The organism is Corynebacterium sp. MSK150 (assembly GCF_030229215.1).
In the GTDB taxonomy this organism is placed as follows: Bacteria; Actinomycetota; Actinomycetes; order Mycobacteriales; family Mycobacteriaceae; genus Corynebacterium.
Genome location: NZ_JASPHM010000006.1, coordinates 1 through 115093 on the forward strand (window position 1 = coordinate 1; position 115093 = coordinate 115093).

A 115093-nucleotide genomic window follows, 5' to 3' on the forward strand; every position below is an offset into this window, starting at 1 on the left:
CGCATCCTGGTCAAATTTTCTCGGCATATTCCAGATTTTCCCATCTACTCAAACGGAACAAAACCTGGGACACTTCAAGTCTACCTGTGTAATGCTGCGACTGCGGCTGTTGTAAGCGGACATGAAGCCACTTGGGTAAAAGCACTGAAGGTGGCGATAAATGTGGCTAAGCTTCATCCAGCAACCCGTGCTGCTCTTACTGTGGGGCATTTGGGGGCAGGCGCGTTCGTCTCAACACAGTGCTAGTAACCGTAGAATTTAAACTCAGGGATGGCCCCTGCATTTGTCTTGCAAAGGGTCATCCCTGAGTTTTGGTATTAGAGATGGTTATATAGTGTGGCCTTACCAACGCTGAACCTGCGCGCCACCTCAGACATCGAAACGCCGGCATCCACCCACTCCGCGCTTGGACAAGCTTCTCATCTGCGAGTGATTTTGCCCGGCCTTTATAAACCCCGCGAGCTTTTCTGAGCAATCCTTTCCGCCTGGCGCTCGCGAATAGTCGAGCGCTTAAACTCCATCACGCTGCCGAGGAAATAGGCATGGAAATCAAAGAATAGGTTTGCCCCTCTTACAGAAACTTCACCGAAATATCCCGATTGGTCAGGGCATCGACCAATCGGTGCAAATCAATTAACGAATGAGCCAGCCGATCCATGCTAGTCACCACAAGTTGGCCACCAGGGCGCACATAATTCAACGCCTCATCAAGCCCCGGACGTTCGGTAGATGAACGGCCAACAGTATCGGTGAAGATGCGAAGGCACTTCTCTTTCTTCATTGCTGCGGTTTGTCGTTCAAAGTTCTGTGTCGTGGACGGGGCTGACCCCATACGTCTCATCAATACTTAACTAAGTAGAAACAATATGAGTTCATATAAAGACATCACGACCTTCTCTACCTCCATGCTCGTCAAGTCTCTGGATACGTTGGAGATTTCTGCGGGAGAGGACAACGGTGACTGGGGTGCCCAATTTCCGCAAGGTGTTGCCATCTTCGTTCCCGAGGGTGAGTATTTCACTGTTCGCATTGAGTCTTTTTGAACAATCCCGTCGGATAAGAAACTGGTGGCAATGAACGCTATTAATGCGACGAATGACAACCTGGCTTTCAGCAAGGGTGTCTGGCCCCGGGAGTATAAACCATAACCCACAAGATGACGGTTTTGCTGGTTGATCGGCTCGGGGTATAGATCTACAGCGATATAGTTATATGCCACCTGGGAAAATCGATAAACCCGCAGGTTGAAGTGACTTCGGATGGGTAAATATGCGCAGTATTCGCTGAAGCCGTTGCAGCCAGTACCCGCTTTACTGCAGCGCGGAAGTTAGGCGCATGACGTTATCCACGTAGCGGCGGATGAAGCCGCGCCCATTCCACTCCTCAAGAGTCAGCTCGTGGCATACGGCGCGGTAGTTGGATACGAGCTGGTTGAACTGGTCAATGAGGTCGCCCTTGGCAACCAACATGGTGGACTCGTAGTTCAGGCCAAAAGAGCGCGGGTCCATATTGGAGGAGCCGAACATGCACAGCGGATCGCGGCCGGGGTCATCCGGGTCGGTGATGATGAACTTGGAGTGCAGCACAAAGGGGTAGGGGAATTGGTAGATGTGCACGCCCGCCTCTAGTAGGGCCTGGTAGTAGGAGGATTGGGCGTGGTTGACCATAAACTGGTCCGCCTTTGCCGATACATAAAGTTCCACGTCCACGCCGCGGTAGCAGGCGGTGGTCACGGCCTCCAGCAGGGATTCATCCGGGACGAAGTAGGGCGAGCACAGCACTAGCCGGTCTTTGGCGTGGTGTACCAAGGAGTTGAACATGCGCAGGTTTGGCTCAGTGGTATAACCAGGGCCGGAAGGGATTATCTGCAGGTGGTTGGCGTCGGCAGTCTGGGCGTCGTCATAAGGCAGCTCATCCAGCGGCAGGTTCTCGTCTGCCTCCAAGTACCAATCCACGGCAAAGACTGCGGACATGGACGTCACAATCGGCCCGGAAAGCTCCACCATGTAGTCAATCCAGTAGCGGTCCTTGGTCTTGTACTGGCGCTTAATCATATTCAGCGATCCGATAAAACCCACCTTGCCATCAATGATCACCAGCTTGCGGTGATTACGCAGGTCCGGTCGGCGGAAGCGGCCCTTGTGCAGCTGGATGGGCAACATGAGGTGCCAGTCGACGCCAATTTCTGTCAGCCGCTTGCCCAGCGTGAAATAGCCTTTGTATTTGAAGCTGCCGATCTGGTCCAAGAGCAGGCGAACTTTCACGCCGCGGGCGGTAGCCCGGCGCAGCGACTCAAAGAAGACGTCTGTGGTCTCATCCCAGGACTGGATGTAGATCTCGATGGATACGTATTTTTCGGCGCGGTCAATAGCGGCGGCAATGGCGCGGATGGACTCGTCATAATCCGCGTGCAGGCCAAGGTTGTGGCCCACCAACGCCGGGAATCCGGTTAGTTCACGGTTGAGTCTGATGACAGATTCGACTTCGGCCGAAAGGACCCCTTGTGGGTGGTCCGGGGTGCGGGCCGTGACGTTTTCAATCTGCTCATTTGCTCGCTGCTGGATGCGGTGGCGGCGCCGGTTGATATATGGCGAGCCCATGAGCAAAAACAGCGGCAGGCCGATAAAGGGCAGCACCAGAATGGCCAATAGCCACGCGGTGGAACTGGAAGGCCGACGGCCCTCGGGCACGAAACCAACGGCAATAATCTTGATGCCGTAATCCAGGATCAGGAATACGAGCTGCCAGAAGCTGAGATCAAGAGACCAGGACATTTATCGCACGGAATCGAAATCGGGCAGATCATAATCTGCGAGAAGCGGGCAGTGATCGGAGGTTTTATCTCCGGCGCGCTCGACCATGTCTACCTGTGCGCCGGTCACGTGTTGGGCAAGCGGGGCTGAAGCCAACTGGAAGTCGATGCGCATGCCTTCGTTCTTCTGGAATCGCATGCCCTTGTAATCGAAGTAGGTATAGCGCTGGTCCTCCGTGAACCGGCGGGTGACCTCTTCGAGCCCGGCTTCTTCCAGCATTTGGAACGCGGCGCGCTCTGGTTCGGTGACGTGCGTCTTGCCTCGGAAGGCCTCTATATCCCAGACGTCCTCATCACGCGGGGCAATATTGAAATCACCGGTCATAAGCAGCTTGGACTGCGCATGATTTTCCGCATAGCGCGCCAAGTGATAGAGAAAGTCCAGCTTGTAGTCATAATGGCGATCCGTGATCTCGCGGCCGTTGGGTACGTAGAGAGACCAGATTTCTACGCCACGGATGCGAGCCCCTAGCGCTCGGGCCTCACGGTCCTGCGGCTTTTCCGGATCCTTGGAAAAGCCCGGCTGGCCCGGAAATCCGATAAAGACCTCCTCGGGCTCTTCCTTGGACACAATGGCCACGCCGTTCCACTGGTTGAGCCCGTGACAGGTGACATGTAGGCCCGCGTCCTCGAAGGCCTCGCGTGGAAACTTATCGTCTTTCACCTTAGTTTCCTGCAGGCACAAAACATCGATGTCGTGCTTGGAGATAAGGTCCAGTGCCCGCTGTGTGCGGGTACGAACGGAGTTAATATTCCACGTGGCGATGCGCATGCCACATAGGTTACCTGGGTAGTGAGTCAAGCTCACTACCCAGCCCACAAGGAATCTGCGGGCAGTCCCATAAGGCTCACTACCCAGCCCACAAGGAGTCAGCGGGCAGTCCCATAAGGCTCACCGCCCCAGACCGGGGAAGGACGCAGCGCGGGGCTCAGTCCCGCAGGCGGGCGAAGATGCGGCGGTGTTGCTCGATGAAGCCGAGCCTCTCAGCCAGCCGCACTCCTGCGGTATTGGACGCCGGCACGGTGAGGTAGGCGTGTTCGGCGCCGTTGTCGTGGCCCCAGTGCAGCAGGTGCTGGAGTGTGAGCGTGCCGTACCCGCGGCGGCGGAAGTCCTCGGCCACTTCGATGGAAGAAAGACCCAGCCACGTGGTGCCATCGCCGGATTCGCTCAGGGTGCCGCGGGCAATGGCGATGGTCTCGCCATCGAGGACTAGGCGGCCAAAGCCGAGCGTTCCCTCGACGTGGGCGTCAAGACTCTGCAACGCCTCGGCAGGAAGGGCCTCGGTGTGGGATTGATACATCGCCAGCCACTCGTCGTCGGGCTGGGCGGTGAGGTGGAAGGTGGGGGAGGAAGAGGGGGCGTCGGCAAGCGAGGGCAGATCCCGCAGGACCATGGCGAGGATCTCTGGCTCGGTCTCCCAGGCGGGGTCGGCGAGCAGGCGCTCAGCCGGCTTGCCAATGCGCTCCGGGACTAGCAGGCGCACCGGAAGATCGTGGCGGGCGTAGAAGGCCTTAATCTCCTCCAGTGGCACTGGTGTAAAACCGGCCGAAGGCCCCACGGGCACGGCCGAGTTGGAGTGGCCGGAAACCCCGTCGCTCGCGCGCAACAGCCAGGAACCGTCGCTGGTCCAGGCGTGGTCTGTGCCGGGGAAAGCCGCGGCCGCGGCAACCTCGACGGCGCGGATATCGGAATTGCGGACCATACGCGGAGAGAGCCGCTTGATGATCTTCAGCTGCTCTGGCGGGATCTCCACCGCATCTAAGTCGGAAGGGTAGCCGCCGACCTCCTGCGGGCGAATGACCAGCGGATTGAGGCTGAGCACGTGCCCAATGACATCGCTATGGACGCCGCCGAAGTCGCGCCGGGCCACCACGCGCTCGCCTACCTGGACGGCATCGGAGCGGAAAATGCGAGACATTAGTCGTCGTGGCCGAAGGGATCGGCGTCCTCACCCGGTACCCAGGAATAGCCCGGCTCAGTCCAACCATTGCGCTTGATGGCTTTTTTGGCCTGGCGCTTATAGCGGCCGATGAGGGTATCGGTGTAGAGGAAGCCATCGAGGTGGCCGGTCTCGTGCTGCAGGCAGCGGGCGAAAAAGCCATAGCCCTCGACGGAAATGTCATTACCGTTCTCGTCCTTGCCGGTCACGCGCGCCCAGTCGGCGCGGCCGGTGGGAAAGCCCTCGCCCGGCACGGAGAGGCAGCCCTCGTCATCGGAGCCGTCGTCGGCAGGCATGGTCTCTGGAATCTCGGAGGTCTCCAGCACGGGGTTAATAACGCAGCCCTTGCGCATGCCCGCCTCCTCGGACGGCAGCTCGGTGCCATTGGGGCCGTCCGTATCGGGGCAGTGGTAGACAAAGAGGCGCTTGCCAATTCCTACCTGGTTAGCGGCCAAACCTACGCCATTGGCGGCGTCCATGGTTTCATACATGTCTGCAATGAGCTGCTGCATTTCCGGGGTGGAAATCTCGGATTCTTCCACCGGTTGGGTGGGTTCATGAAGCACGGTCTCGCCGTGGATAACGATGGGGCGAATAGTCATGTCTTACAGTTTAGGCATGAACCCCTTGTCTGACCTAGACGCCGCCATTTTGGACTTCGAGGAAACCGCGCCGCGCAGCATCGGCCGCAAGGAAGAGGCTATCCGCGCGCAGCTGGACATCTCCCCGGTGCGCTACCACCAGCGCCTTAACCTGCTTCTCGACGCCCCCGCGGCCGCCCAATCCCATCCCCTCCTGGTTGCACGGCTGCGCCGGCTGCGCGAAGAACGGGAAAACACGCGGCGCGCCGCGCGGGGAAATCCCCCATCTAGTTAGTATTGGATACTAGTGTTACGTATGTGACTAATGTGAATCCGGAAAATTCAACCGACAAGGTATCCGACGAAACCCGCGCCGGCTCCGCTGCCGGTGCGTCTGCTTCCCGCGCAGCTAAGCGCCCCGCTGGTGGTGGCGCGCACGCTAAGAAGGGCGGGCTGCCGCTGCGTGGCCTGGCTATGGTCCTCATCGCCGTGGCCGTCATGCTCGGACTCTGGGCTTTGTACTCCATGACCTCGGGAGACGATGATTCCACCGTTGCCTCCGAGAGCAAGCAGGAAAACTCCACCGGTTCCACCATCGGTGCCGCGCCCGAAAGTTCTGCTGGCCCCGACGCCGCAGGATCCCGTGCCCCTGGCTCTTCCGAAGGTGCTAGCGCCCCTGCTCCCGCACCGGCGCCCGCACCAGGTGAAGGCGATGCTGCAGGCGACTCGGCCGCTTCCGGCGCTGCCGATGAGGGGGCCGCGGCCGAGGGAGATGCTGCCGCAGGTGAAGAAAACGCCCACTCCGCCGCGCGCGACCGCAACGATATTAAGGTCAGCGTTCTCAATAACTCCGGCGAGGTAGACAAGGCCAAGAAGGAAGCCGATTCCCTCAAGGGCGGAGGCTTCAAGGTTGGCTACGTGGGTAACCTGCCTGGCGATGTCCTCACCGTTCCAAAGACCACCGTCTTCTTCCCAGAAGGTGATACCTCCGCTGAAGCGCTGGCTAAGGAAGTAGCCGCTCGCTACCAGGCTGATGTCGCCCCGATGAATCGCGACCTGCCTAAGGAAGCAACCGATGACGGTGCCGTCGTCGTCGCTCTGGCGGTACCGCAGGCCTAAGCAAGCCGCGCACCTGATTTAGAGTCCAAGGCCATCCGGCCGAAGAGCAAGCACCATAGTTCTTCGGCCGAACGCCTTGGACTTTTGTGATCTGAACGTTTCCGCGCCCGCACGTCCGCCGGTGTGAACAGGTTAAATAAAATTCACGCTTTAATACCTGTCACCCGTTAAGCTGAATGGGTGAAGATCCCGGCAGAACAATTCGCCCGCTCTCCCGAACCAACGCTCGGCGTGGAATGGGAGGTGGCGCTCGTGGACCGCGATACGCGCGACCTTGTCCCGCGCGGCGCGGAACTCATTGACCTCGCCACTGCAGCCCACCCCGAGATTCATCTGGAAAAGGAATTCCTCCAGAACACGGTGGAGCTGGTCACCGGCGTCTGCCATACCGTGCCGGAAGCCATCGCTGACCTGAACACTTCCCTGAAAGCAGTGGAAGAAGCAGCCGATAAACTGGGCGTAGACGTCTGGGCCTCTGGTGGCCACCCGTTTACGGACTTCCGGGAGAACCCGCTTTCGGATAAGCCCAGCTATCAAGAAATCATCGCGCGCACCCAGTACTGGGGCAAGCAGATGCTGCTATGGGGCACGCACGTGCACGTGGGCGTTAGCCACGAGGACCGCGTATGGCCCATCATCAATGCGCTAATGACCAAGTACCCCCACCTGCTAGCCATTTCTGCGTGCTCGCCTGGGTGGGAGGGCCTTGATACCGGCTATGCCTCCAACCGCACCATGCTGTACCAACAGCTGCCCACCGCAGGCATGCCGTACCAATTCCGGGATTGGGCCGAGTGGCAGTCCTATATGCGCGACCAAGCCATTTCCGGTGTCATCAATCACACCGGTTCCATGCACTTTGATATTCGGCCGGCTTCCAAGTGGGGCACGGTGGAGGTGCGCGTCTCTGATGCGACGTCCAACCTGCGCGAGCTGTCCGCCATCGTGGCGCTTACTCACTGCTTGGTGGTCTATTACGACCGGCTTATCGACGCCGCGGAGTCCCTCCCCATCCTGCAGCCCTGGCACGTAGCAGAAAATAAATGGCGCGGTGCCCGCTACGGCATGGACGCGCTAGTGATTACCTCCCGCGAGACCGATGAGGCCTGGGTCAAAGACGAGCTAGCAGAGATGGTGGACGAGCTTACCCCCATCGCGCGCGAGCTGGGATGCGTCAACGAGCTCAAACTCATCCACGACATTATCGATGGCGGCGCCGGCTATGAGCGGCAGCGCCGCCTTTTCAAAGAGACCGGCAGCTGGCGCGAGGTGGTCGAGGAGACCTGCCGCGAGCTGCACACCTTCCGCCCGCTCTAAAGCGGCGGGCAGGCTGGCCCGGGGGCCTAGTCCTCAGGGCGTGAGTGGCGACCGTAGGCCGGGGTATCGGGGATATCGGTGATGTCCTGGGCCGCCGGGAACGCGCGCGTTTCCGGCCCTACCGCGGGCATTTCTGCCGTTTCATCGCTGACGGGTTGCGCTGCCCGTGAATGCCCCTGGCCCCCACGGCTTGTAGCTGCGGTATTAAACGAGCGCACTGGGCGTGCTCCGGCCTCCGCGCCAGCGGGCTGCGCAGGCAGGTGGTGGCGGCCCGGGGCGGGCGCTTCCTCTTCCGGCTGGGTGCCAGGGATAAAGCCCCACACCGCGTAGAAGGCGATGAAGAGGACACCGGCGCCGGTGAAGGCCAACATTCCCCATGGCTGCAGATCCCAGTGGTTGAGTGAACGGCTAGCCGCAGACAGCCACACGGGGGCGGAGATGAACGGCATGGTCACCGCGCACATAGCGAGCACCGACACGAGGCCAGCGACCTGCGCGCCGAGGAAACCGTGCAGACGCTTGCCCAGACCCTGGTTGACGGCAACCAGCACGACGACGGCCAGCGGCACCGTCCACACCCAGTGGTGGTACCAAGAGAAGGGGGAGACCAAGCAGGAGCTGATTCCGGCAAGCGCGAGTGCGGCGGAATTATTGCGGTGCTTCATCGCGGTGCGCAGCGCCAGGCAGGTCAAAATGAAGACCACGACCACGGCAGCGAGCCAGATCCAGCCGCCATCAATGCCCCAGGCGCGGACCATCACCGAGCGAATCGACTGCGCGCCAGGGTTGGTGTGCTCGCCCACGCGGGAGGACTTAAAGATAGCGTCGGTCCAGAAATCGGCGGCATCCGGAATGGTCACGAAACCAATGGCCACGGTTACCGCGAACGTAAGGATGGCGATGATCGCTTGCCACCAGCGCTTCTGGAAGAGCAAGACCAGACCCATATAGGCCGGGGTGAGCTTCATACCCGCGGCCAAACCAATGCCGATGCCCGGCAAAGCGCGTTTGCGCGGCAGAATATCCAAGGCCACTAGCAGCATAAGGAAGATGTTGATCTGGCCAAAGAATAAGGTGCCGTGCACCGGCTCATTCGCCGGGGTGCAGCACAACAAGAGGATGCCCAACAGCCACATTGCCGGGGAGAGCTTGAGGCCGCGCTCGCGCAGGACCAGCATGATGACCGTGAACAAGGCGAGGGCGGTGCCGCCCTGCCAAAGGAGGATCAGGGGGGCGTCGTCAAGCGAGGAAAGCCACGTGAAAAGGGTGCCGGAAAAGGGCGGATAGGTAAAAGGCAGGTTGCCGATATAGGCGTTATCGTAGAGGTCCGCGCCTTGGGCCACCTCACCGCCGGCGAGCCAATAAATCTTCAGATCCAGGGGAACGCGCCACACAAAGGCGCTATTGCCATCGAAGATGCTGAAGCGGTAGACGATGACGCCGATGAGAGCGGCGAGCAAAGTCACCATAGTGGGAAGCCCATAAAGCTTTTTCACGGTGAAAAGCGTCTCCTACTTGCGGCGCAGCGACTTCGCGGCGGGTCGGTCGTTGCGGGACATGGATTCCTCGGTGCCGTACAGGCCCTCACGGCGTGCAATACGCGAGGTGCGCTGCGCGGTTACCGGGCTAGTGAACATGGCAAACAGTACCAGCAAAACGAGTATTCCTAAATCCCCGCGCTCGGCAACGCTGAAGGATTCCGCGCCCGTGATGCGGATGATGGCACCAAGGATCGTCAGGATAAGGCCGGTGGTTTGCGGCTTGCTTACCGCGTGTACGCGCGACATCGTGTCCTTGAAGCGGGCGATGCCGATAGCCGCGGCCAAGGTGAGGACGCTGCCGCCGATTATCAGGATGAGCGAGAGCACATCTGCAATAAAAGACCAGCTCATTGGCTATCCCTCTTCCTAAACCTGGTGACGGATACGGTGGAGATGAATCCCAGCAGCGCAATGACCAGCATGGCTGAGACCACGGTGGTATTAAGCGACCAGCACATATAGGTAGCCAGCGCGCACTGGAACATCGCGGTAAAGCCATCCATGCCCACCAAGCGGTCCAGGGAATTGGGGCCGGTGACAATGCGCCAGACGGTGATGAGGAAGGAGACCACCAGCAGCGCGGCGGCCACCAGCAAAATCGCGTTATAGATCTGCGGATCCATTAGGGGTGGCTCCTTTCAAAGATGTCGATGAATGAGGCTTCAAGGTGGGCCACGGCACCGATTTCGCGCTGAATCTGGGCCTCATCGCGGGCGTCCAGGATATGGACGGTAATCATGCGGTTTGCAATGTCGATATCGGTCACCGTGCCGCCTGGCTGCAGGTTATACAGCGTTACGGCCAGGGAGAGTACGAACTCATTATCCAAGCGCATGGGCAGCTCCAAGATGGCGGTCTTGGGCACCGGCTGCGGGCGCACGGCCAGCCAGCCCACCTTGAGTGAGGCGTAGAACAACTCCCAGAACCAGCGGAGCATGAACGCAATGAGCTTGCCCCAAGAGACGTCGATGCCGGTAATGGGCATGGCCGGCAGCGGCAGGGCAAAGACGATAACGGTGCCGATGAGGAGTCCGGCCACCACATTGCCCACGGTGATCTCTCCCATGAGCATGCACCACATGATGGTCAGCCAGACGATGAACCACGGGCGGAAGCGGTGGCGCAGGCCGGAAAAGCGTGCGTTAGTCATCGCTAATATCCTTCCTCTTAGCGGCGTCTGGTGTCTTTACAGTGCCGGAGTGGGAATCGCGGCCGCCGGCTTCTGGGTCGGTGCGGGCATCTAGTCCTGGCTGGGCGGGCGGCTCCGCATCCTGGGAGGGATGCCGGCGATTTTCATAGGAATCCGCTCCGCCGGTGTAGCGCTCTTTCTGGTTGAGGTGGCGGGTGGGGTCATCCGCGCGGTCGCCCAAGACCGCGTATTGATAGATGGACGTGTCCTGCGCGGATTCGGCAGCGCGTGAGGTCACGCCGGACATTGGGCCGGCCAGAAAGGTAATGGAGGTAGACGCGGCCACCAGCAGAGTAGTAGAGGCGATCATGCCAAAAGGCACCCTGCCCACATCCTGGCGGGAGGAAAACTCGACCTCATCGGTGATATCGGAAAGCGGGGCCGGGCGGGCGAGCGCCACGTTACCTTCCGGAGCATCGGCGCGGTCGCGTTGGAAGCCTTTAGCCCATACCAGCATCATGACGTAGAGAGTCAGCAGCGAGGTGACCACGGCACCGACGATGAGTACCCACGCCATCCAGGAACCCTCATTCGCACCGGCTTGCAGCAAAATGATCTTGCCCAAGAAACCGGAGAACGGCGGGATGCCGCCCAGATTAATGGCTGGAATGAAGTACAAAATTCCGATAAGCGGGGCCGAGTACATCAGCGAACCCAAGCGGCGCAGCGACGAGGTGCCGGCCTGGCGCTCAACGAGTCCGACCACGAGGAATAGCGCAGTCTGGACCAGAATGTGGTGTACGGCGTAGAAGATGGCGCCGGAAAGCCCCTGGGCGGTACCGAGCGAGACGCCGAAGATCATGTAGCCAATGTGGCTGACCAGGGTAAAGGACAAAAGGCGTTTAATATCGGACTGCGCAATCGCGCCTAGGATGCCTACCAACATTGTGGCTAGGGCAACCCACATGAGCACGGTATCGAGCCCACCGGCAGTAAAGACGGAGGAGCGGGCGCGGATGATGGCGTAGACACCCACCTTGGTCAACAGGCCGGCGAAGACGGCCGTGACAAGCGATGGCGCCGTGGGATACGAGTCCGGCAGCCAGGCGTCTAGTGGGACCACTGCTGCCTTAATGCCAAAGGCGACGAGCAGCGTGGCAAAGATCGCGGTGCGGGTGCCTTCCGGAATGTCCTGCATCCTCTGGCCAACCTGCGCCATATTCACGGTGCCCACAGACGAATACACAAAGCCCAGCGCGAGCAAGAAAATCATCGACGAGGCCATGGACACCATCACGTAGCCCACACCAGCGCGCACGCGGCCAGCCGAGGCACCCAAGGTTAAAAGCACATAGGATGCCACGAGGAAGACCTCGAAGCCCACGTAAAGGTTGAAGAGATCGCCGGCCAAGAAGGAGATGTTTACGCCCATGGTCAGCAGCATGTAGGTGGGCAAGAAGACTGCCACCGGCTCGTCCTTGGTGCCATCGCGCACGCCCTGGGAGATGGCGTACCAAATGACAGAAAAGAGCACCACGGAAGAGGTAAAAAGCATCACCGCAGAGAGGCGATCCGCCACAAGCGTGATGCCCACTGGGGCGTCCCAGCCACCCACCTGCAGTGTTTGGATGCCCTCAAAATCCGCAATGAGGATCAACATGGCGTTGACTATCGCCGTTATAAGCAGCGAGAAAAATACGATTTGGCGCTGCGCATTGGGCACGCGGGAAAAGATCAAGGCGAGCGCTGCGGCTACCGCCGGGATGATAATGGGCAGGGGAATGAGGTAGCCGATGTAGGGAAAGAGGGCATCGACAAGCGGTTGCATGGTCTCACTCATCGCGGGCCCCCTTTACAGGCTCCTCAAAGGACTCTGGACCGAAGTTATCGCCTTCCTTGGTTGCCCTGCCCGTAGTGGGATCGTTGGAGGCATCGTGATCCGGGCTTGCGGCCGCATTGCCGGGGCGTGCAGCCTTGGCGGCAATGGCGGTATCCTCCGCGTCATCCTCAATGACATCGTCCGTGCGGTAGCGGTACTGGCGGTAGGCCAAGGTCAGTATGAAGGCTGTTAGCGCCATGGAAATGACGATGGCGGTAAGGATCATTGCCTGGGCGAGGGGGTCTGCAATCTCGGCGCCATACGGTTCCGATTCGCGGCCATCGATGGGCGGGGAACCGGCCGAGCCGCCTGCCTGGAGCAAGAAAAGGTTGGCTCCATTGCCCAAAAGCAATAGGCCCAGCAGCATTTTGGTCATGGCGCGGTCTAGCAGCAGGTAGATGCCCGCGGCTACAAGCACGCCGGCGGCGAGCAGGAGGAAGAGGTTGGCTTCCATTTACTTCTCCTTTCCTGTCGTAGCGGCTGTGCTTGCCGTGGTGGCTTGTTTCTTTTCCTTGCGTTGCGCCCGTTGCGCCTTTTGCTTGGCGGTGCGTTGGCGTTGCTGTCGGGCCAGCGAGCGGGCGCGGTCGCGGGCGCGCTGCTTACGCATATCCTCTTCCTCATCTAGCTTCGCGCCCAAGGAACTGAGTATGTAGAGCGTAAGGCCGATGACAATGAGGTAGACGCCCGCATCAAAGACCAACGCTGAAGGCAGCGATACCGCGCCGATGAGCGGGATCTCTGGTGAGGTATACCCGCTGGTTAGCGGCGGGTGGCCAAAGAACATTGGGGCCACCACGGCCACCGCGGATAGGAAGAGTCCGGTACCCATGGTGCGGCCGGCGTCGATAGGCAGGGTTTCATCCAGCTCTGCACGCCCGCCAGCCAGGTAGCGCAGGATAAGAGCCAGCGCGGCGACGAGGCCACCGGCGAAGCCGCCGCCCGGCGCATTATGGCCCGCGAAGAAGAAATAGAAGGAAATCGCGACCATAGACGGGAAGAGCACGCGGGTAGAGACATCGATCATCAGCGAGCGGTTGAGCGCTTGCTCTGATTCCACGCCGGCCGCCAGCCAGCGCCGCCCAGTAACTTGCAGGGTGGGGCGGCGGCTCGCGCGGGCGAAGGACTGGGTGCGATAAATCAGAGAGGCCACGCCCAGCGCAGCGATGATAATGACGGTGATCTCGCCAAAGGTATCCCATGCGCGCAGGTCCACCAGCAAGACATTGACGGTATTGGCGCCGTGGCCAATCTCCTTGGCCAGATCCGGCATGAACTCAGAGATGGGCTTGGACTGGCGCGCGTTGATGGCAAACATCGCCACCACGGTTACCGTCAGGCCCGTGCCCACCGAAAGCCACGCGCGTAGGCGCCCCATTTTGGGATCCTGCTTCCACTCGGTGGAGGCCGGCATGCGGCGCAGCACCAGCATGAAAAGTACCATCACGATGGTCTCTGTCAGCAGCTGGGTAAGCGCCAGATCCGGAGCGCCATGCAGCGCAAAGATGAAGGAAAGCGTATAGCCGGTTACGCCAACGATAATGACGGCGGACAAGCGATTATCGGTTACCGTAGCGGCCACAGCGGCCACCATGATGATGAAGGCGGCCACTACCTGCCAAGGATTTTCCGCCACGATCATGCGGATATCGGTGAGGTCACCTTTAATGAGCATGGTTAGCGGTAGCAGCATCAACGTGGCAAAGATGACCGTCAAGTTCAGCTGCAGGGAACCGCGTTGCGTGGTTGCCGTCGTGCGCAGCGAGAGCTTGCGCAGATGAGCGATGACCGAATCATAGGCATCATCCGCATTGCCCAGAGCGGGGTAGGAGAATTGCCATTTTTCTAGCACCTGCCGTTGCCAGTGCAGGATGATACCGGCAACGATGATGAGCGCCGAGAGGCCCAGTGCCACGTTAAAGCCATGCCACAATGCCAGTTCGCTATGTGGCTTGGGGTCGAAGGTGGAATTGAGGTGTTGGTCAAAGGCTGCCGAGAGTGGCTTGGGGAATACGCCGAGCGCCACGGTCAAGGCGGTGAGCACGGCGGGGGAGAGCCAAAGCCCGATGCTGACGGGATGCATCTTGGCGACGGCCTCTGCTGGCTCCGCGCCATTAATCTCCTTCTTTGTGGCGAAGGCGCCCCACAGAAAGCGCAGTGTATAGGCCATGGTGAGGATGGAACCGATGACGTAGGCCACCAGCATCATGTTGCGCGGCATGCCTGCTAGAAGCTCCTCATGCATGGTGGCCTCCAGCACTGCCTCCTTGGCCACGAAGCCAAAAAGGGGCGGCACGCCGGCCATGGAAAAACCAGAGATGATCGCAATGCCGAAGAGGAACGGCTCCTTGCGGCCCAAGCCGGAAAGCTTGGTGATGTCCCTCGTGCCCGAGCAGTGGTCGATAGTGCCGACGACCATAAAGAGTGCCGCCTTAAATAGCGAGTGCGCAAAGGTCAGCGCGAGCCCAGCCTGCATGGCCTCGCGCGAGCCCACGGCCGCGATGGAGGTGATAAAACCCAGTTGGGAGACGGTGCCATAGGCCAATACCAGTTTGAGGTCGCGCTGCTTGAGCGCCATCCATCCGCCCAGAAGCATGGTAAATACGCCAAGGGAAATGACCACCACATGCCAAGTGGCGACCTCATACATTGAGGGGGCCAAGCGCGCGACCAAGTAGATTCCGGCCTTTACCATCGCTGCTGAGTGCAGGTAGGCCGAGACCGGCGTCGGTGCCGCCATGGCTCCGGGCAGCCAGAAGTGTGCCGGCACGATGGCGGACTTAGTGAGCGCGCCGACCAAGATGAGCACGATAGCTACCGTCACGTAGGGCGTCTGCGCAAAGTCTTCGTAGGCCGCGATTTCGCTAAAAGTCCACGCCCCAGTCTGCCGTCCGAGCAAGATGATGCCCATGAGCATGGATAGCCCGCCTAGGGCGGTGACCATGAGCGCTTGCTGTGCGGCTCGGCGGGATGAGGCACGCTCCGCGTAGTAGCTGACCAAGAGATAAGACAGCACGGAGGTGATTTCCCAAAACACATACATCAGCAGGAAGCTATCCGCGGCCACCAGCCCAAACATGGCGGTGGCAAAGCCCACCATTTGTGCGGCGAACATCGCTAAGCGCCGCCGCGTGCCATCGAAATAGCCCCAGCAATACACCAGTACCAGTGCGCCCATGCCCAAGATGATCAGGCTAAAAAGGGCACCCAAACCGTCCAGATGCAGGTCAAAACTTAGGTTCGCGGACGGCATCCAAGCCACGGTGTAGTTCACACCACCGCCGTCCTTGAACGTTCCGCGTAGAAAATGCGCGAGTGTCCATATGAACCCAGCGGCGGGAACTAGTGCCAGAATGCCAAAAGTCGGGCGCCCCATCCGCATGATGAGTAGCGGTGCGGCCACGGTTGCGGCGATGAGAGCACCCAGAAGTAATAGCACGTTGGTTTCTGCGCTCCTTATGGTTGTGTCAAGTTCTCTTGCCCCGCTGCCGCGAATACCACAAACGCCACAACTGCTGAGAGGCGAGAACATTCACATGCCGCGCGCCGCTGAGTACGCTGCGGCGGCACGATGCAAGCAACATGGCCGAGCGCGGGGCCAACTTTTTGCCACTTTACCGGTTTTTCTACGACTTCGAAAGGATTATTTTTATGGGCTGTATTATATGGTGCCATTTCGCGGCAGAAAGAAACCCCGCACCCAAGGTGCGGGGTAAGCCGCGCTAACCGCGGCGGCAGGCAGGTCCCGGGCTGGACCCGGGGTTTCAGTCTTAGGCGTAGCGCTGCAAGAAGAGCGCTTCTGCGGCAGCGATGTTTTCGATCTCGGTGGGATCGACGGACTCATTGGCGGAGTGGATGGTGCACTTTGGCTCCTCCACGCCGTAGAGAGCGATCTCCGCCTTGGGGTGAGCCTCTTGCAGCTCGGTGGTCAGCGGGATGGAACCGCCCATGCCCTGTGCGGCGGTGTCCGTGCCGTAGGACTCGGACAGGCACTCGCCCAGTAGCGCAGCGGCGGGCTTTTCTGGATCGGTGGCAAAACCGGCATTGGCCTCAAGCACTTCGGCCTTAACGTGGGCGCCCCATGGAGTGTGGGCGCGGAGGTGATCACAGACGGCGTCGGCAATCGCAGCGGCATCGGCACCGGCCGGAACGCGCAGGTTGAGCTGCGCGGAAGCGGTGGCGGGCACGGCGTTGACGGCTTCTGCCACCGGGGTGGAGGTAAAGCCAGTCACGGTAATAGCCGGGCGGGACCAAACCATGTTGGCCACCGGGGTGGCGCCGGCCGGGTCGTCTTCGCCCATGATCTTGGCGCCTTCCAGCAGCTGCGCATCGGCGCGGAAGGCCTCGGCCGGGTACTCCTGGCCGGACCACTCGGCGGTGGTATCCACACCATCGATAACGGTGCGGCCGTACTCATCGGACAGGGAGTCGATGGCGCGCATCAGCGCTTTGGCGGCATCCGGTGCCGCGCCGCCAAATTGGCCGGAGTGGACGGCGGAGGCCAAGGTATCGACCTGCACGCCAATCTGCGCGCCACCGCGCAGGGACGTGGTCAAGGTCGGCTGGCCCACAGCGGCGTTGCCCGCATCGGCGATGAGGATGGCGTCGGCAGCAAAAAGCTCTGGGCGATCCTTGATGAGCTGGGATAGGCCCTCGCCGCCGCGCTCCTCGGAGCCCTCGATGAGGTACTTCAGGTTCACCTTGGTACCACCGTTATTGTCCACCGCGCGCAGGGCGGCCAAGTGCATGGCCACATTGCCCTTGCAGTCGGCGGCGCCGCGGCCGTACCAGCGGGTGGAGCCATCAGCGGCCTCACGCTCGGTAAGGGTGAACGGATCGGATTCCCAAGCCTCGCGGTTGCCGGCCGGCACCACGTCATAGTGGGAGTACAGCAGCACCGTCTTGGCGCCCTCATCGCCCTTGCGCTCACCCAAGATGGCGGTGGAGCCATCGGCCGTGGTGATGGTTTCCACGCTCACTCCAGCCTCTTCCAGTGCGGATTTAACCCACTGGCTTGCGCCCTTGGCCTGGTCCTCCAAACCTTCCTCGTCGTGGACGGAGTTAAAGGCCACGAGCTCGCTGAGCTGGCGGAAAATGGTCTCGCGATCGTTGCGAATGCTTTCATTAAGTGCAGTCATGGTCTCTACGGTACCCGCCCGCCCCAAGCTATAGAGCAACCGGAATAGGAAAACGCTGGGGTGATGAACTAAAATTTATTCATTCCACCCTGTGCGGGTTCTGTCCGTTCGGATACAAACCGGGGTTAAAACCGGAGTGAAGCGGGCGAAAACGGGCGTTGCTGGCTGTAGCCTGCTACGCGGGGTGAGACAAGAAACTTTCATAGCCGAGAATAGAAAGGACCTGGCATGGCGAACGCATCATCCGCCGCAGGTTCCAAGGCCTCCTTGCCCGAGCTGACTCTGCGCGGCATCATTATCGGTGGCCTGATTACCCTCATCTTCACCGCTGCCAATGTGTACTTGGGCCTGAAGGTGGGCTTGACCTTTGCTACCTCCATCCCGGCCGCCGTGATTTCCATGGCGGTGCTGCGCCGGTTCAAGGGCCACAACATTAAAGAAAACAACATCGTGCAGACCATTGCCTCTGCCGCAGGCACCTTGTCCGCCATCATCTTCGTCCTCCCAGGCCTGGTGATGGTGGGGTATTGGCAGGGCTTTGGCTTCGTACAGACGGCCGGCGTGTGCATCATCGGCGGCGTGCTGGGCGTGATGTATTCCATCCCGCTGCGCCGCGCTTTGGTCACCGGCTCCGACCTGCCCTACCCGGAGGGCGTGGCCGCGGCCGAGGTCCTCAAAGTGGGCGACGAGAACGCCGATGGCGCCAGCCATGAGGAAAATGCCAAGGGTCTGCGCGTCATCGTCGCGGGCGGCATTACCTCGGCCGTCATGGCGCTGCTGACTGCGATGAAGGCCGCCGCCTCCGAGGTCACCGCCTATTTCAAGCTCGGCGCCGGCGCGACCACCTTGGGCACCAGCCTGTCCACCGCGCTTATCGGCGTGGGCCACCTGGTGGGCCTGCCGGTAGGCATTGCCATGCTGGTAGGTGTGGTGATTTCCTACTTCATTTTGCTGCCCATTTTCACCACCGGCGATATTACGGGCGCCACCGCGCTTGCCGACGTCGTCGATACCACTTTCTCCGATGACATCCGCTTCATCGGCGTGGGCACCATGGCCATTGCGGCCATTTGGACCCTGCTGAAGATCACCGCTCCCATTGCTGTGGGCATCCGCCAGTCCCTAGCCTCCTCGCGCGCCCGGAAGTCCGGCTCCGCCGTGGATGTCACCGAGCGCGATATTCCCTTCCCCTATGTCGCCACCACCATCATGGCGTTCATGGTGCCTATCGCGTTGCTGTTGTGGGACTTTGTGCGCGGTACCGATATTCACGACCACATGGCCGTGCTCATTACCGTCTCCGTCCTCTTTACCCTGCTGGTAGGCCTGATTATCGCCTCCGTGTGCGGCTACATGGCCGGCCTGATTGGTGCGTCTAACTCGCCAATTTCCTCCATTGGCATCATCGCCGTGCTCGCTGCCTCGCTGCTCATCGCGGCCGTTACCCGCGGCACCACTGCGGATCCTTTGTCTTTGGTGGCCTACACGCTCTTTACCGCGGCCATCGTCTTTGGCATTGCCACCATTTCCAATGACAACTTGCAGGACCTCAAGACCGGTCAGCTCGTCGGCGCTACTCCGTGGAAGCAGCAGGTAGCGCTCATTATCGGCGTGGTCTTCGGCTCCCTTGTTATCCCGCCGATTCTGCAGGTCATGCTCAATGGCTTTGGCTTCCAAGGCATGGAAGGCGCCGGCGAAGACGCCTTGGCCGCCCCGCAGGCCGCCCTGATGTCCTCCGTTGCCTCCGGCATCTTCGATAGCTCGTTGGATTGGAACCTCATCTTCATCGGCATGGCCATTGGCGCTGTCCTCATTATTATTGATGAGCTCCTGCGCAAGTTCACCGATAAGTACTCGCTGTCCCCGCTGGCCGCCGGCATGGGCATGTACCTACCGGCCGCCCTGACCATCGTCATCCCCATCGGTGCCATCTTGGGCACCTTCTATGACAAGTGGGCCGCGAAGCAATCCCACCCGGAGTTTGCCAAGCGTATGGGTACCCTCCTGGCCACCGGCCTTATCGTGGGTGAGTCCCTCTTTGGCGTGGTCAACGCCGGCATCATCGCCGTCGCTGGCGGCGAGAGCCCGCTGGAAATCTTCGAGGGCGGCACGTCTGCGACCATCGTGGGCGTGATCCTCTTTGTTATCGCGCTGACGTTCATCTACCGCTGGACCAAGCGCACGGTGAAGAGCTTCTAGTTTCTGATCCATTCCTTATATAATGGCGTCCCTTCGCGGGGGCGTCATTTTTTCTTGCAGTCACGGTAGGAGAGTGCCAGAATGGTCGTTAGCACTCGCACAGTATGAGTGCTAGATAAATCTACATCGTTGTGGTTGAGGTTGGTTCACACTCACCAGCCATGCCGTCGCGGGCGTCCGCAGCGAGAAAGACGTGAGTGTCGTCCTCAATAAACCAAGGAGCACAAACACAATGGCAAAGATTATCGCTTTTGATGAAGAGGCCCGCCGCGGCCTCGAGCGCGGCCTCAACACGCTTGCCGACGCCGTCAAGGTCACCCTCGGCCCCAAGGGCCGCAACGTCGTCCTGGAAAAGTCCTGGGGCGCCCCGACCATTACCAACGACGGTGTTTCCATCGCTCGCGAAATCGAGCTCGAGGATGCTTACGAGAAGATCGGCGCCGAGCTGGTCAAGGAAGTTGCTAAGAAGACTGACGACGTCGCAGGCGACGGCACCACCACCGCAACCGTGCTGGCACAGGCTCTGGTGCGCGAGGGTCTGCGCAACGTAGCCGCAGGTTCCAACCCAATGGGCATCAAGCGCGGCATTGAGACCGCAACCAAGAAGGTTGTGGACTCCCTGCTGTCTTCCGCCAAGGAAGTAGAAACCCAGGAGCAGATTGCCACCACCGCTGGCATCTCCGCCGCTGACCCAGCCATCGGCGAGAAGATCGCTGAGGCTATGTACACCGTGGGCAACGGCTCCGTGAACAAGGACTCCGTTATCACCGTGGAAGAGTCCAACACCTTCGGTGTTGACCTCGAGGTAACCGAGGGCATGCGCTTTGATAAGGGCTACATCTCCGGTTACTTCGCTACCGATATGGAGCGCCAGGAGGCGGTCCTGGAGGACCCGTACATCCTGCTGGTCTCCTCCAAGATCTCCAACATCAAGGACCTCGTCCCGCTGCTGGAGAAGGTCATGCAGTCCGGCAAGCCGCTGCTTATCATCGCTGAGGATGTTGAGGGCGAGGCCCTGTCTACCCTCGTTGTGAACAAGATCCGCGGCACCTTCAAGTCCGTTGCGGTTAAGGCACCGGGCTTCGGCGACCGCCGCAAGGCTACCCTGCAGGACATGGCCATCCTCACCGGCGGCCAGGTCATCTCCGAGGAGGTCGGCCTCTCCCTCGAGACCGCCGAGCTCGAGTACCTGGGCCAGGCACGCAAGGTTGTCGTCACCAAGGACGAGACCACCATCGTTCAGGGTGCTGGCTCTCAGGAGCAGATCGACGGCCGTATCAAGCAGATCCGTGCCGAGATCGAAAGCTCCGACTCCGACTACGACCGCGAGAAGCTGCAGGAGCGCTTGGCTAAGCTCTCCGGCGGCGTTGCTGTCCTCAAGGTTGGTGCCGCTACCGAGGTTGAGCTCAAGGAGCGCAAGCACCGCATTGAGGATGCAGTCCGCAACGCAAAGGCTGCCGTGGAAGAAGGCATTGTTGCCGGCGGCGGCGTAGCACTGCTGCAGGCTGCTTCCGTTTTGGATTCCCTGGATGACCTCAAGGGCGACGAGGCTACCGGCGTCAAGATTGTCCGCGAGGCCCTGTCTGCACCGCTGAAGCAGATTGCACACAACGCTGGCCTGGAGCCGGGCGTTGTTGCTGACAAGGTTGCCTCCCTGCCGGCAGGCGAGGGCCTGAACGCTGCTACCGGCGAGTACGTCAACCTCATGGAAGCTGGCATCAATGACCCGGTTAAGGTCACCCGCTCCGCTCTGCAGAACGCTGCATCCATTGCAGCTCTGTTCCTGACCACCGAGGCTGTCGTAGCCGACAAGCCTGAGCCGGCTGGCGCCAACAACGGCATGCCGGACGCTGACGCTATGGGCGGCATGGGCTTCTAAACGCCCCAAAACGCCCAAAGGCCGCCCACAACAACAGGCCTAGCGGAATAACTTGAGCGCCCCGTTTCTGTGCTTTAGAGCGCATGAAAAGGGGCGTTTCGGCGTGTCTGCAGCACTTTGCTTAACCAATGTGATACGGCGACACAGCGTCTTCGCGGATAGATTTTCCGAAATCGCTCGGCATAGCCGTTTTTAATTTGGGCTGGAGATCGGAAAACTTTTAGGGAAGTGCACCGCGCCATATGGCTTACGATTATCCGCCACAGCTTTAAACACGCGAACCATGCACCCCATTGACCCTGTATAGGGGTAACTGGAGGGGTAGAATCTAAAAAGTTTTTCGCTCGTAAAGGGCGAGTTTTGCGTCTATCTATCGTCCGTTACACCGGAAAGCGTTACAGTGTTAAGTCCTATTTGGTCCAACTAATTAAAGCGTAATGTAAAAGCCCAGTTCAACGGGCTTTCAGTCAAGGTAAAAAGTTTTCAATGGCTGCTATAAGGTATAAACTTATCCTTATCAAGTTGCCTGCGTGTTGGGGTATCTATGCAAATTTGACTTGAATTCGTTCGAACTTGTGCGAAAATGTTTCTTGTGACGCCCACTGAGGGTGTCTGCAAACTGCAAACCCCTCCGCGGCAAATAGCTTCGGATCTATTTTAGGAGTTCAAACATGGATCTCTCCCTCATTCAGACTCACCTGGACAACTTCGTAACCACTTGGACTGGCTGGAAGACCATCGTTGATGGAATCACCGCATGGACCGGCTTCTCTAACGCTTTTGAGGCTGCTAAGGGCGCATTCGAGTTCACCGGTGAAGTTCTGCCGGCTCTGAGCTCCAAGTAATCAAAACACACGCTAACTATCTGAGGAGATATTAAAATGGAGAACCTTTCTTCCACCCTGAACTTCGCATTCGACATCTTTGGTGGCCTGTTCAACGCCCTGTATGGCATCGTTGAGCCGCTGGTCAACATTGCTGACGGCGCATCCGACCTGATCGGCATGTTCGTATAAGAACACCCCCTCAGTTCTGAGCTCTTACGCTCACTGAAGTAAGAAGACCTACCGTTTCGGTAGGTCTTCTTTTTGTTTTGTTGGTCATCTGGGGGCAGGGGTAACTGCGAAAATTTGGCGCGCTAGATGTCTACATTCGGGTTACACTAAATGCATGGCTGATATTAAAGACGACGACCTTCCCGAGATCGACCTGGCTAAAACTGACGGCTACGTCGTCGATGGAACCGATGAGGATGATCCTTCGCTAATCATGCCGGATGGTTCCCCGGTTCAGACTTGGCGTGAAAATTACCCCTACGATGAGCGTATGACTCGCGATGAGTACGAGTCCGTTAAGCGCGCGCTGCAGATTGAGCTGCTGAAGTGGCAGAACTGGACCAAGGAAACCGGCCAGCGCCATATCATCCTCTTTGAGGGTCGAGATGCGGCCGGCAAGGGTGGCACCATTAAGCGTTTTAACGAGCACCTGAACCCGCGTGGTGCTCGCACTGTGGCTCTGGAGAAGCCGTCGCCGCGCGAATCCACCTCATGGTATTTCCAGCGCTATATCGAGCACTTCCCAGCCGGTGGCGAGATCGTCTTCTTTGACCGCTCTTGGTACAACCGTTCCGGTGTGGAGCGCGTTATGGGCTTTTGTACCGAAAGCCAGCACGCGGAGTTCCTCCGTGAGGTTCCGATGTTGGAGAACATGATTCTGGGCTCGGGTATCTCCCTGACCAAGTTGTGGTTCTCTGTTACCCGTAAGGAACAGCGCACCCGCTTCGCTATCCGCCAGATCGACCCGGTGCGCCAGTGGAAGCTATCCCCGATGGACCTGGCTTCGCTGGATAAGTGGGATGACTACACCCGTGCGAAGGAAGAGCAATTCCGCTACACGGATACGGAAGAGTCGCCGTGGATCACCATTAAGTCCAACGACAAAAAGCGCGCCCGTATTAACGCCATGCGCTATGTGCTGTCCAAGTTCGAGTACACGAATAAGGACCATGAGCTGGTGGGTGAGGTCGATGAGAACATCGTCAAGCGTGGTCGCGACCAGATTGGTGACTAGGTTGAGCTAAATTAGCCGCACAATGGGCGGGAAACTCGGTGATTCCGGGTTTCCCGCTTTTTGTTTTCGGGGTACCAAAAGGGGGTAAATGGGGAGGAATAGTTTCGCGGGAAATTGTGGATTTTAAAGGGTTGTTTCCGTGCGGTTATGTTACGGAACCGTAGGTAGCATTGTCGAAAACTATTTGTGGTCTCCGTCTTAGAATACTTAGCATCACTGTTATCTCAATCTCATCTAACGCAAGGATATGACCTACAGCACCATGAGGAGACAGTGATGATGAAGAAGCACGTAACCGCCTGCCTGACGGCGACAGCAGTACTGGCGGCACCAGTTGCGGTGTCTGGCACGCTCACGGCAGGGGCAATCGCCCAGGAAGCCCCGGCGCCTGCGCCCGCGGCAGACCAGAAACCAGATGTATTGGGGCGCCCAACTGTCTCGGAAAAGCAGGTATCCGATGAGGAAGGCTACTTCGACAGTGCTCACGGCGAGGGAGTCAAGATCTACTACCGCAAGCAAAAGGTGGCCAACCCACGCGGTGCGGTGGTTCTTGCGCACGGTGTTTCTGAGCACTCGGGGCGATATGATTACGTCGCCAAGCGCCTGCTGGATGCGGGCTACAACGTCTACCGTGTAGACCACCGCGGGCACGGCAAGTCCGCGGGCGGCAGCGTGCCACTGGGGCACATCGATAACTTCCAGTACATCCTGGATGACTTTGACCATGTGGTGGACATGGCCAAGGAGGAAAACCAGGGAGTAAAGACCTTCCTGCTGGGCCACTCGATGGGCTCGTTGACCGTGGAGGCCTATGGCATCCGCGAGCCGGGCAAGGTCGATGGCATCATCACCAACGGTGGTGGCGCGCCGCTGAACCTGTCGGGCAAGAACGTGGCCGGAAGGAATATCACTCCGGATGATATTTCTGAGACCCAGAAGAAGCTGGATCCCACCATCTTTGAGCGCCTGCCGCTGGCCCAACTCACCAGCTTTAATGCGCACTATGCGCAGAACTTGATTCCGCACCGCACCGAAGTCGGCGCACAATCGCCGGAGTGGAGCAAGAACATCAAGCTGTCTAACCCATTCACGGATGGGGTCTCCACCAGCCAGGCGGTCAAGGACGAGTATGCTTCGAGCCCGCTTATCGCGCAGAAAACCAGCGCCGGTACCGCCCTGCAGTTGGCAGCAATCGCGAACTATGACGCCGTCAATGCGGATCTCTTCACCGCACCGACGCTCATCATGCACGGCACCAAGGATGGCATCGTGCCGCCGTATTTCTCCCAGGATTGGTACAACTCCATCTCTTCCGAAGACGTGGAGTATGTGACTTGGGAAGGCCAGAAGCATGAGGTCTTCAATGAGCCGGCTGCCGATCAAGCTCTCGATACCGTCGTGGACTGGCTCGACCGCCACGCCTAAAATACGTGGAGCTCAAAGCGCGAACTCTTGGCAGGCATACAGTGCTTGCCAAGAGTTTACGTATATGTAACCGCCTCGTTGCCCAGGCCGGATAGAAATTGAATTATGAAAAATAAACTCTGTGCTTTCTCTTCTGTCCTGGCCCTCACAGGAATGGTGGGTGCGCCCATTGCGGCGGCCCAGTCCTCACTTCCTGGTTCCTCCTTTGGTTCTTCTTTGGGGTCATCGTTGGGCTCTTCCTGGGGGTCTTCCCAGGGCTCGTCCGAGGGTTCCTCCGCGGGGGACGATGAGCAGCCGGGGGAGGGCGCTGAGTCGCGGGTGCTGTGGCAGGAAAGCTTCGACGGGGTAGATACCCCGGCATGGTTTACCCACCGCGCGCCGCAGGGGTGGAGCGCGGACGTGCACGGCGTGGACTCGGGCGAGGCCCGCTGGAAGGGCTGGACCTTTAGCGATATGCGCCACTGGACCTGGGCATCTGGTACCGATATGCGCCACTATTTCACCCAGGCGCATGACACTTTCGCCATCATCGACAACAAGCAGCAGCGCTTGGCCGAGGGTGATTCCATGACCGCGGGATTAAAGAGCCCGGCTATCCCTGTAGCGGGGCAGGAGCGAGTGAATGTGGAATTCGACCACCATTACCGCCAGGGCAAGGACGGGCAGAATGCCACGGTGACAGTCTCCTTCGATGGTGGGGAAGCCCAGGAAATCGCCGCCTTCGACAAAGACATATTCTCCAAGCACGAGTCCATTGGCGTGGACGTGCCGGCCGGCGCGAAGAATATGCAGGTTAGCTTCAGCTACAACAACGGCAATGATGACTGGTGGTGGGCGGTGGACAATGTGGGCGTCGTCAAGCCGCTCGGTGAGCTTCAAGGCTCGCCGCAGGCTACCGTGGACGTGCTTTCCGACGTCCAAGGCGACCCCCAAGACTACAAAGACGCGGTCCGCCAGTTAAACGGCATGGAGGATAAGGCCGGGGCGCTGGTGCTCAACGGCGACCTCGTGGACGATGGCTCGCAGCAGCAGTGGGATGCTTTCTTGGCCGCGCACAGCGAGGTGCCGCACGATTCCGGCAAGGAATTATGGACCATCGGCAACCACGAAATGTACGGCAAGGAAGGATCTGAGACCTACCTGGAACGCTTCCTCAAGTACTCCGGCCAGGATAAGCCGTGGAAGGAAGAGGTAGTTGACGGGGTGCCACTGATTTCGGTGAATACCGAGTTCTATTCCGATATCCTGCGCCACGGCAAGGAGCCGTTCCAGCGCCTTAGCAAGGAGCAGCTCGATTGGCTAGATGAGCGCCTGGCGTATTGGGATGCTAAGGGCACGCCGGCGCTGGTCTTTAGCCATCCGCTGCTGCCGCAGACCGTATCGATGTCCCATTCGGCGTGGTACCAGAATGATTTCGAAGACCTTGAGGCGCTTTCCGATGTGGTCAATAAGTACAACAACATCGTGTGGTTTAGCAGCCACAGCCACTCCTCGCTGCACCAAAATAACTGGTGGGGAACCCGCCGCTACGACGGCACCGGCGAGGCCGGCCGCACCGGCTTCCCGGTAGTCAATACCGGTGCCATCCTCAATGAGTACCTGCCGGATGGCGATAATGACGAGACAATCGTCAAGGAAAAGGAAGAGGCCTCCACCGGACTGCGGGTCAAGGTCTTTGCTGACCGCGTCCGGGTGGAGGCCTGGGACTTCAAGTCCGGCGAGATGATTAAGTATCAGGACTTCGCGCGGTAGGGCGCAGTTTCCTGCCGGTGGCCTAGCGCTTCCACGGCTCGATGGGGTTGCCTTGCCATACAGCGTTGGTGGGCACCCGGTCACCGCGCATCACCAGGGAGCCGGGGCCTACGGTAGAAGCCGTGCCGATGAGCGAGGCCGGCAATGTCACCGAGTGGGCGGCCAGCGTGGAGCCGTCCTGGATGGTGACAGTATCGAGGCTCATCACGCGGTCCTGGAAAAGGTGGGTTTGCACCACAGTGCCAGGGCCCACGGTGGCGGCCTCACCGATGCGGATGAGGTCCGTTTCTGGGAACCAGTAGGAATCGATCCACGCACCACGGCCGATTTCTACGCCGAGGGCGCGCAGGCCCAGGTTGATCTCGCCGGAGCCGTAGGTGTGCTGGAAGAACCACGGCGCGGCGACGACCTCCACGAAGGTATCCTGCAGCTCATTGAGCCAGACAAAGGCGGACCACAGCGGGTGGTCGGCCGCGCGGTGCCTGCCCACGCAGATCCACTTCACCGCGACGGTGACGGCCATGGCTACCGCACCCATGCCCATGAGCACGAGGCCGGAGAGGAGCCAGGTGAGGGGGAAGCCGAGGGCGTCGAGAAGCGAGTCGTAGACGCTGAGGGTTGCCGCGAGCAGCATGGCAGAAAACATCGGTGCCAAAAGGCGCATGGTTTCCACCACACCGCGGGCGGCCTTGACGGCAAAGCCCGGGTTATAGGTCAGCGCCTCACCCGAGTTGGCGGGGGAGTCCACCTCTACGGTCACGCGGCGCATGCGCTCTGGCGGTGCACCCCACCAGTTGGCGCCGGCCTTCGTCTTCTTCGGGGTAGAAGAAAGAACGGCAACCAGCGAGTTCTTGGACAGCTTGCGGCCGGGCGCGGTGATGCCGGAGTTACCCACGAAGGAGCGCTTGCCCACCTTGGTCTCGCCGGTGCGCATCCAGCCGCCGCCGAGCTCGTAGCCGCCGATCATGGTGTCATCGGCCAGGAAGGCACCTTCTTTGACCTCGGTGAGCTTGGGGATCATGACCGCGGTGGAGATTTCCACGTTGGCGCCAATCTCCGCGCCGAGCGAGCGCAGCCACGCTGGGGTCAGCTGGGAGGCATAGAGCGGAAAGAGCTTGGTGCGGGCCTCGTCCATGAGGCGCTCGATGGCCCACAGGCGCCAGCCCTTGGCCGAGCGAACGGGTGCTACGCCTGGGCTAATGCCCAGCGAGAGAATGCGCACGCCCAGCCAGGTCTGCAGCATATAGGTGGCAAAGGCCGCGAGCGCGCCAACGGGCGCGAAGAAGACCGCACCGACGAAGCTATCGCCGTCCGTGTAATGCACAAGGGCGAGCACGACGGCCGCGCCTATCGCCAGCGCAACAACCGGCTGGATGGCGAGAAGGATGGAGGTGGCGTCATAAATGGCCACCCACCACGGCCGGCGCTTGGGCGTATGGGATGGGAAGCGGTGCTTGGAGCGACCCACCTTTTGGGCAGGCGAGCCGGACCAACGCTGTCCGTCCTTGATCTTCTTGCGGCCGGTAACGGTGGAACCGGCCTCCACGTGGGCATACTTGCCCACCACGGTGCCAGGCAGCAGCGTGGAGCGCGCGCCCACGCGAGCGCCTTCCTTGACGTCGATGGCGCCCACGTGCAGGATATCGCCATCCAGCCAATAACCGGAGAGGTCCACTTCGGGCTCGATGGCGGCGTGCTTGCCCAAGGTGAGCAGACCGGTCACCGGCGGCAGGGAGTGCAGGTCCACGCCGCGCTTGACCTTGACGCCGAGCGCGCGGGCGTAGTTATTTACGCGCGTGGCACCGGCCAGCGAGCTCGCGCCGGAGGCAGTAGCCCAGCGCTCGGCCGCCCAGATGCGCAGGTGCGTCGAACCGCCGCGCGGGTAATCGCCCGGCTTAATTCCGGCCGTAATAAGACGCGCACCGTAGCCGCCAATGGGGATGCGGCCGACGGGGGTGACAAAGACGATGAGCATGGCGATGACCAGCCACCACGGATAGGCCGCGGCCCACTCAAAGCCCAGCGATGCTGCCACGGTGGAACCCAGCATGAGCCATGCCAGCCAGCTGGAGGCGGCCAGCGTCATGACGGGAATCTGAATCAGGGTCTGGGCGAGGCGGGTGCCGAAGCCGACCTTGGTGACCTCGCGCATGGGGGCATCGGCAGCCGCGGGGCGCGGTTCGGCTCCCGCAATGAGCTCGGCCAGCGAGCCCAAGCGCGGGTGGTCGTAGAGGTCGCGCACGGCCACGGTGGGGTAGCGCTCCCTGATATGGCCCACGAGGGTCGCGGCCGCCAGCGAGGTGCCGCCGAGCGAGAAAAAGTCGGCGTTCTCGTCTTCCACGGACACGCCGAGGGTTTCTACCCACAGCTCCGCGAGCCACTTCTCGGTCTCGGTCAGCGTGGTCGATTCCACGCCCACTCCGGGCAGCGGCCACGGCAGGGCCTTCTTATCTACCTTGCCGGAGGTGCGCACCGGCAGTTCTTCCATCACGCAGATGCGCGGGACGAGTGCGGCCGGCATGGTATCGGCCAGGCGGGCGTGCGCGGCCTCGTGATCGAAGCCCTTGGCCTCATCCTCGAGGGAGACATAGCCCACCAGGACGGACTCGCCGCCGGGGGTCTTTTGCACGGCCACGGCCGAGTTATAGACATTATCCAGGGCCGCAACGTTGGCTTCGACTTCGCCGAGCTCGATGCGGCGCCCGCCAATTTTCACCTGGTCATCCACGCGGCCGACGAAGTACAGCCCGTCCTCCTCCAGGCGCACGTGGTCACCGGTGCGATACGCACGCTGCCAGCCCATCGACTCCAGCGGGGCGTACTTCTCCGCATCCTTGGCCGGATCCAGGTAGGACGCCAGTCCCACGCCGCCGATCACCAGCTCGCCGACGCCGCCCATTTCCACAGGCATGCCCTGCTTGTCGACGACCACCAGGTCCCACCCATTCAACGGCAAGCCAATGGACACCGGCCGTCCGGGCAGCATTTGCTGCGCACAGGCGACAACGGTGGCCTCAGTAGGGCCGTAGGTATTCCACATCTCGCGGTCCTCGGTGGCCAGGCGGTCCACCAGCTCCTGCGAGCAGGCTTCGCCGCCGACGATGAGCAGGCGGATATTATCCAGCGCCTCGGCTGGCCACAGGCCTGCCAAGGTAGGCACGGTGGACACAACGGTGATATCGCGGCGGATGAGCCACGGGCCCAAGTCCATGCCGGAGCGCACCAGAGATCGCGGCGCCGGGACCAAACAGCCGCCGTGGCCCCAGGCCAGCCACATTTCCTCACAGGAGGCATCGAAGGCGACGGACAGCCCGGCGAGCACACGATCCTCCGGGCCGAGTGGCCCGTGCGGGTGATTGACCAAAAAGAGGCTGGCCTCGGCGTCCACGAAGGCGGCCGCGGAGCGGTGGCTCACGGCCACGCCCTTCGGCTTGCCGGTGGAACCGGAGGTGAAGATGATCCACGCGGTGTCTTCTGGGCGCGGGGCATTGGGGTTCTCGGCCGGCTCCTCGGCGGACCTGTCGGGGGCGTATGGGCGCGCGGAATCGCGCAGGAAGCGGAAGCCTTCATCTGTAAAGACGCCATCGATATCGGCCTCGCCGAAGACCATCTCGGCGCGCTCGTCTGGGTCGTCGGCGTCGACAGGCACGTAGGCCGCGCCCGCCGCCAGGGTCGCCAAAATGGCGAGGTAGAGCTCGCGCTTGCCGGAGGTCATCCGGATGCCGATGCGATCGCCCCGGCGCACGCCATTGGCGTGCAGCTCGGTGGCCCACAGCTCGACCTCGTGGATGAGCTCGGAGTAGGTGATGATTTCGCCGTCGTCCAGCGCGGCGGCATCTGGGTGCATCTCCGCGGTGGTGGTGATGATGTCCCACAGCGTGCGCGGCCGCGGTGCCGCGCTACCTAGAAGGTACTGCTGCGGGACGAGCGATTCGGGGCCCGCCATTTATGCCTCTTCTTCGTCCGCGGCGATGATGGACTTGGCCAACTTTCTCAGGTGCTTGAGCTGCTTATTGGTGGACTCATCCAAGGCCTCGTCCTCGGCAGTGGCAACAAGCTCCGCCAGGTCCTTGTGGACCTTCGTGCCCTTCTTGGTGGACGCGACAATCTGGCGGCGGCGATCCTTCGGATCGCGCTCGCGCTTGGCCCAGCCGCGGTCCTCGAGGGCATCGATAAGACGCACCATGTCAGAAGCATCAATGGCCAGGGTCTCGGAGAGGTAGGACTGCGACGCGGCATCCGCGTCCACCAGGCAGGTAAGGACCCAGTACTCGCGCAGCGTCGTCTGCTTGGTCTGCAGGGCGGCCTCGACGCCATCGCGGGTGCGGCGGCGGAGGCGCTCCAGCTGGAACGACGGGGATTCGAGCAGGGCAGTTGGGATTACAGAATTATTCGTGGAAGCCATACCATCATAATAATCCCAAAAGATTGGTTAAGGCCAATTAATCCGTTTCAATGGGAAGCCCGGCAGCCTTCCACTTATCCGTGCCGCCATCGACGTTAATGGTGTCCCAGCCCAGCGCATGCTCCAGATACTGGCAGACCTGCATGCTGCGGCCGCCTGCGTGGCAGATGACGTAGATGTCCTTGTCCGGGTCGATTTCCTGGATGCGACCCGTAATCTCACTCATCGGGATATGGGTCGCGCCCTTCGCGCGCTCCACCGCCCACTCATCATTCTCGCGGACATCAATGAGCTGAGCGCCTTCTGGTACTTCAGTTGGTTGAACGTTTTTCATGCTTCATACCCTAGTCACGCATAGGGCCTTGTGCTGCTCCGCGTGCCGCGTCCGAGAAGAGTCGTGAGCAACCAGGCGCGGCGGAAAACTGTGTGCTCGGCCCGTTGCGTCAATTGCCTGTTCCAGCAGCTTTAGCTCTTGTCCCGCCAGATTTGTAGCGCAAACGGTTGTCTGCTTCAGCGCTTAGCCCTTGTAGTCGAGGTTTAAAGTATGCCTTGGACCAAGTCCTTGGCATTCGCGGCGGATGTGCGCAGGGCATCAATTTCCAGCGGCAACTGAGATGAATTCAGGCGAACCTGTCTTGGTCGTGATTAGAGTGGCGTACAGCCCACGGTACGGCTTTCTGTTCATGTCGAGAGTGGGTCTTCTCCACCGCGTTTTCAACATTCATCTGAATTGAAAGGTAAACCTTTGATGGAAGATCTGACAGATATGCGGACAGAGCTTCGACAAGGCACGCTTGAAATCGACGGCATTACCATAGAAAGCCGTATCGGCGTGGACCTCGAGCCTCACAGCGAATATAACCTGAGCCTTGAATTTGCAGTCCGTCAAGGAACGGCACCCACTGCAATGAGGCTTAAGACCTTTGGTGCTGAGTTCCTACTCATTGATAAAGAGACAGAAAACAGCATTCGTCTTACCGATGGCGTTAGCAATAGCGCAAGCTTTCGTCTGCGAACCGGACAAAAGTCAGGCTTGTTGAGTGTTTTCAACGAGTACCTGCATAGTTATTGGGAAGGTGTCGAACCCGCCTACGAATACATGACTGGCGATTCAGGGATTGTTATCACCAAAACGGAAGGCGACACCATTCACTTTGCCTGCAATAACCGCAGTCCACGGGAGCAGCTAGCGTTTGAGGACGTCACGGGGACGCTTACGGTTACGAAAGTTGGTTCAGCGGAAGATCATTTCATTGCCCCTGTAGAGGATGGATCGCCAATTCAGCAATATTGCTTCATCGACAGTGGCGATGAAGCACCCGGTGAGAAAAAGCTCGTTGATTTTGCCACTGCGCTTTCGGGCAAGACCTCCCCGAGAAGCGAAGCGGTCACTACCTTAATTGACAGGCTTGAAGGGCTTAACTACACCGTCATTTCTTCCGCAGACAATGCTGTCACCGTCGAAGTCGACATCTCGGATGAGGAAACCACCGAATTCGCTATGGTCGATGAGGCCCGATTGTGGAATCTCAACCTTGTGAAGGTTAAAACTCGCACCTTGCTGAATCAGAGTACAATCCGACCAGAAAGTTAGGCCACGACTGCTCAGAATTTGGATGCGAGGGACCGCGTGATTCGTCGTGTTGAAGAACGAATTTTGGCGGAGAGCACGCAGGTGCAAGCCACGGATCTGGCTGTGGCACTTGGATCGTCGGTTCGTGTGAGGAGTCAATGTTGTTCATGGCAAATAGCGCCGGAACATGGGGGTTGCGCGCTATTTACCGTGAGCGTCGTGCGGGCTGCCCGCGGCGATTCTTGAGTGGCGCATCGGGTCAAAGTGACGCACACGGCGCTGGCCCCGCGCAGGCCTGCGTGCGCGTTTTAACGGTGCGCGGAGAGGTACTCCAGAATCGCCTTGACGCGGCGGTTGTCCTCGCTGGGGTCTAAGCGAAGCTTGGTGAAGATGTTGGAGACATGCTTGGCCACCGCGGCGGCGGATAAAACGAGCTCGGCGGCGATGTCCTTGTTGGACTTGCCGCGGGACATTAATTCGAGAACCTCGCGCTCGCGCGGGCTGAGCTCGCCCAAGCCGCTGCGTCCGGAGCTCATGAGAGCTTGAGCCACGGTGGGGTCGATGACGGTGCCGCCCTGGGCCACCACGTCCAGGCTGGCCAGGAAGTCGCGCACCTCGGAGACACGGTCCTTCAAAAGGTAGCCGGTGCCGGCCTCGGGGGAGTCGAAGAGCTCCACCGCATATGCAGGGGCTACGTACTGGGAGAGCACCATGACGGGCAGGCCCGGGTAGGCGTTTCTCAAATTCACGGCGGCTTTCAAACCATCGTCGCCCATGCCCGGCGGCATGCGCACGTCCGTGATGACGATGTCCGGCAGGTCGTCGCGCAGTTTATCCACCACAGCCTCGAGCGAAGGAGCAGAGGAAGCCTGGCCCACTACAGAGTGCCCGCGGCGCTCCAACAGGCCGGCCAGGCCCTCGCGCAGAATGGCGGAGTCATCCGCTACCACAATCCTTAAGCTCATCTTTTACACTCCTGGCTGTCCGCGATCGAGAAGAAGGGGAATGGACCCGGCCACCCGGGTCGGGCCGCCAGGCGGTGAGGACAAAGACATTTCTCCACCGAAGGCAGCAAGACGCTCGGCCATCCCCGCCAGGCCGTGCCCGGGGACGACCTGTGCGCCGCCGTGGCCCTCATCCACCACGGTGATGCGCAGCGAATCGTCCGAGGTCACCAGCACCGAAACTGGCGCGCCCGGCGCATGCTTGGCCGCATTCGTCAAAGCTTCCGTGCCGAAGAAATAGCCGCAGGCCAGCACGGAGGCGGAGAGCTCAGGCAGAGGATGCGGGGCGAAGACGCTGACGTGGGGGCCGTGGGAGGAGGCGGCGTCGGCAAGCGCGGCGACCAGGCCGTGATCCTGCAGCACCTGTGGGTGAATACCGTGCACCGTGGCGCGCAGGGAATTCAGGCCGCGGTCCACGTCCTGCTTTGCAGCGGTGAGGAGCTCGGTGAGGTCAGCGGGGGCGTCGAGAAGAGCCTCGCCCAACTTCATGCTCGCGGCCACGAGGTATTGCTGCGCGCCGTCGTGCAGGTCGCGCTCGATGCGGGCGCGCTCCACCTCGTAGGCGTCCGCGATGGCGCGCCGCGAGGCCGTGAGCTGCGCAATCTGCTGCGCCTGCTGCTGCTCGTGCGTGGTGGGTTGGGGCTTTTTACGGAACACGGTTCACAGCATAACGGGCGCCCCGAACTGCAGGGGTAGTGCTGGCACTACCTTAAAGAGCAACGCTAGGGCTGTTCTTTCCGCGGGCCCGGCACGGTGGAATGAGAGACATGGCAAAGACACTTTCCCTGACAGACATCACCAAGGATTTCGGCGGCGGCCCGGTGCTCGCTGGAATCTCCCTCGACATTGAACCGGGCGAGCTCGTGGCCGTCATGGGGCCGTCCGGCTCCGGCAAATCCACGCTGCTGCACTGCATGTCCGGCGTGCTGACGCCTACGCACGGCAGCGTGCGCTACGGCGACGAGGAGCTCTCCGCGCTTGGCGACGGCCCCCGCTCCCGCACCCGCCTGCGCAACTTCGGCTTCGTCTTCCAAGACGGCCAGCTGCTGCCGGAGCTGAGCAACGTGGACAACGTGGCGCTGCCCGCCATGCTCAACGGAGTATCGCGTGGGGCTGCCCGCAAGCGCGCGATGGAGCTTCTTGATCAGCTTGGCCTTGGCGGTTTGGCGGATCGTCGCCCGGCGCAGGTCTCCGGTGGCCAGGCGCAGCGCGTGACCATCGCGCGTGCACTGGTGGCAAATCCGGGCATCGTCTTCGCCGACGAGCCCACCGGTGCGCTGGACCAGTCCACCGGCCACGAGGTGATGCAGATGCTCACGACCATCGTGCGCCAGTCGGGTGCCAGCCTGGTCATGGTCACGCATGACCCGAAGGTGGCCGATTGGATGCAGCGCCGCGTGGAGATTCGCGATGGCATCATTCACGACGACCGCCGCCTTGGGGTGATTCGATGAACACCGCGACCCTAGTTATGGACCTGCAGCGCGAATCCATTCGCGCGCGCTCGGGCACGGGCATCGTCTCTCTATTGGCGATTGTGAGCCTGACCATCGGTTCCGCCATCGCCTTTTTGGTTGCGGGTGGTACCTGGATGTTTTGGGAGCGCGCCCAGCACGTCGAGGACGCCGCGCCCGCCCTCAAGGAGGCCTTTGGCAACGACATGGAGGCCTTCCTCTATCCCTGGTTCGCCCTGGCTCTCTTTGCCTGCGCGTTCATCCTTCCCGCGCTGTTTAACCTCACCTCGCAGGCCGCCGTCCTGGGTGCGTCCGGCAGGGAGCAGCGCCTGGCCACCCTGCGCCTGCTGGGCTTAAGCTCCAGCCAGGTGGAGCGCATGGCCATTGTGGAAACCGGCCTCCAGGCGGTGATCGGCATCGTGCTCGGCGGGCTGATTAGCCTACTCGTCGCACCGGTCTTTACCCAGCTGGACTTCCAGATGCGGCCCATTGACCTGACAGAGATTCTGCTGCCCTGGTGGGGATATATAGCTGTGGCCGGCGTGCTCTTCCTCCTGGCCATCGGCGCGGCACTGTACGGCATGCGCCGCGTGCGGGTGAGCCCGCTGGGTGTGGCCAAACGCCAGATGCCCGCGGCCTACCGCTGGTGGCGCGCCATCGTCTTCCTCATCATCGTGGCAGTCGGCGGCGTGTTCCTCACGGGCAAGGCGGGCCCGCCCACCGCGATGGTCATCGTGGTCATGTTTGGCATGCTGATGAGCATCAACCTCATCGCGCCTTTCATCCTGCAGCTGGGCGCGCACGTCTTCTCCCTCCTCCCCGGAACCGCGCACTTCGTGGCCTGCAAGCGCGTGGCGGGCAATGCCCGCCCGGCATGGCGGCGCAGCGCTGCCATCGGCTTCTTCGGCTACCTGGCCGGCTTCCTCGTCGCCGCGCCCCTGGGCTCCGATGCCTTGGCCTCGGTGGTCAAAGAAGATCCCGGGATGAACGTGGTGTTCAAGGACATCTCCACTGGCGTTGTACTAACCCTCGTCTTCGGCTTCACGTTGACCACCATGTCCATCATCCTGGGTCAGGTTTCCGGCATCTTCGAGGACAAGGAGCTCATCCGCTCTCTGGATTTGATGGGCGTGCCGCGCGGCTTCCAGTTCCGCTCCGGGGCGCTGACCGTCATGGGGCCGGTCGTGGCCTTGAGCTTCTTCGGTTTTCTCTTCGGCGGCGGAATTGCTTCGCTGATGTTCTTCTCCAACGTCGAGCAAAGCGACGTCGATGTGAGCGCTCGCCTGCTTATGGCCTTCGGCTTCCTGGCGGTGGGCTGGGTGGTCACGCTTCTTGCCATTGTCCTTGTTGAACCGTTGCGCGGCTACGTGCTGCGCACAGGAGGTCGAAAAGAATGAAAACTGTGCTGAAAATTTTGGCGGACTCTTCGGCGTTGCCTTTATCGCGGTGCTCGCCGCCGTGTACTTCCTCGGCCCCTCCTATGGCGGGGCGCTGCTGGGCTAGCCCTATTTTCTTTTCAACGCCAGCGAAAAACACATCAACACCTCGATGGTGGATACCGCAGCGTATACCGGAATCTATGGCGCGAGCGAAGAATTTCAGCGCGCCCGCGAGGCCTTCAAAGAGGACCCGACCAACGCGGAGCTCCTCGTTGCCGCCGTCGACGCCGCCTCCTCCGCCGAAGTCACCCTCCTGACCTTCCGCGGCCTGGAGAACGTGCGCACCTTCGGCGAGCCGATCGCCGGCTACGCCTCCGCCAACGTGGTGCTGGATTACCCGGACGGCCGCTCGCTCATGCTCACTACTGCCAAGGACAAGGCGTGCACAGGCGAGGAGTTCGCCGAGGACCCCATCGCTCCTGATGCCCCGGAATCTGAGCTCGACGGCTGGCTTGCCTCCCATTGTGGCTTCTAAGGCGCGGTTTTCGTCCACGAGTGCCTTTGACGTTCACGGCAAATAACGCCCCGAAACACGCTATTTTTCGCCACTATTTACCGTTAACGACAGTGATTAGTCGGAAAACGCGAAAGGTACGCTTCGGCGCGCGGTGGGAAACCTCTTCGGTCCCTACCGTCTGCGGAAACGTACCTTCACAGTGCCGCCGTTAGCGTGCGGCAGAAGCGCTTACTTGAAGCGAGCCTTAGCCTCTTCGAGGATCTTCTCTGCCTCGGCCTTGTCGCCCCAGCCGGAGCCGGTGACTTCCTTGTTCGGCTCCAGGTCCTTGTAGTGGACGAAGAAGTGCTCGATTTCGTCCTTGATGTGCTGCTCCACATCGTTGATGTCCTGGTAGCGCTCCCAGCGCGGGTCATCGATGACGGCGAGCAGCTTGTCGTCGCCGCCGGCCTCGTCGGTCATCTTGAAGACGCCGACGATGCGGGCCTCAACGACTACGCCCGGGAAGACCGGCTCCGGCAGGATGACCAGGGCGTCGAGCGGGTCGCCGTCCTCGCCCAGGGTGTGGTCGATGAAGCCGTAGTCAGCCGGGTAAGCCATCGGGGTGAACAGGTAACGGTCGAGGTAGACCTTGCCGGACTCGTGGTCAACCTCGTACTTGTTGCGGGAGCCCTTCGGGATTTCAATGGTTACTTCAACGCTCACAGCGATGTCCTCCATGGGGGATTGGGTATCAATTACTGCCCATAGTCTAGCGCGTTGCGGATTCGCGCTAGGGTTAAAGGCAATGAAAGCAAAGCATGTTTGGTGGTCAGCGACCGCGCTCGTGGTAGCGGCAGCGGTCGGAGGTACGGCTGCGCTGGGCGTTACCCTCCAGCGCGAATATGGCGATCTCTCCCACGGGGAGGCACAGGCGGTCGAGGCTCCTGAGGAGCCGTTGAGCGCAGCACAGCCGGGCGAGGCAGACCTGGATGCGCTGAGCGCGAAGCTGGATGAGCTCGCTAAGAATAAAGACCTTGCCACTTTCGGCGGCGAGGTGATCGATACCGAAACCGGTGACGTGGTGTGGCAGCGCGACGCGGATAAGCGGCTTACCCCGGCCTCGTCCACGAAGGTCCTCACCACTGCGGCGGCGACGCTGGCGCTGGATGAGAATGAGAAAATCACCACCAAGGTCTACCGCGGGTCGAACGAAAAGAACGTGGTTATTAAAGCCGCGGGCGATGTGTGGATGACGCACGAACAGCTCGATGATTTGGCCGAGCAAATTTCGAAAAACGTCGAGCAGGTCGATGGCGTCTACATCGATACCTCCGTGTGGTCCGGCGAGGCGCAGGCCCCGGGCTGGGATCCGGAGAACGTGGACGGCGGCTTCGTAGCTCCAATGGAACCGGCCATGCTCTACGGTGGTCGTCTGGGCGCGACGACGGGGGACGTGCCGAGGAGTCATGCGCCAGCTTTGGACGTCGCTAAGCAGCTAGGCGATCGCCTCGGCGCGGGCAAGGTAGGCATGGGCTCTGTGGCGGAGAACGCGCAGGAAGTGGCGAGCGTGGATTCGCCGCCGCTCGCGGACCGCGCCCGAGAAATGGTGCGCCATTCCGATAACGTCATGGCCGAGGCCATTGCGCGTGAGCTGGCGATGTCCCGAGGCAAGGAAGCCAGCTTTGAAGGCGATACGCAGGCCACGCTGGAGGTGCTGCGGGAAGAGGGCTTCGACGTCGAGGGCGTCGACATAAAGGATAATTCCGGGCTCTCGGTGGACAATCGGCTCACCGCCGGGCTGTTGACGGAGCTCATTAATGGCGCGGTCAAGGATCCGCGCCTGCGCCCGCTGGTGTCTTACCTGCCGGTGGCCGGCGGCGATGGCACGCTGTACGAGCGCTACGGCGATTCCGCGGCCAAGGGCTACGTGCGCGCTAAGACCGGCACGCTGACTGGGGTCTCGGCCTTGGCCGGCACCGCGCAGGGCAATTCCGGGCGCGTATATGCCTTTGCCTTCCTTGTGAATGACGGCGATATCTTGGCCGCCCGCAAGGCGCAAGACGCATTGGCTTCTGCACTGCATGAGTTCTAATAAGCCGTTCTGGCCGCGGGTTTCGCCGCATTTTCTAGCGTGTCGGCGCGGCGTGCGCGCCGCTGGCCTTGACCACCCAGTGGCGGTGGGGCTGTCCGGGGGCGCGGATTCGCTGGCTCTCATGGCGGCGCTGGTCGCGGAGGGGCACGACGTGCTCGCGCTGTGCGTGGACCACGGGTTGCAAGACGGCTCGAGGACGCAGGCCGAGCGCGCGGCCGAACAGGCCCGAACGCTGGGCGCGCGGGCGCAGGTGCTTAGCGTTGAGGCGAGCGCTGCAGCGGGGGCAGAGTCGATGGAGGCGGCCGCGCGAGCGGCGCGGTATCGGGCACTGGCCGCCGCATGCGCAGACGAAGGCTTAGAGGTGGCCGTGGCGCATACGGCCGATGACCAAGCGGAAACACTGCTGCTCGGCGCGCTGCGCGGGCGAGTGACCGGCATGAGCGAGCGCAGCGAGGTCGAAGGCACACGCGTGGTGCGGCCGCTGCTGAACGTGCGCCGCGCCGATACCGAGGGCGCCTGCGCGGAGTTGGGCCTATCGGCGTGGCAGGACCCGCAGAACGCGGACACGAATTTCCGCCGCGTGGCGTTGCGCCACGAGGTCATTCCGCAGTTGAGCCGCATCATCGGCGGGGACGCGGTGCCAGCGCTGGCGCAAGCAGCAGGCGACGCCGCGCTTGACGACTCCGCCCTGCGCACCCCACCCACCACCGACTGCGCCGAACTGGCGGCGATGGCGGAGCCGCGGCGCCGGCGGGCAATCGCGGCGTGGCTGGTTAGCGAGGGAGTAGAGGTAACAAGGAGGGGAGTGGGGGACGTCGGCAAGCTGTGCACCCACTGGCACGGGCAAGGCCCGGTGGCCGTGCGATCGGCGCGGCAGGTGGGGCAGAGGTTGGAAGTAGCCCGTATAGGTGGCAAACTGGCACTATTGTCTGGTCATTAAAGGAGCGCACACGTGCACGACAAGAAAGACTTCGCCGTTCCCGCAAACCGCTACGGTGACGATGTAGAAGCAATCCTCATTGGAGAAGAGGAACTGCAAAGCCGCGTCCAAGAACTCGCGGATATGGTCTCGCAAAAGTATGCCGACTCTGAGCAAGACCTGCTGTTGGTCTGCGTGCTCAAGGGCGCCGCATTCTTCCTCACGGACTTTGCGCGCAAGCTATCTATCCCCTCCGAGCTGGAGTTTATGGCCGTATCCTCCTACGGTGCCTCCACTTCCTCGTCCGGCGTGGTGCGCATTTTGAAGGATTTGGACCGCGATATTGCCGGGCGCAACGTGCTCATCGTGGAGGACATCATCGATTCCGGCCTCACCCTGTCGTGGCTCATCCGCAACCTGGAAGGCCGCAGCCCTGCCTCGCTGAATGTGGTTACCCTGCTGCGCAAGCCGGAGGTAGTCAAGGCCGATATTGATCTGCTGGATGTCGGATTTGATATCCCGAATGAATTCGTCATCGGCTACGGGCTGGACTATGCGGAACGCTACCGCGATCTCCCCTACGTGGGCACCCTCCACCCCGATGTCTATACCACCAACTAAAATCGCGCAGTAATGAAAAACAACAAGATTCTTCGCTACGGCGGGATAGCGGCGCTTATCCTTATCGCGCTGTACGCCTTTACCTTCTTTAGCAACGACGCCCGCGGCTACGTGCAAGCGGATACCTCCGTTGCGCTGACCCAGCTCAAGGACAAAAACGTCGATGAGGTGGAAATCGATGACCGCGAGCAGCGCCTGCGCATCAAGCTCAAGGACGAAATCACGGTAGACGAGCGCGACGGCGTGCAGGAGATCGTGGCCAAGTACCCGGCCCGCGCCTCCGAGCAGGTCTTTAACGCCGTCAAGGATTCCGGTGCCGAGAAGTACCAGACCAATGTCACGCAGGAATCCTTCTTGGGCTCCATGCTCAGCATGCTGCTGCCGATGATCATCCTCTTCGGCGTGCTCTTCTGGCTCATGTCCCGCATGCAGCAGGGCGCTGGTGGCATGTTTGGCATCGGTGGCTCCAAGGCCAAGGAACTGACCAAGGATATGCCGACCAATACCTTCGAGGACGTGGCCGGCGCGGATGAGGCCGTGGACGAGCTACAGGAGATCAAAGACTTCCTGGAAGACCCCACCCGCTACCACGACCTGGGTGCCAAGATCCCGCGCGGCGTGCTGCTCTACGGACCTCCGGGTACCGGTAAGACCTTGCTGGCCCGCGCCGTGGCTGGCGAGGCCGGCGTGCCGTTTTATTCCATCTCCGGTTCTGACTTTGTGGAGATGTTCGTTGGCGTGGGTGCCTCCCGCGTGCGCGACCTGTTCAAGCAGGCGAAGGAAAATAGCCCCTGCATTATCTTCGTGGACGAGATCGACGCCGTGGGCCGCCAGCGCGGCTCCGGCACCGGCGGCGGCCACGATGAGCGCGAGCAGACCCTGAACCAGCTCCTAGTAGAAATGGACGGCTTTGGTGACCGCGAGGGCGTAATCCTCATCGCCGCCACCAACCGCCCGGACATCCTCGATCCGGCGCTGCTGCGCCCGGGCCGCTTCGACCGCCAGATTCCGGTCACCAACCCGGATCTTGCCGGCCGCGAGCAGATCCTGCGCGTGCATGCGAAGAATAAGCCGCTGGCAGAAGAGGTTGACGTAGCGCAGCTGGCCAAGCGCACCGCCGGCATGTCCGGCGCGGACCTGGCCAATGTGCTCAACGAGGCCGCATTGCTAACCGCCCGCATTGGCGGCAACGTCATTACCTACGACGCCTTGGAAGAGGCCACCGACCGCGTCGTGGGCGGACCGCGCCGCCAGGGCAAGATCATCTCCGAGCACGAGAAGAAGGTCACCGCTTACCACGAGGGCGGACACACGCTTTCCGCGTGGGCGCTCAAGGATATTGAGCGCGTGTACAAGGTCACCATCCTGGCCCGCGGTCGCACCGGCGGCCACGCCATGACCTCCCAGGAAGACGACAAGGGCATGTACACCCGCGACGAGCTCTTCTCCCGTTTGGTCTTTGCCATGGGTGGCCGCGCAGCCGAGGAGCTGGTCTTCGGTGCGCCGACCACCGGTGCGTCTTCCGATATTGAAAACGCCACCAAGATTGCTCGTTCCATGCTCACCGAGTACGGCTTCTCGCCGGAACTGGGCACCGTAAAGTACGGCAAGGAGCAGGGAGATCCCTTCAGCCAGATGGGTGGCGGCGGCTCCATCGATTACTCCGATGAAGTTGCCTCCAAGATTGATGAGCAGATGCGCTACCTGCTCGAGCGCGCGCACGAGCAGGCCTATGACATCTTGCGCAATAACCGTCATTACCTGGACAAGCTGGCCGAGGCCCTGCTGGAGAAGGAAACCCTGCGCCGCCCCGATTTGGAGCGCATTTTCGACGGCATCGAGCCGCGCGAGGCCTTCGACGTCTTCCCAGGCGAGGACGATCGCTTCCCGCGCCAGATTGGCTACGCCCCAGTGAAGACCCCGGTCGAGCTGGCGAAGGAGCGCGGCGAGGAGCTGCCTAAGCGCATGACGCTTCTTGATGCCTCCCGAGCCGCCCGCGAGCGCCGCCTCGCCGGCGAAGAGCCGAAGGGTGAGGTGGGCTTCAACTTTGGTCAGCACGCCGGCGATTACGTCGACCCGGACACCGCCCGCGAGTTGGGCAGCGGCCCCGCAAAGGATTCTGAGGACCCCACGCCGGGCCAGCCTGCCCAGCAGGCTCGCGATGCTCAGTCTGCTCCGGCTTCCGAGTCAACCGCCCGTCCGGCTGCACGCCCCACTACCGGTGGTGGAAAGCACCACAAGCCGGATGCCGGTGCAGAGCAGGACGCTGATACCAGCCAGTGGTTTACCCCTGGCTGGGACGAAAAGGATCGCCGCAAGAACCCCTATGCGCGCGAGGACGACAAGCAAGAAGATAACTAATGCCTGATAATCACATTCCCGCTCGCGCCGCCTTCGACCAAGACCGAGCGGAGGCAGCGGTGCGTGAGCTGCTCCTTGCGGTAGGGGAGGACCCTGACCGCGAGGGCTTGCGCGAAACCCCGGCCCGCGTGGCCCGCGCCTACCGCGAGGTCTTCGCCGGCCTGCACGAGGATCCCACCGAGGTCCTGCACAAAACCTTCGCCGAGGACCACCAAGAATTAGTTCTGGTGCGCGATATCCCCATCTATTCCACCTGCGAGCACCACTTGGTGCCGTTCTACGGCGTGGCGCATATCGGCTACATCCCAGGCAAAGACGGCCACGTCACCGGTTTGAGCAAGCTCGCCCGCCTGGCGGATATGTACGCTAAGCGCCCCCAAGTCCAAGAGCGCCTCACCCAGCAGGTAGCGGACGCCTTGGTGGAGGTGCTCGGTGCGCAGTCCGTCATCGTGGTCATTGAGTGCGAGCACTTGTGCATGGCCATGCGCGGCATCCGCAAGCCGGGGGCGACGACGACCACCTCCGCGGTGCGCGGCGGCTTCAAGAACAATGCCGCCTCCCGCGCCGAGGTGCTCAGCCTGATTCGCAGCTAAGTCCCCCGGTTACCACGAAAGCGAGAAGGAGCACGCCATGCAGCAGGCAACTTCGGTATCGGATCTGACCATTGCCCAACGCACGCTGGTGATGGGCATCGTCAACGTCACGGAGGATTCCTTCTCCGATGGCGGTAAGTGGTTGGACGTCGATGCCGCCATTAACCACGCCCGCGAACTCGTGGCGCAGGGCGCGGACATGATTGACGTCGGTGGTGAATCCACCCGGCCGGGTGCGGTGCGGGTAGAAGCGGACGAAAAGCGCCGCGTGGTTCCCGTCATTAAGGCGCTGAGCGAGCTGGGCATCCGCACTTCCGTGGATACGATGCGGGCCTCGGTGGCCCGCGCGGCGGCAGCGGCCGGTGTGGACATGATTAATGACGTCTCCGGTGGCCGGGCTGATCCGGAGATGTATTGCGCGATGGCCGAGGCCGGCGTGCCCGTGTGCCTGATGCACTGGCGCACGCTGCAGGAAGGCGCCTTTGGCTCCGCGGCCGGTAGCGCCGACCACGGTGGCGATGTGGTGCGCGATGTGCATGAGACCCTCGAGCGACTGGCAAATAACGCGCTGGCGGCCGGCGTGCGCCGCGATAATATCGTGCTCGATCCGGGCTTGGGCTTTGCCAAAACCCCGCAGGATAACTGGGCGCTGCTCAAGGCCCTGCCGGAGTTCCTCGACGCTGAATTCCCGGTGCTGGTGGGAGCCTCCCGCAAGCGCTTCCTCGCCGCCATCCGGGAGGACCGTGGCGTGGAGTCCAGCCCACTGCTGGCCGATCCCGCGACTGCGGCCGTGACCGCCATTTCCGCCCAGATGGGCGCGTGGGGTGTGCGCGTGCACGAGGTCGCCGTCTCGCGCGACGCCGTCGATGTTGCGGCTGCGTGGAATGCCGGCAACGGCTACGCGGGCGGGGCCAATGCTAGCGGCAGCTATAGCAATGGCGCCGATGGCAACGGCACCATGAAATCCACCGCCCTACCGCGCAACCCAAAGGAGTAAAACATGGCAGACCGCATCGAGCTCACCGGCCTAGAATGCTTTGGCTACCACGGCGTTTTTGAGGAAGAAAAGCGCACCGGCCAGCCCTTCATCGTGGATATCACCTGCTGGTCCGAGTTCGCCGAGGCCGCCGCCACCGATGATCTGACCAAGACCATCAATTACGCCGAGCTTGCCGACGTCGCCGCCAAAATCATCGAAGGCCCCGCCCGCGACCTTATTGAGACCGTCGCCAGTGAGGTGGCCGATACCATCATGGAGACCTTCGAGGGCCTGCATGCCGTGGAGGTCACGCTGCACAAGCCGAAGGCGCCGATTCCGCGCACTTTTGCCGACGTCGCCGTGGTCGCCCGCCGCTCCCGCAAGCACGCGAGGACCCTCTAATGCGTGCGGTGCTGTCTATCGGCTCCAATATGGATGACCGCGTGGAGCTTTTGCGCACGGTATTCGACGAGTTCGCCGACGAGATCGTCGCCGCCTCGCCCGTCTATGCCACCCCGCCGTGGGGCGTGACTGACCAAGACGAATTCCTCAACGCGGTGCTCATCGTGGACGTCGAGGAGACTCCGAAGGAACTCCTGCGCCGCGGACAGAAATTGGAAGAGGCCGCCGAGCGCGTCCGCGTGCGCCACTGGGGCCCACGCACGCTGGACGTGGATATCGTCGATATTGAGGGCTTCACCTCCGACGACCCAGAGCTTATCGTCCCGCATCCTTATGCCCACGAGCGTGCCTTCGTGCTGATTCCGTGGTTGGCGGCCGATGGTGGTGCTAGGTTGAGTGGGGAGGGCGTCGCCAAGCGGGTAGCAGCAATGGACCCGCAGGAGCGCGCCGATATTCGCCGGCTGGGCATGATGGAGGAGCTATGAAACGGACCTCGTTGGGTGCCCTCATTGGCACCGGGGTCTTCTTTGCCGCGGCGGCGGCAATCCTCACCACGCGGTTTTATGGCTCCATGCTGCACATCCCGGTAACGGTGTCGGCCACGCTGTGGCTTATGGCCGTCATCTGTGTGGCGCTGACCTGGAAGGTGGACCAAGCCACCGAGGACGAGCATGGCATCGGCCTGGATAACTCGCAGCTCAACCCCATGACCATCACGCAATTCATGCTGGTAGGCAAGGCCTCGGCATGGACGGGTTCCATCGTGGGTGGCATTTATGCCGGCATTGCCGTCTACGTCATTCCCAACACCGGAACGCTCACCGCGGCCTCCGATGACCTCGTGGGTGTCATTGCCTCCGCGCTTGGTGGCCTCGCGATGGCCGCCGCTGGCCTGCGGCTGGAGCGACACTGCGAGACCCCGCCCCCACCAGATGGGGTTCAAACGGTACATTAGTGAGCATGACTGAGCCGCGCTCTTCTTCTAGCAATACTTCCGCCAAGACGACCAAGCCGGACTTGGGCCAGATCGGCCTTATCGTCCTCGTGGTGCTGGCCGTGGTGGCCAGCATCGTCATGCTGATTTCCGGCTCTGCCGCCGCGCTCAAGATCGCCCTCATTGCAGCACTGTGGGCCGCCGTGCTTGGCTTCTTCCTGGTCATGCGCTACCGCCGCCAGGCCGAGGAATCCGTGACCAAGCTGGAGCTGCAGGAGCGCGCTCACCGCGCCGAGCTTAAGCAGGTCCGCGCAGCCGATGGCCAGCCGCTGCCAGACCAGGAGCTGCTGGATGAGATCCGCACCGAGCTGGCTGCCATCCGCAAGCAGATTGAAGACCTCTCCGGCCACGACTTCACCTATGAGCCGGCCGCCCTGCATGCCGAGGCGCGCCGCATCATGCAGCTCGAGGCTCAGACCGCGGCTGCTACTCGCCCTGGCTCTGAGGAAGGCAATGTGGACTTCACCCAGTCCTCCTCCGGCGCCCCGTCCGCCGATGCCATCGCTGGCCGCCTGGGCAACCAGCCGTCCGCGGCGCACGCCGAGTCCAACCCGCTTAATGACATCATCAGCGAAAAGACCCGTGCGCAGCGCACCTCCGGTAAGACTTCTGGTGCCTCCACCTTCAACACTGGTGGCTTCCAAGCCGTGCGCTGGGATACCGGCGGCGATGATTCCCTGAAGAATGCCCGCACGTCCGCGGCCAGCGAGCACCATGGCAGCCACCGCAAGCCAGAGGCTGCCACCAAGGCCAATGATGAGACCCAGGACATTCCGCAACAAGCGGCTCCGCAGCGCGACGAGCGCGCGGAGTATCCAGGCTCGGGTCAACATGTGGCTCCGGAATCGGCCGAACCAGTACGCCAGAAGGCAGCCCGCCCCCATCACCGTGCGGCTGAACCTCAGCCAGAGGAGCAGACACGCGGACGCCGTCGCAGCGACGATAAGCGTGAGGGAGCGGTTTCCGTGGCCGAGCTGCTGGCCCAGGCGAAGAATAAGAAGGATAAATAAATGCGCCCGCCACGCATGCGGGTAGCCCTCTTCGGCCGGAGCCTGGCCGGTTTTACCTTGGCCAATGCCATGGAACGCGCCGGCCATGAGGTGCAGATGCTCTCGGACCCGGCTGAACTTGCCTCTTTTGAGGCCCTCATCATCGCCGTGGGCGATGCCCGCCTAGAAGCTACCGTGGAACTTCTTGAACCCCATGTCCACCACGGGCTTATCGTGTTCCACACCTGCCTCTCGCGCGGTGTCCAAGTGCTAGATCCGCTAGAAACGCGCGGGTGTGTCGTTGCGGCACTCGCCCCATTTGCACTCATGCGCTGGGCCGTGACCACCCTGGACGAGTTGGGCGAGACCGTAGTGGAGCTCAACATCACCGAGTTCCGCGGCGAAGCCGTCGCGCTTTCCGATGCCGAACGTCTTCCCTTTGCCGCCCGCGCCTACTACGCCGAGATGCTGCGCCGCTTGCACATCTCTGCGGCGGTCGATGCTCGTTTCTTCCCCTCTGCAGAGGAAAAGCCCATGGTAGGTGAGGACATGGACACCGAAGAAATCATCGCCGCTTATCGCGGTGTTACCGACCCCGGCCTGCGCCGCAGCTATGTGGAGGTTGCCCGTCGCCTAGGTGAGGTATACGGCCGCGAGGAACTGGAAATGTGGGCCCTACAAGAGGAGAGCCGATGAGCCTAGAGTTGGGAAATGCCACCGTCATCAGTGAGATTGAGCGCATCCGCATGGTTGGCAGCGCCTTTCATAAGACTGGCCGTCCGGTGGCCTTCGTACCGCTGACCAACGGCGTGCACGCCGGCCATATCGCGTTGGTGCGCGCGGCCAAGCACATTCGCGGCGCGGTTACCGTCGTGGCCCTGCAGTCCCCGCACGAGGAGGCTCTTGAGCTCCTGCGCGCCGAGGGCGTGGATATTGTCTGGGATTACTCGCCAGAGTCCTTGTGGCCGCACGGCCGCCGTATCGCCGTGGCTCCGGCCGACGCCGCGACCGCCCTCGAGCCGGACCTCAGCGAGGATCTCTCGCTGTACCTTGCGCTCATCCTGACGCTTTCGCCTACCGACGTCCTCCTGGGCGAAAAGGACTACGAGCTCCTCCTCGCCATCCACCACGCGGTTCAAGACTTCCACCTGGGTGTCCGCGTGCAGGGTGTGCCCCCTGTACGCATGCCCGATGGTGTGGTGATGAGCCTGCGCAATACCAACGTCCCAGCCGAATCCCGTGACCAAGCCGCGGCCCTTTCCGCCGCGCTGACCGCCGGCGCGCATGCCGCCGAAGCCGGTGCGGAGAAGGTTCGCGAGGTGGCCGCGGAAGTCCTACGTGCAGCAGGCGTTGAGCCCGACTACCTCGAGGTGCGCGGCCGCGACCTCCGCACGCCTCCCGAGGAGGGTGATGCCCGCTTGCTCGTCGCTGCGACAATCGGCGGCGTCCGGCTCATCGATAATGTGGGCCTGCCGCTGGGAATCGGCTTTAATAATATTGAAGAGCACGAAGCCAAGGCCGAGCTCGAGCGCGAGAAACAACGCGCACAGGGTACCGCTTCCCAGCAGCCATCGGAGGACTAATGACCGATATCCAGATCCGCGACCTTGACTCGCGCGATGAGCCCAAGGCTATTTCTTTTGCCATCGAGGGCATGCACCTGCACTGGTTTGTGAAGAACCCGCGCTTTGAGCGCGCCTATGGCCGCTACTTTTGGGATTTAGAGCGCGCCAAAGCCACCGATATCCTGGCCGCCTACGATGGCGACCGTTTCCTCGGCGTGCTTTTGGCTTCCATGAAAGGCAAGCCCGCCTTGCCATATCCTTGGTGGCGCAAGGCCTATGTCCGCGCGGTGGAAATCTTTAATAACCTGCGCCCGGGCGGGCACCGCGATGATTACGATGCCGCCAATCAGGACATGCTGCTCAAGTACTTGGGTAAGCATCCCATTGATGGCGAAATCGGCTTCCTCGTCGCGGACCCCAATTCCGGCGTGAGCGGCGTGGGTACGGCGCTGCTCGAGGCCTTCGAAGCCCGTCACGAGGGAAAGAATGTCTACTTGTTTACCGATGACGGCTGCACGTATCAGTTCTATGACAGCCGCGGTTTCACGCAGGTGGGCGAGCGCACTATCGCGGTCAATGAAGACCGCGACTTGGAGTGCATGCTCTATGTGCGCCGCCTTGGCACGCCGCAGGCTTAACGCGCCAATGCTCCCATCGGGTCCCATGCCGGCAGGGTAGTCACGGAATCGGACTGCAACGCCGCTTGGTATTGTTCTGGCAGGCGGGAGGGGTGCACGGCGATTTCGAAGACGAACTCGTCGAACCAGTCATCGGCCATGGTCCAAAAGCCCTTATCGGCCTTCTTCGGGCCCCAGGAATTCTCCACGCGCCAGCGATTGACGGTGCCGTCGTCTGCGATATCGGCGCCGGTAAAGACCATCGCGTGGGTCATGAGGGACTCGTGCAGGCGCAAGCGTTGTGCCTTGTCCAGGTCCATCTTCACGCCGTAGAAGGCCTCATAATCGTGCAGGTGCTTGGCCCACACGCCGTGCTCATCATCGGATTGCTGGTCGGTATCGCAGCCGAACCAGACCGGCTGGCCGTCCTCGATGGAGGCACGCGCGGCATCGCGCAGCACCTCCACAGGCGCGTTCAAATAGGTCACGCGCTTTCCAGCCACGTTGCCCAGATACTCCACGGTGTAGAGCTCGCCGTAGGCGTTGCGCGGGTCGTTGACCACGCACACGTACTCGCTTAGGTCCGCCGGCAGGTATTCCTTGGCAAACTCCTGCGGGGTATAGGTACCAGCGCGGTGGAACTCATCGTCCTTATCGCGGTACTGCCACACAAAGTCCTCGGGTGGCAGGCCAAGGTTGGCGGTGAGGATACGGTAGACGTCGGCAAGCGCCTGCTCATGCGCGCCCTCTTCGCCGCTGCGGATGCGGTGGGCGGCGCGGCGCAGCACGGTTTGCAGATTGCGGTTAAGCATCGCCGTGGCCTCGGAAGACGCGGTCTCCGGCATGGCGTATTGCGGCACCACGCCGTACTTTTCCACCAGGGCGACGAACATGGACCACTGGCCGCCGTCATCGATGGGAACATCCATGAGCTTGGCAACGGTGCGGTCCGTAATCTCGCGGTCCTTCAGCTCGGCCATGGCGGTGAGGAACCAATTGGCCTTTTCCAGCTTGTCAAAGAAATAAATATAGGTCTGGGAGAGCTCAAAATCTTTGAGATTGGCCTTGTCCATCAGGCCGCCGCGCAGGGAATTGAGGCCGGCAAAAATCCAGCAGCGGCCAGAGGCCTTCTGGTCGGCCACGCCCCAGGAATCTAGCTTATGGCTGGTTACCGGGGTAAGGCTGCGCAATTGCTCACGGTCGAGGCTGAGCTTGTCGACGCCCTCCTGGGCCACCCCATTGCGTACCAGGCGCAGCGTGGCATCGCTGGTGAGTTCGGCGGTGGCGGCATGAACCTCGTTCGGTTTAATCTCTGTCATTTCTCGATTCTCCTTAGTTCATCCGGTCCCAGAGGGGAAGCTCAATCGGTTCGGTGGCAAGAGCCTGGGCCAGCTCGTCGCTCAGGTGCTCCTTGCGCACGGCAATGTGGAAGACGTTTTGGTCAAACCAGGCATCGGCCATCGTGGCAAAGCCCTTGCCGGGCACATCCTCGCCGTCGTCCTTGCGCGGCGGCTTAGAGCCCCAGGAGTTCTCCACGCGCCAGGCGCGGTCACCATCGACGCCGGTGAGCACCATCGCGTGGGTGGGCGCGGTCTCGCCGGAGGTAAAACGCTCCTCCTTGCTCATAGAGGAATCGATGCCGTAAAGGCCATCGGTATCCACTAGGCCCTCGTCCCATACGCCGTTGAGGAATGAGAACTGGCGGTTGACATCGCAGCTAAACCACACCGGCTCGCCGGCCGCCAGGCTGCGCTTGGCAGTGTCCTTCAGCTCGGCCGCGCTGACGTTGAGGTACTCCTGTGGTGCGCCGCCCAGCACATTGGTCTCCTCGGCGCTGCTGAACACGCGATGCTTGGGGTTGGTGGAGCGGGGGTCATCGGCCAGCACCACGTACTCGTCTAGGTGCGGTAGGTACTTATCCGCAAACTCGCGCGGGGTGGAGTGCAGGCGCACGAATTGCTCGTCCTTGGTGCGATACGCCCAGGTAAATTCCTCCGGTGGGGTGCCCAGGTGGATGGCCAGGATGCGGTGGATATCCTTGCGCGCCTGGGCGAGGATTTCTTCGCGCGGGCCGTCCTGTGCGGCGGCCCGGCGCACCACGGTGGCCAGGTCGCGGTTCATCTCCGCGGTATTTCCAGACGAGCGCACCTCCGGCATGACCTCGGCAGGGACGACGCCGTATTTGGCTACGAGGTTGCTAAAGAAGCACCACCAGCCGCCATCGGCCCCTGCGTGGTCGAGCACCGCGGCGACGGTGCGCTCGTCCCAGCCGGCGTCTTTTTTATCCAGCAGTTGGTTGAGCACCAGATTGGCGCGTTCCAGCTTGTCAAAGTACTGCAGGTAGGTGAAGGAGAACTCGAAGTTATCTACATTGAGTTCCTTGGCCGCGCGGTGACGGAAGACGTTCAACGCCGCGAACATCCAGCAGCGGCCCGAGCGCTTTTGGTCCGATACGCCCAAGCTATCCAGCTTGACCTCGGTGGTGGGGTAGAGCGCCGTAATACGGTCGCGGTCTAGGGCCGCCTTGGCCGCCCCGACGTTGGTGATGGCGTTGCGCGCGATGCGCAGCCGGGAATCGTCCGCAGCCTCCTCGCGCAAGTGGGATAGGTATTCGTTGGTGAGCAAAGTCATAGTTTCGGTTTTAGCAGACCCGAGCCCACAGCGGCGCGGGCGGGTGGAGCTAGAGATGGGCCGCCAGCTTGCCGACGGCCCCTGGAGTCCCCACTTCCTCCGGCAACCACGGAACCTCGCGCACCGGCGTTTCCGGCAGCTGGGCACGCAACAGCGCGAGCGCCTCATCCTCGGCGGCGCGCCGCGCGGCAAGGAAGTCGCCTTGGTTCTCCGGGGTGCGCCGGTTAACCAGCATGGATCCCACCCGCACACCGTTGCTCGTGAGGTCCGCATGAAACTCGGCAGATTCCAGCACGGGCAGGCGCTCGGCGGTGAGCACGATGTGGAACACGGTGCGCGGGGAGGCAAGCGCGGTGCGCAGCTGCGCAAAGCGCTCGCGGCGCTGGAAAAGCGTGGCGCGAATCTCCTGATTGCGCCGGTCCACCGGGTCATTATCCGCGCCGCTTCCTTGCGACATTCCGCGCACCAGTGAGCCGAATTTATCGGATTTCTCGCGCCGGGAGAGCAATCCATCGGTATAGGCGGCCATGATCTCCGGCAAGGCCATCAGCCGCGAGGTATGCCCAGAGGGGGCAGTATCGAAGATGAGGTAGTCGAAGTCGGACTCCTCCACGACTAGCGCCGCTATGCGCTCCAATAGTGCCGCCTCTTGTGTGCCGGGCGATTGCCGGGCTAGGTCGAGGTGCTTTTTCACCTCACCGTGCAGGTGCTCGGGCATGAAGCGGCGCATCGAGTTCCCTACCTGCGCTAGGTGCTGCTCGGTCGCGCGCGCAGGGTTGATCTCGATGGCAGACAGGGTAGGGGTGAGGCTGACGGGGGCGTCGCCAAGCGAGGCACCAAAAATATGCCCTAGGTTATGCGCCGGGTCCGTGGACACCAGGCAGACGCGGTGCTCACGGGACAGGCGCAGCGCGGTAGCGGTGGCCAGGGTGGTTTTACCCACCCCGCCCTTGCCGCCAAAGAACATGATGGGTGCGGTCTCTAACAACATTGAATATTCTCCAGCGGGGATCTATCCATTCCCATGCGCGTATGCCAGGCGTGGAAATCCTCATAGACCAGCGGCAAAAGCTCCAGGGTGTAGTAGCTGGCTGGGTTGGGGATGCCGAGCGCCTCCGAGGCAACCAGCATCATGAAGAGATCGTCTTCTTGCTGTTGGGCCTTGGCAAAGCTGGCGCGATACGGGGCCTGGTAGTACTCATTGAGCCCAGCAGCAAGTGCCTTAAGCTTGTCGAGCATGCTCAGGCAGCGGGGCGTCAAGGTCATCATCGCTCCACTCCAGCGGGGTCTCCTTGCGGGCGCGAGAAATCGCGCCGACGGCCTCCACGATGACCCAAATGGCGGCGACCACGATGATGACGTCCATGCAGAATAGCAGCCAGTTCTGGCTGGTAAATAGGGACTTCAGCTGGAGCAGTGCAGCCCACAGTGACATGGCGGTAACGAAGATGAGCGGGAAGACCACCGGCCACGTCGGCCGGCGCAGGTGGGTCAGGATGACCACCACGATGGCCAAGGAAAGGCCCGCCATGAGCTGGTTGGTGGTGCCGAATAGCGGCCAGATGGTCATGCCGCCGGATCCATCCGCACCGGCGGAGAAGGTCAGGCCGAAGGCCAAGCCTACCGCGATGACGGTGGCGGCCAAGGCCTTGATGCGCACACCCATGATCTCGCCGATTTCTTGCACCACTAGGCGCTGCAGGCGCACGCCCGAGTCCATGGTGGTAGCGGCGAAGAGGACGGCCATGGTGGCCAAGATGGTGCCGGAGAGGGAGGTGGGAATCCCCATGCCCTCATTCATGAGCGCGCCGCCGCCTTGCACGAAGGCCTCCACGCCGCCGGCATTCCACTCGGAGTAGATCTCTTCCCACTGCTGCAGGGACTTAAAGCCTGCGGTGGTGGCGATGATGGTGCCCAGCGCGAGCAAGCCCTCGCCTACGGCGCCGAAGTACCCCACAAAGCGCACGTCAGTTTCCTTATCCACCTGCTTGGACGAGGTGCCGGAGGCCACCACGCCGTGGAAGCCGGAGATAGCGCCGCAGGCGATGGTGACAAAGAGTAGCGGGAAGATGCCCGGGGTACCGTCCGGCACGTTGTCGCGCAACGCCGGTGCGGCAAGCGAAGGGCGGGTAATAAGGAAGGAGCCGTACAAGATGGCCAGGCCCACAAAGAGCTGGAGGCCGTTGATGTAGTCGCGCGGCTGCAGCAACACCCATACCGGCAGCATCGAAGCGATGAAGGCGTAGATGAATAACAAGATGATCCACACGCCGTTGGCGGGGATGCCCAGGACCGTATCTGGCAGGACCACAGGCACGCGGTCACCGATGATCATCAACGCGTAGAGCGCGACAACGCCCACGATGGAGACCAGCGGAAGGTTCCACTTCAGGCGGTAGATGGCCTGACCGATAAGCAGCGCGACGACGATGGCGCCCCACGTGGGGATAACGGCCGTAGGGGTGGAGACCAGCAGGTTCGAAATGACCACGGCGAAGGCCGCATTCACCATCAACAGCAGCAGGAAGATGACGATGAGGAAGAGATTGCGCCCGCGCTTGCCAATGTAGCGCCCAGACAAAGTTCCGATGGACTGGCCCTTGTGGCGCTGCGACGCCCACAGCGCACCTAAATCGTGCATGCCGGCAAAGAAGATGGTGCCGAGGGTGACCCAGAGAAACGCCGGGACCCAGCCCCAGATGACGGCTACGGCCGGACCAATGATGGGCGCGGCGCCCGCCACGGAAGTGAAGTGGTGGCCCCACAGAACGTATTTATTGGTGGGCACGTAGTCCACGCCGTCTTCCATGGTGTGGGCCGGGGTGGAGTAGTTCGGGGATAGCCGGAAAATGCTCTTTCCTAGGACCTTGGAATAGAGCAGATAGCCGGCGCCCATCATCGCGATGCCGATGATGGCGAGGACAAGAGAGTTCATGGTGTGCGTCTCCTCATGGGCGGTCAGGTGGCGTGTCTCACACGTGCGGTTAGTATGCCACAACTCACATAGGTATTAGCCCGTGGGGGAGACTGGTGGGTGGATTTATATTTGGAAGGCGCAGGCGGCGCAGTTCCTCATGCTGCCAGTAGGGAAAACGACTGCGCGGCCCGAGTTCCAGTGGAGGAACGTGGGCCGCGCGGTGGGTGCTTAAACCAGGTGGTGGTTACTTCTTATCGACGCCGATGTTGCCGTCCTTCTTCCACACCACAACCACTGCCGGGCGAGGAGTGGACTTGCCGCCCTCTGGCCAGTGGGAGGTCTGCTTTTCGAAGGTGGCGTCATCGGTCTCGCCTGGGTGCTGAACGTTGACCATCACGCGCTCATCGGTGACGATGGGGCCACAGGTCTCGGCGCCTGCCGGGACCGTCAGGAAGCACTTGAGCTCACCGCGGGTATCGCCCTCAGTGGTCACGGCGTAGAGGCCATCGTTGGACTCAAGGGCGTTGCCGTCGGTGGAGATCCACAGGTTGCCGTGGCTGTCGAAGGCCAGGTTATCCGGGCAGGAAATCGGGGAGACCTTCTCCTTGTCAAAGCCACCAAAGTAGGTATTTGCTTCCTTCGGATCACCACAGACCAGGAAGAGGTTCCAGGTGAACTTCTCGCCAGCGTGGTCATCTTCAATCTCCATGACCAGGCCGTTCTTGTTCTCCTTGATAGGAGCCCACTCCATCGGCTCTTCCTTGTTCTTCTTGGCATTCTCGCCGGTAGCGCCGCGGTAGGAGTTATTGGTCAGGGCCACGTAGACCTTCTCGGAGTCTGGGTGAACCTGCATGTCCTCCGGGCGGTCCATCTTGGTGGCGCCCACCTTATCGGCGGCCTCACGGGTGTAGACGGCAACCTCTTCAGCAGACATGCCATCAACGTGGGACTCGAACTTGTTGTTCTCCGTATCGGAGGTCAGCAGCTTGATCCATTCGCCCTTGCCATCAAAGGCGCCATCCTCTGGCAGCACGCCGGAGCCGTCAATCTCGTCCTCTGGGGAGTTGCCCTCTACCTTGGCTACGTACAGGGTGCCGTGGTCCAAGATGGTGAGGTTGTGCTCAATGTCGCCTTCTTTGTACTTCTTGGTGGAGATGAACTTGTAGATGTACTCGAAGCGGGAGTCATCGCCGGAGTAGCACACGACGGTGCCATCGGATGCGATGTGGATGTTGCCTGCCTCATGCTTGAAGCGTCCCAGCGCGGTGTGCTTGATCGGGGTGGACTTCGGGTCCAGTGGGTTGATTTCTACGATCCAGCCGAAGCGGTTGGGCTCATTCGGCTCCTTGGAGACGTCGAAGCGCTTATCAAAGCGCTCCCACTTGCGCTGGGATTCGCCATCTTCCATGCCGAAGCGCTCGAGGGATTCCTGCGCCTTCTTGTCATCCAGCTTGGCGTGGGCGAAGTACTGGTCAAAGTTCTCTTCGCCAGAGAGCATGGTGTTCCATGGGGTGATGCCGCCGGAGCAGTTATTCAGGGTGCCCTTGACCTTCTTGCCGGTCTTATCGGCGGAGGTCTTGACGTAATCGGAGCCGGCAGCTGGGCCCACCAAGGTGAACTCGGTCGTGGCGGTAATGCGGCGGTTGAGCGGGCCGAACTCGCGCTTGAGTTCACCGGTATCGCCTACCTTGGACACCTCCACGATGGAGTGGCCGTGGCCAGCCCAGCCGATCTTGGCCTGCTCCTCGGTGGGGTTATCCGCATCGTAGTTGGGGAACATCTGCGGCTCGGTGGTGTACTCGTGGGAGCAGACGTAGATAAGGCGGTTGTCATCGTCCGGGTGCTCGATAAGGCCAGCGAAGTCATTGTTGAAGCCGAATTGCTTCTCGGCTGCCTCGGCGGTCTGGTTCTTGTCATCGAATTCCGGCGCGTCCTCAAACAGTGGATCGCCCCAGGCAATGAGGACGGACTGCTCGTAGCCATCCGGGATGACCACTTCGTCCTTCTTGTTTGGCTGTACTGGGTCGAACTTCATGCCCTCTGCGGAGGTGAGCTCAACGTTCGCCTCAGAGGTCTTGCCACCCTTGCCCTCGGAGGAAGAAGCCTCGTTGGACGCATCATCCGGGTTGGAGCAGGCCGCCAAAGCAGCGCCGCCGCCAACGGTTACGACAGACAGGCTGCCCGCACGCAGCGCGGTACGGCGGGAGAACTGGTCAGCAAAGTACGGGTTATTGGACTTGTTCTCGCACTCGCCAAAGCAGGCATTACCGCACTTGTAGGTGCAGGTCAGGCTGGAACGAGAGGATGCAAAGAGGCTAGAGAGAAGGTTGCGGCCTTTAAGCGCCATTATTACTGCTCCAAAAAGGGTCGAAAATATTGTTTAGACACGGGGACAGCCATTTATATAAGGGGATCTCAGTAACTGTGCGTTGGCGCTGAGGTGACGGTGAAGTGAATTATGCGTAAATCTTTTCCGGGGTGAAGGTGGCGTGGGCTAAATCGCGTGCTGCGGTGGGGATCGACTACCCTAGGCTAACGTGAGCGAGCAGAAGAATAATGAAGTAAACGATGTCCCTGAGCAGCTGCGCATCCGCCGCGAGAAGCGCGATCGCCTGCTGGAATCCGGCGTAGAGGCCTACCCGGTCACCGTTGAGCGCACCATCTCTTTGAAGGATTTGCGCCACGATTTTCGTGTAGTGGCCGAGGGCGAAGAGCCGGGCACGGAAGAAGGCGTGACCTACCTGGCCCCAGGCGAGGAAACCGAGGTAACCCACGCCATTGCCGGCCGCCTTATCTTTATGCGCAATACCGGCAAGTTGTGCTTTGCCACCCTGCAAGATGGCGACGGCACCCAGGTGCAGGCCATGCTTTCTTTGGCTGAGGTAGGCAAGGAGCGCCTCGACGCTTGGAAGTCCGATGTTGACTTGGGCGATTTCATCTCCGTGCGCGGCCGCGTGATTTCCTCCCGCCGCGGCGAGCTGTCCATCATGGTCTCCGAGTGGACCATGGCCGCTAAGTCCCTGCGCCCGCTGCCGGTGTCCTTCGCCGATATGGCAGAAGATACCCGTGTGCGCCAGCGCTATAACGACCTCATTATCCGCGAAGAGGCCCGCAAGAACGCCATGATCCGCGTGAAGGTCATGCGCGCGCTGCGCAACTACCTGGAAAGCCAGGACTTCGTTGAAATCGAGACCCCGATGCTGCAGACCCTGCACGGTGGCGCGGCCGCTCGCCCGTTTATCACCCACTCCAATGCGCTGGATATTGACCTCTATCTGCGCATTGCGCCGGAGCTGTACTTGAAGCGTGCCGTCGTCGGCGGCATTGACCGCGTCTTCGAAATCAACCGAAACTTCCGCAACGAGGGCGTGGACCGTTCTCACTCGCCGGAGTTCGCCATGCTCGAGACCTACGCTGCATGGGGGGACTACGACGATTGCGCCCGCATGACGCGCGAGTCCATCCAGGCCGTAGCCCGCGACGTCTTTGGCTCCACCACCGTCACCCTGGCGGATGGCACCGAGTTCGACTTCGGCGGCGAAGAGTGGCCCGAAATCGAGATGTACCCTTCCCTCAATGAGGCCCTGCAGCGCAAGTTCCCGGGCCAGCCGGAGGTCACCATCGATACCGACGTCGAGACGCTCAAGGGCATTGCAGACGTCATCGGCCTTGACGTCCCCAAGGATGGCGGCTGGGGCCACGGCAAGCTAGTGGAGGAAATCTGGGAGGTCCTGTGCGAGGACCAGCTGGAAGGCCCCATCTTTGTCAAGAATTTCCCGGTTGAGACCTCCCCACTGACCCGTCAGCACCGTTCCAAGCCGGGCGTGACCGAGAAGTGGGATCTCTACGTCCGCGGCTTTGAGCTGGCAACCGGCTACTCCGAGCTGGTGGACCCGGTTATTCAGCGCGAGCGCTTTGAGGACCAGGCCCGCCTGGCCGCCGGTGGCGATGACGAGGCCATGGTGCTGGACGAGGACTTCCTTGCTGCAATGGAGCAGGGCATGCCGCCTACGGCCGGCACCGGCATGGGCATGGACCGCCTGCTGATGGCCCTGACCGGCCTGGGCATCCGCGAAACCGTGCTCTTCCCACTGGTTAAACCAGAGCAGAAGTAGCCGCTCAGCGGCCAATCGCTAGCCGTCAGCCCATGAGGCTGGCGGCTTTTGCCGTACCTGGGCTAGTGCGAAAGCGGCCCGGCGGATTTATCACCACGCAGGCGCTTAATAATGTTCTCGGCCGAAATCAGACACATCGGCACGCCCACGCCCGGGACGGTGGTCGCACCCGCGTAGTAGAGGCCGCCGACCTTGCGCGAGGCGTTGCGCCCGCGCAAGAACGCCGATTGCCGCAGCGTGTGCGCGGGCCCAATAGAACCGGCCGACCAGGCATGGTAGCGCTCGGCAAAATCGGCCGGGCCGAGCGTGCGCTTGACGACGACCCTGTCTACCAAATCCGGCACCCCGGCCGTGGCTGCGATGTGGTCGAGGGCGGCGTCGGCAATCGCGGCAACGCGCTCGGATTCCTCTGCGTGGTAGGCATTGCCGAACCCGGGCGCCTCCGAGGCCGGCACTGGCACCAGAATGAAGAGGTTTTCGTAGCCCGTGGGCGCTACGTTCGGGTCGGTGGCCGAGGTCTTGGACACGTAGATGGACTGCGAGGCACCCAACGGCCGGGAAGGCTCCGGACCGGAATAGACGGCGCGGAAATCCGGATCCCAATCCTGACTAAAAAGCAGCGTATGGTGCGCTAGTTCTGGCAGCTCGCCCTTTACGCCGGCCAAAACGAGCACGGTGCCCAGACCTGGATTGCGCCGGCCCCAGTAGCGCTCCGGGTAGGTGCGCAGCTGTGGTGGCAATAATTGGGTCTCGGTGTGGTGCACGTCCGCCGCCGAGACCACAATATCGGCGTGGATAGCGCCCTTTTTCGTGCGCACGCCCGTGACCTGACGATTGGCGACCTTGATGGAAGTAACCTCCTCGCCCAAGCGGAAGCTGGCGCCGAATTTCTGTGCCTGCCGGTAGATGGCCTGGACCACGGCCGCGAACCCACCCTGCGGGTAGCGAACGCCCTCCACCAAGTCGGTGTGGCTCATCAAGGAATACAGTGCCGGTGCAGCGGCCGGCTCGGAGGACAAAAAGACCGCCGGGTAACTCAAGATTTGGCGCAGGCGGGCATCAGAAAACGTCCGGCCCACATGTTGCTTTAGGTTCGCCGTAAGCAACGCCACCAACTGGGAAAGCCGGCTGCGGATATCGCGGTGCACCAGGTTCAGCGGCGCGGAGAAGGTGGTGTAAAGGAAGTGCTTAAGCGCCATCTCGTAGGTATCGCTGGCCTGCGCTAAGTACTCGCGAACTTTCTCCCCCGCGCCGGGCTCGAGTGACTCGAAAAGCGCGGTGACTTCCTCGATGCCGGAGCGTACATCCACCGGCGTATCGCCATGAAAGACGCGGTAGGCGGGGGAGAGGTCGACCAAGTCCAGCTCCGCCTCGGTGGAGGTGCCGCACAGCGCAAAGAAGTGATCGAATGCCTCGGGCATGAGGTACCACGACGGGCCGGTATCCCAGCGGAAGCCAGCCTCCGCAAAGCTGCCGGCGCGCCCGCCTACCTCATCCAGCGAGTCCACAACGGTGACCTCGTAGCCCTCGCGGCCGAGCAAAGCGGCGGTGGCGAGTCCGGCGATGCCGGCTCCAATGACGACGGCGTGCATGACGTTCTCCTTAGTTTTCGGCCGTGGGCGATGTCTGGCTGCTGTGGCCGCGACGGTGCACCGCGCGGGCCGCGAGCCAAGCCTTGGTGTGGTTCGGAACGGATACCCGCGTAGTGGCAAGCGCCGTAGCTGGAGTGGCGGCAAGGCGATTGGTGAGCTCAGCAAAGATATCCGCCGCCGCGCTCACCCCCACCCGTGCAGAGGCCGGCAGCAAGTCGATGGTGAGCGCGGCGGCGGCGAGCTCTCGGCGGATCTCTGCGATAAGCGCGGACTTGGTGGCCTCATTAATTCGTCCCGATGGGGCCTGCTGAAAATAGGTGCGACCTAAAGTTGAGCTGTCTTCGCCTAGGTCACGAAGGAAATTAATCTTCTGAAAGGCTGACCCTAGCGCGCGGGCACCGCGCTCCATGGCGGCGCGGTCGGTGGGGGAGACGTCCTCCTCGGCCAAGAAAATTTGCAGGCACAATAGCCCAATGGCTTCCGCTGAGCCGTAGATATAGTCCTGTAGCTCCGACGGGGAATATTCGCGATGGGTCAGGTCCGCGCGCATGGAGCTAAAGAAGGCCGCAAGATGCTCCTCGTGGAAGCCGCAGCGGCGAGCGGTGATGGCATAAGAGTGCACAATCGGGTCGGTGTGCAGTCGCTGCTGCGGCGCGGCCAAGATGGTCTGCTCGTAGGCATCCAGCGCGGCGGCGGGGTCGGTGTGGGCTTGGGCTGCGGCGCCGTCGACAAGCTCATCTGCAATGCGCACCACCGCGTACAGGTGGCGGATATCGGCGCGCACCCGCCCGCGCAAAAGCCGCGTGGCCAGGGAGAAACTGGTGGAATACTGCCCCATAACCTGCGCGGCCGCGCGGGAGGCCGCTTGGTCATAGCGAGTCAACATATCTGTCAACGTAGCACGTGCTGAGCGGAGGGCTTCTAGGGACGCTGGCTTCTTAGCACTCGAACTCTTGACTGTTCGAGTATCCAGGAGGCCGCTTCCGGGGAGATCCAGGAACAAACTTTGTGAAGTGCTGTTGATATGTTGTCCAATTCCTTCTCTTCCATGCCGTGGCAGTCTCTAATGATGGGTTCATGGTGGGCTGCTCTGTTTCGAAAGGTGTAAATGGTTTGTACTTGAGCCTCGAAATCCTTTCGGGAAACCCGTGAGGAAAAGGTGGAGTGAAGGCATGGCCATATCGTCGTCTGATAAGTCGTGGTCAACAGGTATCGCCAGAAATCAAAATTCAATTCTGCGATTACCTTTCCTGTGTTCCGATTCTTATTGAAATTGGTGCGTCTCTGGGCTTTTGTTATTGCTTTCTTAGATTGGGAAGTGAAAGGAATTTTTGGGGAGTCAAACCACTCGGGGCCGTACTTGGCCGAGAGTGCTGTGTCTATGTGGTTCCTCAGAAGTACCTCAGCGTGCTGAATATCTTCTAGGAATGCTTTCGAGACGCGAGTGTTCCATAGATAAAGAGCCGCCGGGTCAGGATGATCGAGAAACCTTTTCATTCGGGGAGCTGAAAACCATTCAATTAGCTGGCGGTGGGTAGCTGATTGTGGCGTCATGGCTCCCATGGTAGTGTCGCATTTGAAAGCCCCAGAGCGATCCCTGCAGGTCATCTGCACATCACTGGGGTTATTGTTTTAGCGGTTCGTGGCGCGTGGCTGCCCCTCGGCAAAGCCGGCGGCGGACTGCACGCCCACGGTGGCGCGCTCGCGGAAGGCGGCTAAGGAATCGGCGCCGGCGTAGGTGCACGAGGAACGCACGCCAGAGACAATCCGGTCCACCAGGTGCTCCACGCCGCCGTGCTCGGGGTCGAGGTAGATGCGAGAGGTAGAAATGCCCTCTTCGAACATCTCGCGGCGGGCGCGTTCAAAGGCCTCGGTATCGGAATTGCGGCCGCGCACCGCCCGGCGCGAAGCCATACCGAAGGATTCTTTATAAAAGGCGCCGTCGGCATCCTTGTGCAGGTCACCTGGGGATTCAAAGGTGCCGGCGAACCAGGAGCCGATCATGACATTGGAGGCACCCGCGGCAAGTGCGAGGGCGACATCACGCGGGTCGCGTACACCGCCGTCGGCCCAAACATGGGCGCCAACCTCGCGGGCGGCCGCGGCGCACTCTAGGACGGCCGAGAACTGCGGGCGGCCCACGCCAGTCTGCATGCGGGTGGTGCACATCGCGCCCGGGCCCACACCGACCTTGATAATGTCCGCGCCTGCCGCGGCCAGCTCGCGTACACCCTCGCCCGTGACGATATTGCCGGCAGCAATGGGAAGTCCCAGATCCAGCGCCTTAACCTTGCGCAGCGCGGTGAGCATGCTTTCCTGGTGGCCGTGTGCAGTATCGATGACGAGGACGTCAGCACCGGCCTCCGCTAGAGCACGGGCGCGACCTTCCACGTCACCGTTGATGCCCACCGCAGCACCGATGTGTAAGCGGCCTTGCTTGTCGACGCCGGGCCTATACATCTTCGCCCTCACCGCGCCCTTCCTCGTGAGGATTCCGGCCAAGGTGCCATCCGGGTTGACCACTGGCGCCAGCTTGCGGGAGGTTTTGCGCAGCTTGGTAAAGGCCTCCTGTGGGTCAATGCCCACCGGCAGCGTGACCAAGTCGGTGGTCATCAATTGGCCAACGGCGGTGAAGTTATCCTGTCCGCGCAGGTCCTTCGGCGTGATGATGCCGATGGGCATGTCCCCCTCGACCACAATGGCGGCACCATGGGCGCGCTTGTGCAAAAGATTGCTGGTATAGCCCACGGTGTGGTGCGGCTTGACGGTAATTGGGGTGTCATAGACCAAGTCCGCCGCCTTCACAGAGGCGATGGTTTCTGCGGCCGCTTCTAAAGAGAGGTCCTGTGGCAGGATGGTCAGCCCGCCGCGCCGGGCGATGGTCTCGGCCATGCGGCGCCCGGCCACGGCGGTCATATTGGCCACGATGAGCGGGATGGTATTTCCGGTGCCGTCCTCAGTGGTGAGGTCTACCGATTGGCGCGAGCCCACCTCGGAGTGGCTCGGGACCATAAATACGTCGGAGTAGGTCAATTCGTACGGCGGGTGGGAATCGTTGAGAAAACGCACTGGGGTGTACCTCGCTTTAGGCTCGGGTGGCGCGGTCTCACCGCGCGGATGAAGACACTAAAATTATACTCCTCGACTTTCCCCGCACCCGCGGCCTCAGTATCCTGTCTGGGTGTCTCAGAAACCAGATCCCCACATTTCCGCAGAGGTAAAAATCAACCTCACCATCCTCGTCCTCGGCGCGATGGTGATGATCCTGAACGAGACCGCCCTGTCGGTGGCGCTGCCCACCATCATGGCGGACTTTGGCATCCCCGCGACCTCCGCCCAGTGGCTGCTTACCGGTTTCCTCCTCACCATGGGCGTGGTTATCCCAACCACCGGCTTTCTTATGGATAAGTTCACCACCCGGCAGATCTTCTTGGCATCGTCGGGCGTTTTTCTTGCCGGTACGGTGTTGGCGGCGCTCGCCCCGGCCTTCGGCGTGCTGCTGGTGGGCCGCGTATTCCAGGCGGCCGGCACCGCCTTGATGATCCCAACCCTGATGACGGTGGCGATGACCCTCGTCCCGCCGCAGCGCCGCGGCAGCGTCATGGGCATTATCTCCGTGGTCATTTCCGTGGCCCCAGCGCTCGGACCCACGGTAGGTGGCTTCGTGTTGAGCATGTCTAGCTGGCACGTCATCTTCTGGACCATGGTGCCGCTGCTTGGCCTCATCTGCGCCGCCGGCTATTTCCGCCTGGTCAACGTGGGAGATAAGCGCGATACCCCGCTGGATTTCCCGTCCGTCGTCCTGTCCGTCATCGCCTTTGGCGGATTGGTCTACGCCGTATCGTCCCTGGAAAACATGCTGGAGGGCGATGGCCTGGTAGACATCGTTGTTCTCATCGTCGGCCTCGTGGCTTTGGCGCTTTTCACCCGCCGTCAGCTGCGCTTGGCCAAGGACAATCGCGCCCTTTTGGATATGCGCCCGTTTACGGTTCCCAACTTCACCGTGGCGGTACTGGGCATGCTGCTTATGTTTGGGCTATTGCTCGGCGTGGTCAATATCCTGCCCATCTACCTGCAGACCTCTCTGGCGGTAAGTTCGCTGGTCACCGGGCTCGTTGTCATGCCTGGCGGCTTGCTCCAAGGCGGCATCTCGCCGATGGTCGGCCGCCTCTATGACATCCACGGGCCCCGTCCACTCATGATCCCCGGCGCCCTGCTCCTAGCCGCGGGCACGTGGCTGATGACCCTGCTCAACGAGGACAGTGCGGTATGGATGGTCATTGGCATGCATATCCTTTTTGCCCTGGGCATTGCGCTCATGATGACGCCGCTGATGACGACGTCCCTGGCCTCCCTGCCAGACGAGCTCTACTCGCACGGCTCCGCCATCCTCAATACCCTGCAGCAGCTGGCGGGCGCGGCTGGCACTGCCTTCCTGATGACCTTCCTGACCCGTGGCACCAAGTCCGGTGCGGCCCAAGGCATGAACGAGGCAGCCGCGACGGCTCACGGCGCACACTGGGCTTTCCTTTTTGCCGGCGTGCTTTCGCTGGTGGTCGTCGTACTCGCTCCGTTCCTCAAGCGCGTGCCCTCCGGGGAATAGGCACGAGGACAAATTAAGAGGCGCACAGCGGCAGGTTCAGCCGCTCCTCTTCAGCCTTATCGCCCCACACCAGGAATGCGGACTGGGTGCCTTCCACGGCCATCACGTAGGTCGGAACATCCGCGGTGGTCTCAAAGCTTTGGATGGTGCATTGGTCATTGGAAAGCTCGACCGGTTCGGCGTCGGGAAGCATGGCATCGCGCTCCTCCACGCTGGGGTAGTAGGTCACGATGTAGTTGAACCCATCGCCCACGCAGGAAATCTTGGCCTCCTGGCCAGGCTCCGGCTCGCGCGAGGAGCACTTAGCCCCATCGAAGCCGTCCTGGCCGCTGCGGGAGCCCACCAAGTCCGGATACGCATCCGCGAGGTTTTGCTCCTTATCATTCCAGCTGGGGTAGTACAGGAAGAACCACAGCGCGGCCGCAGCAGCAATCGCGGCCACCGCCAGCACCGTGATGAGCGCAATGAGCCCGCCCTTGCCCTTCTTCTTCGGCGCGGGTGCCAGCGGTTGCTGCGGCTGCGCCATGGGCTGGGCCATTGGTTGCGGCTGCGGCTGTTGCGGCGGAGCAAACTGCTGCTGAGGGCGTGGCTCCGGCTCCTGCACGCGGGGAATCTGCGCGGTATCAAACTCGCGCTGCGGGCGCAGGTGCTCCACCACATCCTTGGCGCTCTCTGCCGTGCCAGTGGGCTTATACTCCGGGCACTTGCGGGCCACAAGCTCTTCAAACGCCGCTACCGCATCGCCGTGCTCTTCGCCGGACGGACCGGCCGCAGCCAGCACCGAAACCTGGCGTTGCTTATCGACGCCCACCCGGGCCTCCCTTAGCCCATGCACCGCAAAGTCTGCCCGGCCGCGGGAAATTAGGAAGTCCACCGCACCCGCCAGCGGACCAAAGACGTCGGCGGCCTCTTCGCGGCTGAGATTATTGGGCAGCTCAGAAAGCTGGGTTCCGGAAGTCCCTTCGCGCACGATGAATTCCTGCCCGTCCGCAGTGGTGCCCGTGCCCACCAGCGGCGCGATGGCTGGGTGGCGCAACCCATGCAGTGCCGTGGACTTGTCCACCACTCCGGTAATTTCCGGCGCGAAGATTTCCACGCTCAGCTGCTGGTGCGTGCTTCCATCTTCGACCACAAAGAGGGCAGACGATGGCGCCTCATCCAACACGGCCAATTCGTGCAGGTTGTGCTGGGTGGCAAAGAACTCAGGAAGCTGGGGCACGGTCGCGACGTCCTTAAATAGTGGGGAAGGGCAGGGAACAAAAACGATTCTAGATTACATGCCCATGCCCCTGTTCGCTACCGGCGTACACCCGTGTGAGCTGCGAATATGGTGGATTCTGTCGGTATTGCGGGCATCTGGGAACAAAACCGGAAATTATCGGCGGACTGCCGCGTTAGAGTGGGTATCACATTAGAAGCGAAAGTATAGGGGAATCATGTTCGAGAGGTTTACCGATCGTGCTCGCCGCGTCATCGTTTTGGCGCAGGAAGAAGCACGCATGCTTAACCACAATTACATCGGCACCGAGCACATCCTGCTCGGCCTTATCCATGAGGGCGAAGGCGTAGCCGCCAAGGCGCTGGAATCCATGGGTATCTCCCTGGAGGATGTCCGCCGCGAGGTCGAGGAAATCATCGGCCAGGGCAGCCAGCCGCACACCGGCCACATCCCCTTTACCCCACGCGCCAAGAAGGTCTTGGAGCTTTCCCTGCGCGAAGGTCTGCAGATGGGGCACAAGTACATTGGTACTGAGTTCTTGCTATTGGGTCTCATCCGCGAGGGCGACGGCGTCGCCGCCCAGGTGCTGACCAAGCTCGGCGCCGACCTGCCGCGCGTGCGCCAGCAGGTTATCCAGCTGCTGTCCGGTTATGAGGGCGGCCAGCAGGAGGGTGGTTCCTCCAACGGCCAGGGCTCCGGTCCGGTCGGCGCGGGTGCTGGTGCAGGTGCCGGCGCGGGCGGCCGTGGTGGCTCCGGCGGCTCCGGCGAGCGTTCCAATTCCCTGGTGCTCGACCAGTTCGGCCGCAACCTCACCCAGGCCGCGAAGGACGGCAAGCTCGATCCGGTCGTTGGTCGTGAGTCCGAGGTAGAGCGCATCATGCAGGTGCTGTCTCGCCGTACGAAGAATAACCCGGTCCTCATCGGTGAGCCGGGCGTTGGTAAGACCGCCGTCGTCGAGGGCTTGGCGCTCGACATCGTCAACGGCAAGGTTCCGGAGACCCTCAAGGATAAGCAGCTTTACTCGCTGGACTTGGGCTCCCTGGTTGCCGGCTCCCGTTACCGCGGTGACTTTGAGGAACGCCTGAAGAAGGTGCTCAAGGAGATTAACCAGCGCGGCGACATCATCTTGTTCATCGATGAGATCCACACCCTGGTTGGTGCTGGTGCTGCTGAAGGCGCCATCGATGCAGCCTCGCTGCTCAAGCCGAAGCTAGCTCGTGGCGAGCTGCAGACCATCGGTGCTACGACCCTTGAGGAATACCGCAAGCACATCGAAAAGGATGCCGCCTTGGAGCGCCGCTTCCAGCCGGTCAAGGTGGAGGAGCCTTCCCTGGATGACACCTTCTTGATCCTGAAGGGCCTGCGCGATAAGTACGAGGCGCACCACCGCGTGTCCTACACCGATGAGGCGCTGCATGCTGCAGCTTCCCTCTCGGATCGCTACATCAATGACCGTTTCTTGCCGGATAAGGCCGTTGACCTCCTCGATGAGGCTGGCGCCCGCATGCGTATCAAGCGCATGACCGCGCCGAAGGGCCTGCGCGAGGTTGATGACCGCATCGCTGAGGTCCGCAAGGAAAAGGAAGCGGCCATTGATGCCCAGGACTTTGAGAAGGCAGCCGGCCTGCGCGATAAGGAGCGCAAGCTGGGCGAGGAGCGCGCGGAGAAGGAAAAGCAGTGGCGCTCTGGCGACCTTGAGGAAATCGCCGAGGTAGGCGAGGACCAGATCGCCGAGGTTCTGGCGCACTGGACCGGCATCCCTGTACTGAAGCTGACGGAGAAGGAATCCAACCGCCTGCTCAACATGGAAGAGGAGCTGCACAAGCGCATTATTGGCCAGGACGAGGCGGTCAAGTCCGTCTCCCGCGCCATCCGCCGCACCCGTGCAGGCCTCAAGGATCCGCGCCGCCCGTCCGGTTCCTTCATCTTCGCCGGCCCGTCCGGTGTGGGTAAGACCGAGCTGTCGAAGTCCCTGGCTAACTTCCTCTTCGGTTCGGATGATGACCTCATCCAGATCGATATGGGTGAGTTCCACGATCGCTTCACCGCCTCCCGTCTCTTCGGTGCGCCTCCGGGATATGTCGGCTACGAAGAGGGTGGCCAGCTGACCGAGAAGGTTCGCCGTAAGCCGTTCTCTGTTGTGCTTTTCGATGAGATCGAGAAGGCCCACAAGGAGATTTACAACACCCTCCTGCAGGTGCTGGAAGATGGCCGACTTACTGACGGCCAGGGTCGCGTCGTCGACTTCAAGAACACTGTTCTCATCTTCACCTCGAACCTGGGCACCCAGGACATCTCGAAGCCAGTGGGCTTGGGCTTTACTGGTTCCTCCGAAAACGATGCGGATGCCCAGTACGACCGGATGAAGCAGAAGGTCAACGACGAGCTGAAGAAGCACTTCCGCCCAGAGTTCTTGAACCGTATCGATGACATCGTCGTCTTCCACCAGCTCACCCAGGAGCAGATTGTGGAGATGGTCGAGCTGCTCATCGGCCGCGTGGCCAAGCAGCTGGATGAGCGCGATATGGGCATCGAGCTCACGCAGAAGGCCAAGGACCTGCTGGCTAAGCGCGGCTTCGACCCGGTATTGGGTGCTCGTCCGCTGCGCCGCACCATCCAGCGCGAGATCGAGGATCAGCTCTCTGAGAAGATCCTCTTCGGCGAAATCGGCGCCGGCGAGATCATCACCGTCGACGTCGAAGGTTGGGACGGCGAGTCCAAGGACAACACGGGTGCGAAGTTCACCTTCAGCCCGCGCCCGAAGCCTCTGCCGGAGGATACCGAGGAGCCGCAGCTTGACGACGCCGAGGTGCGCGAAAACGACGCCGACTCCACCGATGCCGGCGAGCCCGACACCATCACCCCGGATGTTCCGGGCGATGGCGGCTCCACCGCCGCCGGAACCGACCTAGAGTCCGGCTCTGGTTCCGACTCCGATGACGACGGCCACAACCCGCCGCCAGCAGGCGCCGGCCAGCCGATGTAACTCTGGGCAACGATTAAAGCCACCCAGCACTTCGCTTTCTGCGAGATTGGGTGGCTTTTGTGTGCGGTTCCGAGGGGTCGGACGCCATTTAGCCAGCACAATTAGATGGCGCCGGTTTTCCGTTGAAGCGATCGAAGAGGTACTTCAAGCCCACCGGGATATTGACGTAAAGCGGCAGCGCGTGGTCGGCGCCAGCGCCCGGGATGGTCGCGGTGCCGGGCGCGGCCATGAAATCTACGGTTCCGCCCATCTGGCAGTAGGCTCCTGCGACGGCGCGGACCTGCTCGTGCGGGATGAGGTCATCGTGCGGCGAGCTGGCGATCATCGCCGGGCCCTTGAGAGGGTGCTTGCCCTGATTCTGCCGTAGCAAGGTTTCCTTGATGACGGGCTTGCGCTCTACGAGTTCGGATAGCGATTCCCCGGTGCGGGTGAGTTGGCGAGTGTTGGTAAAGCCCCACATGAGGATGGAATCGCCGGTACAGGTGGTAGCCGCGGAGCGCAGAAAGTCGATGCCGCGGGGATTTAATTCTTCAAGGACCGCATCGCGGAATTTGGGGTCACGCTCAGCAAAGCCGTTGATGGCGTAGCCCAGCACGTGGACGATGGAAGAGCCGTCGATGGCCTTCATGACCTTGGGCAGGTCAGCCGGCGGGGCGCCGGAGTAGGTTCCGGCCACGTTCAATTCGGGTGCATAAGAGCCGGCGAATTCCGCAGCGGCTAGCGAAGCGCCGCCGCCCTGCGAGTAGCCCGCAAACCCAATAGGGGAGTCCTGCGGAGCGCGCGCCAGCTCCAGGCCGGAGCGGGCGGCATCAAGCATGGCGTGTGCTTCTTCAATGTGATTAACGTAGGTGTGGTGCCCAGGCATACCGAGTCCGATAAGGTCCGCGACGATGACGCGAGCGCCATGCTGGAGTGCGCCCATATAGAAGCCGTATTCGTAGTTCGCATTGATAGTAGGGGAGCCGACCTTGCTTAGTCCCACTGAGCCCAGGCCCATGCCGGCGCGCGATGGTGCACACTGGTCTCCTGCGCCGCGAGTGCCGGGCGCAAAGATGATGGTGGGCCGCTCCCCCTTGCCGCGCCACGGCGCATTTGGCTCGTACAAGGTGGCTGAGGCCTGGACTGGCTTGCCGCCATCCGTGGTGGTGTCGTAGGTGAACGCCTGGCCGCGGCCGATGCCATCGAGTACGTGCGGCGAAGGCCGAGTCGAGGTTACCGCCGCATTTGCGGCCGGCGGCAGCAGGAGGGAGCCGAGGATTAGTGAACAAACTGTGAGGAGTCTCATACAAATCTTTTCCATGCCCAAAACCTACTGCGCAGTAGGAACGGTGGAAGTGGAATTGCTAAAATAAATGCTCATGGGACTTCAGTATCGTTCAAGAAAAAAGACCGGCAAGAATAGCTGGATCAACGTCTCCGGATCCGGCGCGTCGATGTCTACCAAGGTAGGACCGGTCACCTTCAATTCCCGCGGCGGCATGTGGGTGAACCTGCCGGGCGGATTCAATTTCCGCGGCCGCTGGCGTTAACCAGATCACACCCTGCGGATCGCGACCTGCGATTATAGCCGACCATTATTAACCCCCTAAATAGGGAGGTGGAACAGGCCGGCGTCGTTTTGCTCGGCGAGGCCGTCGGCAAGCAGCGAAGCCAACGCCCGGGAGCGCTGCGCCGCATCGGGCCAGACAACGTCAATCTCGGACTGTGGCACCGGCCGCTCCGCCGCGCGCAGAACGTCCAGAATCTTGCCGCGCACCTGTCGGTCCGTGCCGACGAATTTTTGCACGCGCTTTTTTGCCCGTGCCTGCTCCTCTGCACTGGGCTGCGGCCGGCCAGCGAGCTGCCACGCACAGCTCGCGCGCAGCGGACACTGCTCGCAGGAAGGATTCTTCGCCGTGCACACCAGCGCTCCCAATTCCATGAGCGCGGCCGAAAAACGCGGCCCGTTCTCGGCCGGCAACAGCTCCGCTACGGCCGCCAACTCCCGCTTCGACGGTTGCGGTGCCAAGAACCTACCGTCCTCCGCGCGCGCATACACTCGGCGCACATTGGTATCGACCACCGGTACGTTGACCCCATAGTGGAAGCAGGCCACGGCGCGCGCGGTGTAGTCACCGATGCCCGGCAGGCGCAGCAGCTTATCGACGTCCGCCGGTACCTCGCCCTCGCCAATGGCCGCCGCGCACTCCCACAGGCGCAGCGCGCGCCGCGGATAGCCCAGCTTGCCCCAGGCGCGCAGTACTTCTGCCCGGGTGGCCTGAGCAAAGTCCGCCGGGGTGGGCCAGCGCCGCATCCATTCCTCCCACACCGGAGCCACGCGCGCGACCGGCGTCTGCTGGCTCATGACCTCGCTGAGCAGCACACCCCACGCGCTCGTGCCAGGCCGGCGCCACGGCAGGTCGCGTTCATTGGCATCGAACCAGGAAAGAAGAGCTTGCGAATCCATCGTGGGAGATAGTCTAGGGCATTAGAATGTGGCCTATGCCTTTACGTAATGTTGCCCACGAACCGCAGGCCGTATGGGAGGCCCTCCAGGCGGGAAATCAGCGCGTGCTGGACGGCGAGACCGTCGACGTGCGCGAGATTTATAACCGCGAGGGCCTAACTCACGGCCAGGATCCCCGCGTGGTGGTCATTTCCTGTTCCGATTCCCGCGCCCCTATCGAGCACGTTTTCAACATCGGCTTCGGCGATGCCTTTGTCATCCGCACCGCGGGCCACATTCTTGACGACGCCGTCCTGGCCTCCCTCGACTACGCCCTCGCCGCCCTCAAGCCCAACCTGCTGGTGGTCCTCGGCCATCAATCTTGTGGCGCGGTCGGCGCGGCTACCGGTTTCGTGGCCGGCGGCGAACTGCCCACCGGCCTGCAGCGACCCATTATCGAGAAGGTCGCCGCCTCCGCGCTGGTGGCGGGCCCGAATGCCACGACTGACGACGTCGAGCGGGAACACACCCGCCAGACCGTCGCCCAGCTGGTGGCCAGCGTGCCCAACGTGCGCCGCCTATTAGACGAGCGCGTCCTGGGCGTTATTGGCGCGCGTTACCTGCTGGAAGACTCTAGCGTGGAAACCCTGCAGACCTTCGGGGTGGAATAACCCAGCCTGACACGCGGCGCGGGCTTAGCGCACCGGCCCGCGCACACCGCTTAAAATTGACAGCGTGACGCAGAAAAAGCCCCTACCTGAAGAGATCTACAAGCGACGCCGCGTGGCGGCGCTCATCATCGTGCTCGTTCTGGCCGTGGTGCTGATCTGGGCGGCCGTGGCCGCCTTCGGGGGTAGCAGCGATGAGCCGGCCGATACCGCCGCCCCTGCGCCCACGCCGGAGCAGACCTCGTCTTCTGCCGCCCCGGAGACCTCTGAAGCTGCCTCGGAGACGGCTGCGGAGGCGTCGGCCGAGGGGGCGTCGGAAAGCAAGGCGGCCGAAAGCGAACCGTCGAGCGCTGCGCCTGCAAGCTCCGAAGCAGCAAAGAAGACCTGCGACCTCGCGGACCTCGACGTGCGCACCTCCATGCTGAACTATTCCGTTCCGGAAGGCGAGCTGCCGAAGTTCTTCATGACGGTCACCAACCCCACGGCCGCGGACTGCAAAATCGACCTGGACAAGAACCTGCTGCGCTTCGAGGTCTACAAGATGGCCGATAACCAGCGCGTGTGGTCCGATACGGATTGCTACGCCTCCGTGCAGACCGGCTCGCAAACCTTCCCGGCCGGCAAGGACGTGAAATTCGAGGCCGAATGGTCCCGCCAGGCCTCCAAGCCGGGCGAGTGCACCGATCGCCCCGCGGCCGAACCTGGGGCCTACTTCGCCCACACCGTCATCGGCGATAACTCCTCCCCGCCGCAGGACTTCACGCTGCGCTAGGCGCTATTCCGACACCGCGGCGATGGCCTGCCCCAGCGTCCCAGCCTGGTGCACGCGCATGCCCTCTACCGGCTCGATATCCCCGCGCGGGACAATCGCGTTCTTGTAGCCCAGCCGCGCGGCCTCCATCAAGCGCCGCTCCACATTGGGCACCGGCCGCAACTCGCCGGCCAGGCCCACCTCGCCGATGACCACCGTCTTGGCCGGCAGCGGCTGCTCGTGCAGCGAGGACCACGTTGCCAGCGCCACCGCCAGATCCGTGGCGGTTTCCGTAATCCGCATGCCACCCACCGTGGCGACATAAGCATCCTTATCGTTGGTGCGTTGGCCGGCGCGTGCCTGCAGCACCGCAAGCACCATCGGCACGCGGTTGGAGTCCAGCCCGGTCACCACGCGCCGCGGGTTCTTCGCCACCGGATCCACCGTCAGCGCCTGCACCTCCGCGAGGATCGGCCGCACGCCGTCCATCGCGACCGTTACGGCCGAGCCATCCGGCGTCGTGCCGCGGTGCGAGAGAAACAGCCCGGAAGGGTCTGCGACTTCCCGAATGCCGCCGGCCGTCTGCTCAAAACACCCCACCTCATCGGTGGCGCCAAAGCGATTCTTGATGCCGCGCAGCATACGCAGGCTGGATTGGCGGTCGCCCTCGAAGTTTAAGACGACGTCGACAAGATGCTCCAACACGCGCGGGCCGGCCACGTTGCCGTCTTTGGTCACGTGGCCCACCAGGAGCACCGGAATGCCGGTGGACTTCGCCAGTGAGGTCAGCGCGGCCGTCACCGCGCGCGATTGTGCCACGCCGCCCGATACGCCCTCCACGCCCACGGCGTGCATTGTCTGCACCGAATCGACGATGATAAGGCTCGGCTTGAGCTTATCCACGTGCCCAAAGACCGCGTCCAGGTTGGACTCGGCCGCCAAGTACAGCGATTCCTGCAGCGCCCCGGTGCGTTCGGCGCGGGAGCGGACCTGGCCGGCGGATTCCTCGGCCGTCGCGTAGAGCACGGTGCGGCCGAGCTGGGCCCACCGCGAGGCTACTTCCAGCAGCAGCGTAGATTTGCCCACGCCGGGCTCGCCGGCCATAAGCACCACCGAACCCGGCACGATGCCGGTTCCAAGCACGCGGTCGAGCTCGCCGATGCCGGTGCGCACCGTCTTTGTCGCCTGCGCCCCAATCTTGGTAATCGGCTGCGCCGGGCTGGACGGCGCTACGCCCTTGCTTGCCGACGCCCCCGCAGCCCCCGGCCCGGCCACCACCGGCGCCCGTTCCTCCAATGTGCCCCAGGACCCGCAGTCGGGGCAGCGCCCGAGCCACTTCGGCGAGACGTAGCCGCATTCGGAACAGGTGTGGATAGGGCGAGATTTCTTGGCCATGGCTTCTAGCCTAAAACACATAAACGCCCCCGGCCCGAAACGGGCTGGAGGCGAGACTTTTGGGCGGTGGGGCTTAGTTCTTTGGAGCCTCGGAGGAGTAGCCCTCGGACGACTCGACGTCGCGGTCGAACTCGCCGGACTGCATCTGGGTGGCGGCAATGGTGGCGTCCACGTCGATGGAACCGTTGGAGAACTCGAAGGTGACTGGGCGGCTGCCGGCGTAGCCGAAGTCATCGTTCTTCAGCGTAGTGGCGATGTACTGGACGGTCTCGGAATCCTGCTGGGTGGTGGCGTCCAGGTTCTTCTGGGAATCCGCGATGATGGACTGGTCGCGGTGCAGCGGCTGAGCCTTGTCCATCTCTACGCGCTGGCCATCGACCTTGACGGACTCCAGGGAGATGACATCGGTATCGTAGCCCTGGTTTACGGCGGTGAACTTCAGAGCAGCGGTGCCGTCCGGTTCTACCAAGATGGTGACATCGCGAACCGCAACCTTGTTGTCTTCCGTGCTTGCAGAAGCGCCATCGACCGCAGCCACCTTGTCGGCGGTCTGGGTGACCTGGCCCGCCGAGCAAGAAGCCAGCGCCAGAGCGGAGACGGCGGTAACGGAAATAATGGCACCGCGGCGGGCGGCGGACTTCAGGGACTGCACGTTGAGCATCCTCCATCAATTGCGATCACAGGGCTTATCAACGCTTTAGCCTAGTCCCTTTCGCATTAAAGTACACAGTTTGTCCCAAACCGGGCGGGTAGACCGTGGGGGTATACGGGGGTATCCGCAGGCGGGGCGGCCGTGCGTGATAAAATAGCGGCCTTAGTCAACCGGGATAAATCGGGAACACAAGGAGTGGCAATGGAGTATAAGGTCGGCGAGGTCGTCGTCTACCCGCACCACGGTGCGGCCGTCATCGAGGATATCGAGACCCGCGAGATGGGCGGCGAGACGCTGGAATACCTGGTGCTGCACATCAACCAGTCCGACCTAGTCGTTCGCGTGCCCATCAAGAACGCCGATAACGTCGGCGTGCGCGACGTCGTGGGCAAGGAAGGCCTGGAAAAGGTCTTTTCCGTGCTGCGTGACGAGGACGTTGAAGAGGCCGGCAACTGGTCCCGCCGTTATAAGGCTAACCAGGAGCGCTTGGCCTCCGGCGATATCAATAAGGTTGCCGAGGTTGTTCGCGACCTGTGGCGTCGCGACCAGGACCGCGGCCTTTCGGCCGGCGAAAAGCGCATGCTGGGCAAGGCCCGCACCATCCTGGTGGGCGAGCTCGCGCTGGCCAAGCCGGTCGATGAGAAAAAGGCCGACACCATGATGGAAGAAATCGATGCCACCATCGAGCGCCACCGCGCGGCCGGATTGGTAGACGATAAGTCCATCACCACCGATATCGACAACGACATCGATCTCGATGACCTCTCCTTCGACGACGAAGACTAAACCGCGCGTCATCGCGCTCATCGCGGCCGCCGGCCAGGGCACCCGCCTCGGTGCCGAGGTGCCGAAGGCGTATGTCGAGCTGCGCGGGCGCACCCTCCTGGAGCGCTCCGTGCGCGCGCTGCTGGCCTCCGGCGTGGTCGATGAGGTCATTGTGCTGGTCAGCCCAGACATGGAGCCTGAGGCCGCCCGCATCATCGGCCGCATCGGCATCGCAGGCGCTCAAGACACCACCAACGCCGCGCCCATCCGCCTCGTACACGGCGGCAGCGAGCGTGCCGATTCCGTGTGGGCCGGCCTGCAAGCAATTCCCGACGATGACGCCGTGGTGCTCATCCACGATGCGGCCCGGGCGCTGACTCCGGCGGCGATGGTGCGGGGCGTCGCCAAGCGCGTGCTCGAAGGTGCCCCCGCGGCCGTGCCGGTTGTTCCCGTGGCCGATACCATCAAGGAAGTCGCGGCTGACGCCGTGGTGAGCACGCCCGACCGCTCCCGCCTGCGCGCCGTGCAAACCCCGCAGGCATTTCGCCTTTCTGCGCTGCGCCAAGCCAACCTGGATTATTGGGCCCAGCGGCCGGAGTTTACCGCCACGGATGACGCCAGCCTCATGGAATGGCACGGCGAGCGCGTGGCAACCGTGCCAGGCGATACCCTGGCGTTCAAAATCACCACGCCCATCGATCTCACCCTGGCCCACGCCCTGACCGAGGAGACCCATGACTAACCCGATTATCCCGCGCGTTGGTATCGCCACCGACGCCCACCAGATCGAGGCCGGCAAGGACTGCTGGATCGCCGGCCTGCTCTTCGAGGGCGTGGATGGCTGCGAGGGCCATTCCGATGGCGACGTCGTAGCGCACGCGCTTGTCGACGCCCTCTTATCCGCCTCCCACCTCGGCGACCTCGGCTCCTTCGTGGGCGTCGGCCGGCCCGAATACGATGGCGTATCCGGAGCGAAACTGCTGCGCGAATGCCGCGAACTGCTCGAATCCGAAGGCTTTATCATCGGCAACGCCGCCGCCCAGCTCATCGGCCAGACCCCCAAGATGGGCCCGCGCCGCGAAGAGGCCGAAGCGGTACTGAGCGAAATCCTTGGTGCCCCCGTGTCCGTCTCTGCTACGACGACGGACCATATGGGGTTTACCGGCCGGAAGGAGGGCCGCGCGGCGGTTGCCACGGCCGTCGTCTGGCGCGCCTAGCCCACCACACTAACCCCGCGCACGCGTCAATTAGACTGGGTGGCGTGAGTACTTTGCGCATTTATGACACAGCCACCCGCAGCCAACGCGATTTCGAGCCGATTCGCCCCGGCCACGCCTCGATTTATCTGTGCGGCGCCACCCCGCAGGCCCAGCCGCACATCGGGCATCTGCGCTCCGGCGTCGCCTTCGACATCCTGCGCCGCTGGCTGCTCGCCCAAGGCTATGACGTAGCCCTGGTGCGCAACGTCACCGATATTGATGACAAGATCCTCACCAAGGCGGCCGAGAATAATCGCCCCTGGTGGGAGTGGGTGTCGACGTATGAGCGCGAGTTCACTAAGGCCTATAACACCTTGGGCGTCATCCCGCCTTCGGTAGAGCCGCGCGCGACCGGCTTTGTCACCCAGATGGTCGACTATATGCAGCGGCTTATCGACGCCGGCTTTGCCTACCCCGCCGACGGCTCCGTCTACTTCGACGTCGCCGCCTGGACCAAGGCCGGAGGCTCCGATTATGGTTCGCTGTCCGGCAACAAGGTAGAGGAAATGGAGCAGGGCGAAGGCGAGGATTCCGCCAAGCGTGGCGCCCAGGACTTTGCCCTGTGGAAGGCCGCGAAGCCGGGCGAGCCCAGCTGGCCTACCCCGTGGGGCGACGGCCGCCCTGGCTGGCACCTGGAGTGCTCGGCCATGTCCACCTATTACCTGGGCTCTAATTTCGATATCCACTGCGGCGGTCTAGACCTGCAGTTCCCGCACCACGAGAACGAAATAGCGCAGTCGCATGCAGCCGGCGATAAGTTCGCTAATTACTGGATGCACAACCACTGGGTGACGATGTCGGGCGAGAAAATGTCGAAGTCGTTGGGCAACGTGCTGTCCATCCCGAATATGCTGGAGCTGGTGCGCCCGGTGGAGCTGCGCTACTACCTGGGCTCGGCACACTACCGCTCCGTGCTGGAGTATTCCGAAGCCGCGCTGACCGAGGCCGCCGCCGGCTACCGCCGCATCGAGGACTTCCTCGGCCACTTCGACGATCTGGAGCTTGGCGAGTGGACGCAGGGCTTTGAAGACGCGATGAATGATGACATCGCGGTGCCCAAGGCTTTGGCGGAAATCCACACCACCGTCCGCGCCGGCAATAAGGCGCTCGCGGCCGGCGATGAGGCCGAGGCGCGCACGCTGGCCAGCCAGGTCCGCGCGATGGCGCACGTACTTGGCTTTGACCCGCTGGAGTGGGAAGATGGAGCGCAAGCTAGCGGGGCGGATGCCGCGCTGGATGCGCTGGTACAAGCTGAGCTGGAGCGGCGCACCCAGGCGCGCGCGGACAAGGACTTCGCTACTGCCGACGCCGTCCGTGACCGCCTTGCGGCCGCCGGCATCACCATCACCGATACCCCAGACGGCCCGACCTGGTCGCTGGCGCAGCGTTAAGCACTCCGAAAGGACATAAATTATGGCACGTACCCACGGCCGCGGTGGCGCGGGAATCCGCAAGACCAATAAGAAGGGCGCAACCAAGGGCTCCGGCGGCCAGCGCCGCAAGGGCTTGGCCGGTAAGGGCCCGACGCCCAAGGCAGAGGACCGCATCTACCACGCCAAGCACAAGGCCAAGCTGGAACGCGAGCGCCGCAACTCGGGTCGCCACCAGAAGGAGACCGCCGAGATGGTCGTGGGCCGCAACCCGGTCATCGAGTGTCTGCACGCCAAGGTGCCGGCCACCACGCTCTACATCGTGGCCGGTACCCGCAACGACAAGCGACTATCCGAGGCCGTGGCCATGTGCAATACCCGCAATATCCCCATCATCGAGGTGCAACGCCACGAGATGGACCGCATGACCGGTAACGGCATGCACCAAGGTATCGGGCTGCAGATTCCGCCGTATAAGTACGCCGACGTCGACGAGCTCATCGCCCGTGCGGCCGAAAACGCGCGCCCCGGCATGTTCGTCATCCTGGATAACATCACCGACCCGCGCAACCTCGGCGCGGTCATCCGCTCCGTGGCGGCCTTCGGCGGTGACGGCGTCATCATCCCTGAACGCCGTTCTGCGTCCGTGACCGCCGTGGCGTGGCGTACCTCGGCCGGCACGGCGGCGCGCCTGCCGGTTGCCCGCGCGACGAATATCACCCGCACCGTGCAGCAATTCCAAAAGAGCGGTTACCAGGTCGTCGGCCTGGACGCCGGCGGCGAGCACACGCTGGATACCTATAACGGCGCGACGGATCCCGTAGTCATCGTCATCGGCTCCGAGGGCAAAGGTATTTCCCGCTTGGTGCGCGAAAACTGCGACGTCATCATGTCCATCCCGATGACGGACTGGGTCGAGTCCCTCAATGCTTCCGTCGCGGCCGGTTCCGTGCTCTCCGAATTCGCACGCCAGCGCCGCGCGGCCCAGTAACCTCCAGCTAGGTTTTTAGCCGCTTTCCGCCCAGGGTGGAAGCCACTTAATGGTTCCATTCACCCTGGCCAGGCGGCCGCGCAGCGGCGGGGCGTTGGGGTCATCGTCGTTGACGCCGTTGTGATACGGGCAGGCGATGGTGAGATTTTCGGGGTTAGTTTCGCCGCCGTGGCGCCACGCGGTGAGGTGGTGGACTTGGCATTCATCGGCGGGGTAATTGCACTGGGGCCACGGGCAGGTGGGGTTTTCCGCAGCGGCCATGGTCCGCTGCTTGGGGGAGGCGAGCCGCTCGGTGCGGTACAGGTTAACCGGGCCTTTAACGGGGTGGATAAGGGTGACATAGCCGTGCGCGGTAAAGGCGCGGCGCACTAGGTCCGCGCCGGTCATCCGGGCGCCATTGGTCAGTTGCAGGGTGATGTCATCGCCCGCGGTGTCGACGACGCGGTCGAGTTCGTCCAGGCGCAGCACCACAGTGGTGGTCACGGACGTGGGGGAAGCGGCGGCGTCGCCTTGGAAAATCTTGCGCACCGAATCGAGCGGGGCGTCCTTATCAAGCGCGGCGTGCATATCCGCGATGTCCGCAGACTTGCCGGTAATCGTCATGGTCCACGGCCCTTCGGCGCGGCGGTAGAGCTTGACTCCAGGCTTGCGCTGCGGCGGACCTTTAATCTCGCGCACGCGTTTGCGCCCCTGCTTGTCGACGTCCGACCCATCCCCCTTCATCCCACATAGCTCCCGCCGCAGCGCCCAGGCCTGGCGCTTATTCTTCAGCTTGGTGGCGTGGCGCTCGATGGCCAGCAGCGCGGTGAGGCTGTGCTCGTTGGTGCGCGCCGCTGCGATGGATTCGCGCTGGAGCCGGCGAAAGGCGGTGGGGCCGAAGTAGGTATCGGCGAGGGTAAGGAGGCGGGCGGCGGTGGTGTCGGGGCAGCCGGCGTCGATAAGCGCGCGCTTAGTAAGGCCGTGGCAGTCGGCGATAATGTCCATGCCGGCGGCCAGGCCTGTCAAGAATTTCTGTAGCGCGTTCACGGCTCCACACGTTAAGTGCGGGTGCATGCCGGCGCGAGGTGCGTTGGGGGCGGGTGTGGATAACTAGGCCTCGGCGTCGTCGAGGCCGAAGAACTCGCGGACCTTATCCACAGCGCGGAAGGAATCCGTATTTGGGCCTATGCGTGGGTCGGTTTTCATGCTAGAGGGAATCACGTGGCCGAGGCCCTCCATGGTCCACAGCTCGACGGGGAAATCGCCGTCGTATGCGGTGGCGGTGACATCCGTGGTGGGGTGGTAGTCGCGGGGTGGCTGACAGCCATTGGCCAGCGCGAAGTGCTCGGCGGTGGCCGGCGCGGAAAGCACACGGCCGCGGGTGCGCTCGGCATCCAGTCCGGCGACCCCGCCCTCATAAGGCGCGTACGGGTCGGCGGTGCCGTGGAAAAACAGCAGTGGCGTAGGCCTGTAATCGGCCGGGTTGCTGGGCGCGTGGTTGTCGCCCTCGCCCAGGGTGGAAGCGAAAATGCAGGCGCGGGTGAGGCTAAAGGGGGCGTCGAAAAGCAGGCGGAGCACCATCTGCCCGCCGTTGGAGTAGCCGCAGGCAAAGGTGCGGTCGGTGCCGAATTCGCGCTGCATCTCCTCGACGAGGAAGGCGGTAAAGGCTACATCGTCCACGTTCTCCGCGCGGGCGGTGACCGGCAGGATGCTGCGGCAATCGTTGAAATGGCGGTCGATGCCGTCGGGGTAGACGAGGACGGTATTGGTGGCGTCGGCAAGCTCGTCGAAGGTGCCGTTAGTAAAACGGCGCATCACGTTGCCGGACTGCAGTGAGCCGTGGAAGAAGAGCAAGAGGTCCGGGCGCGGGCCGGGGTTATCCGGCGCGATGACGAGGAAGCGGCGGGTGCGGCCATCCACATCCGCGGTGCGGCGGTGTACGTGCATAGCCGCCCAGTCTAGTCGGCGTGGTGCTCTTCGGCGGTGCTGTGGCAGTCGGCGTGGAAGCGCTGCGCGGCGACCTCGTCACGCACCGCCTTTTTATTGCGCTGCCAGCCAATGAGGCGGCACACCAAGTAAATGACAAAAGAAATGGTGGTAACAAAGACCGAGACCGGAAGGCCGGGCGCGAGCGACAAGACAAAGCCGCCGACGGCCGAAACCTCGGCGAAAATGGTGGCCCACATGACCGCGCGCAGGGGCGAGGAGGTAATCTGCACGGCCGCCGCGCCGGGGGTGATGAGCAGCGCCATGACGAGCAGCGAGCCGACGATTTGCACCGACTGCGCGGCCGCGAGACCCACCAGTACGGCGAAGGCGACGGAAATGAAGCGGGTGGGTACGCCGGCGGCTTGGGCCATGACCGGGTCGGCCGAGGCGAAGAGCATGGGCCGCCACAGGATGGCTACGGCGGCGAGGATGACCACGGTGGTCGCGGTCAAGAGCCATACCGAGGCCGAAGAGACGCCGACGATTTGGCCGGTCAGCAACGTCATCGCGGTATTCGCGTTGCCGGGGTAGAGGTGTAAAAACAGCACCGAGAGGCCGAGGCCAAAGCTCATGACCACGCCGATGGCGCTGTCTTGTTGGCCTTTGAAGCCCAGCACGGCGAGGATGATGGCGGCCACGATGGCGCCGGCCACGGCGCCGAAGCCGAGGTTGAGACCGAAGAGCAGTGCGGCCGAGGCGCCCATGAGCGCGAGCTCGGAGGTGGCGTGAACGGAAAAGGACATCTGGCGCAACACGATGAGCGAGGTCATCACGCCGGACAGGATGCCCAGCAGCGCGGAGGCGATGAGCGAGGACTGCACAAAGTCCACGCTGAGCAGGTACTGGGTGTCTTCTACAAAGCTAGACAACGATAAGCCTCCCATCGACGTTTAAGACGTTGACCTTGGAACCGTAGAGCTCGGAAAGGACATCGGAGCGCATGACCTCATCCACGGTGCCGAAGGTATGGCCGCCAGGGGCGAGGTAGAGCACCTTATCGGTCACGCCGAGCACCGGATTGATTCCGTGGGTGACGAACATGATGGAGGTACCGCGCTCGCGGCGCAGCGCATCCAGCTTGTCCACGGTGGCCTGCTGGCGCGCCGGGTCGAGCGAGAGCAGCGGCTCGTCGGCGAGGATGAGCTCGGGGTCATTGGCCAGCGCTTGGGCTTGGCGGATGAGCTGCTGCTGGCCGCCGGAAAGCTGGCCGACGCGGCGGTCGCGCAGGCCGGTGGCACCGACCTCGGCGAGGAGCTCGTCGACGCGATGGCGGGGTGGGCGGCGGCGTCGGAAAGCGCCGTGTGCCAGGGAGAGCGAGACTAAGTCGCGGGCGCGCAGGGGCAGATCGGCCGGGAACATGCGTTGCTGCGGGATAAAGCCGACGCGGCAGTTAACGTCGACGCTGCCGGCCGTGAGCTTGCGGGTTCCCAAGATGGTGCCGAGCAGGGTGGATTTGCCCACGCCATTGGGGCCCAAAACGGCGATAAACTCGCCGCGGTCAACGGCGAGGTTAAGGCTGGACCACAGCGGGGCAACCGCTGCGTCATGAAACTGGATGAGCACTAGAGCTTCCCCAGGGAATCGGTGACCTCGTCATAGTAGGTCCAGAATTCTTTGCCATCCGGCGGGGTCTCGCCGATTTCGACGATAGAGACGTCCGCATCCTCCGCGGCGGACTTAATGCGGCCGGCGGTATCGGTTTCGGTCTGTGGGTTAAAGATGAGCAGGTCTACCTTGTCCTCTTTAATCGCCTTGGTGAAGGCGGCGAGGTCGGCCGCGGTGGGCTCGCCCTCAGAAATAGTGGCCTTGCGGTAGCCCTCTGGGGTGACATCCTTGCCGGAGGTGTACTTCATGATGTAGTCCGCAATCGGCTCGGTCTGTGCGTAGGAGAGGTCGCCCGGCAGTTCCTTGAGCTTGTCGCGCAGGCGGTCGACGTGGGAGTCCACGCGCTCAGTGCTGGCGTTGGCATCGGTATTGAGTTCGTTGATCTGGTCAGCGATATTTCCTGCGACCTCGTCGAGCGCGGCCGGGTCGTACCAAATGTGCTCGTTGCCCTCAATATTGGTGACCTTCTCCGGGTCCTTCTTGGCGGTGGCCTTAGCGGCGTCGATGGTCATGACATTGGGGTCATCGGCCAGCTTGCCGTGATCGGTGAGCGGCAAGGCGGAGATGATGTTGTCCTGGTCGGAGACGGCTTGGTAAATCCAGGAATCGTAGCCGCCGCCGTTGACCACGAGCAGGTCCGCGTCCTCGGCCTTGGCGATATCGGCCGCGGAAGGTTCGAAGTGGTGCGGGTCAACGCCGTTGCCCTCGACGATGGGCTTGACCTCGATGTCCACGCCGGAGGCGGTATCGGCCACGGCTTGGGCGACGTCGGCCCAGATGGAGGTGGACGCAACGATGGAGATTTTCTTCTGGGCGCCCGGCTCGGCGGCCGAGTCCTCGGTGTCGGAGGAGCAGGCGGTGGCGGTCAGCAGGAGGCCACCGGCTGCGAGGAGGGCTGCGGATGCGCGAAGTGAGGTATGCATAGCTTCCAGTGTGCGTTTGATGGGAACCATTGTCAATTGAATATGTATTGAAAACACGGCCGCGGGGTATGCTTGCGGCCATGGTGAAACGCAGCCCCACCCGCAAGACGCTAGCCTCGCTGGCCGCCGAACTGGGTGTTTCGCGCACGACGGTATCCAATGCCTATAGCCGGCCGGACCAGCTTTCGGCCGCAACGCGCGAGCGCATCCTGGCGGCGGCGAAGGCGCGGGGGTATCCCGGTCCGGACCCCACGGCCCGCAGCCTGCGTACTCGCCGCGCGGGCTCAGTGGGCGTGCTGCTGACCGAGCACCTGTCCTATGCCTTCGAGGACATGGCCTCGGTGGATTTCCTGGCTGGCATGGCAGAAGCCTCGGCCGGCGCGCAGACTACGCTCACCCTTATCCCGGCCGGTCCGGAGGGTGAAGCGGAGGCCGCCAGCTTGGTGGGCGCGGCCGCGGTGGATGGCTTTGTGGTCTATTCCGTGGCGGCCGGGGATGCCTACCTCGAGGCGGCGCGCGGCCGTGGGCTGCCGGTGGTGGTCTGCGATCAGCCGACGGATTCGGGCCTGCCGTTCGTGGGCATCGATGATCGCGCGGCGATTGCCCCGGCCGCCCGCGCGCTGGTGGAGGCCGGCCACCGCAAGATCGGCGTGCTGGCGATTCGCCTCAAACGCGAGCGCCACGATGGCCCCATTTCGTGGGGTGAGCTGCAGGGCGCCGATATGCACGTGCAGCGCGCCCGGGTCATGGGTGCCATGGACGTCTTTGCGCAGGCGGGCATCGCGCCCGAGACCGTGCCCGTGGTTACTCAACACATCAACGATGCGCACACCACGCGGGCGGCCGCGCAGTTGCTTCTCGACGCCCACCCCGACCTCACCGCCGTCCTGTGCACAACCGACTCGATGGCGCTGGGCGTGATGACCTATGCGCGCGAGCGGGGCATCGACGTCCCCGGTGAGTTATCCGTTACCGGCTTCGACGGCATTGATGCGGCGCAGCGCCTTGGCTTGACGACGATCGTCCAACCCAATAAGGCCAAGGGCGCGGCCGCCGGCCACATGCTTGCCAAACTCATCGCGGGCACAGAGGAATCGGGCGCAGGCGAAACTGCGGTGCTACGGCGCGTGCTGCAGACCAGCTTCGCTGCCGGGCGGACGGTGGCGCCGCCGCGCTAGGCAGCGCCGCCGTTGTTGGGGCGGCTGACATGGGCCGCGCGGGCGGCGGCGAGTTCGGTGAGGAAGTGGGCGACGGCGTCGACGTCGGCAAGCTGCACTACGGCCGCGGTCTCGCCCTCGCCGACCTTGACGCCAACGTCTGGCGGCTGGTGCAGGGCGCGGAAACCGTCCTCATCGGTGACGTCATCGCCCAAGAAGACCACGGCGGTGGCTCCGGTGCGCTCGCGCAAGTTCTCAATCCACGTGCCCTTGGTGGCCTGGGTGGCGGAGAATTCCACCACGGACTTGCCGGCCGTGCGGGGGAAGCCGCCCGGATCGAGTGCGAGGGCGGCTTCGTAGGCTTGGGCGGCAGCTTCTGGATCGGAATCTTCGAGCGCGCGCAGGTGCAGAACGCGCTGGAAGGGCTTGACCTCGATGTCCGCGCCGGGGAAGCGCTCCATGATCGCGCGGATCTCGGCTTCCTTGGTGGCGAGGTGCTCGCGCATCGCGGGGGTCAGTTCCGTGTCCTCCCACGAGGATTCGGCGCCGTGGGAGCCGCCGAAGAGGACGGGCTCTCGCAGCGGGCACACGCGCTGCAGGCCTTCCAGGTGGCGGCCGGAGAGCACGGCCGCGGTGGTGTGCGGCAGGTGGGCCAGTTTATCCAGGGCACGCAGTGATTCCTGGTTCATCTCGACCTCATAGATAGCCGTGGCGAAGGGGGAGAGCGTGCCGTCGAAATCCGACACCACCGCGAGGTGCTCGGCGGCGGCAAGGGCTTTGATGGCAGTTGAAAGCGTCATAGCTTATAGCCTACGCAATTAACCACCCAGGGAAACCAACTTAAGAGACGGCGAGTCCACCTCATCGGTGACCATTTCCAAGACCAATTGGTTATTGGAATTGACGGTGTAGTGGAAATCGTGGTCCGCGGAAATCAGGTTGCGCAGCAGGTTATCTGCCCACACGGACGCGCCGTGGCAATCCTCGGCGGTCTCGTCAAACTCCACCTCATCAAAGTGGAGACGGTTGCCCTCGCGGATGTTTTGGCGCTCATCATCGGCGGAATAGGTCACCTTGCCCACCATTTGGGCGCACCCGGTGGTGCCTACCATCGTGGATTGGCCAAAGCTCAACGTGGGCGCCTGCGGGATGGATTCCGGGATGGTGGAGGCGGCATCCGGGGTGGTGTTGATGGAGACTACCTGCCACTGCTTATCCAGGATCTGCTCATCGCCGGGGGCTTGGGGCTCCTCGTCGCCGGAACCACAGCCGGCCAGTAATGCGGCGGCACAGGTCGCGGCAATGGGCGCTGCGGCCAGGCGGGTAAAGCGAGACATTATGCGTCCGCCTCCTGTTCTTCGACCTGGCGCAGGCAGCCCAGGAAGGACTGGGACCATAGTTGCACGTCGTGCTCGGTGACCTGCTGGTGCATGGTGAGCATGCGCTGGGTCATTGCCGAGGGGGCGTCGTCAAGCGCCTTGAGCGCATTGAGCAAGGCGGCCTTGACGGACTCGATATCGAAAGGATTGCACAGGTAGGCCTGGCTGAGCTCATCGGCCGCGCCGGCGAACTCGGAAAGCACCAGCGCGCCCGAGCCATCGTCGTGGCAGGCCACGTATTCCTTGGCCACCAGGTTCATGCCGTCTTTGAAGGGGGTGACCAGCATGACATCGGCCATGCGGTAGTAGCAGCGCAGGAGGCTCTTGGCCACGCCGCGGTGCTGGTAGTGCACCACCGGGTGGCCCACGCGGGCAAAGCGCCCGTTGATGCGGCCAACGGCTTCTTCCACCTTGGAGCGGGTGGCCTTGTAATGGTCGAGGCGCTCGCGCGACGGCGTGGCGAGCTGCACCAGCGTTACCTCTTCTGGGTCGAGCGCGCCGGTGTCCAGCAGCTCCTCGAAGGCAGTCAGCCGCTGCAGGATGCCTTTGGTGTAATCGAGCCGGTCCACGCCCAAAATAATGCGCTGGGGTGAGCCCAGCTCTTCGCGCAGCTTGGCGACGTCCCCTTTCTCCTCCCCAGTGAATGCGGCAAAGTCCTTTGCTGCGATGGAAATGGGGAAGGCTCCCACGCCAATGGTGCGCCCTTGCGGCAGGCGAATATGCGCGGTGACCTCGCGGGTACTAGCCTCGCCTTCCACGTCGAGGCCCTGGCGGCGGGCAAGCTCCAAGAAGTTGCGGGCATTGGCCTCCAAGTGGAAGCCGATGAGATCCGCGCCAAGTAGCCCGCGCACGAGCTCCTCGCGCCAGGGCAGCTGGCGGAAGAGATCGGCAGAAGGGAAGGGGATGTGCAGGAAGAATCCGATGGTGAGATCCGGGCGCTTCTGGCGCAGGATGCCAGGCAAAAGCTGCAGCTGGTAGTCCTGTACCCATACGGTGGCGCCCTCGGCGGCGACCTCGTCTACCTCGTCTGCAAAACGCAGGTTGACCTCGCGATAGGCGTGCCACCAATCGCGGTCATAGGTAGGGGTGACGATGAGATCGTGGTAGAGCGGCCACAGGGTGGCATTAGAAAAACCTTCGTAAAAGCCCTCGAAATCGGACTCGGTGAGCTTGACTGGGTGCAGCAGCACGCCGGTATCGGTGCGGAAGGGCTCTGGTGCGGCATCGGCCACACCGGGCCAGCCCACCCAGCAGCCCTGGTGCGATTCGAGGACTGGAGACAAAGCGGTGACCAGACCGCCCGGCGAGGGCGTCCAGGCATGGCTACCATCAGGCTGGGTTTCCAGATCTACCGGCAGGCGGTTGGCCACCACCACGAAGTCATTGCCATGCTCACTCATGGTGCAAGAATAACTTAAGACTTCTTCGTGGACTTCTTCGTTGCCTTCTTGGAGGCCTTCTTCGTCGCCTTTTTGGTGGCCTTCTTTGTAGCCTTCTTGGTTGACTTCTTCGTCGATTTCTTGGTGGACTTCTTAGTCGACTTCTTCGTGGACTTCTTGCTGGATTTCTTGGTCGACTTCTTTGGAGCGGCATCGGCCTGCTCCGCCAGCACCTTCTTGTGCACTAGGCCCTTTGGCTCCACGCCCAGCATGGACATCAGGGTCACGCCGTCGAGAAAGTCCTGCGCATAGGTGGCCACGATGCGGCGGGCTGCGCGGGAGGTCTCCTCCTCAAGGGCGTGATTCTGGTCAGCCTGTGGGTGGGTGTCTTGGACCTTGGGTGGCACGACGTGTCCTCCTGAACGTTGTGGAAACTACTTAAGCGCTTGCAAGAAAAGCTATCAGAGCAAATATTGTACGCTACCGGCGGCGTTTAGGGCCTCTCGGGTCCGGATTCGGTGCCTGGCTGCTCCGGTTTCTGGGATTGAAACGTTTCGGTGCCGGGCACGGTATAGGTGGTCTTCTCGCGCTGCTGCGGCTGCGCCGGCCACTGGGAATCCTCCGGCCACAGGTCCGCGGCCGAGCGGGCGTGTGGCGCATGGCTTTGGACCTCGTGGCGCGGGTGCTGCTGCGGTGGTTTCGGCCCGAGCTTCGGTGGTAGCTCCGGGCGATTGACGCGCGGGGCAAACGGGGACATCGGCACACGCGGGATGCGCGGGGCCTTGCGGGCCAAGTGCGTGGCCTTATGGAAGGAGAAGCGGCCGATGCGCTTAAAGGCGGAGTAAGGGCGGAAATACTGCGGGCGACGCAGGCGGCGGGCCACGCGCTCGCCCAGCACCACGCCGGCGGCCAGCGCGCCGGAAATAGCCAGCGCCGTTGCCATATTGGTAAAGCCGGTAATCATCTGCTCATTGAGCGAGGCGTACATGCCGCGGTAGAGCATGAGGCCGGGCAGCATCGGCGTATAGCCCACGATCATGGTGATAAGCGGCGGGATTCCCCAACGGCGCGACATCAAACCGCCGGCCAGGCCGACGACCACTGCGGAAAGACCAGAGGCAATCACCGGGCCGACGCCGAAGGGCACCACCACGAAGTAATAGAAAATCATGCCGGCCGCGGCCGTAAGACCAGACATGGTGACCTCAATCCAGGCCGCGCCGCAGGCCAGCGCAAAGGCGGCAGAACCGGTACCGCCAAGTAGCACTAGCAGCGGAATTTCGTGGTAAACCGGCGGGGCCAGCGTGGCCAGCGGCGGCAGGTTAAAGCCCAGCGAATCGGCCAGCTGGATGCCCACGCCCACGCCAGCGATGATGGCGCCGGTAGATAGCAGCGCCTCAAAGAAGCGGGCGGAAGAGGTGACGGGGGCACGCGTGATGCCGTCGACAAGCGATTGCACCAACGTCAGTCCCGCCACCAGCACGATGATGCCGGAGGCAATGATCTGCGCGGGCGAGAAATTAATGCCGAAGGAGGCCGCGACATTGTACAAAATGGCGGCCGGGAAGACGGCGAAAAAGCCGCCGACCACATTCTGATAAAAGGGCGGCAGGCGGTAATTTGCCAACCAGGCGTTCAAGCCCATGATGAACGCGGATACCACAAACGCCACTACGCCGACGAGCAGATCACCGCCAAGCATCATGGAAATCAGGCCACCCATCGCGCCCCAGCCGAGCATGACCGTGGACGGTCTATAGGGCGCGGGCATGCGGTCAATCTCGTCGAGGCGTTGCTCCGCCATGGCCGGCGGCATCTGGCCGGAATGGATGGAGCGAATGAGCTTATCGACGGCCGCGAGCTTGGAAAAATCCACGCCAATGCTCGGCACCACGCGGAAGACGTGCAGGTTCTGGCGCCGCTCACCGGTGCCGATGGTGGTGTGGATGGTGATGGTATTCATCAAGATGTCCACGTGGCAGTAGTGCAAGCCATACGACGACGCTGCTAGGTGCACCTGGGCGCGCGCATCCGAGTTGGCGGTGCCGGCTCCGATGAGGATTTCACCAATGCGAGCGGCGATCTCCATAACGCCGGTGACCTGGGCGGCGTCGGTCAGATCGACCGGGGCGAGTGGTGATGGCGGCGGTGCGGCTTTAGCCGCGTCGATGATGGCTACCTGGCCCGAGGAAGCGCGCAGGCGCTCCCGCATAGCGGACAAAAATGACACGGAAATAACCCTCGAAAAAGCGCTGGGAATGTGGGAAAGATTCTGCCTGAACTTTAGCCCCTGCACCCTGTCAATGCATAGATGGGGGACCGCTTTCCCCTCGGCGCTGGTGCTCGGGTACTATGCAACGAGCGGGATTTCTCCCGCGGTGCTGGAGTGGCGCAATTGGTAGCGCAACGCACTTGTAATGCGTAGGTTGCGAGTTCAAGTCTCGTCTCCAGCTCAAAAGGAGGCTGGGCCCCGGTGCGGGCCTAGCCTTCGGTGGTTTTTGAGGGGGCGTCAATAAGCCGAAAAAGCCGGTCGACCATGCGCTGGCGATTAGCGGGGGACAGCTTGCGCTGGTTGAGGTGATCGTGCACCCACAGGCCGGTACTAAGAAGCATGACCAGCAGATCATCCTCGTCCGTCTCGGCGGCGGAAGGATCGACCATCCAGCGCGCATCCACCTCGGCCCACTGGGCGGAAAAATCCGGATGGGTCTGGGAATGTACGCACATCAAAAGTTGGATGAGCGGGTCGTTCTTGCCCATAGACAATACGAGCGCTCGGGAGCGCTCGGCCCAGCTGAGCTCGCTTGCCGGGTGGCCGCCGGCCAGGCGCTCGAGTTCTGTTTCCCAGCGTGCGGCGCAAAACCGATGGCAGTCTACGAGCAAGTCGTGGCGGGTAGGGAAGTGATAAATGAGTCCAGACTTGGACATGCCGGTCGCTTGCGCCAGGGAGTCGTAGGTAAGGCCAGAGACGTCCTCGGCGGCGATGATATCGAGCGCAGCTTCAAGGGCTGCAGCCTTTTTGTTGAGTCGCGGCATAGGGATCTCCTGATTTGGGGTTATCGCGGAAACACCAAGCGGTTATCGCGGCTAGGAGCAAGGCGAAGCAGGCTAGGCCGCCGATGGTGGAAAGATATCCGGCATTGTAGGCGCTCGCGGCGGCCGCGTGGGAAGCGGGGTGATGCAGTGCGTCGGTTCCCAGTTCTGCGAGGTGTGGCGGCAGTTCACGGGCCATGAGCAGCGGCACAAGGGTGCCGGTTAGTGCAATGGAGATCAGGGTGCCGAATTCATAGGAGACCGCTTCTACACCCGAGGCCATGCCCGTGCGATGAAGGGGCGCGGCATTGATGATGGCGGTGGAGGACACGGACATGGCCAGGCCCGCGCCTAGGCCGGTGAGTACTAAGGCGGAGACAAGTAGGGGAAGCGTCTCACCCCGGCTCACCACCACCAGGGCCATGCCGGCAGCCATGAGCAAGAATCCGCCGCTAATGAGTGGGAGGAACCCCACGCGATGCAAGGTGGCACCTCCCAGGATGGAGGTAGGGATGGCAGAGAGCGCCATGGCGGAGATGATGAGGCCGGCGTGGAGGGGTGAGAGGGCGTCGACAAGCTGCAGCTTTTGGGTACTCAGCAGCTCCAGGCCGGCGAGACCGAACATGGCGCCGCCGGCCGTTAGGGCCCCGCCGCTGAAGATGCGGGAGCCAAAGATATCGAAGGTCAGCAGGGGATCTGACAAGCGAGCCTGGCGGCGGCCAAAGGCGAGCGCGCCGCAGATGAAGACGATGCCTGCGGTGGCACTCACCGGCCAATTGTCTGCCAGGGATTTAATGGCCAGCACCAGGCTGGTGAGAGTGATTAGGGAATACAGGGACGAGGGGAAGTCCCAGTGTTTATGGGGGTTCGGAGCGTTTGGTGGGGCAAGGAGCAAGGTCAGCGCAATGGCCACGACCACAACTGGGACATTGAGCAAAAAGACCGAGCCCCACCAGAAATGCTCCAAAAAGAAGCCGCCCACGGTAGGGCCAGCCGCCGCGCCGATGACGGCGACAGAACCCCAGATGCCAATGGCCGTATTGCGCTCCACCTCATCGGGAAAGGTCAGGCGGAGAAGCGCAAGGCTCGACGGCATCATGATGGCGGCGCCGCAGCCCAAGAAGGCGCGGCCTAAAACCAGCGTCCAAGCGCTGGGGGAAAAAGCGGCGAGCAGGGAAGCGCCGCCGAAGACGGCCAAGCCGATGAGGAACATCCGCCGGTGGCCGGTGCGATCGCCCAGTGTGCCGGCGCCAAGAAGGAGGCCGGAGAGCACCAACGCGTAGGCGTTGATAATCCAGAGCTGCTGGGTATCGGTGGTGTGCAATTGCTGCGACAGCTGCGGCAATGCGGTGTAGAGGATGGAATTATCCAGCCCAACCATGAGTAACCCCAGAGAGATGACGGCGCAGAAAGACCACCGCTGGGCGGCCGTGGAGGTCGCAGCGGTGTGGTCTTGTGCGCGGGGCGGGTGGATACTCATAGCGCAGTAAACAGTACCGAACGGTCGTTACAGTTTACATCCGAAGATAGGTTAGTATTGCCTTCCTCACAGCTGGGCGCAGTGTGTGAGTGTATAGGAGATGAGTGGACTTTCCTGCGGCCTAAGTAGCACAGTGGTATTAACACCAATTAAGAGTTAAGGATGATTTTTAATGGCACGTAACTATGCAGAACAGCTAGTTGACACCCTGGAAAAGCAGGGTGTCGAGCGCATTTATGGCCTCGTCGGTGACTCCCTGAACCCGATCGTGGATGCCGTTCGTCGCTCCTCCATCGAGTGGATTCACGTCCGCAACGAGGAAGCAGCAGCCTTCGCTGCTGAGGCAGATTCCCTGACCACCGGCAAGCTGGCCGTATGTGCCGCATCCTGCGGCCCGGGCAATACCCACCTGATTCAGGGCCTGTACGACGCCCACCGCAACGGCGCCAAGGTGCTGGCACTGGCTTCCCACATCCCATCCCGCCAGATCGGCTCCAAGTTCTTCCAGGAGACCCACCCAGAGGCAATCTTCCAGGAGTGCTCTGGCTACTGCGAGATGGTCAACTCCGCTGAGCAGGGCGGCGTTGTCCTGCACCACGCCATCCAGTCCAGCATGGCCGGCAACGGCGTATCCGTCCTCGTTATCCCGGGTGACGTCTCCATGCAGGACGCCGAGGATGACTCCTTCGTCGAGTCCAAGATCTCTACCGGCCGCCCGGTCGTCTTCCCGGATCCGGCCGAGGCCGCTGCCCTGACCCAGGCCATCAACGAGGCTAAGTCCGTCACCCTCTTCGTCGGTGCCGGCGTCAAGGACGCCCGTGAGCAGGTGCTCAAGCTGGCGGAGAAGATCAAGGCTCCCATCGGCCACGCCCTGGGCGGCAAGATGTACATCCAGTACGAGAACCCGTTCGACGTAGGCATGAACGGCCTGCTGGGCTACGGTGCGGCACACGAGGCCACCCACGAGGCTGACCTGCTCATCCTGTTGGGTACCGACTTCCCGTACAACGACTTCCTGCCAGATGCCAACGTGGCGCAGGTAGACATCAACGGCTCCCACATCGGTCGCCGCACCAAGATTTCCTACCCGGTCACCGGTGACGTAGCCGCCACCATCGAGAACATCTTGCCGCACGTGGATGAGAAGAAAGACCGCTCCTTCCTGGATAAGATGCTCAAGAAGCACTACGGCAAGCTGGAGCACGTCGTTGAGGCTTATACCTCCAACGTGGACAAGCACACCCCGATCCACCCGGAGTACGTTGCTGACCTCATTGACAAGAACGCCGATGAGGATGCCATCTTCACCGTCGATACCGGCATGTGCAACGTGTGGGGCGCTCGCTACATCACCGCTAACGGCAAGCGCGAGCAGATCGGCTCCTTCCGCCACGGCACCATGGCTAACGCCCTGCCACAGGCACTGGGTGCACAGGCTGCTAACCCGGGCCGCCAGGTCATCACCTTCTCCGGTGATGGCGGACTGTCCATGCTGATGGGTGAGCTGCTCACCGTGAAGCTGCACAACCTGCCTATCAAGATGTTCGTGTTCAACAATTCTTCTTTGGGCATGGTCAAGCTGGAGATGCTGGTGCAGGGTCTGCCGGAGCACGAGACCGACCACGAGTCCGTCAACTACGCCAAGATTGCAGAAGCTTCCGGCATCAAGCACTTCCGCATCGAGGATCCGAAGGACGCACCGGAGCAGATCAAGAAGGCGCTGGCTTATAACGGCCCGGCTCTTATCGACGTCGTTACTGACCCCAACGCCCTCTCCCTGCCACCGACGTTGACCATCGAGCAGCTCATGGGCTTCTCCAAGGCTGCCACCCGCACCGTTCTGGACGGTGGCGTTGGCCAGATGATCACCATGGCAAAGTCCAACCTGCGCAACATCCCACGCCCGCAGGACTTCTAAATAGCGCGCTGCGCTAGCTACCACGCCCTTCCTCACCTAAGGAGGGGTGTGGTTTTCTTTTACCCCGACCAGGCCGAGTACTCACGTTCACAGGATTCAGGCAGAAACTCTTCAGTAGGCTGGAAAGCAAGCGTGCCATGATGACGTGTTAGAAAATCACAACCTTTAAGGGGATCTGAGGAGAACATGGAAGACACCAAACTCGCCAAGGTTCTTGTCGTCGATGACGAACCCAATATTGTGGAGCTACTCACCGTATCGCTGAAGTTCCAGAACTTCGAGGTGTACAGCGCCAATTCCGGCAACGAGGCGCTGCGCATTGCCCGCGAAGTAAACCCTGATGCCTACATCCTGGACGTCATGATGCCGGGCATGGATGGCTTCGAGCTGCTGGGCAAGCTGCGCCAAGAAGGCTTGGACGGGCCGGTGCTCTACCTCACCGCTAAGGACGGTGTGGACCAGCGCATCCACGGCCTGACCATCGGCGCGGATGATTACGTGACAAAGCCATTTAGCCTGGAAGAAGTGATCACCCGCCTGCGCGTCATCATGCGCCGCGGCGGCGCGGCGGAAGAATCGACCAACGATGCCACCATGAGCTATGCGGATCTGACGCTCAATGATGACACCCATGAGGTCACCAAGGCCGGCGAGCTCATCGAACTTTCTCCCACCGAGTTCAACCTCCTGCGCTACCTCATGCAGAACAAGGAAGTGGTGCTGTCCAAGTCCAAAATTTTGGACAATGTGTGGCACTACGATTTCGGCGGCGATGGCAACGTGGTCGAGTCCTATATCTCTTACCTGCGCCGCAAGATCGATACCGGCGAGACGCAGCTGATCCACACCGTGCGCGGCGTGGGTTATGTACTGCGCACCCCGCGCTCCTAAAGTGCTTAAGTGATGGAAGATTCACAGGAGACCCAGGGCCAGGCGCCTGCACCGGCGGCGGCGCGCCCGCAGTCCATGTGGCTTGAGGGCCTGGGGCAAGGCGAAGGGGAGGAAAAGTCCTCCAAGCGGCGAATGTTTTCCCAGATTCCGCAGGCAATGCCGCTGCGGACGTGGCTGGTCATCCTCCTCGTCGTGGTCTCCGGGCTCGGCATTACGGGCTCGTCCTTTGCGGTGAATTCCATCATGCGCAACGTCCTGTTCAATAACGTTGATGATGAGCTGCGCTCCGCGTCGACTACTTGGGCGCGCGATATCAGCAATGACTTCTTCATCGGCGATCACACCAAGCGCCCGCCTACCGAATACGTGGTGTTGAACTACCTGCCCGATGGCACCATCCGCTACTCGGGACCATCGTCAACCACCCCGAATGCGGAGAATATCCCGCTCGGAGGCTACCCCACCACCGTGGGTTCCATCGAGAACAACACCAAGTGGCGCGCGCTCGCCTTCGCGGATTCCAATGGCGTCATCACGGTCATTGCTAAGGACATGACCCATGAAAAAGAAATCCTGCACGGCCTAGCCATGGTGCAGGTGACCATTGCTGCCATTGCTTTGGCCGCCATTGCGGCCGTAGGTTTCTGGTTTATTCGCAGGGCGTTGCGGCCGCTGCGGGTGGTGGAAAAGACGGCATCGCAAATCGCGGCAGGCGACCTAGACAAACGCGTGCCCAAGTGGCCGCTGCACACGGAGGTGGGCCAGCTGGCTGCCGCGCTCAATATCATGTTGGGTCAGCTGCAGCGCTCCGTCGTGCGCGCGCAGGAGAAAGAGGAACAGATGCGTCGCTTCGTCGGCGATGCTTCGCATGAGCTGCGCACGCCGCTGACTAGCCTGCGCGGCTATACCGAGCTCTATCGCTCCGGGGCCACCAAGGACGTGGACCTAGTCTTTTCCAAGATCGACGATGAGTCCAAGCGCATGTCCTTGCTGGTGGAGGACCTGCTGGCCCTCACCCGCGCTGAAGGCACGCGCCTAGACCTGCGCCCAGTGGACCTACTGGAACTGGCCCTGTCCGTGGGCTCTTCCGCGCGCGCGGCCTTCCCCGGCCGCGAGATTGAGGTGGCCAACGACGCCAAATCCATCCCGGTGGTCAATGGCGATGCCAGCCGCCTGCACCAGGTGCTGCTCAACCTAGTGACCAACGGCATCCGCCACGGCGGCGAGGATGCGACCGTGACGCTGCGCCTGCGCCGCGAGGCCAATGACGTGCTAGTCGATGTCAGCGATGACGGCAAGGGTATGTCCCAGGAAGATGCGGCACACATCTTCGAGCGCTTTTACCGCGCGGATACCTCGCGCACCCGCGATACGGGCGGCTCCGGCCTGGGCTTAGCCATCGTCCACTCCCTGGTGGAGCAGCACGGTGGCAGCATTAGCGTCGACTCCGAGCTCGGCCGCGGAACCACCTTTACGGTGCGCCTGCCCGCGCTTGCCGACGCCCCCTCTGAGCCCTAGTCCTCCCGAATGCCTTCCTCGTTGCAGCCGAGGTGCTGACGGATGCGGGCGGCCGCCTCATCCATCGCGGCATCATCGGTGTTCTCAGCGTCGAAGGCCTTGGCAAAGTCATACTCTTCCATCTTCTCGGTGGGGAAGAGGTGGATATGGGTATGCGGGACATCGAATCCAGCGATGATGTAGCCGGTGCGCGGGGTATCAAACGCGGTCTTGATAGCGCCGCCGATTTCCAGGGCGACCTCGTTGAGGTGGGCCCAGGTCTGTGGATCCAGGTCGGTCCACTTATCTACTTCCTCGATGGGCACGACCAGGGTATGGCCGTAGCGCAGCGGCTCGATGGAGAGGAAAGCCACGCAGGTCTCATCGCGGTAGACAAAGCGAGCGGGTAGTTCACCATTAATGATCTTTGTAAATACAGAAGCCATGTGTGCCAGGCTACCCGCTGGTTATGATGGTGGGCATGCGCATTCTCGTAATTGGTTCGGGCGGCCGTGAACACGCCCTTGTCAAGGGCCTGTCCGCCGACCCTAAGAGCACCGAAATTCACGCCGCGCCGGGCAGCGCGGCCATGTCCGCCCTCGCTACCGTCCACCCGGATTACTCCCAGGTAGATGACGCTGATCGCATGGTGGAGCTCGCCCAGAGCATCGCCGCGGACCTCGTTGTCATCGGCCCTGAGGTTCCCCTCGTCGCCGGCGTGGCCGATGCCCTGCGCGCGGCCGGCATCGCTGTCTTCGGCCCCAGCAAAGACGCAGCCCAGATCGAGGGATCCAAGGCCTTTGCCAAGGACGTCATGGAGTCCGCCGGTGTCAAGACCGCCCGCGCGGAGCAGCTGCGCCCGGGCTCCACCGAGGACGACATTGAAGCCGCCCTCGACCGCTTTGGCCCGCAGTTCGTGGTCAAAGACGATGGCCTGGCCGGCGGCAAGGGTGTCGTAGTCACCCCGGACCGCGCCGCCGCCCGTGCTCATATCGATGCCGTCCTCGCGGCCGGCAACCCGGTGCTGCTGGAATCCTTCCTCGACGGCCCTGAAGTCTCGCTCTTCTGCTTAGTCGATGGCGAGACCGTCGTCCCACTGCTGCCGGCCCAGGATCACAAGCGTGCCTATGACAACGACGAGGGCCCCAATACCGGTGGCATGGGCGCCTACACCCCGCTGCCGTGGCTGCCGGAGGACGGCGTGCAGCGCATCGTGGACGAGGTCTGCACCCCTGTGGCCAAGGAGATGGCGCGCCGCGGCACCCCTTATTCCGGTCTGCTCTACGCCGGCCTGGCCTGGGGCGAAGAAGGCCCGGCCGTAGTCGAGTTCAACTGCCGCTTCGGCGACCCAGAGACCCAGGCAGTGCTCTCCCTGCTCAAGTCCCCGCTGGCTGAGGCCCTTAACGCCACGGCCACTGGCACCCTCTCCGAACTCCCGCCGCTGGAGTGGGAGGATGGCTTCGCCGTCATCATCGTCATGGCGGCCGAGGGCTACCCGGCTTCCCCGCGCAAGGGCGATGCCATCTCTGGCGCCGTCTTGGACGATCCGCAGCGCGTCCTCCATGCCGGCACCGTGCATACCGATGGCGCCTACCGCACCGCGGGCGGCCGCGTGCTCAGCGTGCTGGGCAAGGGTGCCACGCTTGCCGACGCCCGCGCAGACGCCTACGCCACCGTCGACGGCATCGAGTTTGCGGGTGGCTTTGTGCGCCGGGACATCGGCAAGCGAGCAGAAGACGGTGAGATTTCTCTCTAACCCTTCACCCCGCGGCGGGGCAGGCATGGAATAATAGCCACGTGGCTGAAAAGAAGAAGATTTCCAACGTCCTGTCCTCCCGCTATGCCTCCGAGGAGCTGTCCAATATCTGGAGCCCGGAGCATAAAATCATCTTGGAGCGCAAGCTCTGGATCGCGGTCATGCGCGCCCAGAAGGATCTGGGCGTAGATATCCCCACCAAGGCCATCGATGCCTACGAGGCCGTGGTGGAGGACGTGAACCTCGAGTCCATCGCGGAGCGCGAGCGCGTCACCCGCCACGATGTGAAGGCCCGCATTGAGGAATTCAATGCGCTGGCCGGCTATGAGCACATTCACAAGGGCATGACCAGCCGCGATCTCACCGAGAACGTGGAGCAGCTGCAGATCCACACCTCGCTGGAGATCATCCGCGATAAGGCCATCGCCGTGGTCTCCCGCATCGGCCGCCACGCCGCCGAGTACCAGTCCCTGGTCATGGCGGGCCGCTCCCACAACGTGGCCGCGCAGGCCACCACCCTGGGCAAGCGCTTCGCTACGGCCGGCGATGAGATGCTGCTGGCCATCGAGCGCGTCGAAGACCTCCTCGGCCGTTACCCGCTGCGCGGCATCAAGGGCCCGATGGGCACCTCCCAGGACATGCTCGATCTCATGGGCGGCTCCGAGGACAAGCTCGCCTCCCTGGAGACGGCCATCGCGGATTACCTAGGCTTCCACCGCATCTTCAATTCCGTGGGCCAGGTCTACCCGCGCTCCCTCGACTTCGACGCCATCTCCGCCCTAGTGGAGCTCGGCGCTGCCCCGTCTTCGCTGGCCACCACCATCCGCTTGATGGCCGGCAACGAGACCGTCACCGAGGGCTTCAAGGAGGGCCAGGTTGGCTCCTCTGCTATGCCGCATAAGATGAACGCCCGTTCCTGCGAGCGCGTCGGCGGCCTGCAGGTCATCCTCCGCGGCTACCTCACCATGGCTGCGGACCTCGCTGGACAGCAGTGGAACGAGGGCGATGTCTTCTGCTCCGTCGTCCGCCGCGTCGCGCTTCCCGACGCCTTCTTCGCCCTCGACGGCCAATTCGAAACCTTCCTCACCGTTCTCGACGAGTTCGGCGCCTTCCCCGCCATGATCGACCGCGAACTGGAGCGCTACCTGCCCTTCCTGGCCACTACCCGCATCCTCATGGCGGCTGTGCGCGCCGGCGTGGGCCGCGAGACCGCCCACGAGGTCATCAAGGAAAACGCGGTCGCCGTTGCGCTCAATATGCGCGAAAACGGCGGCGAGCAGGACCTAGTCCAACGCCTCGCCGCCGATGACCGCCTGCCCATGGACGAGTCCGACCTCGAGGCTGCCCTGGCCGATAAGCACGCCTTCATCGGTGCCGCCGAGTCCCAGGTCAGCCAGGTGCTCAACCGCATCAACGCCCTAGTAGGCGAGCACCCCAAGGCCGCGGCCTATACCCCGGGCGAGATCCTCTAAAGCGAGCCTCGCTGGGCGCGCTTTCCTTTCGCAGTGCGCCCTTGTCGCAGTGCGCCCTCCTTTTTCGCATTTCGATCAAATAGTCCCCGAATCCCGCGCGGATCTCGGGGCTTATTTGATCGAAACGTGCTCGCTACCCCTGAGCGCTAGAATGAAAGTCATGCGTCCTGAGCTTTCTTCTTATAACCATCTTGCCTCCGGCAAGGTCCGCGATATCTACGATGTAGACGAGAACACCCTGTTGATGGTGGTCTCGGACCGCATCTCGGCTTACGACCACGCCCTCGAACCGGTCATCCCGGACAAGGGCCGCGTGCTGACCGCAACCTCGAAGTTCTTCTTCGACTCCATCGATTTCCCCAACCACCTGGCCGGCCCGCTCGATGATGAGCGCATCCCCGCCGAGTGCCTCGGCCGCGCGATGGTGGTCAAGAAGCTGGATATGCTGCCCTTCGAGTGCGTGGCCCGCGGCTTCCTCACCGGTTCCGGCCTGAAGGAGTACAAGGCCAACGGCACCGTGTGCGGTATCGAGCTGCCGGAGGGCCTGGTTGAGGCTTCCCGCCTGCCCGAGCCCATCTTCACCCCGGCCACCAAGGCGGAACAAGGCGAGCACGATGAGAACGTCTCCTTCGACTTCGTGGTGGACAAGCTGGGCGCCGAGCGCGCCGAGGAGCTGCGCGCGGCCACCCTCCGCATCTACTCCGAGGCCGCCGCGCTTGCGGAGGAGAAGGGCATCATCCTCGCCGATACCAAGTTTGAGTTCGGCCTAGACCAAGACGGCACCCTCGTGCTGGCCGATGAGGTCCTGACCCCAGATTCCTCTCGCTACTGGCCGGCCGATTCTTACGTGGAGGGCGAGGTCCAGCCGTCCTTCGACAAGCAATACGTGCGCAATTGGCTGACTTCCGACGCCTCCGGGTGGGACCAAGCCGCCGACGGCACTCCGCCCCAGCTTCCCGATGACGTCGTTTCCGCCACCCGCCTGCGCTACATCGAGGCCTACGAGCGGCTTTCCGGCGAGCGCTTCGCGGACTTCCTTTCGCCTGAGGCCTAGCTCTCGCTCTACGGGGCGCCACGCGTACAGTGGGGCGGCATGAGCAACGAGAATCTTTCCGCCCCCGTGGCCGCCGTTCACCCCGTGACCCGTTCCTTCCACGGACGCGAGTTCGTGGATAACTACGAGTGGCTGCGCGATAAGGAATCCCAGGAAACCCTGGATTACCTCAACGCAGAAAATGATTACACCAAGGCGAAAACCGCGCACTTGGATGAGATGACGGAGAATATCTTCCAGGAGATTAAGTCCCGCATCAAGCAAACCGATATGTCCGTGCCTTCTCGCCGCGGCGATTACTGGTACTACGGCCGCACTGAGGAGGGCAAGAGCTACGGCTACTCTTGCCGGCTCCCGGTAGAGGAGGGGGCTGACCCATGGACTGCCCCGGTTATCCCAGAGGAAGGCACCCCGGAAGGCGAGGAGATCATCCTCGACGCCAACGCGCTGGCGGAGGGCAAGGACTTCTTTGCCCTCGGCGCGGCCTCCATCTCTGATTCCGGCCGCTACCTGGCCTATTCCGTGGACTTCGCCGGCGACGAGCGCTTTGAGCTCTATATTAAGGACTTGGAAAGCGGCGCGCTTCTCGACGACCACCTCAAGGGCATCTTCTACGGCGCCACCTGGGCCGGCGACGGCTATATCTTTTACACGACCGTCGACGAGGCATGGCGCCCTGACGCCATCTGGCGACATAAGGTTGGCACCGCGCAGTCCGAAGACGTGCGGGTATTCAAGGAAGAAGACGAGCACTTCAATGTTGGTATCGGAAGCGCTCGCTCCGATAAATATCTCTTCCTTGGCGTGAGCTCCAAGGTGACTTCTGAGGTATGGGTCCTCGAGGAAGACAACCCCGAGGGCGAATTCCGCCTGCTGTGGGAGCGCGAATCTGGCGTGGACTACGACGTCGACCACGCCGTCGTTAAGGGCGAGGATTACTGGATTGTCACCCACAACGCCAATGGCCCCAATTTCGAGGTCGGCTATACCAAGGCCAAGGATGAGCTGCCCACCCTACGCGACCTGCCGGCGCTCTTGCCGCACGAGGAAACCACCCGCATCGAGGGCGTGGACACCTACCGCGATCAGATTGTGGTGGGCTACCGCCGCGGCGGCATCGGCCGTGCCGCCATCATGCGCGTGAACGACGGCTTTAGCGAATTCGAAGAGCTCAACTTCGACGAAGAACTCTTCACCGTGTCGGTATCCGGCAACCCCGAGTGGGACGCACCGGTGCTGCGCGTGAGCTACGTGTCTTTCACCCAGCCCTCCCAGCTCTTTGATTACCGCGTGGATACCGGCGAATTTACCCTGCTCAAGGAGCAAGAGGTTCCCGGCGGTTATAACCTGGATGACTACGTGGCCTACCGCATGTGGACCACGGCTGCCGACGGCACCGACATCCCCGTATCCATTGTTCACCGCGCCGACCTCGACCGCACCCAGCCGAATCCGACCCTGCTCTATGGTTACGGTTCTTATGAGGTCAGCGTGGATCCGGCCTTCTCCGTTACCCGCCTGTCTCTTATGGATCGCGGCATGATCTTCGCCGTGGCCCATGTCCGCGGTGGCGGCGAGATGGGCCGCACCTGGTACGACGACGGAAAGATGCTCAAGAAGAAGAACACTTTCACCGATTTCATCGATGTCGCCGATGACCTCATCGCCCGCGGCGTGACCACCGCGGATCAGATGGTAGCCGAGGGCGGCTCGGCCGGTGGCATGCTCATGGGCGCGATTGCCAATATGGCCCCGGATCGCTTCACCGCTATCCAGGCCGTCGTGCCGTTCGTGGATCCGCTGACCTCTATCCTCATGCCAGAGCTTCCACTCACGGTCCCTGAATGGGAAGAGTGGGGCGACCCGTACCACGATCCGGAGGTCTATGACTACATGAAGTCCTACTCGCCGTATGAAAATATCGAGGCTAAGGACTACCCGGACATTCTGGCTATCACCTCGCTCAATGACACTCGCGTACTCTACGTTGAGCCGGCCAAGTGGATCGCCCAGCTGCGAACGACGGCCACCGGCGGCGAGTTCTTGCTCAAGACCGAAATGGCAGCAGGCCATGGCGGCGTGTCTGGCCGCTATGAAAAGTGGCGCCAGAACGCCTTCGAGTATGCGTGGACCATCAACAAGGCCACCGGCTTGGAGAAGTAAAACCTGGATAGGGGGCCAACGCGCGAATCCTGAATTCCTGTGCGATAATTTTCCTTATGAATGGCCACCTTCTGGTATCTATCTCCAGCATCTTTGATGACACACGGAAGCAGGCTAGCCGGCTCCTCTCGATCCTTGATCGGGAGGAGATTCCTGTTTCCCTGCTGATTGCCCCGCATATTGACGGCAACTGGCACCTCGCCAAAGACAAAGACACCAAGAAGTGGCTCCAAGACCAAGCCGATGCCGGCCGCGTTCTTATCCTGAACGGTTTTGATCGATCGGTGCAGGGCCGCCGCGCAGAATTCGCCAACCTCGATTCGCACGAGGCGAAGCTGCGCCTCGCCGGAGCTACCCGCCAGATGGCCAAGATCGGCTTCGAGCCCACCATCTTCGCGCCCCCACGCTGGCGCATGTCGCCCGGTACCTTGCAGGTCTTGCCGCAGTTCAAGTTTGAGGTAGCCGCCTCTACCCGCGGTATTCTCCAGATAAATTCTGGTAAGTTCCACCAGGCCCGCAACCTTTCTTTTGGTGAAGGCTTTGGTTCCGCCAAGTGGTGGCGAAAGAACATTATTCGCGCTGCTGAGCGCTCCGCCCAACGTGGCAATACGGTCCGCCTTTCGGTTTCCGGACGCAACCTGGATGACCGCAAGGTAATCAATGCTTTTGTCAAAGCCGCCGATCGGGCCATCAACGCCGGCGCGACCCCTGCCGACTACGGCGCTTACCTTTCAAAATAGCCCGCGCATTCCCTCGTCAGAGGCTCCGCGGAGCAACAAGCACAGCTTCGCGATTTTCGTCCATATAAACGCCTATTTCCGTCGACGGTTGCGGTGGTTTATATGGACGAAAGTCGTGAAATGACAAAAGGGCCCCGCCGCTAGGGAGTCTTCCTCCGAAGCATGCGGGGCTAGGGCTAATGGGTAATTAGCGCTGCAGGCTAGTGATGAAGTTCTTCACTTCCTTTGGGAGCATGACCCAGATGGGGGCCGGGATGGCCTTCTGGAGGTTGCCGGTTACGGCAAGGAAACCAGGGATGGCGACAAGGCCGGCGATGGCCGCGATGGCGGCGGCGATGCCTGCTCCCACGGAGCTGGTGCTGGAGCTAGAGCCGGAGGCAGGCTTATTCGGCTTTTCAGAAGGGTTCTCGGAGGGCTTGTCCTCTGGCTTACCTGGTTCATCGGAAGGCTTGTCTGAAGGGGCATCCGGCTGGCTGGCGGAGTCGTCCGCGCCGAGGGTGAAGCCGACCTTGACCGGGTCGTGGTCGGAGGCGCGGAATGGGGAGTCATCGTAGAAGTCCACGATGTTGTAGTTGCGGCGGGAGTATTCGAAGGCGACGGGTTCGTCGGCGTTGATGTTCCAGACTTGGGCGTCGTCAAGCGTGCCGGTGGCAACCTTATTGGCCAGCACGTGATCGAGGGTGCCGAGCAGGCCGGAGAACTGGTAGGAGGGGTCAGCCTCGTACTTTTCGGCAGGGACGGTGAAACCATCGTTGCGGAAGACATCGAGTGCGGTCTCGTGGGTGTAGGTATTGAAATCACCCAGGGCGAATAGCGGCTTGTCCTTCCAGTCCTCCTGCTTGTGCAGGGCATCGAGGACGGCCTGGGCCTGTGCGTTGCGGACGTTCGGGTTATTGCCTTGGCCGTCGCCGGAATCGGCGTCGCCCTTGGCTACCGAGCCCTTGGACTTGAAGTGGTTGGCCACGGCAACGAAGGATTCCTCGCCCTCCTTCAGCGGCTGGAATTCCTGGGCAAGCGGTTCGCGGGCGGTGCCGGTGAAGCGATCATCCTGGAAGATGCGGGATTCACCGACGGGCTTGACTACATCCTTGTGGTAGATGAACGCGGTACGGATGACATCCGGGGAGTCCGGTACGGCGTCCTGGGACGGGGAGGGGACGAAGGCCCACTTGTCGGAGCCGGCGGCCTCGTTGAGCTTTTCCGTCAGGTGCTTGAGGGCCTTATCGCGCTGGGCGAAGTCACCGGTGACGGCGTAGCCATCTTCGATTTCGGAAAGGCCGATGACGTCGGCATCGAGGCCGTTGATGGCGGCGACGATCTTGCGCTCCTGGTCTTCCAAGGCCGATTTGGTGTAGGCGCCGCGGGTCTTACCGCGGTTGACGGTGACCTTATTGCCCTCGCGGTCGGTGTAGGCGCTGCCGCCAAATTCCTCGCCCAAGGAGGTGAAGTAGTTCAGCACATTGAAGGCGCCGATGGTGTACTCGCCCTTGACGTCATCGATGGCGTGTAGCTCGGCCTCGCGGGAGTCCTCCCAAGAGATGGGCAGGTCTGCGCCCTTGGTATTGCCGGTGACCGGGGTGGTGGGCTGGAAGCGCCACTGCTCATGAGAGAAGCCCACGATGACCGGGTGCTGGAAGGACACGGTGTCGGTGGTGCGCAGGGATTTGATGGTCTGGGCATCATCCTGGGCGATATAAGGCAGTGGGGTGTTCTGGTCGGTCTTGAGATAGTCGCGGGTGCGGCCATCGTCCAGGGTGACCAGCTTATCGGCATTGTCCTTGGTGAGCTTCTGGATATCGGAGTTGGGATCCGTGGAGGGGGAGAAGATATCGGAAGGCTGGCGGAAGGCTTCCTTGCCCGGGGCGAGGCCCACCTCGCCGTACTGGTTGAGCGAATAGTTATTGGTCACGGTGTGCTCGCCTGGCTGGATGAGCATGTGCTCGAAGGGCTCGCGGGCCTCGTTGCCATCGGGAAGGTGGTCTACCTTGAGCGGGGTGACCTTCTCCAGCGGGGTATCGAGCTGCGTGACCGCGGAGGCGGTGAGCTGGGTGGAGCCATAGAATTCGGAGACCTTGCCGGTTACCTCGACGGAATCCTCAAGGGCAGGGTACTGATCGGCTGGTTTGTTACCCATGTAGACGAAGATGGCCTGGGAGGCATCGGTGGCCTCGTTGCCAGTACCACCGGTCTGAATGGTGAAGCCATTGAGTCCACCTTCGGACCACACGCCGGTGACGACGCCCTCGGTGGCCACGGTCTGGTCCTTGAATGGGGATTCGGCGCCGGTGCCTTGGATATCGGCGATGGCGGTGACCCCCTCGGGAGCCGGCTGCTCGGGCTCGACCAGCTCCTCGGGCTGCGGGGTGGGGGCCTCGTTACCGGAGTTGGTCGGGGTAGGTGCTCCGGTGGTGAAGTCGGCGGCGTTGTCATCGGTATCGGTGCCCTCGGCGTCGCGGGAGGCGGATTTGGTATTGGACAGGCCCGCGGCGGCGGTGCTTTCCTTGAGGGAAGCGGCGCCGTAGCCGATGGTATCGATGGGGGTACCGGTGGCGTCGGCAAGCTGCACGGAGCCTTTGGAACCGGACATGTTGAGGCTGCCCTCGGCATCTGGGGCAGGCAGGGCCTCGCCCGCGCCATTGCCGGCCGCGCCCTGCACCAGGAAGTAGCCGTGCGGCGCGATGGTGCCGGAAAGCTCCACCTTGCCGCCGGTATTGCCGGAGGCGGAGAAGTACTCCACGGTGTAGCCCGTCAGGTCAATCGGGGCATCGGTGGGGTTATAGAGCTCGATGAAGTCATGGGTAAAGGCAGCACCCTTATTGCCGCCTCCCCCGTAGACCTCGGAGATGACTGCGGCGGAGCCATCGGTGGCGGCCGTGGCGGTAGGAACGGCAAGTGCAACAGAAGACAAGGCGGTGGCAAGTGCCAGCGCGCCCAGGCGGCGAGAAGACATAGATTCAACCTTAAAAAGAGAGCGACAGTGTGCGTCGTCTATTAGTAGAGCACCGCGCCGGGCCAGGCTGGAGCGCACGCCGAAGTTTGCCAGAGCGTCGTTTGGGGTTCACGTAGAGTTTGCTCAACCGGGGTGAAACCCACACTGCGGGGGTGAGTCTAGGTAAAAGGCGGGGGTGCCAACTAAACTAAGCCGCGCAGACCAAAGCCCCATACAGTAAGGCAAATATTTCATGGCTCGTGTAGTTGTCAATGTCATGCCCAAGGCGGAAATTCTGGATCCGCAGGGCCAAGCCGTCGTCCGCGCGCTGGGTCGCATCGGGGTATCCGGTGTCAGCGATGTGCGCCAGGGAAAGCGCTTCGAAATCGAGGTCGATGACTCCGTTACCGCAGATGACCTAGATAAGGTAGCCGCCACGCTGCTGGCCAATACCGTCATCGAGGACTACGAGGTTGTTGGGCTGGAGGTCAAGTAAGTGACCGCCACAATCGGAGTAATCACTTTCCCCGGAACCCTGGATGATGTGGATGCCGCTCGCGCTGCCCGCACCGCCGGCGCAGAGGTCAAAAGCCTCTGGCACGCAGATACCGATCTGCACGGCGTGGATGCGGTAGTAGTGCCGGGCGGTTTTTCTTATGGTGACTACCTGCGCTCGGGCGCCATTTCCGCGCTCGCGCCGGTGATGCAGTCCGTTATTGATCGTGCGAAGCAGGGCATGCCGGTGCTTGGCATCTGCAATGGCTTCCAGATCCTTACCGAGGCGGGCCTGCTGCCAGGCGCGCTGACCCGCAATAAGGGCCTGCACTTCCACTGCACCGATACCTACCTCGAGGTGGCCAATTCCACCACCGCGTGGACCAGCGAGTTTGAGCAGGGCCAGAAGATCCTGGTGCCGGCCAAGCACGGCGAGGGCCGCTTCCAAGCCGGCGATGATGACATCGCCCGCATCGAGGGCGAGGGCCGCGTGGTCTTCCGCTACACCGATAATTACAACGGTTCCGTCAACGGCATCGCCGGTGTGAGCGATGAGTCCGGCCGCATTGTGGGCCTCATGCCGCACCCCGAGCACGCCATTGACACGCTAACCGGCCCATCCACCGACGGACTGGGACTTTTCGTATCCGCCATCAAGGCCGTCGCCCAGGCGCCGGCGGTTTAAGGAGGCCATTTTCATGACCGTTCATAATGACACCGTAGAAAAGGCACAGTCCACCCCGGACGAGCAGCAGCCCTACGCGGAACTCGGCCTGAAGGATGACGAATACCAGCGCATCCATGACATCCTGGGCCGTCGCCCCACCGATGCGGAGCTGACCATGTACTCCGTCATGTGGTCCGAGCACTGCTCCTATAAGTCGTCCAAGACGCATCTGCGTTACTTTGGTGAGACCATGACCGAGGAGATGGGGGAGAAGATCCTCGCCGGCATTGGTGAGAATGCTGGCGTGGTAGACATCGGAGACGGCAATGCGGTGACCTTCCGCGTGGAGTCCCACAACCACCCCTCCTACGTGGAGCCTTACCAGGGTGCGGCCACCGGCGTGGGCGGCATCGTCCGCGACATCATGGCCATGGGCGCTCGCCCGATTGCCGTGATGGACCAACTGCGCTTTGGGCCTGCCGACGCCCCCGATACCAAGCGCGTCCTGCCCGGCGTTGTTTCCGGTATTGGTGGCTACGGCAACTCCCTGGGCCTGCCCAATATTGGCGGCGAGACCGTCTTTGATGAGACCTATGCGGGTAACCCGCTGGTCAACGCCCTGTGCGTGGGCACCCTCAAGGTTGATGACCTGAAGCTGGCCTTTGCGTCCGGCAAGGGCAACAAGGTCATGCTCTTCGGCTCCCGCACCGGTCTGGATGGCATCGGTGGCGTGTCCGTGCTGGCCTCCGATACCTTCGAGGACGGCGCCGAGCGCAAGCTGCCGGCCGTGCAGGTGGGCGATCCCTTCGCGGAGAAGGTCCTCATTGAGTGCTGCCTGGACCTCTACCACGCCGGCGTGGTCGTTGGCATTCAGGACTTGGGCGGCGCGGGCCTGGCCTGCGCTACCTCCGAGCTGGCTGCCTCCGGCGATGGAGGCATGGAGGTCAACCTCGATAACGTGCCGCTGCGCGCGCAGAATATGACCGCGGCCGAGATCCTCGCCTCCGAGTCCCAGGAGCGCATGTGCGCCGTTGTGGCTCCGGAGAACGTGGCGAAGTTCCGCGAAATCTGCGAGCACTGGGACGTCACCTGTGCCGAGATCGGCGAGGTCACTGAGGGTAACCACCTGGTCATCCGCCACCAGGGCGAGGTCGTCGTGGATGCCCCAGCCGGCACCATTGCAGACGAGGCTCCGGAGTATGACCGCCCGTATGCCCGCCCGGAGTGGCAGGACGAGCTGCAGAAGTACCAGGGCACCGACAAGCGCGGCCTGGTTGAGTCCCTGCAGAAGCTCGTGTCCTCCCCGGCGCTGTGCTCGCGCGATTTCATCATGAACCAGTATGACCGCTACGTGCGCGGCAATACCGTCCAGTCCCACCACGCGGACGCCGGCGTCCTGCGCATCGATGAGGAGACCGGCCGCGGCGTGGCCGTTTCTGCCGATGCGTCCGGCCGCTACACCAAGCTGGATCCGAATATGGGCGCCCGCCTCGCGCTGGCTGAGGCCTACCGCAACGTCGCCGTCACCGGCGCCAAGCCCGTCGCGATCACCAACTGCCTGAACTACGGCTCCCCGGAGAACCCCGACGTTATGTGGCAGTTCCGCGAGTCTGTGCATGGGCTTGCCGACGCCGCCGTGGAGCTTTCCATCCCCGTCTCCGGCGGCAACGTCTCCTTCTACAACCAGACCGGCGAAGAGCCGATCCTGCCCACCCCAGTGGTGGGCGTGCTGGGCGTTATCGATGACGTACACAAGGCCATCGGCAACGAGCTGGGCACCGTGGGCGAGAAGGAAGTTCTCATTGCCCTGGGTGAGACCAAGGACGAGTTCGGCGGCTCTATCTGGCAGCAGGTCAGCGCCGATACCTCCGATGCTTCCTCGCTCAATGGTCTGCCGCCGCAGGTGGACATGGCCAACGAGAAGCGCCTGGCCGAGTTCTTCCACGGCAATGAGCTGCTCACCGCGGCACACGATATCTCTGAGGGCGGCCTCGCTGTCACCGCCTTTGAGATGGCTAAGCGCGCCGGTGCTACTGCCGACGGCGCCGGCCTCGGCCTCAACCTGGACCTCACCGCGGTCCACGAGGACGAGTTTGTCGCCGCCTTCTCCGAGTCCGCCTCCCGCGTGCTCGTGGCCACCACCGCCGACCGCGCCGATCAGGTCCTCGCCCGCGCCGGTGAGCTGGGCATCCCAGCCGCCATCGTTGGTGAGACCACCGAAACCGGCGCCCTCACCCTCGGCGGCGAGTCCGTCGCCATCTCCCAGCTGGTCTCCGCTTGGTCCGCCACCCTGCCGGACCTCTTCGACCACGCCGTGGGCGCTAACTCCGTAGTGGAGTAAAAACTCTCGGCGATGGACAAACGCAACTAAGCGACAATGCGGAAAGCCCGGCTTCGGCCGGGCTTTTTAGCTCGTTAGGAGCAGGGACAAGGCTCGGCCTTATTAAGAACAGCGTCGGGACGAATTCTTTTCAAATATTTCCCTTTCAGGCAACCTTTTCTTAACGTCAACGGCCTACCGTGGGTGTGTCCCTCTACAAAATATCCACTACCCATGGAAGCCAACGTCTAATGCGCATTCGTACTCTCGCTCTTACTGCTGCCATTGCGTGTGCTGGTGTAACAGTGCCCGCCACCGCCGCCGAGAATGGTTCCTATTACTCCACCAAACAGCACTATGAACCGCAGGGGCGGGAGTACTCCGAAGCTCCCGCAGGATTCCGACAGATCTATACCTCCACGGTGGACCGGCATGGCTCGCGAGGCCTGTCTAGCTTTAAGTATGACGACCTCGCGCAGCAGATGTTGGAGTATGCTCAGGAGCGTGGTGAGCTCACGGATCTAGGAGAAAAGCTCATTCCGCAGGTAGAAGCGATGATTTCCGTGAATGAGGAATTGGCCGGGGGCGCCGGACAAGACGCCGGATACGGAAACCTCACCGCCGTTGGGCGGGAAGAACTGCGGGGGATTGGTCAGCGCAATGCGCAACGCAATGCCGAGCTTATGCACAGCATCGACAGGGATGACTCCAAGGTGAAATTCATCTCTTCGGGTGAGGACCGCGCTAATGACTCTGGTTGGAGTTTCGGTGAGGCATGGCTGAAGGAAGCTCCCGCTCTTGCTGACAACCTCGTGGACGGAACCAACGATGGGCATGTCACCATCGAGCCACGCACTGACCTGATGTATGCGCATAAAGATAAGAAGTCACCGTCGTACGAAAAATATTCGGCGTGGAAAGACTCACCGCAGCTACAGGAAAAGATCCAGGAAGCATATTCCAAGCCGGCCTCCCAAGAAGCATCTCAGGAGTTGCTGTCCAAGATTTTCACCTCGGATTTTATCGATGATCTAAAAGATGGATCCATTTCTTTTAGCGCCCGTGAAAAGGATGGCAAGACAGTAGAAGGAATAGTGGACGCCGCGCTGCAGTTCTACAACCTGTACATCATTGCTCCAGCACTTGCTCATGAGGAGAAAACCCCTGCTGAGGGGTGGATATTTGATCAGTACATGGACGATGCGAGCGGGCCTACCTTTGCATACCTATTGGATGTAGAAGACTTCTATGAGAAGGGGCCGGCTATCGAGGGTCGCACTGTTTCTTACGACAATTATGAGCCACTGCTTGAGGAAATGATTGAGGGCGTACAGGATCGCGCGGCCGGTGGTGATATAGCTGCGGAATATAGGTTTGGTCACGCGGAAACCATCATTCCGCTTGCCGCATTGCTGAAAACGCCTGGCTCAGAGAAGGGAGTTCCCGCAGGAGAGCTCTACAGCTGGCAGAACTCGGATTGGCGTGGTGACGAGGTCTCCCCGATGGGAGCAAATATCCAGTGGGATGCCTTCCAGAATGACAATGGCGAGACCCTCGTGCGCATGCTGTACAACGAGAAGGAAATTCCCTTCAAAGAGGGGTGTGAGCCAATAAGCGAGGGCTCGACGTTTTATACCATCGATGAGCTGTCCGCTTGTCTGCCGCTTGGTTCTGTCTCTGACCACTCTCAAGCCCATATCGATTCCACAGCGGACAGCGTGTACAAGCCACAAACAGGAAGTAGCGTTGCCTCTTCACAGCCGAAGGTGTGGGCGGTAGTTGGTGCCCTCGCCAGCGTACTGACTATTGCAGTGGGAACGGTGTACTTCAACCGGCAGCAGATAGAAAGTCTTCTACACAAGTTCGGCATCCAACTTCCCTTTTAGTAACGGAAAGATATTACTGAGCGGGCGACAAACTGGGAAGTTCTCCTCGAATCACCGTTTAGTGGCGACTTCCTAAAGATACAGCCTCCCATATGGTTTCCACAGTTCAATGGAACCGCAAGCAGGCTCGCTACAGCTCTAGGTCTAGCGCCATTGCAGCCTTTAGCGCTCGGCTAGGCCTAGTGTGTGTCGTCCTTTCGGATTTCGACCTTGAAGTATGTCCGCAGCGCAACGCGTGGGTAGGGGAAGAACGCCTCGGACTTTGACCAAGAGCTGAAACACGGATAATCCCTTTGATTGGTTGTTGGTCTAATCACGCAGGCGGGAAAGTTTCGATTTACGGGTTCTCGTAAAGTGGAAGTTTGGACGCGGAGCAGGTGTTCACTGAACGGGTGTTCCTTGACTAGCTATAACGTCGCAGGCGCACATTAAGAAAGGCCCCTTCCTTCGATTTCCCTGACAGTCCCACGCTCTCGTGCGCCGCAACCATGTCCGTATAGTCCCCCGACCAGCGACGATAATTTCTGTCAGCGGGAAAGGAACTAGATGTGGACCCTACAGAATATGTGCGCCCCATGACGATGGTATGTCCCTTCTTGAATGCACACGGCGTACGGAACAACCACGTGCTGCAGAAAAGACCTATAAGGGGTAGCCCTGACGGCTCGGCGTTAAATTAGCCGGAATTATCCAGAGGATGGCTAGCCCGTCAGGCATAATGCTGGTATGTCAAAATTCTCCGAGGTACTGGATCAACTGCGCGAAAACCAACCAAAGGCGAAGTATGGCATAGCTTTTGAAAAATTAATGGTCAACTATTTCAAGACCGATCCCACGCTGAAAGCACAGTTCGATGAGGTCACCCGCTGGGTTGATTGGCGCTATAACGGCGGCAAGGCGGATACGGGAATTGACTTGGTCGCCCACCGCGTAGATGACGGCACGTGGATGGCCATCCAGTGCAAGTTCTACGCTTCCAACGCGCGTATCCAGAAATCCCACCTCGATTCCTTCTTCGAGGCCTCAGGGCATTCCTTCGAGACCGAAAACGGCAGCGAATACTTTGGCAGCCGCATGATTATCTCCACCACGGATCATTGGTCTTCACATGCGGAAGCGGCGTTGGCCAACCAGATGATTCCCACCAGCCGCATCGGAATTTCTACCATTGCTGAGTCCCCGATTAACTGGGACGTGGCGTTCCCAGGCTCTGAGGTTCAGGACAAGAATATCCAAATTAACCTTTCGCAGCGCAAAACTTTCGAACCACGCCCGCACCAGCAAACGGCCATTGATAAGGCTATTGAGGGATTTAAGACCCATGACCGCGGAAAGCTCATTATGGCCTGCGGTACCGGTAAGACTTTTACCGCGCTGCGCCTGGCGGAGCGCGTCGCCGAAGAGAATGGTGGAAAAGCCCGCATTCTGTTTCTCGTTCCTTCCATCTCCTTGTTGTCGCAGACACTAAAGGAGTGGACCGCTCAAGGCCGCCTAGACATGCGTGCCTTCGCAGTATGTTCGGACTCTAAAGTCTCAAAGAAGGCGGAAGATATTGCGGTCTATGACCTCGAGGTCCCTGTATCTACGGACGGTGAGGAGATTACGCAGCGCTTTGCTACTGGCAAGCGCGCTAAGGGTCTCAATATCGTCTTTTCTACGTACCAGTCCTTGCCGGCGGTCCATGAAGCGCAGCAGCGGGGCCTAGATGATTTTGATTTGGTCATCTGCGATGAGGCCCACCGCACCACTGGTATTACCTTGGCCGGTGAGGATGCCAGCAACTTTGTCCGCATCCACGATGCTGGCTATATCAGGGCGGCAAAGCGCCTTTATATGACCGCCACGCCAAGGCTTTATGACGACGCGGTAAAAGGCAAGCCAGCCGAGCACTCCGCCGAGTTGACCTCCATGGATGATGAGGGAATTTATGGCCCCGAGTTCTACCGCCTTGGATTCGGGGAGGCCGTGGATAAGGGCCTGCTTACGGATTACAAGGTCTTGGTCATGACTGTGGATGAGTCGGTGGCTGCGGAAGCGATGGCTCGCAGCGACGACAACCAGATAAACCTCACCACGGCTTCGGCGATGATCGGTGCCTGGAATGGTTTGGCCAAGCGCTCTGGTGAATTGCAGGGCAAGAAAGGCGGCTTTGAGGAAAACGCCCAGCCTATGCAGCGCGCTGTTGCCTTTGCCAAAGACATTAAGTCTTCACAACTCATCGCTGATACCTATCCTTCGCTGATCGCCACCCACCAAGAGCTGCTCAAAGATAAGGCAGTGCTGAACGATGTCTCCTTGACTAACGTTGATCTGCGCGTTGCTGCACAGCACGTTGATGGCGGTATGAACGCCATGGAGCGTGGCACCAAGCTTTCCTGGATCGAATCCCCGGCGGATGAAAACGAAAGCCGCATGCTTACCAACGCCCGCTGCCTGTCCGAGGGCGTGGATGTGCCGGCGTTGGACGCGGTCGTATTCTTTAACCCACGCAACTCCATGGTGGACGTGGTCCAGTCCGTTGGTCGCGTGATGCGTAAATCTGCGGGCAAGGATTACGGTTACATCATCTTGCCGGTGGCGGTGCCACCGAATGTATCTCCTTCGGAAGCGCTTAACGATAATCAGCGCTTCAAGGTGGTGTGGCAGATTCTTAACGCGCTGCGTGCCCACGATGATCGCTTCAACGCCAAAGTCAATTCGATTGCGCTCAACGGAGCGAATGCGCAAGCAGAACTACCCATTGACGTCAACCACGTGTCGGGTGACAAAGAAAAAGGCGATAAGGAAAAGCTTGATGGGGCAGATAGCACCAAGTCTCCTG

Annotated in this window: 101 protein-coding genes and 1 tRNA gene (1 of these 102 cut by a window edge); 55 read left to right on the forward strand and 47 right to left on the reverse strand. The window is 61.9% G+C overall.

Going from position 1 to position 115093, the window contains the following annotated elements:
- Positions 1–246, forward strand: a 246-nt coding sequence (locus QP941_RS04960; protein WP_284868218.1) for a hypothetical protein, incomplete at its 5' end; no start/stop codon positions are given.
- Positions 247–571: 325 nt separating this feature from the next.
- Here QP941_RS04960 and QP941_RS04965 read toward each other — a convergent pair.
- The gene (locus tag QP941_RS04965) at positions 572–781 is read right to left on the reverse strand and encodes a recombinase family protein (RefSeq protein ID WP_284868220.1); all 210 of its coding nucleotides are present in this window, start codon (positions 779–781) and stop codon (positions 572–574) included.
- An 85-nt stretch (positions 782–866) separates the two neighbouring features.
- Here QP941_RS04965 and QP941_RS04970 point away from each other — a divergent pair, with 85 nt between their 5' ends.
- Positions 867–1043 (forward strand): hypothetical protein, encoded by a 177-nt coding sequence (locus tag QP941_RS04970; RefSeq protein ID WP_239228640.1) that lies wholly within the window; start codon positions 867–869, stop codon positions 1041–1043.
- A gap of 267 nt (positions 1044–1310) precedes the next feature.
- Here the strand turns inward: QP941_RS04970 and cls are convergent, their stop codons facing one another.
- From cls to QP941_RS04990, 4 genes are all read right to left on the reverse strand, one after another.
- A complete protein-coding gene (cls, locus tag QP941_RS04975) occupies positions 1311–2774 on the reverse strand; it encodes a cardiolipin synthase (protein ID WP_284868221.1) in 1464 nt (487 codons plus the stop codon).
- The gene (locus tag QP941_RS04980) at positions 2775–3584 is read right to left on the reverse strand and encodes an exodeoxyribonuclease III (RefSeq protein WP_284868222.1); all 810 of its coding nucleotides are present in this window, start codon (positions 3582–3584) and stop codon (positions 2775–2777) included.
- Positions 3585–3741: 157 nt separating this feature from the next.
- Complete coding sequence (locus tag QP941_RS04985) at positions 3742–4731, reverse strand: N-acetylglutamate synthase, CG3035 family (RefSeq protein WP_284868223.1); 990 nt, start codon at positions 4729–4731, stop codon at positions 3742–3744.
- Positions 4731–5354: a peptide deformylase gene (locus QP941_RS04990; RefSeq protein WP_239278272.1), complete on the reverse strand. Its 624-nt coding sequence runs from the start codon at positions 5352–5354 to the stop codon at positions 4731–4733. Before QP941_RS04990 ends, QP941_RS04985 begins: the two co-directional genes overlap by 1 nt.
- On the opposite strand from QP941_RS04990, the gene QP941_RS04995 reads away from it, so the two are divergent.
- The 3 genes from QP941_RS04995 to QP941_RS05005 all read left to right on the forward strand — a co-directional run bounded on the left by QP941_RS04995 (position 5353) and on the right by QP941_RS05005 (position 7769).
- Positions 5353–5628, forward strand: a complete 276-nt coding sequence (locus tag QP941_RS04995) for a DUF3263 domain-containing protein (RefSeq protein WP_284814485.1) — start codon at positions 5353–5355, stop codon at positions 5626–5628. The genes QP941_RS04990 and QP941_RS04995 overlap by 2 nt on opposite strands.
- 23 nt (positions 5629–5651) lie before the next feature.
- The gene (locus tag QP941_RS05000) at positions 5652–6452 is read left to right on the forward strand and encodes a LytR C-terminal domain-containing protein (RefSeq protein ID WP_284868225.1); all 801 of its coding nucleotides are present in this window, start codon (positions 5652–5654) and stop codon (positions 6450–6452) included.
- 180 nt (positions 6453–6632) lie between these two features.
- Positions 6633–7769: a glutamate--cysteine ligase gene (locus QP941_RS05005; protein WP_284868226.1), complete on the forward strand. Its 1137-nt coding sequence runs from the start codon at positions 6633–6635 to the stop codon at positions 7767–7769.
- Positions 7770–7795: 26 nt separating this feature from the next.
- Here the strand turns inward: QP941_RS05005 and QP941_RS05010 are convergent, their stop codons facing one another.
- The 8 genes from QP941_RS05010 to QP941_RS05045 form a co-directional block, all read right to left on the reverse strand.
- Positions 7796–9265, reverse strand: coding sequence for a glycosyltransferase 87 family protein (locus QP941_RS05010; protein WP_284868227.1), 1470 nt, complete (start codon positions 9263–9265; stop codon positions 7796–7798).
- Between the two features lie 15 nt (positions 9266–9280).
- Complete coding sequence (locus tag QP941_RS05015) at positions 9281–9661, reverse strand: monovalent cation/H(+) antiporter subunit G (protein WP_179387013.1); 381 nt, start codon at positions 9659–9661, stop codon at positions 9281–9283.
- The gene (locus QP941_RS05020; RefSeq protein ID WP_005325614.1) at positions 9658–9933 is read right to left on the reverse strand and encodes a monovalent cation/H+ antiporter complex subunit F; all 276 of its coding nucleotides are present in this window, start codon (positions 9931–9933) and stop codon (positions 9658–9660) included. Before QP941_RS05020 ends, QP941_RS05015 begins: the two co-directional genes overlap by 4 nt.
- On the reverse strand, positions 9933–10460 hold the full coding sequence (locus QP941_RS05025; RefSeq protein WP_284868228.1) for a Na+/H+ antiporter subunit E: 528 nt from the start codon (positions 10458–10460) through the stop codon (positions 9933–9935). Before QP941_RS05025 ends, QP941_RS05020 begins: the two co-directional genes overlap by 1 nt.
- Complete coding sequence (locus QP941_RS05030) at positions 10453–12279, reverse strand: Na+/H+ antiporter subunit D (protein ID WP_284844472.1); 1827 nt, start codon at positions 12277–12279, stop codon at positions 10453–10455. The genes QP941_RS05025 and QP941_RS05030 overlap by 8 nt, the downstream gene beginning before the upstream one ends.
- Positions 12272–12772 (reverse strand): Na(+)/H(+) antiporter subunit C, encoded by a 501-nt coding sequence (locus QP941_RS05035; protein ID WP_284767042.1) that lies wholly within the window; start codon positions 12770–12772, stop codon positions 12272–12274. Before QP941_RS05035 ends, QP941_RS05030 begins: the two co-directional genes overlap by 8 nt.
- Positions 12773–15754 (reverse strand): Na+/H+ antiporter subunit A, encoded by a 2982-nt coding sequence (locus QP941_RS05040; protein ID WP_284868230.1) that lies wholly within the window; start codon positions 15752–15754, stop codon positions 12773–12775.
- 331 nt (positions 15755–16085) lie between these two features.
- On the reverse strand, positions 16086–17453 hold the full coding sequence (locus QP941_RS05045; protein WP_284868231.1) for a M20/M25/M40 family metallo-hydrolase: 1368 nt from the start codon (positions 17451–17453) through the stop codon (positions 16086–16088).
- Positions 17454–17681: 228 nt separating this feature from the next.
- Here QP941_RS05045 and QP941_RS05050 point away from each other — a divergent pair, with 228 nt between their 5' ends.
- The 7 genes from QP941_RS05050 to QP941_RS05080 all read left to right on the forward strand — a co-directional run bounded on the left by QP941_RS05050 (position 17682) and on the right by QP941_RS05080 (position 26778).
- Positions 17682–19652 (forward strand): OPT family oligopeptide transporter, encoded by a 1971-nt coding sequence (locus QP941_RS05050; protein WP_284868233.1) that lies wholly within the window; start codon positions 17682–17684, stop codon positions 19650–19652.
- Positions 19653–19884: 232 nt separating this feature from the next.
- Positions 19885–21531, forward strand: a complete 1647-nt coding sequence (groL, locus tag QP941_RS05055; protein WP_086588229.1) for a chaperonin GroEL — start codon at positions 19885–19887, stop codon at positions 21529–21531.
- A 671-nt stretch (positions 21532–22202) separates the two neighbouring features.
- Positions 22203–22376 carry a hypothetical protein gene (locus QP941_RS05060; protein WP_239278257.1) on the forward strand — a complete coding sequence of 58 codons (174 nt, stop codon included), beginning with the start codon at positions 22203–22205 and terminating at the stop codon, positions 22374–22376.
- Positions 22377–22412: 36 nt separating this feature from the next.
- On the forward strand, positions 22413–22547 hold the full coding sequence (locus tag QP941_RS05065; RefSeq protein ID WP_255718026.1) for a hypothetical protein: 135 nt from the start codon (positions 22413–22415) through the stop codon (positions 22545–22547).
- Positions 22548–22701: 154 nt separating this feature from the next.
- Positions 22702–23601 carry a polyphosphate kinase 2 gene (ppk2, locus tag QP941_RS05070; RefSeq protein WP_005329883.1) on the forward strand — a complete coding sequence of 300 codons (900 nt, stop codon included), beginning with the start codon at positions 22702–22704 and terminating at the stop codon, positions 23599–23601.
- Positions 23602–23877: 276 nt separating this feature from the next.
- Positions 23878–25026: an alpha/beta hydrolase gene (locus tag QP941_RS05075; protein WP_284868235.1), complete on the forward strand. Its 1149-nt coding sequence runs from the start codon at positions 23878–23880 to the stop codon at positions 25024–25026.
- A 105-nt stretch (positions 25027–25131) separates the two neighbouring features.
- Entirely contained in the window at positions 25132–26778 is a 1647-nt protein-coding gene (locus QP941_RS05080; protein WP_284868237.1) for a metallophosphoesterase family protein, read from the forward strand.
- A gap of 22 nt (positions 26779–26800) precedes the next feature.
- Here the strand turns inward: QP941_RS05080 and QP941_RS05085 are convergent, their stop codons facing one another.
- The 3 genes from QP941_RS05085 to QP941_RS05095 are packed head-to-tail and all read right to left on the reverse strand — an operon-like array spanning position 26801 to position 31517.
- A complete protein-coding gene (locus QP941_RS05085; protein WP_284868238.1) occupies positions 26801–30724 on the reverse strand; it encodes a Pls/PosA family non-ribosomal peptide synthetase in 3924 nt (1307 codons plus the stop codon).
- A complete protein-coding gene (locus QP941_RS05090; RefSeq protein WP_284814469.1) occupies positions 30725–31183 on the reverse strand; it encodes a MarR family winged helix-turn-helix transcriptional regulator in 459 nt (152 codons plus the stop codon).
- A 37-nt stretch (positions 31184–31220) separates the two neighbouring features.
- Entirely contained in the window at positions 31221–31517 is a 297-nt protein-coding gene (locus tag QP941_RS05095) for a rhodanese-like domain-containing protein (RefSeq protein WP_005325643.1), read from the reverse strand.
- Between the two features lie 414 nt (positions 31518–31931).
- Between QP941_RS05095 and QP941_RS05100 the strand changes: the two genes are divergently transcribed.
- On the forward strand, positions 31932–32777 hold the full coding sequence (locus QP941_RS05100) for a hypothetical protein (protein ID WP_284868239.1): 846 nt from the start codon (positions 31932–31934) through the stop codon (positions 32775–32777).
- 287 nt (positions 32778–33064) lie between these two features.
- Here the strand turns inward: QP941_RS05100 and QP941_RS05105 are convergent, their stop codons facing one another.
- Positions 33065–33721 (reverse strand): LuxR C-terminal-related transcriptional regulator, encoded by a 657-nt coding sequence (locus QP941_RS05105; RefSeq protein ID WP_005325645.1) that lies wholly within the window; start codon positions 33719–33721, stop codon positions 33065–33067.
- Positions 33722–33724: 3 nt separating this feature from the next.
- Entirely contained in the window at positions 33725–34417 is a 693-nt protein-coding gene (locus QP941_RS05110) for a sensor histidine kinase (protein WP_005325646.1), read from the reverse strand.
- Between the two features lie 110 nt (positions 34418–34527).
- On the opposite strand from QP941_RS05110, the gene QP941_RS05115 reads away from it, so the two are divergent.
- The 3 genes from QP941_RS05115 to QP941_RS05125 all read left to right on the forward strand — a co-directional run bounded on the left by QP941_RS05115 (position 34528) and on the right by QP941_RS05125 (position 37128).
- Complete coding sequence (locus QP941_RS05115; protein WP_040425408.1) at positions 34528–35214, forward strand: ABC transporter ATP-binding protein; 687 nt, start codon at positions 34528–34530, stop codon at positions 35212–35214.
- Positions 35211–36611, forward strand: coding sequence for an FtsX-like permease family protein (locus QP941_RS05120; protein WP_284868241.1), 1401 nt, complete (start codon positions 35211–35213; stop codon positions 36609–36611). The genes QP941_RS05115 and QP941_RS05120 overlap by 4 nt, the downstream gene beginning before the upstream one ends.
- Positions 36612–36762: 151 nt before the next feature.
- Positions 36763–37128 carry a hypothetical protein gene (locus tag QP941_RS05125; protein WP_284868242.1) on the forward strand — a complete coding sequence of 122 codons (366 nt, stop codon included), beginning with the start codon at positions 36763–36765 and terminating at the stop codon, positions 37126–37128.
- A gap of 210 nt (positions 37129–37338) precedes the next feature.
- Here QP941_RS05125 and QP941_RS05130 read toward each other — a convergent pair whose 3' ends face one another.
- Positions 37339–37827 carry an inorganic diphosphatase gene (locus QP941_RS05130; RefSeq protein ID WP_234447349.1) on the reverse strand — a complete coding sequence of 163 codons (489 nt, stop codon included), beginning with the start codon at positions 37825–37827 and terminating at the stop codon, positions 37339–37341.
- Between the two features lie 67 nt (positions 37828–37894).
- Between QP941_RS05130 and dacB the strand changes: the two genes are divergently transcribed.
- The 13 genes from dacB to QP941_RS05195 are packed head-to-tail and all read left to right on the forward strand — an operon-like array spanning position 37895 to position 49242.
- The gene (gene dacB / locus QP941_RS05135; RefSeq protein WP_284868244.1) at positions 37895–39181 is read left to right on the forward strand and encodes a D-alanyl-D-alanine carboxypeptidase/D-alanyl-D-alanine endopeptidase; all 1287 of its coding nucleotides are present in this window, start codon (positions 37895–37897) and stop codon (positions 39179–39181) included.
- A complete protein-coding gene (tilS, locus tag QP941_RS05140) occupies positions 39171–40121 on the forward strand; it encodes a tRNA lysidine(34) synthetase TilS (RefSeq protein WP_284868245.1) in 951 nt (316 codons plus the stop codon). Before dacB ends, tilS begins: the two co-directional genes overlap by 11 nt.
- Positions 40122–40133: 12 nt before the next feature.
- On the forward strand, positions 40134–40721 hold the full coding sequence (gene hpt / locus QP941_RS05145; RefSeq protein ID WP_284868246.1) for a hypoxanthine phosphoribosyltransferase: 588 nt from the start codon (positions 40134–40136) through the stop codon (positions 40719–40721).
- 12 nt (positions 40722–40733) lie between these two features.
- Entirely contained in the window at positions 40734–43082 is a 2349-nt protein-coding gene (ftsH, locus tag QP941_RS05150) for an ATP-dependent zinc metalloprotease FtsH (RefSeq protein WP_284868247.1), read from the forward strand.
- Complete coding sequence (gene folE, locus QP941_RS05155) at positions 43082–43675, forward strand: GTP cyclohydrolase I FolE (RefSeq protein WP_005325658.1); 594 nt, start codon at positions 43082–43084, stop codon at positions 43673–43675. The genes ftsH and folE overlap by 1 nt, the downstream gene beginning before the upstream one ends.
- Positions 43676–43712: 37 nt before the next feature.
- Entirely contained in the window at positions 43713–44672 is a 960-nt protein-coding gene (gene folP / locus QP941_RS05160) for a dihydropteroate synthase (protein WP_284868248.1), read from the forward strand.
- A 3-nt stretch (positions 44673–44675) separates the two neighbouring features.
- Positions 44676–45056, forward strand: a complete 381-nt coding sequence (gene folB, locus QP941_RS05165; RefSeq protein ID WP_198492081.1) for a dihydroneopterin aldolase — start codon at positions 44676–44678, stop codon at positions 45054–45056.
- Positions 45056–45541 (forward strand): 2-amino-4-hydroxy-6-hydroxymethyldihydropteridine diphosphokinase, encoded by a 486-nt coding sequence (gene folK / locus QP941_RS05170; protein WP_284868249.1) that lies wholly within the window; start codon positions 45056–45058, stop codon positions 45539–45541. The genes folB and folK overlap by 1 nt, the downstream gene beginning before the upstream one ends.
- Entirely contained in the window at positions 45538–46011 is a 474-nt protein-coding gene (locus tag QP941_RS05175; protein ID WP_284868250.1) for a DUF3180 domain-containing protein, read from the forward strand. The genes folK and QP941_RS05175 overlap by 4 nt, the downstream gene beginning before the upstream one ends.
- 5 nt (positions 46012–46016) lie before the next feature.
- Positions 46017–47060 (forward strand): DUF6779 domain-containing protein, encoded by a 1044-nt coding sequence (locus tag QP941_RS05180; protein WP_284868251.1) that lies wholly within the window; start codon positions 46017–46019, stop codon positions 47058–47060.
- Positions 47061–47735, forward strand: coding sequence for a 6PGD fold domain-containing protein (locus QP941_RS05185; RefSeq protein WP_284844452.1), 675 nt, complete (start codon positions 47061–47063; stop codon positions 47733–47735).
- A complete protein-coding gene (locus QP941_RS05190) occupies positions 47732–48622 on the forward strand; it encodes a pantoate--beta-alanine ligase (protein WP_284868252.1) in 891 nt (296 codons plus the stop codon). The genes QP941_RS05185 and QP941_RS05190 overlap by 4 nt, the downstream gene beginning before the upstream one ends.
- Positions 48622–49242 (forward strand): GNAT family N-acetyltransferase, encoded by a 621-nt coding sequence (locus tag QP941_RS05195; RefSeq protein WP_284868253.1) that lies wholly within the window; start codon positions 48622–48624, stop codon positions 49240–49242. Before QP941_RS05190 ends, QP941_RS05195 begins: the two co-directional genes overlap by 1 nt.
- Here the strand turns inward: QP941_RS05195 and QP941_RS05200 are convergent.
- The 6 genes from QP941_RS05200 to QP941_RS05225 form a co-directional block, all read right to left on the reverse strand.
- Entirely contained in the window at positions 49239–50540 is a 1302-nt protein-coding gene (locus QP941_RS05200; protein WP_284868254.1) for a C1 family peptidase, read from the reverse strand. The two genes, QP941_RS05195 and QP941_RS05200, sit on opposite strands and share 4 nt — an antisense overlap.
- Positions 50541–50553: 13 nt before the next feature.
- Positions 50554–51852, reverse strand: a complete 1299-nt coding sequence (locus tag QP941_RS05205; protein WP_284868256.1) for a C1 family peptidase — start codon at positions 51850–51852, stop codon at positions 50554–50556.
- A 49-nt stretch (positions 51853–51901) separates the two neighbouring features.
- Positions 51902–52843, reverse strand: a complete 942-nt coding sequence (locus tag QP941_RS05210) for an ArsA family ATPase (protein ID WP_284868257.1) — start codon at positions 52841–52843, stop codon at positions 51902–51904.
- Complete coding sequence (locus tag QP941_RS05215; protein WP_200435736.1) at positions 52834–53091, reverse strand: cory-CC-star protein; 258 nt, start codon at positions 53089–53091, stop codon at positions 52834–52836. Before QP941_RS05215 ends, QP941_RS05210 begins: the two co-directional genes overlap by 10 nt.
- Complete coding sequence (locus QP941_RS05220; RefSeq protein WP_284868258.1) at positions 53075–54787, reverse strand: carbon starvation CstA family protein; 1713 nt, start codon at positions 54785–54787, stop codon at positions 53075–53077. The genes QP941_RS05215 and QP941_RS05220 overlap by 17 nt, the downstream gene beginning before the upstream one ends.
- Positions 54788–55013: 226 nt before the next feature.
- On the reverse strand, positions 55014–57116 hold the full coding sequence (locus QP941_RS05225; protein ID WP_284868259.1) for a PhoX family protein: 2103 nt from the start codon (positions 57114–57116) through the stop codon (positions 55014–55016).
- A 190-nt stretch (positions 57117–57306) separates the two neighbouring features.
- Here QP941_RS05225 and lysS point away from each other — a divergent pair, with 190 nt between their 5' ends.
- Positions 57307–58884: a lysine--tRNA ligase gene (lysS, locus tag QP941_RS05230; RefSeq protein ID WP_005325682.1), complete on the forward strand. Its 1578-nt coding sequence runs from the start codon at positions 57307–57309 to the stop codon at positions 58882–58884.
- Between the two features lie 62 nt (positions 58885–58946).
- Here the strand turns inward: lysS and crtI are convergent, their stop codons facing one another.
- The 3 genes from crtI to QP941_RS05245 form a co-directional block, all read right to left on the reverse strand.
- On the reverse strand, positions 58947–60476 hold the full coding sequence (crtI, locus tag QP941_RS05235; RefSeq protein ID WP_284868260.1) for a phytoene desaturase family protein: 1530 nt from the start codon (positions 60474–60476) through the stop codon (positions 58947–58949).
- 10 nt (positions 60477–60486) lie between these two features.
- The gene (locus QP941_RS05240; RefSeq protein WP_284868261.1) at positions 60487–61362 is read right to left on the reverse strand and encodes a phytoene/squalene synthase family protein; all 876 of its coding nucleotides are present in this window, start codon (positions 61360–61362) and stop codon (positions 60487–60489) included.
- Between the two features lie 746 nt (positions 61363–62108).
- Positions 62109–63545, reverse strand: coding sequence for a GuaB1 family IMP dehydrogenase-related protein (locus tag QP941_RS05245; RefSeq protein ID WP_284868262.1), 1437 nt, complete (start codon positions 63543–63545; stop codon positions 62109–62111).
- 112 nt (positions 63546–63657) lie between these two features.
- Between QP941_RS05245 and QP941_RS05250 the strand changes: the two genes are divergently transcribed.
- Complete coding sequence (locus QP941_RS05250) at positions 63658–65079, forward strand: MDR family MFS transporter (RefSeq protein WP_284868263.1); 1422 nt, start codon at positions 63658–63660, stop codon at positions 65077–65079.
- Between the two features lie 13 nt (positions 65080–65092).
- On the opposite strand, the gene QP941_RS05255 is transcribed toward QP941_RS05250, so the two are convergent.
- Complete coding sequence (locus QP941_RS05255) at positions 65093–66298, reverse strand: serine/threonine protein kinase (RefSeq protein ID WP_284787324.1); 1206 nt, start codon at positions 66296–66298, stop codon at positions 65093–65095.
- Between the two features lie 217 nt (positions 66299–66515).
- Here QP941_RS05255 and QP941_RS05260 point away from each other — a divergent pair, with 217 nt between their 5' ends.
- Positions 66516–69284 carry an ATP-dependent Clp protease ATP-binding subunit gene (locus tag QP941_RS05260; protein ID WP_284814431.1) on the forward strand — a complete coding sequence of 923 codons (2769 nt, stop codon included), beginning with the start codon at positions 66516–66518 and terminating at the stop codon, positions 69282–69284.
- An 88-nt stretch (positions 69285–69372) separates the two neighbouring features.
- Here the strand turns inward: QP941_RS05260 and QP941_RS05265 are convergent, their stop codons facing one another.
- The gene (locus tag QP941_RS05265; RefSeq protein WP_284868264.1) at positions 69373–70569 is read right to left on the reverse strand and encodes a lipase family protein; all 1197 of its coding nucleotides are present in this window, start codon (positions 70567–70569) and stop codon (positions 69373–69375) included.
- A gap of 73 nt (positions 70570–70642) precedes the next feature.
- Between QP941_RS05265 and QP941_RS05270 the strand changes: the two genes are divergently transcribed.
- Entirely contained in the window at positions 70643–70813 is a 171-nt protein-coding gene (locus tag QP941_RS05270; protein ID WP_080970400.1) for a DUF4236 domain-containing protein, read from the forward strand.
- 56 nt (positions 70814–70869) lie between these two features.
- Here QP941_RS05270 and QP941_RS05275 read toward each other — a convergent pair whose 3' ends face one another.
- The gene (locus QP941_RS05275) at positions 70870–71730 is read right to left on the reverse strand and encodes an iron-sulfur binding domain-containing protein (RefSeq protein WP_005325704.1); all 861 of its coding nucleotides are present in this window, start codon (positions 71728–71730) and stop codon (positions 70870–70872) included.
- A 35-nt stretch (positions 71731–71765) separates the two neighbouring features.
- On the opposite strand from QP941_RS05275, the gene QP941_RS05280 reads away from it, so the two are divergent.
- Together QP941_RS05280 and QP941_RS05285 are read left to right on the forward strand one after the other, a co-directional pair.
- Positions 71766–72380, forward strand: a complete 615-nt coding sequence (locus QP941_RS05280; protein WP_284768851.1) for a carbonic anhydrase — start codon at positions 71766–71768, stop codon at positions 72378–72380.
- Positions 72381–72444: 64 nt separating this feature from the next.
- Positions 72445–73149, forward strand: a complete 705-nt coding sequence (locus QP941_RS05285; protein WP_239278224.1) for a hypothetical protein — start codon at positions 72445–72447, stop codon at positions 73147–73149.
- Positions 73150–73152: 3 nt separating this feature from the next.
- Here QP941_RS05285 and radA read toward each other — a convergent pair whose 3' ends face one another.
- Together radA and QP941_RS05295 are read right to left on the reverse strand one after the other, a co-directional pair.
- Complete coding sequence (gene radA, locus QP941_RS05290) at positions 73153–74523, reverse strand: DNA repair protein RadA (RefSeq protein WP_284868265.1); 1371 nt, start codon at positions 74521–74523, stop codon at positions 73153–73155.
- Between the two features lie 73 nt (positions 74524–74596).
- The gene (locus QP941_RS05295; RefSeq protein WP_239278222.1) at positions 74597–75184 is read right to left on the reverse strand and encodes a hypothetical protein; all 588 of its coding nucleotides are present in this window, start codon (positions 75182–75184) and stop codon (positions 74597–74599) included.
- Between the two features lie 192 nt (positions 75185–75376).
- On the opposite strand from QP941_RS05295, the gene QP941_RS05300 reads away from it, so the two are divergent.
- The 5 genes from QP941_RS05300 to rlmB are packed head-to-tail and all read left to right on the forward strand — an operon-like array spanning position 75377 to position 79560.
- Positions 75377–75961, forward strand: a complete 585-nt coding sequence (locus tag QP941_RS05300; protein WP_005325718.1) for a CarD family transcriptional regulator — start codon at positions 75377–75379, stop codon at positions 75959–75961.
- Entirely contained in the window at positions 75933–76682 is a 750-nt protein-coding gene (gene ispD, locus QP941_RS05305) for a 2-C-methyl-D-erythritol 4-phosphate cytidylyltransferase (RefSeq protein WP_284868266.1), read from the forward strand. The genes QP941_RS05300 and ispD overlap by 29 nt, the downstream gene beginning before the upstream one ends.
- Positions 76675–77157 carry a 2-C-methyl-D-erythritol 2,4-cyclodiphosphate synthase gene (ispF, locus tag QP941_RS05310; RefSeq protein ID WP_284814421.1) on the forward strand — a complete coding sequence of 161 codons (483 nt, stop codon included), beginning with the start codon at positions 76675–76677 and terminating at the stop codon, positions 77155–77157. The genes ispD and ispF overlap by 8 nt, the downstream gene beginning before the upstream one ends.
- Before the next feature lie 44 nt (positions 77158–77201).
- On the forward strand, positions 77202–78590 hold the full coding sequence (cysS, locus tag QP941_RS05315) for a cysteine--tRNA ligase (RefSeq protein WP_284868267.1): 1389 nt from the start codon (positions 77202–77204) through the stop codon (positions 78588–78590).
- Between the two features lie 22 nt (positions 78591–78612).
- On the forward strand, positions 78613–79560 hold the full coding sequence (gene rlmB / locus QP941_RS05320) for a 23S rRNA (guanosine(2251)-2'-O)-methyltransferase RlmB (RefSeq protein WP_049377351.1): 948 nt from the start codon (positions 78613–78615) through the stop codon (positions 79558–79560).
- 15 nt (positions 79561–79575) lie between these two features.
- On the opposite strand, the gene QP941_RS05325 is transcribed toward rlmB, so the two are convergent.
- The 5 genes from QP941_RS05325 to QP941_RS05345 all read right to left on the reverse strand — a co-directional run bounded on the left by QP941_RS05325 (position 79576) and on the right by QP941_RS05345 (position 84086).
- Positions 79576–80586, reverse strand: coding sequence for an HNH endonuclease signature motif containing protein (locus QP941_RS05325; protein ID WP_284868268.1), 1011 nt, complete (start codon positions 80584–80586; stop codon positions 79576–79578).
- A 63-nt stretch (positions 80587–80649) separates the two neighbouring features.
- Positions 80650–81486: a CE1 family esterase gene (locus tag QP941_RS05330; protein ID WP_284868269.1), complete on the reverse strand. Its 837-nt coding sequence runs from the start codon at positions 81484–81486 to the stop codon at positions 80650–80652.
- Between the two features lie 11 nt (positions 81487–81497).
- A complete protein-coding gene (locus QP941_RS05335; protein WP_284868270.1) occupies positions 81498–82412 on the reverse strand; it encodes a metal ABC transporter permease in 915 nt (304 codons plus the stop codon).
- Positions 82390–83091: a metal ABC transporter ATP-binding protein gene (locus tag QP941_RS05340; RefSeq protein WP_284868271.1), complete on the reverse strand. Its 702-nt coding sequence runs from the start codon at positions 83089–83091 to the stop codon at positions 82390–82392. The genes QP941_RS05335 and QP941_RS05340 overlap by 23 nt, the downstream gene beginning before the upstream one ends.
- Positions 83091–84086, reverse strand: coding sequence for a metal ABC transporter solute-binding protein, Zn/Mn family (locus QP941_RS05345; RefSeq protein ID WP_502869196.1), 996 nt, complete (start codon positions 84084–84086; stop codon positions 83091–83093). Before QP941_RS05345 ends, QP941_RS05340 begins: the two co-directional genes overlap by 1 nt.
- Before the next feature lie 50 nt (positions 84087–84136).
- Here QP941_RS05345 and QP941_RS05350 point away from each other — a divergent pair, with 50 nt between their 5' ends.
- Positions 84137–85234, forward strand: coding sequence for a LacI family DNA-binding transcriptional regulator (locus QP941_RS05350; RefSeq protein WP_239278214.1), 1098 nt, complete (start codon positions 84137–84139; stop codon positions 85232–85234).
- On the opposite strand, the gene otsB is transcribed toward QP941_RS05350, so the two are convergent.
- From otsB to thrE, 5 genes are all read right to left on the reverse strand, one after another.
- Positions 85231–86013 (reverse strand): trehalose-phosphatase, encoded by a 783-nt coding sequence (otsB, locus tag QP941_RS05355; protein ID WP_284868272.1) that lies wholly within the window; start codon positions 86011–86013, stop codon positions 85231–85233. The two genes, QP941_RS05350 and otsB, sit on opposite strands and share 4 nt — an antisense overlap.
- A gap of 18 nt (positions 86014–86031) precedes the next feature.
- Positions 86032–86550, reverse strand: a complete 519-nt coding sequence (locus QP941_RS05360; RefSeq protein ID WP_284868273.1) for an META domain-containing protein — start codon at positions 86548–86550, stop codon at positions 86032–86034.
- Positions 86550–87992, reverse strand: a complete 1443-nt coding sequence (locus QP941_RS05365; RefSeq protein ID WP_284868274.1) for an alpha,alpha-trehalose-phosphate synthase (UDP-forming) — start codon at positions 87990–87992, stop codon at positions 86550–86552. The genes QP941_RS05360 and QP941_RS05365 overlap by 1 nt, the downstream gene beginning before the upstream one ends.
- A 14-nt stretch (positions 87993–88006) precedes the next feature.
- On the reverse strand, positions 88007–88378 hold the full coding sequence (locus QP941_RS05370) for a hypothetical protein (protein ID WP_005325749.1): 372 nt from the start codon (positions 88376–88378) through the stop codon (positions 88007–88009).
- Positions 88379–88464: 86 nt separating this feature from the next.
- Positions 88465–90201, reverse strand: a complete 1737-nt coding sequence (gene thrE / locus QP941_RS05375) for a threonine/serine exporter ThrE (protein WP_284868275.1) — start codon at positions 90199–90201, stop codon at positions 88465–88467.
- A gap of 150 nt (positions 90202–90351) precedes the next feature.
- On the opposite strand from thrE, the gene QP941_RS05380 reads away from it, so the two are divergent.
- Positions 90352–90424: transfer RNA gene (locus QP941_RS05380), tRNA-Thr, on the forward strand.
- 28 nt (positions 90425–90452) lie between these two features.
- On the opposite strand, the gene QP941_RS05385 is transcribed toward QP941_RS05380, so the two are convergent.
- Positions 90453–91007, reverse strand: a complete 555-nt coding sequence (locus QP941_RS05385) for a TetR family transcriptional regulator (protein WP_284868276.1) — start codon at positions 91005–91007, stop codon at positions 90453–90455.
- Positions 90973–92484 (reverse strand): MFS transporter, encoded by a 1512-nt coding sequence (locus tag QP941_RS05390; protein WP_284868277.1) that lies wholly within the window; start codon positions 92482–92484, stop codon positions 90973–90975. The genes QP941_RS05385 and QP941_RS05390 overlap by 35 nt, the downstream gene beginning before the upstream one ends.
- Before the next feature lie 172 nt (positions 92485–92656).
- Here QP941_RS05390 and QP941_RS05395 point away from each other — a divergent pair, with 172 nt between their 5' ends.
- The 3 genes from QP941_RS05395 to QP941_RS05405 all read left to right on the forward strand — a co-directional run bounded on the left by QP941_RS05395 (position 92657) and on the right by QP941_RS05405 (position 96811).
- On the forward strand, positions 92657–94402 hold the full coding sequence (locus tag QP941_RS05395) for a pyruvate dehydrogenase (protein ID WP_284868278.1): 1746 nt from the start codon (positions 92657–92659) through the stop codon (positions 94400–94402).
- A gap of 186 nt (positions 94403–94588) precedes the next feature.
- The gene (locus tag QP941_RS05400) at positions 94589–95293 is read left to right on the forward strand and encodes a response regulator transcription factor (RefSeq protein WP_005325775.1); all 705 of its coding nucleotides are present in this window, start codon (positions 94589–94591) and stop codon (positions 95291–95293) included.
- 12 nt (positions 95294–95305) lie between these two features.
- The gene (locus QP941_RS05405) at positions 95306–96811 is read left to right on the forward strand and encodes a sensor histidine kinase (protein WP_284868303.1); all 1506 of its coding nucleotides are present in this window, start codon (positions 95306–95308) and stop codon (positions 96809–96811) included.
- On the opposite strand, the gene QP941_RS05410 is transcribed toward QP941_RS05405, so the two are convergent.
- Entirely contained in the window at positions 96808–97236 is a 429-nt protein-coding gene (locus QP941_RS05410; protein ID WP_005325778.1) for an HIT family protein, read from the reverse strand. The genes QP941_RS05405 and QP941_RS05410 overlap by 4 nt on opposite strands.
- Before the next feature lie 35 nt (positions 97237–97271).
- Between QP941_RS05410 and purD the strand changes: the two genes are divergently transcribed.
- The 5 genes from purD (at position 97272) to QP941_RS05435 (ending at position 103975) form a co-directional block, all read left to right on the forward strand.
- Positions 97272–98546 carry a phosphoribosylamine--glycine ligase gene (purD, locus tag QP941_RS05415; protein WP_284868279.1) on the forward strand — a complete coding sequence of 425 codons (1275 nt, stop codon included), beginning with the start codon at positions 97272–97274 and terminating at the stop codon, positions 98544–98546.
- A gap of 41 nt (positions 98547–98587) precedes the next feature.
- Positions 98588–100018, forward strand: a complete 1431-nt coding sequence (purB, locus tag QP941_RS05420; RefSeq protein ID WP_284868280.1) for an adenylosuccinate lyase — start codon at positions 98588–98590, stop codon at positions 100016–100018.
- A gap of 160 nt (positions 100019–100178) precedes the next feature.
- Positions 100179–101072: a phosphoribosylaminoimidazolesuccinocarboxamide synthase gene (locus tag QP941_RS05425; protein WP_284868281.1), complete on the forward strand. Its 894-nt coding sequence runs from the start codon at positions 100179–100181 to the stop codon at positions 101070–101072.
- Positions 101073–101111: 39 nt separating this feature from the next.
- The gene (locus QP941_RS05430) at positions 101112–103235 is read left to right on the forward strand and encodes a S9 family peptidase (protein WP_284868282.1); all 2124 of its coding nucleotides are present in this window, start codon (positions 101112–101114) and stop codon (positions 103233–103235) included.
- 56 nt (positions 103236–103291) lie between these two features.
- The gene (locus tag QP941_RS05435) at positions 103292–103975 is read left to right on the forward strand and encodes a DUF2334 domain-containing protein (RefSeq protein WP_284767185.1); all 684 of its coding nucleotides are present in this window, start codon (positions 103292–103294) and stop codon (positions 103973–103975) included.
- A 187-nt stretch (positions 103976–104162) separates the two neighbouring features.
- Here QP941_RS05435 and QP941_RS05440 read toward each other — a convergent pair whose 3' ends face one another.
- A complete protein-coding gene (locus QP941_RS05440) occupies positions 104163–106925 on the reverse strand; it encodes an ExeM/NucH family extracellular endonuclease (RefSeq protein ID WP_284868283.1) in 2763 nt (920 codons plus the stop codon).
- A 232-nt stretch (positions 106926–107157) separates the two neighbouring features.
- Here QP941_RS05440 and purS point away from each other — a divergent pair, with 232 nt between their 5' ends.
- The 5 genes from purS to QP941_RS05465 form a co-directional block, all read left to right on the forward strand.
- Complete coding sequence (gene purS, locus QP941_RS05445) at positions 107158–107400, forward strand: phosphoribosylformylglycinamidine synthase subunit PurS (RefSeq protein ID WP_284868284.1); 243 nt, start codon at positions 107158–107160, stop codon at positions 107398–107400.
- Positions 107401–108084 carry a phosphoribosylformylglycinamidine synthase subunit PurQ gene (gene purQ / locus QP941_RS05450; RefSeq protein ID WP_005325791.1) on the forward strand — a complete coding sequence of 228 codons (684 nt, stop codon included), beginning with the start codon at positions 107401–107403 and terminating at the stop codon, positions 108082–108084.
- Between the two features lie 13 nt (positions 108085–108097).
- The gene (purL, locus tag QP941_RS05455) at positions 108098–110407 is read left to right on the forward strand and encodes a phosphoribosylformylglycinamidine synthase subunit PurL (protein ID WP_284787382.1); all 2310 of its coding nucleotides are present in this window, start codon (positions 108098–108100) and stop codon (positions 110405–110407) included.
- Between the two features lie 230 nt (positions 110408–110637).
- On the forward strand, positions 110638–112272 hold the full coding sequence (locus QP941_RS05460; protein WP_284868286.1) for a histidine-type phosphatase: 1635 nt from the start codon (positions 110638–110640) through the stop codon (positions 112270–112272).
- A gap of 726 nt (positions 112273–112998) precedes the next feature.
- On the forward strand, positions 112999–115093 hold the 5' portion of the coding sequence (locus QP941_RS05465) for a DEAD/DEAH box helicase (RefSeq protein WP_284868287.1). 2915 nt of this gene lie beyond the right edge of the window; the window shows 2095 of its 5010 coding nt (coding positions 1–2095); its start codon is at positions 112999–113001; its stop codon lies beyond the right edge, outside the window.

What these genes read in the sequence shown, in the direction of transcription:
- QP941_RS05090 (WP_284814469.1), bottom strand. Translation starts at nt 31,183, where the DNA reads ATGGCTTCCACGAATAATTCTGTAATCCCAACTGCCCTGCTCGAATCC.
- QP941_RS04990 (WP_239278272.1), bottom strand. Translation starts at nt 5,354, where the DNA reads ATGACTATTCGCCCCATCGTTATCCACGGCGAGACCGTGCTTCATGAA.
- QP941_RS05020 (WP_005325614.1), bottom strand. Translation starts at nt 9,933, where the DNA reads ATGGATCCGCAGATCTATAACGCGATTTTGCTGGTGGCCGCCGCGCTG.
- ispD (WP_284868266.1), top strand. Translation starts at nt 75,933, where the DNA reads ATGACCTCTCCTTCGACGACGAAGACTAAACCGCGCGTCATCGCGCTC.
- QP941_RS05180 (WP_284868251.1), top strand. Translation starts at nt 46,017, where the DNA reads ATGACTGAGCCGCGCTCTTCTTCTAGCAATACTTCCGCCAAGACGACC.
- QP941_RS05100 (WP_284868239.1), top strand. Translation starts at nt 31,932, where the DNA reads ATGGAAGATCTGACAGATATGCGGACAGAGCTTCGACAAGGCACGCTT.
- QP941_RS05275 (WP_005325704.1), bottom strand. Translation starts at nt 71,730, where the DNA reads ATGGATTCGCAAGCTCTTCTTTCCTGGTTCGATGCCAATGAACGCGAC.
- QP941_RS05400 (WP_005325775.1), top strand. Translation starts at nt 94,589, where the DNA reads ATGGAAGACACCAAACTCGCCAAGGTTCTTGTCGTCGATGACGAACCC.
- QP941_RS05460 (WP_284868286.1), top strand. Translation starts at nt 110,638, where the DNA reads ATGCGCATTCGTACTCTCGCTCTTACTGCTGCCATTGCGTGTGCTGGT.
- QP941_RS05295 (WP_239278222.1), bottom strand. Translation starts at nt 75,184, where the DNA reads ATGCTCAACGTGCAGTCCCTGAAGTCCGCCGCCCGCCGCGGTGCCATT.
- ftsH (WP_284868247.1), top strand. Translation starts at nt 40,734, where the DNA reads ATGAAAAACAACAAGATTCTTCGCTACGGCGGGATAGCGGCGCTTATC.
- purL (WP_284787382.1), top strand. Translation starts at nt 108,098, where the DNA reads ATGACCGTTCATAATGACACCGTAGAAAAGGCACAGTCCACCCCGGAC.
- folP (WP_284868248.1), top strand. Translation starts at nt 43,713, where the DNA reads ATGCAGCAGGCAACTTCGGTATCGGATCTGACCATTGCCCAACGCACG.
- folE (WP_005325658.1), top strand. Translation starts at nt 43,082, where the DNA reads ATGCCTGATAATCACATTCCCGCTCGCGCCGCCTTCGACCAAGACCGA.
- QP941_RS04965 (WP_284868220.1), bottom strand. Translation starts at nt 781, where the DNA reads ATGAAGAAAGAGAAGTGCCTTCGCATCTTCACCGATACTGTTGGCCGT.
- QP941_RS05220 (WP_284868258.1), bottom strand. Translation starts at nt 54,787, where the DNA reads ATGAACTCTCTTGTCCTCGCCATCATCGGCATCGCGATGATGGGCGCC.
- QP941_RS05205 (WP_284868256.1), bottom strand. Translation starts at nt 51,852, where the DNA reads ATGACTTTGCTCACCAACGAATACCTATCCCACTTGCGCGAGGAGGCT.
- QP941_RS05080 (WP_284868237.1), top strand. Translation starts at nt 25,132, where the DNA reads ATGAAAAATAAACTCTGTGCTTTCTCTTCTGTCCTGGCCCTCACAGGA.
- tilS (WP_284868245.1), top strand. Translation starts at nt 39,171, where the DNA reads ATGAGTTCTAATAAGCCGTTCTGGCCGCGGGTTTCGCCGCATTTTCTA.
- QP941_RS05260 (WP_284814431.1), top strand. Translation starts at nt 66,516, where the DNA reads ATGTTCGAGAGGTTTACCGATCGTGCTCGCCGCGTCATCGTTTTGGCG.
- QP941_RS05210 (WP_284868257.1), bottom strand. Translation starts at nt 52,843, where the DNA reads ATGTTGTTAGAGACCGCACCCATCATGTTCTTTGGCGGCAAGGGCGGG.
- QP941_RS05240 (WP_284868261.1), bottom strand. Translation starts at nt 61,362, where the DNA reads ATGTTGACTCGCTATGACCAAGCGGCCTCCCGCGCGGCCGCGCAGGTT.
- QP941_RS05185 (WP_284844452.1), top strand. Translation starts at nt 47,061, where the DNA reads ATGCGCCCGCCACGCATGCGGGTAGCCCTCTTCGGCCGGAGCCTGGCC.
- QP941_RS05065 (WP_255718026.1), top strand. Translation starts at nt 22,413, where the DNA reads ATGGAGAACCTTTCTTCCACCCTGAACTTCGCATTCGACATCTTTGGT.
- folK (WP_284868249.1), top strand. Translation starts at nt 45,056, where the DNA reads ATGCGTGCGGTGCTGTCTATCGGCTCCAATATGGATGACCGCGTGGAG.
- QP941_RS05215 (WP_200435736.1), bottom strand. Translation starts at nt 53,091, where the DNA reads ATGCTCGACAAGCTTAAGGCACTTGCTGCTGGGCTCAATGAGTACTAC.
- folB (WP_198492081.1), top strand. Translation starts at nt 44,676, where the DNA reads ATGGCAGACCGCATCGAGCTCACCGGCCTAGAATGCTTTGGCTACCAC.
- groL (WP_086588229.1), top strand. Translation starts at nt 19,885, where the DNA reads ATGGCAAAGATTATCGCTTTTGATGAAGAGGCCCGCCGCGGCCTCGAG.
- QP941_RS05395 (WP_284868278.1), top strand. Translation starts at nt 92,657, where the DNA reads ATGGCACGTAACTATGCAGAACAGCTAGTTGACACCCTGGAAAAGCAG.
- QP941_RS05130 (WP_234447349.1), bottom strand. Translation starts at nt 37,827, where the DNA reads ATGGAGGACATCGCTGTGAGCGTTGAAGTAACCATTGAAATCCCGAAG.
- QP941_RS05365 (WP_284868274.1), bottom strand. Translation starts at nt 87,992, where the DNA reads ATGAGTGAGCATGGCAATGACTTCGTGGTGGTGGCCAACCGCCTGCCG.
- QP941_RS05410 (WP_005325778.1), bottom strand. Translation starts at nt 97,236, where the DNA reads ATGGCTTCTGTATTTACAAAGATCATTAATGGTGAACTACCCGCTCGC.
- QP941_RS05200 (WP_284868254.1), bottom strand. Translation starts at nt 50,540, where the DNA reads ATGACAGAGATTAAACCGAACGAGGTTCATGCCGCCACCGCCGAACTC.
- dacB (WP_284868244.1), top strand. Translation starts at nt 37,895, where the DNA reads ATGAAAGCAAAGCATGTTTGGTGGTCAGCGACCGCGCTCGTGGTAGCG.
- QP941_RS05060 (WP_239278257.1), top strand. Translation starts at nt 22,203, where the DNA reads ATGGATCTCTCCCTCATTCAGACTCACCTGGACAACTTCGTAACCACT.
- QP941_RS05390 (WP_284868277.1), bottom strand. Translation starts at nt 92,484, where the DNA reads ATGAGTATCCACCCGCCCCGCGCACAAGACCACACCGCTGCGACCTCC.
- QP941_RS05345 (WP_502869196.1), bottom strand. Translation starts at nt 84,086, where the DNA reads ATGGTTCCCATCAAACGCACACTGGAAGCTATGCATACCTCACTTCGC.
- QP941_RS05350 (WP_239278214.1), top strand. Translation starts at nt 84,137, where the DNA reads ATGGTGAAACGCAGCCCCACCCGCAAGACGCTAGCCTCGCTGGCCGCC.
- QP941_RS05405 (WP_284868303.1), top strand. Translation starts at nt 95,306, where the DNA reads ATGGAAGATTCACAGGAGACCCAGGGCCAGGCGCCTGCACCGGCGGCG.
- QP941_RS05095 (WP_005325643.1), bottom strand. Translation starts at nt 31,517, where the DNA reads ATGAAAAACGTTCAACCAACTGAAGTACCAGAAGGCGCTCAGCTCATT.
- crtI (WP_284868260.1), bottom strand. Translation starts at nt 60,476, where the DNA reads ATGCACGCCGTCGTCATTGGAGCCGGCATCGCCGGACTCGCCACCGCC.
- rlmB (WP_049377351.1), top strand. Translation starts at nt 78,613, where the DNA reads ATGGCACGTACCCACGGCCGCGGTGGCGCGGGAATCCGCAAGACCAAT.
- QP941_RS05075 (WP_284868235.1), top strand. Translation starts at nt 23,878, where the DNA reads ATGATGAAGAAGCACGTAACCGCCTGCCTGACGGCGACAGCAGTACTG.
- QP941_RS05225 (WP_284868259.1), bottom strand. Translation starts at nt 57,116, where the DNA reads ATGGCGCTTAAAGGCCGCAACCTTCTCTCTAGCCTCTTTGCATCCTCT.
- QP941_RS05435 (WP_284767185.1), top strand. Translation starts at nt 103,292, where the DNA reads ATGAATGGCCACCTTCTGGTATCTATCTCCAGCATCTTTGATGACACA.
- QP941_RS04995 (WP_284814485.1), top strand. Translation starts at nt 5,353, where the DNA reads ATGTCTTACAGTTTAGGCATGAACCCCTTGTCTGACCTAGACGCCGCC.
- QP941_RS05035 (WP_284767042.1), bottom strand. Translation starts at nt 12,772, where the DNA reads ATGGAAGCCAACCTCTTCCTCCTGCTCGCCGCCGGCGTGCTTGTAGCC.
- purD (WP_284868279.1), top strand. Translation starts at nt 97,272, where the DNA reads ATGCGCATTCTCGTAATTGGTTCGGGCGGCCGTGAACACGCCCTTGTC.
- QP941_RS05430 (WP_284868282.1), top strand. Translation starts at nt 101,112, where the DNA reads ATGAGCAACGAGAATCTTTCCGCCCCCGTGGCCGCCGTTCACCCCGTG.
- QP941_RS05280 (WP_284768851.1), top strand. Translation starts at nt 71,766, where the DNA reads ATGCCTTTACGTAATGTTGCCCACGAACCGCAGGCCGTATGGGAGGCC.
- purS (WP_284868284.1), top strand. Translation starts at nt 107,158, where the DNA reads ATGGCTCGTGTAGTTGTCAATGTCATGCCCAAGGCGGAAATTCTGGAT.
- QP941_RS05115 (WP_040425408.1), top strand. Translation starts at nt 34,528, where the DNA reads ATGGCAAAGACACTTTCCCTGACAGACATCACCAAGGATTTCGGCGGC.
- radA (WP_284868265.1), bottom strand. Translation starts at nt 74,523, where the DNA reads ATGGCCAAGAAATCTCGCCCTATCCACACCTGTTCCGAATGCGGCTAC.
- QP941_RS04970 (WP_239228640.1), top strand. Translation starts at nt 867, where the DNA reads ATGAGTTCATATAAAGACATCACGACCTTCTCTACCTCCATGCTCGTC.
- cls (WP_284868221.1), bottom strand. Translation starts at nt 2,774, where the DNA reads ATGTCCTGGTCTCTTGATCTCAGCTTCTGGCAGCTCGTATTCCTGATC.
- QP941_RS04980 (WP_284868222.1), bottom strand. Translation starts at nt 3,584, where the DNA reads ATGCGCATCGCCACGTGGAATATTAACTCCGTTCGTACCCGCACACAG.
- QP941_RS05050 (WP_284868233.1), top strand. Translation starts at nt 17,682, where the DNA reads ATGGCGAACGCATCATCCGCCGCAGGTTCCAAGGCCTCCTTGCCCGAG.
- QP941_RS05015 (WP_179387013.1), bottom strand. Translation starts at nt 9,661, where the DNA reads ATGAGCTGGTCTTTTATTGCAGATGTGCTCTCGCTCATCCTGATAATC.
- QP941_RS05360 (WP_284868273.1), bottom strand. Translation starts at nt 86,550, where the DNA reads ATGTCTCGCTTTACCCGCCTGGCCGCAGCGCCCATTGCCGCGACCTGT.
- otsB (WP_284868272.1), bottom strand. Translation starts at nt 86,013, where the DNA reads ATGACGCTTTCAACTGCCATCAAAGCCCTTGCCGCCGCCGAGCACCTC.
- QP941_RS05265 (WP_284868264.1), bottom strand. Translation starts at nt 70,569, where the DNA reads ATGAGACTCCTCACAGTTTGTTCACTAATCCTCGGCTCCCTCCTGCTG.
- QP941_RS05385 (WP_284868276.1), bottom strand. Translation starts at nt 91,007, where the DNA reads ATGCCGCGACTCAACAAAAAGGCTGCAGCCCTTGAAGCTGCGCTCGAT.
- QP941_RS05025 (WP_284868228.1), bottom strand. Translation starts at nt 10,460, where the DNA reads ATGACTAACGCACGCTTTTCCGGCCTGCGCCACCGCTTCCGCCCGTGG.
- ppk2 (WP_005329883.1), top strand. Translation starts at nt 22,702, where the DNA reads ATGGCTGATATTAAAGACGACGACCTTCCCGAGATCGACCTGGCTAAA.
- QP941_RS04985 (WP_284868223.1), bottom strand. Translation starts at nt 4,731, where the DNA reads ATGTCTCGCATTTTCCGCTCCGATGCCGTCCAGGTAGGCGAGCGCGTG.
- QP941_RS05330 (WP_284868269.1), bottom strand. Translation starts at nt 81,486, where the DNA reads ATGCACGTACACCGCCGCACCGCGGATGTGGATGGCCGCACCCGCCGC.
- QP941_RS05270 (WP_080970400.1), top strand. Translation starts at nt 70,643, where the DNA reads ATGGGACTTCAGTATCGTTCAAGAAAAAAGACCGGCAAGAATAGCTGG.
- ispF (WP_284814421.1), top strand. Translation starts at nt 76,675, where the DNA reads ATGACTAACCCGATTATCCCGCGCGTTGGTATCGCCACCGACGCCCAC.
- QP941_RS05300 (WP_005325718.1), top strand. Translation starts at nt 75,377, where the DNA reads ATGGAGTATAAGGTCGGCGAGGTCGTCGTCTACCCGCACCACGGTGCG.
- QP941_RS05120 (WP_284868241.1), top strand. Translation starts at nt 35,211, where the DNA reads ATGAACACCGCGACCCTAGTTATGGACCTGCAGCGCGAATCCATTCGC.
- QP941_RS05030 (WP_284844472.1), bottom strand. Translation starts at nt 12,279, where the DNA reads ATGAGTGAGACCATGCAACCGCTTGTCGATGCCCTCTTTCCCTACATC.
- QP941_RS05425 (WP_284868281.1), top strand. Translation starts at nt 100,179, where the DNA reads ATGCGTCCTGAGCTTTCTTCTTATAACCATCTTGCCTCCGGCAAGGTC.
- QP941_RS05440 (WP_284868283.1), bottom strand. Translation starts at nt 106,925, where the DNA reads ATGTCTTCTCGCCGCCTGGGCGCGCTGGCACTTGCCACCGCCTTGTCT.
- QP941_RS05190 (WP_284868252.1), top strand. Translation starts at nt 47,732, where the DNA reads ATGAGCCTAGAGTTGGGAAATGCCACCGTCATCAGTGAGATTGAGCGC.
- QP941_RS05085 (WP_284868238.1), bottom strand. Translation starts at nt 30,724, where the DNA reads ATGGCGGGCCCCGAATCGCTCGTCCCGCAGCAGTACCTTCTAGGTAGC.
- QP941_RS05105 (WP_005325645.1), bottom strand. Translation starts at nt 33,721, where the DNA reads ATGAGCTTAAGGATTGTGGTAGCGGATGACTCCGCCATTCTGCGCGAG.
- QP941_RS05175 (WP_284868250.1), top strand. Translation starts at nt 45,538, where the DNA reads ATGAAACGGACCTCGTTGGGTGCCCTCATTGGCACCGGGGTCTTCTTT.
- QP941_RS05195 (WP_284868253.1), top strand. Translation starts at nt 48,622, where the DNA reads ATGACCGATATCCAGATCCGCGACCTTGACTCGCGCGATGAGCCCAAG.
- QP941_RS05125 (WP_284868242.1), top strand. Translation starts at nt 36,763, where the DNA reads ATGGTGGATACCGCAGCGTATACCGGAATCTATGGCGCGAGCGAAGAA.
- QP941_RS05335 (WP_284868270.1), bottom strand. Translation starts at nt 82,412, where the DNA reads ATGGGAGGCTTATCGTTGTCTAGCTTTGTAGAAGACACCCAGTACCTG.
- QP941_RS05045 (WP_284868231.1), bottom strand. Translation starts at nt 17,453, where the DNA reads ATGACTGCACTTAATGAAAGCATTCGCAACGATCGCGAGACCATTTTC.